Here is a 112936-nt window from a genome sequence, read left to right as displayed (position 1 = left end):
TGATTCGAATCTGCTGCTGGCGAACGGCACGTTTCTGGTGCTCGGCGGTACAGGCGGTATCGGGCGTACCTTGTGTGAACACCTGCTGCAATCCAGTCAGCGGCGGGTCGTGCTGCTGTCGCGAGGTGGCGAGTGTCCGAAAGAACTGCACGCCTATGCTTCGCGCATCGATAGCATCGCTGCGGATATCGCCGACCTGGCGCGCTGGCCCACGGTGCTTGAACACTTACGTGAGCGTTATGGGCACTTTGACGGCGTGATTCACGCCGCCGGCACCGGAGCGGGCAGTCTGATCCGTCAGCGCGATGCTCAGGTGCTGTCTGAGGCAATGGCCAGCAAGACGCGTGGCATGCTGGCGGTCGAAGCGTTGATCGAGCAGATGACTCCGGGGTTCGTCCTGTATTGCTCTTCGATGTCGGCACTGTTCGGTGGCGCCGGGCACCTGGACTACGCCGCCGCCAGTGCCGTGCTTGACGGTTTTACCCACTACCGCCCGCATGCCGAAAAGGGCTGTGTGCGTCTGGGCATCAACTGGGACATCTGGCGCGATGTCGGCATGGCCGCTGCCAGTGGCGTCGGGGATGATGCGCACCAACGGCACCTGGCGGTCGGCATGTCGGCGCAGGAGGGTTGCCGGGTATTCGATGCAGCCATGACGGCTCAACTGCCGCAGTTGCTGATCTCGACCACCGATCCAGCGACGGCGCGACAGTTTTACCCGGTTCGCCACAGCGCGGGCTCGACGCTGGCCGATACTGCGCCAGCGCTGACGGCAGACACTGAAGCGCCGGACCGTCTGCCCGAGCATCTGCATGACTGCCTGTGCAAATGGCTCGGTGTGAGTGCGCTGCAGCCGGATGCCTCGCTCTATGAGCTGGGCGCCGATTCCCTGACCCTGCTGGACCTGATCGACGAACTGCAGGCCGCGACCGGCGTGGTCTTCCAGTTGTCGCAGTTCAGCCACAAGGTCAGCCTGGCCGAGGTGTTGACGTTGGTGCAGGCGTCAGGGGCCGTAACGGCTGCGGACGAAAACCAGTGGGCCGATGCGGTGCGGATCGATCAGTGGCATGCGGGCGCGGGCCGCGAGCGCCTGTATCTGATTCACCCTGTGGGTGGCGACGTGCAGGCGTACCGCGAGCTGGCCTCGGCGCTGCACCCTGATCTGGGCGTGTGGGTTATCGCCGATCCGGCCTTGCGCCTGCCCGAACTGCCGAACATCAGCGTGGATGAGCGCGCGCAGCTGTATCTCAAAGCGTTGCAGGCCCATCACCCCGACGGCACGGCATGGCGGCTGGCCGGCTGGTCGTTCGGCGCGTGGGTGACGCAAGCGATGTGCAGCCTGCTGACGGAGGATTGCGAGCAGCCATTGTTGTACCTGATCGATCCCCCCGCGCCGGATGCGGGTAACGAGCTGGCGCAGATTGGCGAAGCGCAGATTCAGCAAGTTTTCCAGCGCGAGTTTTCTGCACGGCGCGGCGTCAACACGGCCACCAGCACGGCCAGCGAAGATGCATCGAGTTACCTGCAAAGCCTGATTGTCTGCTGCCAGAACAATATGGCGAGCATGGCCGGCCATCAGCCCGAAGCGCTGTTGCGCACTCCAGTGCGGCTGTTCATCGCCACGCAGCCCAATCCTTATGGCATGGGCAGCGCCTGGCAGATCGCCGATCTACAGCGGGCCTGGCAAGGACTGTTGCCGCACATGTCGAGCTGGGAAGCACTGGACACCGATCACTACGGTATTGTCGCAGCGCCCTGGGCGCAGGTGATTGCCGAGATGATCAATGCCGACCTGTCGTCGATAAAGGGCTGAACGTTGACGACAGGATTTTCAGGCGGGGCTGAAGTACCCGCAGACGAACCACGGGCATGGTGACCGGCCATGCCAACAACTGAAGGTGAGGGATCATGGATCAAATGGCACTCAAGGCCATAGAAGGCATCGCAGGCGCCGTGCGTGCGCCGTATCAGAGCATCACGGTCAACCGCCTGACACCGATCATCGGTGCCGAGGTCGACGGTGTCGATCTGTCGCAACCACTCAGCGCGGAGCAGTTGACGGAAATCCGCCGGGCCTTTCTGGAAAATCACGTGCTGGTGTTTCGCGATCAGCACCTGACGGTCGAACAGCACAAGGCATTCGGCCGACTGTTCGGTCCTTTGCGCGCCTTGCCGGTGGACAGCATTGATGGCGATGACCCGGAACTGGTCGTGGTGCGCGCCAACGCCCAATCGCGTTTCGCTGCGGGCGAGCTATGGCACACCGACGGCACCGCTGATCTGGAGCCGTCGATGGGCTCGATGCTGTACGTCAAGGAGACACCCGCCATCGGCACCGGCGGCGACACGCTGTTTGCCAACATGCACCTGGCCATTGAAATGCTCTCGCCAGCGATGCAGCAGTTTCTCGGTGGGCTGACGGCCATTCACGATGGCGAGATTCCGTGGAAGGGCTATCAGCCGCCTGCCGGCCTGCCGAAAAGCGAACATCCGCTGGTGGTTCGCCACCCCGAAACCGGACGTCGCAGCCTGTTTGTCAATTCCGGGTTCACCTCGCATATCGTGCAACTCTCACCCGGCGAGAGCCACGCGGTGCTGACCATGCTGTTCGATCTGATCGCCCGCGAACCTTCTCTCAGTTGCCGCGTGCGCTGGGAGCCGAACACGCTGGTGTTCTGGGATAACCGTTGTACCCAGCACCACGCTGTGTGGGATTACTTCCCGCACTCGCGCTATGGCGAGCGAGTGACGATTCTCGGAGGGCGGCCCCAGGCCTGAAGGCGCTTGCGATTGACCGGCGAACGCCGGTCAGCTGCTTCATCAGCGCAGTGGCAGGTGGTATATCAGGTCGTCGAACCACTGATCGCCGATCTGATAGGCCTGCGGGACGCGGCGCTCGAAGCTGAAGCCGCATTTCTCCATCACCTTGCAGGAGGCGATATTGCCGTCGGTCACGGTCGATTCCAGTGAATCCAGGCCGATGGCGGCAGCGTAGTCGATGATTGCGCGACATGACTCGGTGCCGAAGCCCTTGCCTTGATGTTCCGGCAGCAACAGATAGCCCACTTCGGCATGACCCGGCGACAGGATACGAAAGCCGCTGACCCCCAGTTCGGCATGGCTCTGGGCGTCCATGACCACCAGGCACAGCCAGTGATCGGACGCCGGCGTCCACTCGGGCAGGCGATGATCGAAGCCTTTGCGGATCTGCGGCTCTTCGATTTTTCCGAATACGTACTGCATGGTCTCGGGCTCGGAGTGCAGCCTGAAAAACAACGGCCAGTCACTGGCGAGCAGGGTCCGCAGATAAAGCCGTTCGGTGTGTAGTTCCAGCATCCGTTGCTCCCGGGGCAATCAAAAAAGGCACCGGGTTTTGTACCCGGCCTGCGGCCAATGATCAATAATGCACGCGTATTTCATCGCCGTTGCTCACGGTAATCGTGACGCAACCAGGCAGGATCACATCCTTCGGCAGGTCAGGGACGAGTCAATGGCATTTCGCGTATTGGTCATCGGTGGCTACGGCAACTTCGGCAGCCTTATCTGTAATCATCTGGTGATGATGCCGGACATCGAACTGGTCATTTCCGGTCGTGACCCGCGCAAGCTTGCGGAAAAGGTCGCCGCACTGCAAACGCTGGGTGGCAGGTTCTGCGAGAGCTGGTGCGTGGACATCATGCAGGATGGCGCGGGCAGTGAGCTGGGTGAATTGGGCATCGATCTGCTTATCCACACCGCGGGGCCTTTTCAGGGCCAGTCGTATGCCGTGGCCCGGCATTGCATTGAGGCGGGTGTGAATTATTGCGACCTGGCGGATTGCCGGGCGTTTGTCGCCGGCATCGCCACCCTCGATGCCAGAGCGCGCGAGGCAGGTGTCAGCGTGCTGAGCGGGTGCAGCTCGGTGCCGACGCTTTCGGCGGCGATCATCGATCAGCATCGCCAGCGTTTTCTGCGCATCGATTCGATAGAGCATGGCATCTCCTCGGCAGCGAAAATGCCCGGTCTGTCGACCGTGCGCGGCGTGCTGGCCAATGCCGGGCGGCCGATCAGGCAACTGCGCAACGGCAAGGTCCACGACGTTTACGGCTGGATGGACCTGAGCCTGCGCCGGATGCCCGGCATGGGCACGCGGCTGGTGGCCAATGTCGACGTCCCGGACCTGGATGTATTTGCTGCACGCTACTCCGCGCAGAATCTGAGCTTCAAGGCCGGTTCCGCCCTCAAGGCCGGCGGCATCGCGACCTGGCTGCTGGCGCTGGCGATTCGCTGCGGGCTGCTGCGCGATCCTGCGCCGTGGGCCGAGCGCCTGTACCGTTGGGGCGTGCGCTTTGAACAGTGGAGTGATCGAAAGAGCGCGATGTACCTCGATGTCGATGGCGTCGACCTCGACGGCCAGCCGTTGCACATGCGTGCGCAACTGACTGCACTGAACGACAAGGGGCCGGAGATTCCCGGCAGTGCCGCCGTCGCGCTGAGCAGCAAAATGGCCGGTGGCTATCGTCCACAGGCGGGCGCTCGGGCCTGTGTCGGAGAAATCACCGTGGACGAGTACCTGGCGGCGATTGATGAGCCGGAAAATATCCGGCTGGATGTTCATTTCAATAACCACAACGCCTGACGCTGCAGCAGATGTCCGATGGCTCTGTACAGGCGGCTTATGTGGCTTTTTGATTGCACTTTTTTGCTGTTTTCTACAGCACCAATCATCGGAAAATTCTGCTCAGGCAACTTAAATAAATCTTAATCATCGATCCCTGACCCCGTAACTCATGGGGTGCGAGGTCCTCTCTCTCGACCGGTCCGTTATTCCAGACACATTAACTATCAAGTTAAATCTTTCAGCGCCGACTCACGGGTATTCCGCAAAAATTAAAGGCACACACGTAATGAGCGCAAAATGGTTGGACAATTTGAACGTCAGCAAGAAGCTCGGGCTGGGCTTTGCCGCTATTTTGCTCGGAGTACTGACCGTTACCGTCATCGGTTACTCCAGTACCAACCTGCTGATCGAGCGCATGGGCAAAAGCAGCAAGGTCGCCGAGATCAAGGCTGACGTTCTGAATGCCCGGATCGCTGCGCAAGCCTATGCGACCGGTCCTACCGCCGCAGGTGTGCAGAATTACGCCAGCGCCCTGGATACCTTGAGCCGCAGTGTCGATCAAGGCCTGCAGGTGTTCGTGATCTCGAGCAACCTGGCCAAGCTGCGCGAGATCAAGGAGCAGGTGGGCGGTCTGAAGCAGACGTTCGACCAGCTGGTCGGCATCAATCAGAAAGTCGACGAGGCGTTGAAACCGATCATCAAGGTGTCCGATGACGTCAGCGCGACCTTCGAGAATCTGCTGAACAAGACCATTGACGACACCTTGCGCTCGCCGAATGAAACCGGCATCAGGCAGGTCAAGATCGCTGGCGACCTGCGTAACGGCATGACCAACTTCCGCCTGGTGTTTCGCCGCTACCTGAGCGTTCCGAATGCCGACAACCGTCAGGCCACCTATAAGGCCGCCGACGCCCTGATCGCGCAAGTGGACGCCGCCCGCAGCCAGTTGCCTGTCGAGGCAAATGCCGCCGTGGATGCCGCGCTGGTGGCGTTGAAACAGTACAAGGTGCTGATGACGTCGATTTCGGACATGCTTCAGCAGACCGAGCAGATCCGCAATGACCTGCAACAGCAATCCGTAGCGACCGCAGCCCGTGCCGATGATCTGGCGGCGCTGCAGGTCATCAGCGCCAAGAAGGAACAGGGAACCGCTGTGGTGCAATTGCTCAGCGTAGCGCTGGTCGTGCTGCTGGTCGGCATCTTTGCTGCGTTCCTGATCACGCGCCAGATTACCGTGCCGTTGAGCAGCACCGTGATTGCGGCGCGCCGGATCGCCGACGGCGATCTGACCCATGACACCAGCACCACCCGCCAGGACGAACTGGGCCTGTTGCAGAACACCATGCAGCACATGACTGTTTCGCTGCGCGGCTTGATCGGTGGGATCGGCAACGGTGTCACGCAGATCGCCACGGCGGCCGAACAGTTGTCTGCCGTCAGCGAGCAGACCAGCGCGGGCGTGACCCTGCAGAAAAACGAAGTCGACCAGGTCGCCACCGCCATGAACGAGATGGCCTCTACCGTACAGGAAGTGGCGCGCAACACCGAAGACGCTTCGCAAGCCGCCAAACAGGCCAGTGAACGCGCCGCTCATGGCAGCAGTGTGGTGCAGCATGCCACGCGCGAAATCGGTCAGTTGGCCGGTGAAGTGCAGCAACTGGGCCAAGCCATGCAGCGCCTGACCGAAGACAGCGGCAAGATCGGCAGCGTGATTGACGTGATCAAGGCAGTCGCCGAGCAGACCAACCTGCTGGCGCTCAACGCAGCCATCGAGGCTGCACGGGCAGGCGAGCAGGGTCGTGGTTTTGCCGTGGTGGCTGACGAAGTCCGCTCGCTGGCTCAGCGTACGCAGAATTCCACAACCGAAATCGAAGCGCTGATCCAGGCGTTGCAAAAAGGTACAGGCGCCGCCTCGGGCCTGATGGACGCCAGCCTGCAACGCACTGAAGGCACCGTGGTGCTGGCTCGTCAGGCCGAACAGGCGCTGGTGGAAATCAACCAGTCCATTGGCACCATCGAACAGATGAGTCAGCAGATTTCCGCCGCGGCTGAGCAACAGAGCGCTGTGACCGAAGAAATCAACCGCAGTGTACTCAGCGTGCGCGACATCGCCGATCAGTCGGCTTCAGCCACCGAGCAAAGCGCAGCATCGACCGTCGAGCTGGCCCGTCTGGGCAGCGATTTGCAGAGCATGGTCGCGCGTTTCAAGATTTAACCTGCGCTAGGCTCTGTACGAAAAGTCGGCGAGCGAAGGTCAGGCGAGGCAAAAACAGGCGAGGAACGGCCGGGGTCGCGTTCGACTCTACGTGTTGTAAATGAGCATTCCGATTGGACTCGCATCCGAGCCTGTTTTTAACGAAGCATCACCGAGCGCAGCCACTTTCGTACAGAGCCTAAGCAAAGTCGGCCTCCTGAGCCCATCAGGAGGCCGACTGCCGTTGTTCCGCTCGCACCACCATCCACACGCCGATACCTGACACCGCCATGCCTGACGCCATCTGCCAGGACAGCGGTTCGTCGAACATCGCCCAGGCCCAGAGCATCGTCACCGGTGGGCTGAGGTAGAGCACGCTGGCGACGCGGGTGGCTGTCGCGCGGCGCAGACACACCCAATACAGTCCGTAACCGCCCAGGGTTGCCAGCCCCACCGTCCATAGCACGCTCAGCGCAAAGCCGGTACTGGCTACAGGCGCCAGGCTGCCCTGTGTGCCCTGAATGATCGCGAAGGCGACGCTGGAGACGGCGCATTGCAGCCACAGATTGGGGAGCAGTGCCATAGGCTCTGCGGTGCCGGACTGTTTCTGCCACAGCGTCGCGATGGCCAGTGACAACATGCCCAGCAGCGGCAGGCCGTAGGCCCACAACGGTGCGTCACCCACCGCAAGCGCGCTGTAGGTCACCAGCACTACGCCGATCAGCCCGACAAACAGTCCCGCCCAGATTTGCCAGGCCAGCCGTTGTCCGAGCACTACTGCCGCCAGGAGTGCCATGCCCATCGGCAACAAATCGGCAAACAGCGCAGCGAGGCCGGCTGGCACGCCCAGCGCAATACCCTGCGTGACACCGGCGACGTAGCCGGTCATGGCCAGCAAACCGATACCCGCGTTTTTCAGCAGCGTGCCAGCCGGGATCGACCTCAGTTGCCTGGCAACAAAAGGCAGCAGGATCAGGGTAACCACCACACAGCGCCAGAACACCACCAGCAGCGGCGGCGCATGTTCCAGCGAAAAGCGTGCGCCGATGAAGCCTGAACTCCAGGTCAGAATAAGCGCGGCTTCAAGCAGAGGAAGGGGAATGGCCTGGTGCCAGGCAGGCCGCGAGACGTTAGGAGCAATCGACAGGTATGGGTTCATGGACACAGGTTACGAAACCGGCGTAGTCTAATAAATCAAAATTAAATGCATGAGTTGTTCAGGAATACTGAATCATGACGGCCATTCTCGACATCGAACTGGTGCGCACCTTCCATGCGGTGGCGCGGATAGGAAAGTTTTCAGCCGCCGCCGAGCAACTTCATAAAAGCCCGGCAGCAGTGAGTGTGCATGTCCAGCGCCTGGAGGCCGTGGCGGGCGGGCGCTTGCTCAACCGGGACAACCAGGCAGTGTCGCTGACGGCGCTGGGCAAGCGCCTGCTGTTGTCGACGACAGAGCTGCTATCCACGCATGACCGGGTGCTGGCGGATCTGCAAGGCACTCATCTGGCCGGACGCATCACGCTGGGTGTTCCGGATGAATACGCCGTGCATGTCATTCGCGACATCCTGCCGGTTTTCGCGGCCGCGTGGCCCAATGTCGTGCTGGAATTGAAATCCGCACCCAGCTACGCCCTGCGCGAGCAGGTTGCGCGTGGCAAGTTGCAGACAGCAGTGATCGCGCAACCCAAAGGGCAGCTGAGTGCTGATACGCAGTTTCTGGTATCGACCAAACCGGTCTGGGTCGGGCCGGCCAGCGTTGCACTGGCATCCGCTGACCCGGTGCCGCTGGCGATTCACGCAGCCCAATGTCCCTATCGTGAAGCCATGCTGGCGTCACTCAAAGACAACGGCCGCAAAGTCCGCGTAGTTCTCGAAAGCCCGTCCAATCAGGCGATCAAAGCCTGCGTGGAAGCGGGCCTTGCGATCAGCCTCATCGATCGGAGCGGGGTCACGGACGCCATGCAGATTCTCGATGACCTGCCTGAAATAGCCGAGCACGAAATCGTCTTCCTGCGCTCGCCGTCGTCACAGAACGACGAGGCGGTGAGCCTGCTGGCGCAGGCCCTGCAGAAGTATTTTCGGGTTTGATAGCGAAGCTGTGTGCAGTAAACGTCTTTGCGGTTTACCACACGGGTGGCGACTGTCTTCTGGTGTGGAAAATCCGTAGAACCTGTAGTCGGCCGCTACGGATGCGATATGGAATCAGGTAAGGCAGGTCTGGCAGAGGCCATTCTCTGGTTCCGGCAATCCGTCCTTCCCGGCCCATGGCGGGAAAGCTCGCGAGCTGCGTTACGCTTGATTGAATGGCTTTCACGAAAGCAGCGGCAGCAGCTGGATTGTCCAGTGCGATATACGCAGCCTCCTCATCCAGATTCTTTAGTGCTGTTTTGAGCCACTCAACCTGCATTGCCTGACCATTTGTCCATGACAGCTTTTACGTCTTCTTGGCTTGCGAACTCGCCGGCGTCGGCTTCTTCGATGGCACGCTGAATTTCGGCAATCTGCCAAGCCTCGCGTGTCAGGTATTCGCGGAGCGCGTCGAGGGCCAAAAATGACTTGCTGCGCCCGGTCGCCTTTGCAAGGTGTGCAAGGGTATCTGCCATTTCGTCCGGCAGACGTAGAGACATTGTGGACATATGCACCTCACACGTAGTTATTTGTATTACATGAGGGTGCAGTGTAATACATGTGAATACGCCTGTAGATGCCGTTTCCATTTCTGGTTTGTCGGTTTTTTATCGGGTGCAAAATGGCCCGCGAATTCGCGGGCCATTCAAGCAGCTTTCGGGGTGGCTCAACCGTCCTTAAACAGAAAACTGTAGGCATTCAGCGCTGGCACACCGCCGAGGTGGGCGTAGAGCACTTTCGAGCCTTCGGGGAATTCGCCGTTGCGCACCATGTCGATCATGCCGTGCATGGATTTGCCTTCGTAGACCGGGTCGGTCAACACGCCTTCCAGGCGGGCGCAGAGGCGGATGGCTTCAAGGGTGCCATCGTTCGGCAGGCCGTATTCCGGGTAGGCGTAGCGGGTGTCGAGCACCACGTCTTCGGTGCTGATTTCGCGGCCCAGCTCCACCAGTTTTGCGGTGTTCTGAGCGATACGCAGGACCTGCGCGCGGGTCTTTTCCGGCTTGGCCGACGCGTCGATACCGATCACACGCTGTGCCCGGCCATCGGCTGCGAAGCCCACCAGCATGCCTGCGTGAGTGCTGCCGGTTACCGAGCAGACCACGATGTAGTCGAACTTGAAGCCCAGCTCTTCTTCCTGCTGGCGCACTTCATCGGCAAAACGCACGAACCCCAGGCCGCCATAAGGGTGTTCCGAGCAGCCCGCTGGAATCGGGAACGGTTTGCCGCCGCCTTCCTCGACGTCGGCCATGGCCTTTTCCCAGCTCGGGCGAATGCCGATATCGAAGCCTGCCGAATCCAGACGCACATCAGCGCCCATGATGCGCGACATCTCGATATTGCCGACCCGGTCGTACAACGCGTCCGAATAGTTGACCCAATTCTCCTGAACCAGCACGCACTTCATGCCCAGATGCGCCGCTACGGCTGCCACCTGACGGGTCTGGTTGGACTGGATGCCACCGATCGATACCAGTGTGTCGTAGCCACCGTCGATAGCTTCCGGCACCAGGTATTCCAGTTTGCGGGTCTTGTTGCCGCCGAAGGCCAGACCGCTGTTGCAATCCTCGCGCTTGGCATACAACTCGACCTTGCCGCCCAGATGCTCACTCAGGCGTTTCAGTGGGGTAATGGGCGAGGGGCCGAAGGTCAGAGGGTAGCGCTTGAACTTGCTCAGGTTCATATCGGGTCTCCGTTGATAAGTTATTCCGGACATTGAAGGTGGGTCTCGATATGTTTATCGAGCCGCCCGGCATGGCTCCCATCATAGGAAAACCACGAATAATCGTGGTTGCAAAGAATTGTCTATCTACAAAATAAGCGTTAGCCTGAATGCAACCAAACAGACTTTTATTGTGTGAATTTCATTATGAAAGCAATAAATGAACGCACTAAAAAGTCCGGTGCTGACGTAACGCCGCTGCTGGACAGGATTGACCGCGCCATCCTCAAGACCTTGCAACGTGACGCGTCCATTTCCAATGTGGCACTTGCCGAGAAGGTCAAACTGAGTCCGCCTGCGTGCCTGCGTCGCGTCGAGCGGCTGAAAGAGGCGGGCGTGATCAAGGGCGTGGTGGCGTTGCTCAATGGCGATGTTCTGGACGCCGGCATGGTGGTGCTGATCGGTGTCGTGCTGGACCGCTCGACACCGGATTCATTCGCCCAATTCGAAGCCGCTGCACAGAAGGTTTCCGGCTGTATGGAGTTTCATGTCGTCACTGGCGAGTTCGACTACTTCATGTTGTTGCGCACCAGGGACAGTCAGAGCTTCAACCGTTTGCACGCCGAACAGTTACTGTACTTGCCCGGTGTCAGACAGATTCGTTCGTTCATGGGACTGCGTCAGGTCGTTTCCACCACACAGTTACCTCTCTGATGGGGTTTGGCGTGGCCTGTTTGCTGCATGCAGCGTCAAACGTTCACGCCTGACCAAGGTCAGAGTTGCTGACTGCCATACGATTGACTCTGGCGCATGATTCAATCAGTGACGTTTTCTTTTTTACTTGCTCAAGGATTTTCATTTTGGCTGCTGGAAGCTTGCTTACCCTGCTTGACGATATTGCGATGCTGCTCGATGACGTGGCGCTGGCCACGAAGAAAACGGCGGGTGTGCTGGGTGATGATCTGGCGCTCAATGCCCAGCAGGTCACCGGTGTTTCAGCGGATCGCGAATTGCCGGTTGTCTGGGCCGTGGCCAAGGGGTCGCTGCTCAACAAGGCCATTCTGGTTCCGGCAGCGTTGCTGATCAGTGCCTTCGCACCCTGGGCGATTCTGCCGTTGCTGATGATCGGCGGTGCGTTTCTGTGCTTCGAGGGCTTCGAGAAAATCGCCCATAAATGGCTGCATCCCGAAACCGGCGAAGAGCATGAGCAGCGCAAGCAGGCGTCGGCGGATGCGTCCGTGGACATGGTGGCGTTCGAAAAGGAACGCGTCAAAGGCGCGATCCGCACGGACTTCATTCTTTCGGCGGAAATCATCGTGCTCGCACTGGGTGTGGTCTCGGCCAGACCCTTCATGGATCAGGTCGGCGTACTGGTCATCGTCGCAGTGCTGATCACCGTGGGGGTCTACGGGCTGGTCGCCGGTATCGTCAAACTCGATGACCTGGGCCTGTATCTGAAGAAAAGCGCAGCTTCAGCTGCACAAAAGATCGGTGCAGGCCTGCTGTGGCTGGCACCGGTGTTGATGAAAGTGCTGTCGATCGTCGGTACTGCCGCCATGTTCATGGTCGGCGGCGGGATTCTGGTCCACGGCCTGCCGTTCGCTCATCATTGGGTCGAGGGTGTGACCGAAGCGGCAGCGGGTGCGGTAGGCGGCCTGTCGATGGTCGTTCCGACGCTGATCGATGCTGTTGCCGGGGTCATTGCCGGTGCCGTGCTGGTGCTGGTCGTGACGTTGATTGGCAAGGTCTGGAAAGCTGCGAAGGAGTGATTGAGGCGGTCATCCACACTTCTGATCTAAGGCCGTGGAAGCGAGCCGGGCGACGCTTCGCTTGCTCGCGAAGGGGTTGGTACAGCCAACCGAAGGGTGGCTGAAACACCGCCTTCGCGAGCAAGCGCGCTCCCACAGAATTCCGCAGTGAGCGTCATCACCGTCAAACAACGTGCTTAGAAGAACACCTTGACCAGCAAGCTCGCGGTGTTCTGATCGGTGTCGAAGGAACGGGTGTCCTTGATACCGTATTTGTTGGTCCAGTAGTCGTATTCGATACCCACGTACAGTTGCCGCTCCGGGTAATTCAGTGCCTTGCCCAGGTCGTACTTGATCTGCGGGTTGAAGTGCAGGTTGGAGTGGTAAGTGCCACGCGAGGTCTTGTCGTTGTCGACTACCCAGTCCATGAAACCGTCGATCAGCACATCCGATTTGCCCACCGGAATGGTGTAGGACCACACCGGAGTGATCTGCCACACGCCGTCGCCCGGGCGATTGCCTTCGGTCTGGCGCTGGTAGAAGTTAAGCTGGAAGTAGTCGAAACCCGGGATCTTCAAGTCGAACGCCGGACCGATCAGGTACGACTCGTTATCGCCCTCACCAAACTCGTAAGTTGCGGCAATCAGCACATCGCTGATCGGCCCGAACTCGAACTTCTGGCCGAAGATCTTGCCCAGCGAAAGCCGTGGCGAGAACTCGCCGTAATAGGTGTTATCGCCAGCGGTTGCGTCTTTCTTGCCGTTGTAGAAGATCTTGTCGACGAAGAAGAAGTTGTCGCCGTACTTCCAGCTGTCCGCGTGCTCAAAGGTGAAGGTCTGCTGATTTTCCGGGTTGACAGCAAAGTCTCGTCCATTGAGATAGGTCAGGCTATTACTCTGCCACTGGAAGATATCCCCTGCCATGGCGGGTGCAGCAGCCAGCAGACTGCTGGCCAGTAATGCACTGGAAATCGTACGGTTCATGCGGTGAGCCCCTTGATGTCGATCGTGATTTTGTCGGACTGGCGTTCTATGCGTGACGCCTTGTCGGTGGTTGCAATAATTTGTCTGTCTGGTCAGCTTTGTGTTGTTAGCAAGAGCTGCGCCAATCAGTGAAAAAAAGTTTAAGTAACCCTTCAAACCGATATCGAAGTGTCGATTTCAGGTTATTTTTTCAATGGGCTGCGTTCTGAGTGCCGTTCAGCCAGTGGGCCGCCCGGTCAGGTTCAGCTATCGGAAAAAAGAGGGGCGAGTTGGCAGCGGCGGCGGAGGATACTGACTCGCGTCGCCGTGCTCAAGTGCTTCAGAGCAGGGCGTCCGGAGCGAAAACAGGGCAATGCCTGTTGCTTCAGTTGATGTGCGCGCCCTGATCGATCCAGGCGCCTACCAGATCACGTTCCTGCTGGGTCATCTGGGTGATATTGCCCAGCGGCATGATCGGCGCGGTGATTGCCTGCGCCTTGATGCGCGGCGCCTGTTGCTGGATCTGTTCAGGCGTATCGAACATCACGCCGGCCGGGGCGACGCTGAATAGCTGGCTGGTAGGCGTGGCCGAGTGACAGACCGAGCAACGTTGCCGGATGACGTCGTGCACCTTGTTGAAGTCTGCACCTGCCACCTTGGCAGGCTCGGGCTGGGCAGGTGCTGCCTGGGCAGGTGCAGCAGCGGGTTGCACAGGCTGCTCATCAGCCCGATGCCCGCCGACCGCCGTACCGGGCAGTGGCTGATAGACAATTTTTGCCGGCGCTTGCGCAGGGCCGGTGACATACGCCAGGCACAGCATGCCCAGCGCCGCGACCGGCAGGGTCCAGGCAAATCGATGGCTGTCGTGGCGTGTATTGAAGTAATGGCGCACCAGCACGGCCAGCAGCGCGATGCCTGCGAGAATCAGCCAGTTGTACTCACTGCCGTAGGTGCTTGGGAAGTGATTGCTGATCATGATGAACAGCACGGGCAGGGTGAAGTAGTTGTTGTGTCGTGAACGCAACAGGCCTTTTGCCGGTAGGCTTGGGTCCGGCGTGCGGTTCTCGGCAATCGCGGCCACCAGCGCGCGCTGGGCCGGCATGATGATGCGGAACACGTTGCCGACCATGATGGTGCCCATGATCGCGCCCACATGCAGATAGGCACCGCGACCGCTGAACACTTTGCTGAAACCATACGCCGCCGCCACCAGCAGCACGAACAGGACCACGCCCAACAGGGCAGGGCGCTTGCCCAGTGGCGAGTCACACAGAAAGCTGTAAATGAACCAGCCGACGAACAACGAACCCAGGCCGATGTGCACGCCCTCGGCGCCACTCAGGCTGCTGCCCGGTGCCAGCAGGTACAGCGTCGGGTTGGCGTAGAACACCACGCACAACAGCGCGACACCGGACAGCCAGGTCGAATAGGCTTCCCATTTGAACCAGTGCAGATTCTCCGGCATGGTCGGCGGTGCGAGCTTGTACTTCTCCAGGTGGTAGATGCCGCCGCCGTGGATCGCCCACAGGTCACCCGACAGGCCTTCACGCGGGTTGCTGCGGTTGAGGTTGTTCTCCAGCCAGACGAAGTAGAACGATGCGCCGATCCAGGCGACGCCGACAATCATGTGAATCCAGCGCACGCCCAGATTCAGCCATTCCATCATATGTGCCAGCACGGTGTTTACCCTTCCAGTGGGTGGGGATCGAGAACCAGCAACTGGCTCTCGGCAAAGTAATGCTCGTCGCAGTTGTTGCCTTCGCCACTGCGATCAACCACCAGGAAGTCATCCCGCTTTTCGATCGTCAGCACCGGATGGTGCCAGACGCCGCGATGGTAATTGACACCTTGCCTGCCGTTCGACACGAAGGCGCGGGTCGCCTCTGATTCAGGCTCATCGCCAACCGGCGCGACCACGATCAGAAAGGGGTTGCCGAGCAGCGGCACGAACGCCTGGCTGCCCAGCGGATGACGCTCCAGCATGCCGATGGTCAACGGCATCGGCAGCGCTTCGGCGCGGAAAATGCTGATGATCGCCTTGTCCTCCGGCTGCGCGGTCTGCACGTCAGCCAGACGATGAAAGCGCATGGTCGAGCCGTTGTTGATCATGAAGTGATCGCTGCCGTCGGTTTCGATCACATCACCGAATGGCGCAAAGGCTTCCTTGGTCAGTGGCTCGATTATCAGTTTGCGCATGCGGGTTCTTCTTCAATGGTTTTGAGGGTCCGCTCCTACGCCCTTCGGGCAGAAGCCTGGCAGCCTTTTATTCAGGGCGCTCCAGGACTTATGTATATGATGAACGCCGAACGTAGGAACGAGAGTTTATGCGTTGTTACCTGGCCACCTTGCCCAGCACCCGCAACCGGCTCACGCCACCGTCCGGGAATACGTTCAGGCGGATGTGGGTGATCGGGCCGATCGCCTTGATCTGCTCGGCGAACTCGTGTTCGGCGTGCATGGTCAGCTTCTGGCTGGGCAGCAACTCGCGCCAGAACAGGCTCTGGGTTTCGATCTGGCTGTCGGTGCCACCCTTGACCAGGGCGCCCTGAATCGAGCAGCTGTCCGGGTAGTTGCCTTTGAAGTGCAGGGTATCGACGATGACTTTCTCGACTTCGCCCTGGTGCCCGAGCGCCACGATCACCCAGTCGTTGCCGGGTGTGCGGCGGCGCGCGGTTTCCCAGCCGTCGCCCATGTTCACACCGCGACCAGGGTTGAGGATGTTGCTCATGCTGCCGTAGTGTTCATCGGAGCAGGCAATCGATCGGCCGCCATTGAGCGCCGCAACCAGATCGATCTGCTCGTCCTCGCTGACTTTCGACCAGTCGCGATGCGGCACACCGTATACGCGCAGACGCGCTACACCGCCGTCCGGGTAGATGTTGAAGCGCAGGTGGCTGAACGCCTGATCGTTGCTGATCTCGTGGTAATGATGGCTGTTGCCTTGCAGCTCCACAGACGGCAGCACTTCGGTCCAGGCGGTGTTTTCATCGGGCTCGCCCGACGCCAGGAAGCACGCTTCCAGCGATGCGGAAGGCGGGAAGTTGCCGGTGAAAAACGAGGTGTCGATGTCCACACCCTTGATGGTTCCCGCCACACCGAGGCGAATCACCGCGCTGTCGTACCCTTCGAAACGCTTGCGGCGCGACTCCCAGCCGTCCATCCACTTGCCGTTGTCGTCGAACACGCCTTCTTTCCAGACGGCCGGTGTCGGCTGGAACAGCCGGTTGGCGTCGGCGAACCAGTCATCGGTGACCGAAAGGATTTTGGTGCCCAGACGCGCGTCGGCCAGGTTCACGAACTTCTCGAACGGTGCGGCGTAAACTTTCATGCTCTTTGTCTGCCTTCTGAATACGGTTATGACTGCGACGCTCAAAGCGCCTGTAGACGAAACAGTGCGATCTTGTTGATCTCGGCCAGGGCGCAAGCGAACTCGACCTCGGGCGAGTGGTGGATGCGTTGCTCGAACGCCGCCAGAATCTTATGTCTGTCGCTGCCCTTGACCGCCATGATGAACGGAAAGCCGAAGCGGGCCTTGTAAGCCTCGTTCAACTCGGTAAAGCGCTGAAACTCTTCAGGCGTGCAGTGGTGGATACCGGCGCCGGCCTGTTCATCGGTACTGGCCTGAGTCAGCTCGCCCTGAACGGCAGCCTTGCCTGCCAGGTCCGGGTGGGCATTGATCAGTGCCAGTTGTTGCTCGTGTGTGGCACCCAGCAGGATCTCGCTCATGCGAGCGTGCAGGGTCTCGACCTGATCGAGTTGCGCGCCTGTGCTTTGGTCGAACGCTTGCTGCGCGACCCACGGTGAGTGTTCGTAGATATCGGCGAAGGCCGCGATGAACGCATCCCGGCCCAGGCTTGAAGGTGTCAGTGTCTTGAACGTGCTCATTGCTCGGCCTTGCCGGTAAACGGATGTTCAGTGTGCCAGTGCCGGGCGATATCGACACGACGGGTAAACCACACTTGCTCATGGCCTTTGGCGTACTCGATGAAACGCTTGAGTGCGGCGAGGCGGGCGGGGCGGCCGATCAGGCGGCAATGCAGGCCGATGGAAAGCATCTTCGGCGCGTCTTCGCCTTCGGCATACAGCACGTCGAACGCATCCTTGAGGTATTGGAAGAACTGCTCGCCATTGTTGAAGCCCTGCACCTGGGTGAAGCGCATGTCGTTGGTGTCCAGGGTGTACGGAATCACCAGATGAGGCTTGCCGGTCGGGTTGTTCGGCTCCCAGTACGGCAGGTCATCGTCGTAGGTGTCGCAATCATAGAGAAAACCGCCTTCCTCCATGACCAGGCGCCGGGTGTTGGGGCCGATGCGCCCGGTGTACCAGCCCAGCGGCCGTTCGCCGCTGATCTCGGTGAGGATCTGGATCGCCTGGCGCATGTGTTCGCGCTCCTGGGCTTCGTCCATGTTCTGGTAGTCGATCCAGCGATAGCCGTGGCTGCAGATCTCATGACCTTCGGCGACCATGGCGCGGATCACCTCTGGATGACGCTGCGCGGCCATGGCCACGGCAAAAATGGTCAGGGGGAGATCGAACTGCCTGAACAGCTTGAGAATGCGCCACACACCGGCGCGGCTGCCGTATTCGTACAGCGACTCCATGCTCATGTTGCGCTGGCCCTGGAGTGGCTGCGCGGCAACCATCTCGGACAGAAAGGCTTCTGACTCCTTGTCGCCATGCAGAATATTGCGCTCGCCACCTTCCTCGTAATTCAGCACGAAAGACAAGGCAATGCGCGCATTACCCGGCCAGCGTGGGTGAGGCGGGTTGTTGCCGTAACCGATCAGGTCGCGTGGGTAGTCAGCGCTCACTGCAAGCTTCCTTCTTGTCCATGGGGTGCGTTGGATGCGTTAAGTCAGGTGCAATGCCAATAGCGGTCAAGGCACTGTCGGATCAAGATTGTATACAATTTTATTTTCAGCTTGTAACCCTGTACGTTTCTGCACCGAAGCGTCTCGGCAAGAGTAAAACAAGCAAGAAACCTGCCTGACTGGTCAGCTAATCGTAAAAAACCTGATATTTTTCCTCTGCTTCCTTCTTGTATGGCCAATCCCGCGCCCAGCCAGCGTCCTGGCTAAGGGCTGTGGAACGATGAAGAATTTATTGTGTACAGGTTTTCCCGAAAGTGTCTTAATCGGTCGCAATCGCACGATGTAGAGCACTTCATTGGTGCACTGCTTCACCATGGCCGGCTGTGAGGAGTGAAGTTTTGGGAAAATTGACCACACATGTACTGGACGCCGCCCATGGCTGCCCGGGCAGCGCCATCCGCATCGAGTTGTACCGGGTCGAAGACCAGCGCCTGCTGCATATTGTCAGTACGCTTACCAACAGCGATGGGCGTTGCGATGCGCCGCTGTTGCAGGGTGAGACTTATCAATCCGGCGTCTATCAATTGCACTTCAAGGCTGGCGATTATTACCGCACGCGGGGCGTGGTTCTGAATGAGCCTGCCTTTCTCGATGAGGTGGTGCTGCGCTTCGGCATTGATGCAGGTCAGGAACACTTTCATGTCCCGCTGCTAATCTCGCCGTACAGCTACTCGACGTACCGGGGCAGCTGAATACCTCTTGCCCGCCCCACACTGCGGGCTTTTTTTTGCGCGTGTCTGCGCTTTTGCCCTGTGTACAATGCGCCAGTCCCGACGCCGTCATCCACCTGCGCACGAGTGCCCATGAACGACCAGTCTCTGCCTCTCAAGAAACAGCCGCGCAGGCTTGGCCTAAGCCGTAACGTCACGCAAGACGATATCGTTTACGAACATGTCTTCGATGCCATCCTGGAACAGCGGCTGGCGCCGGGTACCAAACTGAGTGAAGAGGCGCTGGGCGAGATTTTCGGTGTCAGCCGCACCATCATTCGTCGCGCTCTGTCGCGGCTGGGGCATGAGGGCGTCGTGCTGTTGCGCCCCAATCGTGGCGCAGTGGTCGCCAGCCCCAGCGTTGAAGAGGCGCGTCAGGTGTTTTTCGCGCGGCGCATGGTCGAGAAGGCAATCACGCAACTGGCGGTCGAGCACGCCACTGCCGAGCAGCTGGCCGAGCTGCGTCAGATGGTCAGCGACGAGCGCGACAGCTTTGCTCGCGGTGATCGGGGCGCCGGTATTCGTCTGTCCGGCGAGTTTCACCTTCAGTTGGCCGTGGCGGCTAGAAACGCGCCGCTGATCAGCTTCCAGCGCAGCCTGGTGTCGCAGACCTCACTGATCATTGCCCAGTACGAAACCGGCAATCGCACGCATTGTTCCTACGATGAGCACAGCCAGTTGATCGACGCCATCGAAGCCCGCAATGCAGCGCTGGCCGTCGAATTGATGATGCATCACATGGACCACATCGACAGCAAGCTCAACCTTGATGAAGACAGCGCCTCTGACGACCTGCATGCAGTGTTCTCGCATGTCATGAGCCGGAAAAAGACGGAGCGTTAAGGCCGCGCGGATAATTCAACTTTCGTGCGACGTTCCGTGTCGTCATGCCGTTGCGGACGCTCCGCGTCCCCTTGGCACGCTGGAGCGTGAGGAGCGAGATGCTAGCCTCTGTCATGCACCAATCGGCCACCCGACCAGGTCTGCTTCACCGTCCGGTCGTCACCGATGGTCATCAGCACGAAGAGAATCTCTTCGATAGTCTTCGCCTGCTTCAAGCGATACGACAGCAGCGGGGTGGCGTTGTAGTCGAGCACCAGGAAGTCAGCCTCGTTGCCGGGCTTCAGGCTGCCGACCTTGTCTTCCAGACGCAGCGCCCGCGCGCCGCCCAGTGTCGCCAGGTACAGTGACTTGACCGGATTGAGCCGCGCGCCCTGCATCTGCATGACTTTGTAGGCCTCGTTGAGGGTCTGCAGAATCGAAAAGCTGGTGCCGCCGCCCACGTCGGTGCCCAGGCCGACATTCACCTTGTGCTTCTCGGTCATTGGCAGGTTGAACAGGCCGCTGCCCAGAAACAGGTTGGAGGTCGGGCAGAAGGCAATCGCCGAACCGGTCTGCGCCAGTCGGGCGCATTGTTCGTCGCACAGGTGCACGCCGTGGGCGAACACCGAGCGCTCGCCGAGCAGGTTGAAGTGATCGTAGACGTCCAGATAATGCTTGCGCTCCGGGAACAGCGCCTTGACCCACTCGATCTCCTGAAGGTTCTCGCTGATGTGGGTCTGCAGGTACAGGCCGGGGTATTCGGTGAGCAACTGGCCGGCGAGGCTCAATTGTTCCGGGCTGCTGGTCGGCGCGAAGCGCGGCGTCACTGCGTAGCTCAAACGCCCTTTGCCATGCCAGCGTTCGATCAGCGCCTTGCTGTCGGCATACCCGGTTTCTGGCGTGTCGACCAGATAATCCGGCGCATTGCGGTCCATCATCACCTTGCCGGCGATCATGCGCAGATCAAGTGCCTGGGCCGCACTGAAAAATGCCTCGACCGATTCCTTGTGCACACTGCCGAACACCAGCGCCGTGGTCGTACCATTGCGCAGCAGTTCCTTTATGAAGATGTCGGCCACCTGCGCCGAATGCGCGGGGTCGGCGAACTGGCTTTCGCAGGGGAAGGTGTAGGTGTTGAGCCAATCCAGCAATTGCTCGCCGTAGGAGCCGATCATGCCGGTTTGCGGCAAGTGGATATGGGTGTCGATGAACCCCGGTGTGATCAGGGCGTCCGGGTATTCGACCAGCTCGACATCGTCGTCGAGGCGCTCCAGCAGATCGGCAGCGTGACCCACCGAAACGATCTTGCCGTCCTCGACCAGCAACAGGCCGTCGGCAAAGTATTCATAGGATGCCTCCAGCGCCACTTCGGCCGGGTCGGCGAGGCTGTGAACGATGGCGGCGCGGTAAGCTTTACGGCGGGAAACTGAACTCATGGCACTCTCGTTGGGACTCATTGCGACTGACTGCGGCGCGATGCAGGCAGCAGTCTGGCGATAGGTTCGGCGTTGGCGGTGTGTTGGCCAAAGCTGACATTGTAAGTGGCGATTATTTCCGCGGCGATCGACACCGCGATCTCGATGGGTAGCTTGCCTTTGACCTCGGCCAGGCCCATCGGGCAACGCATGCGTTGCAGCAGACTGGCGTCGAAACCGCGCTCCCGCAAGCGATGTTCGAACTTGACCCGTTTGGTTTTCGAGCCGATCAGCCCGAAGTAACCAAAGTCGCCACGCCTGAGGATGGCGGCCGTCAGTTCCATATCCAGCTGATGGTTGTGGGTCATCACGATGCAATAGGTGCCGACCGGCAGTTGCGCGACCTCGTCGACCGGCTCGTCGTTGATGATCTTCGTCACGCCCTCGGGCATCGACTCGGGGAATTCCTGCTCACGGCTGTCGATCCAGCGTACCCGGCAGGGCAGGCTGGCCAGCAGCGGCACCAGGGCGCGGCCGACGTGACCGGCACCGAACACGGCGATCTGCGCGACGGGCTCGCCCATCGGTTCGAACAACAGCACGTTTACGCCGCCGCAGCACTGGCCCAGGCTTGCACCCAGGTTGAAGCGTTCCAGGCGCGTCTGCCGGGTGCCGCTGGCAAGCATCTCGCGGGCGATTTCCATGGCCTTGTATTCCAGGTGGCCGCCACCGATGGTGTCGTGGATGTGCTCGGCGCAGACCACCATTTTCGATCCGGCATTACGTGGCGTGGAGCCCAGCTCCTCGATGATCGTCACCAGAATGCCGGGTTCTCCACGGGCCTGCAGCTCGGCCAGGGCGCTGATCCAGTTGTTCATTTCTGCTCCAGGACAGAGTGATCGAGGCCAGGCGCCTTCGCGAGCAAGCTCGCTCCCACGGGAGCATCCTGAATAGGTGAAGATGAGCCTGGCGCCTCTTCATTTGCTCGCGAAGCGGCAGAAACAATCGGCTCGGCGCCTTCGCTGGGTGCGCGACGCGCAGCGCTGTGCTGGCGCATCTGTTCGCAGCCCCACAACACTTTTTCCGGCGTCGCCGGGGCGTCGATGTCTGGTTGATGACGATAGTCACCCAAGCTCGCCACGGCGTCCTTGATGGCGCACCAGGCGGCGATGCCGAGCATGAACGGCGGCTCGCCGACGGCCTTGGAATGGAACACCGTGTCTTCCGGGTTCTTGCGGTTCTCTACCAGCTTGATGCGCAGATCGAGCGGCATGTCTGCCACTGCCGGGATCTTGTAGGACGCCGGGCCGCTGGTCATCAGCTTGCCCTTGTCGTTCCACACCAGTTCCTCGGTGGTCAGCCAGCCTGCGCCCTGAATATAGCCGCCTTCGACCTGACCGATATCGATGGCCGGGTTCAGCGACGCGCCGACATCGTGCAGGATGTCGGTGCGTAACATCTTGTATTCGCCGGTCAGCGTATCGACGATGACCTCCACGCAGGCTGCGCCAAAGGCGTAGTAATAGAACGGCCGGCCACGCGCCTGGCTGCGGTCGTAAAAAATCTTCGGCGTCTTGTAATAGCCGGTGCTCGACAGCGACACCTGGCCCATCCATGCCAATTGCGCCAGTTCGGCGAACGGCAGGTACAGCTCGCCGATCCGCACATGGCCGTTGCGGAATTCGACCTCTGCTTCGCTCACCTGATAGTGTCTGGCGGCAAACTCCACCAGCCTTTGCTTGAGGATTTCAGCAGCATTCTGTGCGGCTTTGCCGTTCAGGTCCGTACCGCTCGAAGCGGCAGTGGGCGAGGTGTTCGGCACCTTGTCGGTGTTGGTCGCGGTGATCTGGATGCGCTCGATGTCCACCTGGAACACCTCGGCCACGACCTGCGCGACCTTGGTGTTCAAGCCCTGGCCCATTTCAGTGCCGCCATGGTTCAGGTGGATGCTGCCGTCGGTGTAGATATGAATCAGCGCACCGGCCTGATTGAGAAAGCTGGCGGTGAACGAGATGCCGAACTTGACCGGTGTCAGCGCCAGGCCTTTTTTCAGCACCGGGCTGCCGGCATTGAACGCACGAATCGCTTCGCGTCGCTCGGCGTACTGGCTGCTTTGCTCGAGGTCGGTGGTCATCTCTTCCAGCAGGTTGTGTTCGACTGTCTGGTAATAGTGGGTGACGTTACGCTCGGTCTTGCCGTAATAGTTGGCCTTGCGCACGTGCAGCGGGTCCTTGCCGAGGAAGCGTGCAATGCAGTCCATGACCTCTTCGATGGCGACCATGCCCTGCGGGCCGCCAAAGCCCCGGTAGGCGGTGTTGGACGCGGTGTGCGTCTTGCAGCGGTGCCCGTTGACGGTGGCTTCGCCCAGGTAATAGGCGTTGTCGGCATGAAACATGGCGCGGTCGACGATGGACGCCGAGAGGTCCGGCGAATAGCCACAGTTGCCGGCCAGATCCAGCTGTATGCCCTGCAAACGACCGTCATCGTCGAAGCCCACGTCGTACTCGATGTAGAACGGGTGGCGCTTGCCGGTCATCTGCATGTCTTCGAAGCGTTGCAGGCGCATCTTGGTGGGCTGGCCGGTCAAGCGGGCAATCACGGCGCACAGGCAGGCCGGACTGGCCGCCTGGGTTTCCTTGCCGCCAAAACCACCGCCCATGCGGCGCATGTCGACCACGATGCGGTTCATCGGCACGCCCAGCACCTCGGCCACCAGCTTCTGGATTTCCGTGGGGTTCTGGGTCGAGCAATAGACGATCATGCCGCCGTCTTCGGTCGGCATCACCGAGGAGATCTGGGTTTCCAGGTAAAAATGTTCCTGGCCGCCAATGTGCAGGTTGCCCTGCAGGCGGTGGGTTGCGCGCGCCAGGGCAGCGGCAGAGTCGCCACGCTTGTGGGTATGGCTGTCGAGCACGAAGTGTTTCTGGCGCAGGGCCTGGACCACATCCAGCACCGGTTGCAGGTCTTCGTATTCGATGATTGCCGCCATAGCTGCCTGGCGTGCAATGTCCAGGTCGCGAGCCGCCACCGCGAGCACCGGTTGCCCGACGAACTCCACCTTGTCGATGGCCAGCAGCGGGTCGCCGGGCAGCAACGGCCCAATGTCCTTGAGCCCCGGAATATCCTGATGGGTAATCGCGATGCGTACACCTTCGAAGGCGTAGCAGGGCGAGGTATCGATGCTGACGATACGCGCATGGGCACGGTCGGAAAGGCGTGCGTAGACGTGCAACTGGTTGGGGAATTCCAGGCGATCATCGATGTACACCGCTTCGCCGGACACGTGCTTGTCGGCACTGTCGTGCTTGACGCTGCGGCCCACGCCGGTGTTCAGACCCTGCTGAAATACCGCAAGCATCTCTGCCTGGGTGGTGTTTGGGGAATGCTCAGACATAGTCAGTCACCCGCGTTGGAACGGCTGGGGTCTGTAATTCGATGAAGTACTTGCGCAGCAGGTTTTGCGCGCTCAACAGGCGGTACTCCTTGCTCGCCCGGAAATCCGACAGCGGGGTGAAGTCCTCGCTCAGTGCAGCGCAGGCGCGCTCGACGGTTGCATGGTTCCATGGTTGCCCGATCAGCGCCTGTTCGCAGGCTGCTGCACGCTTTGGAATCGCCGCCATACCGCCGAACGCTACGCGAGCCTCGTGGATCACGCCGTCTTCCAGGGTCAGGCGAAAAGCAGCGCAGACCGCCGAGATGTCGTCATCCAGCCGTTTGGAGACTTTATAGGCGCGGAAAATCTGTCGCGCAGAGGCAGTGGGCACGATGATCTTTTCGATGAACTCGCTTTCCTGACGGGCCGTGACCTTGTAATCGATGAAATAGTCTTCCAGTGCCAGGGTGCGCTGACTGTTGCCTTTGCGCAGCACGACCTGCGCACCAAGGGCGATCAGCAGCGGCGGGGAATCGCCGATGGGGGAGGCGTTGCCGATGTTGCCACCCAGCGTGCCCTGATTGCGGATCTGCAACGAAGCAAAGCGCTGCAATAACTCGCCAAAGTCCGGGTATTCGGCCTTTAGCGCTGTATAACAATCGGTCAGCGGGGTTGCCGCACCGATCTCCAGGCGATCGTCGAAACGCTTCACGCCCTTCATCTCGTCGATGTGTCCGACGTAAATCATCACTGGCAACTGTTTGTGAAACTGCGTGACTTCCAGGGCCAGATCGGTGCCGCCGGCGAGTAGACGCGCCTGTGGATGGCTGTCGTAGAGGTCCGCCAGATCCGCCACGGTCAGCGGAATGAAGCAGCGTTTTTCGCCGTCATTCAGTTCATCGGTGCCGGCCGGGGCGATGGCGCGCAGGCGTTCGACGGTTTGCGCCTGGCGCTGATCGAACTGGTCCGGCAGGCGCTGCGCGCAAGACTGCTCGGCGGCGGCCAGAATAGGGCGATAGCCGGTGCAGCGACACAGGTTGCCGGCCAGGGCTTCGTGGGCCTGATGGGCATCGGCTTCGCTGCTGTTCTTTTGCAGGGCAAACAGCGACATCACGAAACCCGGGGTACAAAAGCCGCATTGCGAGCCATGACACTCGACCATCGCCTTCTGCACGCTGTGCAACTGGCCCTGATGTTTGAGGTCCTCGACGCTGATCAATTGTTTGCCGTGCAGCGACGCCATGAACGTCAGGCATGAATTGAGGCTGCGATAACGCAGCGTTTGCTCGCCGTCGGCGTCACTGTGCAACTCGCCTACCACGACGGTGCAGGCACCGCAGTCACCACTGGCACAACCTTCCTTGGTACCGGGCTTGTGTGCCTGCTCACGCAGGTAGGTCAGCACGGTCATGTTCGGATTCAGGCTGCGCTCGGTTTTTAGCTCTTGGTTCAAAAGGAACTGAATCACGGCGCAAAGCCCTCACGTTTATTGTCATCAGACATGTCGATGAATCTATCAGCTATGTTTATTGGGTCAATTTGTTTCTGACTTCAGAGTCAGGAAATTGAGTTTTTCGGCCATCTGCCGATCAAACAACCTCTGGTTCTTGAATTGCCTGCCGGCTGTATTCAAGGTTTTGCGTATTTCGTGCCAGTTTCCGCGTTTATGGCCCTGCGCCATCGGTGCCGGTTGCGATACACTCCGCGGCTTGCATGCGGAACTGGTTTTTTCTGAAGGATAGTCATGACGTTCAAGGCCCCGGACAGCCTCGCTGAGCAAATTGCTCATCATCTTGCCGAGCGGATCATTCGCGGTGAGCTCAAGCCTGGAGAGCGTATCCAGGAACAGAAAGTCACGCAGGCGTTGAACGTCAGCCGTGGCTCCGTGCGCGAAGCATTACTGATTCTGGAGCGCCGCCACCTGGTGGTGATCCTGCCGCGTCGTGGCGCACAGGTCACGGTGCTCAACGCACACAATGTCACCAGCCTGTGCTGCATGATGAGAGAGCTGTACATTCTGCTGGCCAACGCGGTGGTCGAGCGCTGGACGACCGAGGAGGATCTTGCACCGTTCATGCAGATACAACAGCGTCTGCAGACCAGTTTCGAGCAGCAGGACGTCAATGCATTCGTCGAAGAGAGCTTCAATGTGATGCGCGCAGCCTATCCGTTTGCCAACAACCCGTACCTTGAGGAAACCGTCGAGAATCTGCAGCCTTCCATGAGCCGCAGCTATTTCATCGCGCTCGAGCAACGCAAGGCCGATATGGGCGACTACCTGGCGTTGTTCGACGAACTGCTTGGCGCAGTGGTGGCACGGGATATCCCGAAGATTCGTGTTGTACTGGTCAGCTACTGTCAGCGCAGCTGCCAGTTGGTGCTGGCCGCCCTGGCAGCGGGCTGACGCCGTGCGCCTGAAGTGCATCAAGCTGGCGGGGTTCAAATCTTTCGTCGACCCCACCACGGTGAACTTCCCCAGCAACATGGCGGCTGTCGTCGGCCCCAATGGCTGTGGCAAATCCAACATCATTGACGCCGTGCGCTGGGTCATGGGCGAAAGCTCGGCCAAGAACCTGCGCGGCGAGTCGATGACCGACGTCATCTTCAACGGCTCCACCAGCCGCAAACCGGTCAGCCAGGCCAGCATCGAGCTGGTCTTCGATAACTCCGACGGCACGTTGGTGGGCGAGTACGCGGCATATGCGGAAATCTCCATTCGCCGCAAAGTGACCCGCGACAGCCAGAACAGCTACTACCTCAACGGCACCAAGTGCCGCCGTCGCGACATCACCGATATCTTCCTCGGCACCGGTCTGGGGCCGCGCAGCTATTCGATCATCGAACAGGGCATGATCTCCAAACTGATCGAGGCCAAGCCTGAAGACCTGCGCAACTTCATCGAAGAAGCCGCGGGGATCTCCAAGTACAAGGAGCGGCGCCGGGAAACCGAAAACCGCATTCGTCGCACCCACGAGAACCTGGCGCGCCTGACCGACCTGCGTGAAGAGCTCGAGCGTCAGTTGGAGCGTCTGCACCGACAGGCTCAGGCTGCCGAGAAGTATCAGGAATACAAGGCTGAAGAGCGCCAGCTGAAAGCGCAATTGTCGGCCCTGCGCTGGCAGGCGCTGAATGATCTGGTGGGTCAGCGCGAGGCGGTGATCGGCAATCAGGAAGTGGGCTTCGAGGCGTTGGTGGCCGATCAGCGCAGTGCCGATGCCAGTATCGAAAGGCTGCGTGACGGCCACCATGACCTGTCCGAACGCTTCAACCTGGTGCAGGGCCGCTTTTATTCGGTCGGCGGCGACATTGCCCGCGTCGAGCAGAGCATTCAGCACGGTCAGCAGCGGCTGCGCCAGTTGCAGGATGACCTGCGAGAAGCCGAGCGTGCCCGCCAGGAAACCGAATCGCACCTTGGGCACGACACCACCTTGCTCGCCACCCTCGGCGAAGAGCTGGAGATGCTTGAGCCCGAGCAGGAAATGACCAGCGCCGCCGCCGAGGAGTCGGCCATCGCTCTGGAAGACGCCGAAGCGGCCATGCAGGGCTGGCAGGAAAAGTGGGACGTGTTCAATCAGCAATCCGCCGAGCCGCAGCGTCAGGCACAGGTCCAGCAGTCACGCATTCAGCAGCTGGAACAGAGCATCGAACGCCTGGCAGAGCGCCAGCGGCGTCTGGCCGAAGAGCGTCAACTGCTGGCCGCGGACCCGGAAGATGCGGCCATTCTGCAATTGAGCGAAGACCTCGCCACCCGCGACATGACCCTTGAAGAGCTGCACATGGGCGAAGAGCAGGCGGTCGAGCGTCTTGAGCAATTGCGCGAGGCGTTGCAGCACGCCAGTCAGGCGCAACAGCAGGCGCAGGGCGAGCTGCAACGTCTCAATGGCCGGCTGGCGTCCCTGGAGGCGCTGCAGCAGGCTGCACTTGACCCGGACACCGGCACCGCCGAGTGGCTGCGTGATCAGCAACTGGCCGAGCGACCGCGTCTGGCCGAGGGGCTGAGCGTTGAAGCCGGCTGGGAGCTGGCCGTGGAAACCGTGCTTGGCGCGGATTTGCAGGCCGTGCTGGTGGATGACTTTGATGGGCTCGATCTGGCCGGTTTTCAGCAGGGCGACCTGCGCTTGCTCAGCGTGGGTGCTGACACGGTTCGCGCGCCGGGCAGCTTGCTGGAAAAGGTCGACAGCACGGTTGATCTGTCTGCCTGGCTGGGCCAGGTGATTCCGGTCGAGAACCTGGACGAGGCGCTGGCGCGACGCGCACAACTCAGCGCCGGGCAAAGCCTGATCAGCCGTGACGGCTACTGGGTGGGGCGGCACTTTTTGCGTGTACGCCGCGCCAGCGAAGCGCAGAGTGGTGTGCTGGCGCGCGGTCAGGAATTGCAGCGGCTGAGTCTGGAGCGCGATGAGCGCGAGGCGACGCTGGCCACTTTGGAAGAGCAATTACTGGTCTTGCGCGAACAGCAGTCGCAGGAGGAAGACGCCCGTGAGCAGTTGCGCCGTCGCGTGCAGGACGAAACCCGTCAGCAAAGCGAACTGAAAGCGCAGCTGTCGGCGGTCCGGGTAAAAGTCGAGCAGTTGACCCTGCGGCGCACCCGCCTTGATGAGGAACTGGCCGAGCTGGGCGAGCAGCGCGCAGTCGAGCACGAGCAACTTGGCGAATCGCGCCTGCAATTGCAGGGCGCGCTGGACAGCATGGCGCAGGATACCGAACAGCGCGAGGTGCTGCAGGCTCAGCGTGATGCGCTGCGTGAGCGTCTGGACCGGATACGTCAGGATGCGCGGCAGCACAAGGATCACAGTCATCAACTGGCGGTGCGTCTGGGCTCGATCAAGGCGCAATACGATTCGACCCGTCAGGCGCTGGAGCGCCTGCGCATGCAGTCCGAAAGGCTTACCGAGAAGCGCGAACAACTGAGCCTGAATCTGGAGGAGGGCGAGGCACCGCTCGAAGAGCTGCGCCTCAAGCTTGAAGAGTTGCTGGAACGGCGCATGGTGGTCGATGACGAAATGCGCATCGCCAAGAACGCCCTCGAAGACGCTGACCGCGAATTGCGTGAGGCAGAAAAACGCCGCACCCAGGCCGAGCAGCGATCGCAACTGCTGCGTGGCCAGCTGGAACAACAGCGTCTGGAGTGGCAGGCACTGACGGTGCGTCGCAAAGCTTTGCAAGACCAACTGCATGAAGACGGCTACGACCTGCACGGCGTGCTCGCCACGCTGACGCCGGAAGCCAGCGAACAGGCTGCCGAGCAGCAACTGGAAAGCATCGCCGGGCGTATTCAGCGTCTGGGCGCAATCAACCTCGCGGCCATCGACGAGTATCAGCAGCAGTCCGAGCGCAAGCGCTATCTGGATGCGCAGGATGCCGATCTGGTCGAAGCGCTGGACACTCTGGAAAACGTCATCCGCAAGATCGACAAGGAGACCCGAAACCGCTTCAAGGATACCTTCGATCAGATAAATAGCGGAATTCAGGCACTTTTCCCAAAAGTTTTCGGTGGTGGCTCCGCTTATTTGGAACTGACAGGCGAAGATTTACTCGATACTGGGGTGACAATCATGGCGCGTCCCCCTGGCAAGAAGAACAGCACCATTCATTTGCTGTCGGGCGGTGAAAAAGCCCTGACGGCGCTGGCGCTGGTGTTTGCCATTTTCAAACTCAATCCTGCGCCGTTTTGCATGCTTGACGAGGTGGATGCGCCGCTGGATGACGCCAACGTGGGTCGCTATGCACGCTTGGTGAAAGAAATGTCACAAACGGTGCAGTTCATCTACATCACCCATAACAAGATCGCCATGGAAATGGCCGACCAACTGATGGGGGTGACGATGCACGAGCCCGGTTGTTCGCGGCTGGTAGCGGTGGACGTGGAGCAGGCGATGGCGCTGGTGGATGCCTGATTCGACGCCTCGTTCTGCGGGCAAATGGCCGCCCGGAGGCCTGAAAATGAGACGCTGGTACATGAGATGGCAATTTGGGCGGCGAAGAGACGTAACAGACGGTGTAAAGTTACCTTTGGTCGTGCTAGTTTAGTGACCACTTTTTATTTTCGCGTGGGCGAATTGCCAGTCAGAACATAGACTTGGCACCACGTATTAAAGGGGTTTAGGCCCTTATTTTCAGATTTCTTCATTAGAGGCACTGGATTACATGGAAATCGGTCTGCGCGAGTGGCTGATCGTCATCGGCATAATAGTCATCGCCGGTATTCTCTTTGATGGCTGGCGCCGTATGCGCGGCAGCAAGGGTAAATTGAAATTCAGACTGGATCGGAGCTTCTCCAACCTTCCGGATGAAGAAGAAACCACGTCTGCCGAAGTGCTGGGTCCGCCCCGTGTGCTGGACACGCACAAGGAGCCGCAGCTCGACGAGCAGGATCTGCCGTCCATGAGCGCCAGCCCGCGTGAAGGCAAGCGCAGCAACAGCGACAAGCGCAATGACAAGAAACGCAAAGATGAGCCACAGCAGGGCGACCTGAACCTGGATCTCGACGGCCCGAGCCTGTTCACCGGCCGCGACGACGATTTTCCGGATGACAAGCCTGCCCAGCGCATCACCGAAGACAAGGACCTGCCTCCGGTTGAGGAAGTACTGGTCATCAGCGTGATCTCGCGCAGCGAAGGCGGTTTCAAGGGCCCGGCACTGCTGCAGAACATTCTGGAAAGCGGCCTGCGTTTTGGCGAGATGGACATTTTCCACCGTCACGAGAGCATGGCTGGCAACGGCGAAGTGCTGTTCTCGATGGCCAATGCGGTCAAGCCCGGCGTGTTCGACCTGGACGATATCGACCATTTCAGCACCCGTGCGGTCAGCTTCTTCCTCGGCTTGCCAGGCCCTCGTCATCCCAAGCAGGCATTCGACGTCATGGTTGCCGCCGCTCGCAAGCTGGCTCACGAGCTGGATGGCGAACTGAAGGATGATCAGCGCAGCGTCATGACCGCGCAGACCATCGAGCATTACCGCCAGCGCATCGTCGAGTTCGAACGTCGTGCGTTGACCCAGCGTCGCGGTTAAGCAAGCCCTTGGGCAGGTCCCCGATCATGAGCGTGCTGCGGCACGCCCTGTCGGGGCCTGACCTGAACAGAACAGAGCCAACAGATTAAGCAGCCTCGGCTGCTTTTTTGCTTTTTGAGAGAACACCGTATGAAGGCCGTCGAAACCCGAATCCTGGAACTGCGTGCAGAGCTGGATCAGCACAACTACCGCTACCACGTTCTGGATGAACCGAGCATTCCGGATGTCGAGTACGACCGCCTGTTTCACGAGCTCAAGGCCCTGGAGGCGGAAAACCCCCATCTGGTCACTCCTGATTCGCCGACGCAACGGGTCGGAAGCGCTGCCTTGTCGGCGTTCACCCAGGTGCGTCACGAAATGCCGATGCTCAGCCTGGGCAACGCGTTCGAAGAAAACGACATGCTTGAGTTCGACCGGCGGGTGACCGAGGGGCTGGACTTGCCGGCCGGCGACCTGTTTGGCGAAGGAAGCAAGGTGCAGTACAGCTGCGAACCCAAGCTGGACGGTCTGGCAGTCAGCCTGCTGTATCGCGACGGCGCTCTGGTGCGGGGCGCGACACGCGGCGACGGAACCACCGGCGAAGACATCAGTGTCAACGTGCGCACAGTGCGTAACATCCCGCTCAAGCTGCAAGGCAAGGGCTGGCCGGATGTGCTGGAAGTGCGCGGTGAAGTGTTCATGTCCAAGGCCGGTTTCGAGCGTCTCAACGCCAGTCAGCTGGAAATCGGCGGCAAGACCTTCGCCAACCCGCGCAACGCAGCAGCGGGCAGTCTGCGTCAGCTGGATTCCAAGATCACGGCCAACCGGCCGCTGGAGTTCTGTTGCTATGGTCTGGGCCAGACGTCGGCGGAAATCGCCGACACTCACATCGGCGTGCTTGAAGCGCTGAAAAAATGGGGCATGCCGGTCAGTCGCGAGCTGAAACTGGCGAATGGCGTCGAGGAGTGCCTGGCCTATTACCGCGATATCGGTGAGCGACGCCTGGCGCTGACTTACGAGATCGACGGTGTGGTGTTCAAGGTCAACAACCTGGCAGCGCAACGCGAACTGGGCTTCCGCGCCCGTGAGCCACGCTGGGCGATTGCCCATAAATTCCCCGCCATGGAAGAGCTCACCGAACTGCTGGATGTCGAGTTTCAGGTGGGCCGTACCGGCGCAGTGACGCCGGTCGCGCGGCTCAAGCCGGTCAAGGTGGCAGGCGTCATGGTCGCCAACGCCACGCTGCATAACATGGACGAAGTGGCGCGGCTCGGCCTGATGATCGGCGACACAGTGATCATCCGGCGTGCCGGTGACGTGATTCCACAGGTGGTGCAGGTCGTTGCCGAGCGCCGCCCCGAGAATGCCAGGGCAGTGCAGGTTCCACAGACCTGCCCGGTGTGCGGCTCGCACGTCGAGCGCACGCAGTTGATCAAACGCAGCAAAGGCAAGGAAACCGTCACCGAGGGCGCGGTGTATCGCTGTGTCGGGCGTCTGGCCTGCGGTGCGCAACTCAAGCAGGCGATCATCCATTACGTCTCGCGTCGCGCCATGGACATCGAAGGGCTGGGGGACAAGACCATCGAGCAGCTGGTCGATGAGAAACTCATCGGCTCGCCTGCCGATCTGTACAAGCTGAAATACGAACAGATCATCGACCTGGAAGGCTTCGCTGAAATCTCCAGCAACAAGCTGCTCAAGGCCATCGCCGACAGCCGACAGCCAACCCTGGCGCGCTTCATCTATGCCTTAGGCATTCCCGATGTGGGTGAAGAGACGGCCAAGGTCCTGGCGCGTTCGCTGGCGTCGCTGGAGCGTGTCAAACAGGCTTTGCCGGAAGTCTTGACCTACCTGCCGGATGTCGGCCTGGAAGTCGCTTACGAGATTCACAGCTTCTTCGAGGACGAGCACAACCGTAGCGTCATCGATGCGCTGCTCGGTGAATGCGGTCTGCAATTGCAGGACCAGGGCGAGCTGGGCGCCGAGTTCGCGGCCAGCACCACACTGGAAGGGCTGATCGACAAACTGCACATTCCGTCGGTAGGGCCAGGTGCTGCGCAGAAACTGGCGGACCGGTTCGGTACGCTGGAGGCCATCATCAGCGCCGACTGGCTGGACATGCGTCAGGCACTGTCGGAGAAACAGGCCAAGTCGGTCCGCGATTTCTTCGACGACAGTGCAAACGCCGAGCGTGCCCGCGCCATCGAAGCCCAGCTCAAGGACTTCGGCATGCACTGGCGCAGCGAGAAAAAAACCGTTGAAGGCTTGCCGCTGGCCGGCCAGACCTGGGTTCTGACCGGCTCGCTGGAGCGCATGAGCCGCGATGTCGCCAAGGAAAAACTCGAAAGCCTCGGTGCCAAGGTGTCCGGCTCGGTCTCGGCCAAGACCCACACCGTGGTCGCGGGGCCTGGTGCCGGCTCGAAACTGACCAAGGCCAACGAACTGGGTCTTACCGTGCTGGACGAAGACGCACTGCTCAAACGCTTGACCGAGCTGGGCGTGGCGGTTGATTGAGGAAGGCCGACGCTCCGTATGCCCTGATGATCGTGCGACGCTCCGGGACGCAGGCAGTTCGGGACGCTCTGCGTCCGATCTTGAGTGTGAGGGTGCGGCGTAGATCTGTGACGCGGTGCGTCACGCATTGCATTCCCACGCTGGAGCTTGAGTAACGATAATCGCAACGACTTGCGACGCACCGTTTTGGCCCATGAATGCGCCGTCAGCCTTATCATTCATGCCGCTCGATAATATTTTTGAACCCCTGAAGCGTCGGCATGATCTAGTCCATGCAAGGTCAACGAGAGATCGCCATGTATCGCTTCTTCGAGCAGCTGAGTTCACGCATCACCGCCCCATTTGTCGGCGAATCCAAACGTAACAGCAAGGTCTGGCAGTGCACCTGTGGCCAGTCGGTGTTTTTCCCTAATACCCAATGCCTGGCCTGTTCTGCAGCGCTGGGCTATCTGCCTGAGCAGGGCCGCGTCGCTACGCTCGAGGCAGGGCCTGAGCCCACCACCTGGCGCTTGAGCGATGAGCCAGGTGCCGGGCTGTATCGGCGTTGTGCCAACCTCGGCACCCCGGCAGCCTGTAACTGGCTTTTTCCAGAGCACAATGCCGGCGAATTCTGTGTCGCCTGCAGCCTCAATCACACCATTCCCGACCTGTCCGTGGTTGAAAACGGCGAGCGCTGGCGCAAGGTCGAGACCGCCAAGCGGCGTCTGGTCGCGCAGTTGATTTCTCTGGGCCTGCAGGTCATCCCCAAGACCGTCGACGAAGAAACCGGCCTGGCCTTCGATTTTGTCGGTGTCGATCTGGAAGGCAACTTGCCAACCACAGGCCATGCCAACGGCCTGATTACCCTGAACATCGAAGAAGCCGACGACGCACACCGTGAAGCGATGCGCGTACAGATGCACGAACCCTATCGCACCTTGCTCGGCCATTTCCGTCATGAAGTCGGTCATTACTACTGGGATCGGCTCATCGCCAATACCCATTGGCAGGACAGCTATCGCAACCTGTTCGGCGACGAGCGCGCCAGCTATGCCGACGCCCTCGATCACCACTACAAGAACGGCGCGCCGGACAACTGGCAGGAAAGCTTCGTCAGTGCCTACGCGACCATGCACTCATGGGAAGACTGGGCCGAAACCTGGGCGCATTACCTGCACATGATGGATGCGGTCGACACCGCGCTGGGGTTTGGCATGAGTGCTCGCGACATGGAGCTCGATTACCAGCCGTTTCCGCTGGAAGTGCTCTACGACCCTCAGCATCCGGGCGGCCCGGCGTTCCTGTCGTTCGTCAATGCCTGGATCGAGCTGGCGAGCATGCTCAACGAGCTGTCACGCAGCATGGGGCAACCGGATTTCTATCCGTTCGTGCTGCCGCCAGCGGTCATCGCCAAGCTGCACTTCATCCATCTGGTGATTCAGGATGCCGGTGGCAAGGCCGATGAGGTTCTGCAGGCCCAGTAACGCGGGTCGTGCCTGACACGCTTTGGCGGCGAGTCAGGCACTTGCTCAAAAGCGGGTCAAAGCGTCAGGGTCAGCCTGCGCTCGAAACCGATACGCCCGCGATACGCCTCACCGGTATCCACCCAGCCCTGGCCTGTATAAAGCCCGATGGCAGCCAAGTTGTCCGCGTCCACCGACAGCATCAACTGAGTGATGTCCGGCCATTTCAGGCGCAACGCTGCAGGCAGCGCTTGCAGGCACGCCTTGCCCAGCCCCTTGCCTTGCTCACGATGATCGATCTGCAACGCATGCAGTGTCGCCGTCAGATCCTCCTGAGCCCAGTGCGGCAGACAGTCGTCGCGCTTGAGCAGGAAAAAACCGACGGGCTTCTCGTCACCGAGCAGCACGAAGCCGCAAATGTTCGGGCTGGGTCTGACCAGAAGCGTATTGAGCGCTGTGTAGATGTCGCCGGAGAACTGGATCTGTTCCTGCGTAACCTCGAGGTATCCGAGCTGCTGGCGTTGAGAGGCGCTGAGGTCGTGGTAGTCGACCAATCGAGTCTGCATGAGCAACCTGCTGGCTGATTATGTTGAGGCGGGCAGGGTACAGGATCGAATGGGGCCGTTTCGAGGATTTGTCACGCCGCGGAGCAATACGCAGTTGCCTTTCAGCCCCGGCACACAAGTGCTTGAGCCCCCTCGAAATTTTTATCCGCAGCAACGGTTGTAAACTCGCGCAAGACCGGTACAATGGCGCGGCTCGCCAACTGGTGAGTGTCGTTATGGTGACCCCATCGGTCCCCCCGCAACGATTACCCGTGAACCTGGTCAGAGCCGGAAGGCAGCAGCCACAGCGGGAACATTGTGTGCCGGGGTGTGGCTGGTGGGGGCACCACCTATCTCAAGGTCCTTTCTGAAAGGGGCCTACTCGTAAAAATGAAAGCTTATTCCTGTTCCGACGGCACCCTGCGCTGGTGAGAACTTCGTGCGTCTGTAAAAACAGTCTGCCCGGCACGGAGATAAAACCGCCGGATGTCTCTGTCCCGGCGGTTAATCCTGCGTGGCCTGCCTTACTTCCATCGCGCCATGAATATGGACCTGCCGGTCTCACTCGGTGAGCGATGTACCAGTTTAGGAATGCTTTCTTCGGTAATGCCTTTGCCAGCAAAGAAATAGAAGCGGTCTTGCTTGGCTTCTTTGGTCTTTTGTGCGACCACCTCGGCGCTCACAGGGTTCATTTCTGCATATTCCCCGTTCGTAAACACGGCTTTTGAATCCGGCGACGTGACAAACTCTGTGCCGCGGCCTTCTATCGCTGAGATGCAAATGACTTTTAGCGGTGCTCTGTCTTGATGCCATTGCTCTGAGCGCGGATTGTCCGCGCGCCGCAGTTGAAATTCGTGGGGGCGTAATTGTTGTTTTCTTCCCGTGAGCGAGGCGGCGATGTCTTTTGCTACTGCCGTTACCGAGCGCTCATGCTCGGTCGTCCGCAGGTCAACGACTTTACCGACGGTTTCGTTTCGCCATGCAGGGTTACTGAGACGGCTTTGCTCAAGCAAATAGCTTTTCGTGTGCTCCGACATGCGAACGCTGAAATATCCTTCCTTTTCTAGCTTTGCAGTCTTTTGTTGAATTTTCTCGGGTTCCAGCTTCAGCTCATCAAAGGGCTTGGGCTGTGGCTGTGGCTGGGTGTAATACGTCGATGGGCCAGCTCCGCCACGGATGCTAAAGGTCATGGGTATTTTCCTCTGAGTTGATGTGATCTTTAACCATGGCTAGCCTTGTGGCCATTTGGTCTCCCTCCTCCACGGCAGGGGTTTGAGTGGCGATGAGTAGAAGAATGGTTCCATGCTGGCCAACTGGGCAATCAGGAGAGGGTGTGGTGTGATTTCCAGTGCTCTACCAGCAGCCAAATCAAACTGAACCCTCACTCTTACACATCCCCTAACCCCTTACGCGTCGCTTGAAACCGTTTTACGGCAAGGGGCAATTCAAGTCGCTGCGGGTGTCACGGGCTTTTCGGTCAGGCGTCTCGCAGCAGTGAAGCCGGGGGCCGGATGGAACAGGACATCATCAGATTTTTCACAGACTCGCAATTTCTGGGCATATCGCTCGCTAACTGGATACTGGCTATCTTCGCCTCGACCCTGAGTTTTATTCTGGTCCGGGGCGTGATCGGTTTTGTGCTCAGAAAGATGCGTTCGCGTGCGGATGCGCCCAGCACGCATATGCGATACATCATTGTGCAGGTGCTGTCGGGCACCAGTAATACCTTATTGCTGCTGGCTTCCATTCTGATCGGCATCGGCATGCTCGATCTGCCGGAGCGCTGGCTCGGCCGGGTCAGCAGTCTGTGGTTCGTGGTCGCCGCATTACAGGTCGGGCTGTGGGCGAACCGGGCGATCGCGCTGGCGTTGCAGCGCTACTTCGTGCGTCACAACGCTGGCGGCACCTTTCAGGGCAGTGCGCTGGCCACGTTGAGTCTGTGGGGCGCGAAAGTATTGCTGTGGGCCACGGTGGTCATGGCGATGCTGTCGAACGTCGGGGTCAATATCACCGCGTTCGTCGCCAGCCTCGGGGTCGGCGGTATCGCGGTCGCGCTGGCGGTGCAGAACATTCTGGGCGACGTGTTTGCCTCGCTGTCCATCGCAGTAGACAAGCCTTTCGAGGTCGGCGACTTCATCGTCGTCGGCGCGCTGTCCGGCACGGTCGAGCACGTGGGCCTCAAGACCACACGGATCCGCAGCCTGGGTGGCGAGCAGATCGTGATGGCCAACGCCGACATGATCAACAACACCATCCAGAACTACAAACGCTTACAGGAACGACGCATTGTCTTCGAATTCAGGCTGACCTATGACTGCTCGGTCGATCAGATAAGGGAAGTGCCGAAGAAAGTCGAAGCGATCATCAACGCGCAGAAGCTGGCGCGTTTTGACCGTTCGCATTTTCGGGGTTTTGGCGAGACATCACTGGAGTTCGAGACCGTTTTCATCGTGCTCGACCCCAGCTACAACGTCTATATGGATGTGCAGCAGGCGATCAATCTGGACATCATGGAAGCCTTTGCCGAACTGGATGTGCGTTTCGCGTTCCCGTCCCGCACGGTGTACGTGGCGTCCCTGCCACCGGTTAAAACGGCTCGTCCGACTGCGCTTGAGGCAGCCGACGCGACCACCTGATGGAATCAGGCCGGAAACTGCAGCGCGTTGGTCAGGTCGCCCATCGGTGCCTGGCCACGTGCGATCATGGCCTCGTCGCGGCGTTTCAGACCGTCGAGTTTTTCCAGGCCATGCACGCGAGTGATCAGGCGCAGGATCGAGGCGGTGTCATAAACCGTGTGGTCGACCTTGCCCTTGCGGGCGAAAGGAGAGATGACCAGAGCGGGAATGCGCGTGCCAGGACCGAAGCGATCGCCTTTTGGCGGCGCGACGTGGTCCCACCAGCCGCCGTTCTCGTCGACGGTGACGACGATTACCATGTTGTCCCACTGCGGGCTCTTGCGCAGCACCTTGATCACTCGGTCGATGTGCCGGTCACCCGCAGCCACGTCGGCATAACCGGCGTGCATGTTCAGGTTGCCCTGGGGTTTGTAGAAGGTCACCGCAGGCAACTTGCCCGCTTCGGCATCGGCGAGGAAGCGATTGGTGCTCGACTCGTCACCCAGCCCGCCGTCACGCAGGCGCTTCTTGCGCTCTTCAGGGTGCTGCGGCCCCTGCTGCTTGAAGTAGTTGAACGGCTGGTGATGGTATTGAAAGTTGGGGATTTTCGGGATCCCGGTGGAGTCCTTGAATTCATCCAGCGTCACTTGCCAGGCACCGGCGTACCAGGCCCAGTCAACATTCCTTTTCGACAGCTTGTCACCGATGTGCTCGTGGCTTTGTGGAACCAGTACGTTGGGCAGATCCGGTTTCGAGTAATCAGGGTTCTGCGGGTCGCGCAGCCAGGTTGGCCAGTAGGGCGGAGCCATGGTGTTGACCGCGTAGTTGTCCGGCGTGATGGCGCTGGGGCCGAATTGTGGCGGCCCGTCCATGGCGCTGGCCGGCGACTTGTCGAGCGGTTTGAGACGCGGGTCCAGCGGATTGAAGCTCTGCAGGGTGGCGATTTGCGACTTGGCCGGAGATTCGGCGGCGTTCGGGTAAACAGGCGCGGTGGCTGAAATCAGGTACTGGTGGTTGAGGAACGAGCCGCCGAAAGCACCCTGAAAAAAGTTGTCACACAGCACGAACTCCTCGGCCACGTCCCACAGGCGCAATGAGTACTGAGTCTGTGCGTAGTTGCCCATGGTCAGACCGCCCGCATCCGCCCAGGCCACGAACCGGTCGTTCTTGCCGTCATTGATCTGCATCTGGTTCTGGTAAAAGACGTGCCACAGGTCACGGGTCACCAGGCTCAGCGGCAGGTCTTCACCGTTTGGCCCCTTGAGCGGGAACGGCGCGTTGGGCAGGTCTTGCTGAAACTGCTCGCCCACCGGATAGGTCACGCCATCGACGGTTTGCGGTCCGACCTGCAGCACGCCGCCCCAGGCCGGTGGCAGTTTGGACAAGCGCGTGCCGTCGCGGTCGCGCTGCTCGTAATCGGAAGGCCTGAGCGAGGAGAGTGGCTTTTCGACACCGGGGAAATCGCCGAACAGGTTATTGAAGCTGCGGTTCTCGGCGTAGATCACCACAATGGTTTTCACATTTTCGCGCAAGGCGCGATCCAGCGCGGGTCCGGCAAGGTGATGATGCCGTTCGTTGTCGCCGGGCGGCTTCTCGTGGGCGGAAACGTAGCTGCTAAGGGTGACACCTGCACCCAAGGCAGCCATCCCGCCCAGAAAACGACGGCGGCTGGGGTTTTCGTTGGTATCTTCGTCGTCTGGTCTGTCGCTCATCGCCAAATACTCGCGCTGGTTAATGTGTTGCCAAAGATTTCAGGCGAGCGTAACGATGGAATATGACGCTATTGCGACAACGCAGATGAAGGGTCAGGGAGCGGTGGGCGTGGTGTAGTGATCAATGATCTGCTGGATCTCCCCCGACAGACGCATCTGCACCAGCGTGCGCAAAATCCTGCCCACTGGCAGGTCGGGGTTATTGCGGATCACGCAGGCGGCCGGCTGTTCGGCGACCATTGATATCGGCATGAGCTTCTTGCCGGCAGGCAGGTTCCGGTTGGTCCATTCGAGGATCAACTGATTGGTCACCGCATAGTTGTAGCGCCCGGCCATCAGTTTGCCGAGCGTCTGGTTCTGCGTGCGTGCATCTTCACGGACCAGTTTATGCGCCTCGAAAAGATGCTGCAGGGCCGGGTAGGTGTAGCCCAATACGGTGCCGACGGTTTCGTTGTCGAACTGCTCGGGGTAGGGGCCGGCAGCCGTTGCCGCCGAAGCGACCAGCCAGTCGCGCTGATAGAGAATTGGCAGGCTCCACAGGTAGTCCCCGGACAGGTCCGGATACCACGCCTGTGCGCTGTAGCAGTGCATGTCGACTTCGCTACGCTCTAGCGCCGACTGGATGCGCAGGCGTGGCATCACGTGATAACTGGCTTCGAGGCCCACATGGTGCGCAAGGCTTTGCATGATGTCGAACAGAATGCCGGATTCGGGACGAAAGTCGGTGATGTGCATCATCGGCATGGTCCAGCCTTCGTTGACCGCAAAGCTCAAGGTTCCCTGTGCCGCGCGGCCGGTTTGCGGCAACAGCAACAGCAAACAGAGCGCCGCTGCACAAGGCAGCGGCGGTGTGGTGAAGGCCCGAATAAAGCGCATCAATTGAGTCATTTGCACAGCTTAGCCACAATAGAGACGGACACCAGATGCAATTTTGCCCCTGCTCGGCTAGCATTGGCGGTCTTCCGCTTACCAGTTGCGACGGTTTTAAATGAGTTATCAGGTTCTTGCACGTAAATGGCGTCCGCGCTCGTTCCGCGAAATGGTCGGCCAGGCTCATGTGTTGAAGGCCCTGATCAACGCGCTGGACAGCCAGCGCCTGCACCATGCCTATCTGTTTACCGGCACACGGGGCGTTGGCAAGACGACTATCGCGCGCATCATCGCCAAGTGCCTGAACTGTGAAACCGGCATCACCTCGACGCCTTGCGGCACCTGTTCGGTGTGCAAGGAGATCGACGAGGGCCGTTTCGTTGACCTGATCGAAATCGATGCTGCCAGCCGCACCAAGGTCGAAGACACGCGCGAGCTGTTGGATAACGTGCAGTACGCGCCAAGTCGCGGTCGCTTCAAGGTCTACCTGATCGACGAAGTGCACATGCTTTCCAGCCACTCGTTCAACGCCTTGCTCAAGACGCTTGAAGAGCCGCCGCCCTACGTCAAGTTCATCCTTGCCACCACCGATCCGCAAAAGCTGCCGGCGACCATTCTTTCGCGCTGCCTGCAGTTCTCGTTGAAAAACATGACGCCTGAACGCGTGGTCGAGCATCTGACCCACGTGCTGGGCGTCGAGAACGTGCCCTTCGAAGACGACGCGCTGTGGCTGCTCGGGCGCGCCGCCGATGGTTCGATGCGTGATGCGATGAGCCTCACCGATCAGGCCATTGCCTTCGGTGAAGGCAAGGTCATGGCTGCCGATGTACGTGCCATGCTCGGCACGCTAGACCACGGCCAGGTGTTCGATGTACTGACCGCACTGCTGGAAGGCGATGCCCGCGGGGTGCTGGAGGCGGTACGCCACTTGGCCGAGCAGGGCCCTGACTGGAATGGCGTGCTCTCGGAAATTCTCAACGTGCTGCACCGTGTGGCGATTGCCCAGGCGTTGCCGGAAGGCGTCGACAACGGTCATGGTGATCGTGACCGGGTGCTGGCCCTGGCGCAGGCCCTGCCTGCCGAAGACGTACAGTTTTACTACCAGATGGGCTTGATTGGTCGTCGTGACCTGCCATTGGCCCCTGATCCGCGTGGCGGCTTCGAGATGGTCCTGCTGCGCATGCTGGCGTTCCGTCCTGCCGACAGCGAAGACGCGCCGAGGCAGCCGCTAAAGCCAGTGGGGATCAGCCAGGCCACGGTTGATTCCCGAAAAGCAGTGGCTGATGCGACACCTGTTGCATCGGCAGCTCCCGCAGTGTCTACCGCCCCGGTGATGGCTGCGCCCGATCCGGCCTTCGAAGCGCTGCCGCCTGCGGCGCCGGCGATGCCTGCCGCCGCCCGGCCAGAGCCCGCGGTACAGCCGGAATCGAAGCCAGAGCCACAAGCCGCGCCAGTCGAAGACCTCGACCTGCCGTGGAATGAACCGAAATCCCCGGCTGCCGAACCCGCCGCCGAAACTGCGCCCCCTACCGAATCTGAGGGCGAATCTGATGCTGAGCCAGTAGCCGAGCCGGTTCTGGAGACCGTTTCCGAGCAGCCCGACCTGACGCCCATGCCGACGCCTGCGCCCGCCAGCCCGGTGCCGGCCGCACCTGAAGCCGAGCCTGCACAGCCGGCCGCCGAGCAGCCGGTCACGCCGGCAATGCTCGAAGCCATTCCGGACTCTGCGTATCTGTCCATGCACGCCGATTCGATGCCTTCCGACTCCGGGCCCATGGGGCGTGACGACGAGCCGCCAGCGGACGACGATTATGTCGAGCCGGATATCGACATAGACCCGGCGTCCTACAGCTATCTGGATGAGTTGGCCCACGAAAGTGTCGTCGAGCTTGAAGCCGTCGAACCGGAGCCTGCTCCGGCTGCCAAACCGGCCACCGGTCTTGCGGCCGAGTGGCTGGACGTGTTTCCCAAGCTGCCGATCTCCGGGATGACCGGCAGCATCGCGGCCAACTGCACACTGATCTCGGTCGATGGCGACAACTGGCTGCTGCACCTGGACCCGGCGCACAGCGCGCTGTTCAACTCGACGCAGCAGCGGCGTCTGAACGATGCGTTGAACCAGTACCATGGGCGCACGATCAATCTGAGTATCGAGCTGATCAAGCCCGAGCAGGAAACCCCTGCGCAGGCTGCTTCACGGTTGCGTGCCGAGCGCCAGCGCCAGGCCGAAGCCTCGATCCAGGCCGACCCGTACATCCAGCAGATGCTGCAACAGTTTGGCGCTGTGATCCGGGAAGACACGATCAAACCGGTGGACGCGCCTGCGGTGCCGGCTCAATAACTGAACACAGGGCGCCGCTGGCGCCACGCAAACGAACCATCCATTTTCGAGGAGATATCCCATGATGAAAGGTGGCATGGCTGGCCTGATGAAGCAGGCGCAGCAAATGCAGGAAAAAATGGCCAAGATGCAGGAAGAACTGGCCAACGCGGAAGTCACCGGTCAATCGGGCGCAGGCCTGGTGAGCGTGGTGATGACCGGTCGTCATGACGTCAAGCGCATCAATCTGGATGACAGCCTGATGCAGGAAGACAAGGAAGTGCTGGAAGACCTGATCGCCGCCGCCGTCAACGACGCTGTGCGCAAGATCGAGCAGGCCAGCCAGGACAAGACGGCTTCCATGACCGCTGGCATGCAGTTGCCGCCCGGTATGAAGCTGCCGTTCTGACGGTCGCCCGGCTTATGAACAATGCCAGGCCCTGTGCCTGGCATTTTTCTGTCTGCCATGCGCCGCCACTCGACCACAGTACAACCATCAGCATTTGGCCTGATCGACTGAATTGAGCGACAATCTTCCCCCGTCTCTGGAGTGCCCCATGTCTGAGCCCATTGAAAACCTCACTGTCGACGCCGAGCTGGATGCCGTCGGGCTGTTCTGTCCGGAACCGGTGATGATGTTGCACCAGAAGGTGCGTGATCTGCCTGCGGGCGGTCTGCTCAAGGTCACTGCAACCGATCCGTCCACGCGTCGCGATATCCCGAAATTCTGTGTATTTCTTGGCCATGAGCTGGTTGCGGAGCAAGCCGAAGAGGGCACGTTCCTCTACTGGATCCGCAAGAAGTCCGACTGATCGCCACATCGCTGCAACCCGCGCCTGTTCACGACGCACCTGTTCCCGATTCGAGCAGGTCCCTGTTCGCCAGACCCAGAGAGTCCTCCATGCGCATTGTTGCTGACGAAAATATTCCCCTGCTCGACGCCTTTTTTGCTCATTTCGGTGAGATTCATCGTTTGCCGGGCCGCGCCATGGACCGAGCCGCCGTGGCTGATGCAGACATCCTGCTGGTTCGCTCGGTCACCGCAGTGACCCGCGAACTGCTTGAAGGCAGCTCGGTGCGTTTTGTCGGGACCTGCACCATTGGCACTGATCACCTCGATCTGGACTGGTTTCAGCAAGCTGGTATCCAGTGGGCCAGCGCTCCGGGCTGCAATGCGCGCGGCGTGGTGGACTACGTGCTCGGCAGCCTGTTGACCCTGGCTGAAATCGAGGGTGTTGACCTTGCGCAACGCACCTACGGTGTGGTCGGTGCAGGGCAGGTGGGTGGCCGGCTGATCAGCGTATTGAAAGCTCTGGGCTGGAACGTGCTGGTCTGCGATCCGCCGCGCCAGGCTGCCGAAGGCGGTGACTTCGTCAGCCTCGACGAGATCCTGCAGCGCTGTGACGTTATCAGCCTGCACACGCCGCTGAGCAAAACCGGGACGTCACCGACCTGGCACCTGCTCGACGACGCGCGTCTGCGTCAGCTCCGGCAGGGTGCCTGGCTGATCAATGCCAGCCGTGGCGCTGTGGTGGATAACGCAGCGCTGCACGACGTGCTGCTTGAGCGGGAAGACCTGCAAGCGGTGCTGGACGTGTGGGAGGGCGAGCCGCAGGTCAACGTCGCACTGGCTGACTTGTGCGTTCTGGGTACACCGCATATCGCCGGTTACAGCCTGGATGGCAGGCAGCGCGGTACGGCACAGATCTATCAGGCGCTGTGTGGCTTTCTTGATCAGCCTGCGACGATCGAGCTGGACGATCTGCTGCCAAGACCCTGGCTGGCGCAGGTCAGTCTCGACGCGGCCTGCGACCCGGTCTGGGCGCTTAACATGCTGTGCCGTGGCGTGTATGACCCGCGTCGTGACGATGCGGATTTTCGCCGCAGCCTGACCGGTGACACCGCCAGTCAGCGTCTGGCCTTCGATGCACTGCGCAAGCAGTACCCGCCACGCCGGGAAATCGAAGGGCTGAAGGTGCATCTGGAGGGCGAGTCCGAGGCGTTGGCGCAATTGGTGCGGGCGCTGGGTGCGGTGCTGGTCTGATCGCCAGGCGGGCTATCGGGCAATAAAAAACCCGACCAAGTGGTCGGGTTTCAAGTGTCTGGTACGGCTCGGTATTATTTTTCCGGGGTTACCCAGTTCTTATCGCATTCCTGGCAGGCAGCCTGAACCATTTCTTCGGTGATCAGGACTTCTTCCCCGTGCTGGTCGAGAACGGCACCGCCAACCGGCAGATTGGGCGTGGCTCGAACGACTTGAACTTCGTTGCTGCGCTCTTGCGGGTTCATGGTGTTTCTCCTTTCATCAGGTAACGGCGTTAAGTTAACCGCGCTTGATGACCGGTCCGTGACAGGTACTGTCAGCCGCTCAAACGCGCTCCAAGTGCAACAGATATGATGCAAATCTGCCAGCAGGCGCTTAGATCGATGTCTTATAGCGGCCTCTGTAAAGCAGTCATAACCTGACTCTTGAAGCCAGCCGCAAGTTCATTCGAAATGATGTTCGGCGCGCCCGGCAACACCGGTGTAGGCTTTGCAATTCAGACAGATCGGGCAGACAGGCAGGTTCATCGTTCATGATTTCACGGATTACCCGACGTCATCGCCAGGCCTTGCGTCTGGCTGCGAGTTTCATCGCGCCGTATCGCTGGCAGGCGCTCGGCGCATTGCTGGCACTGGTCATTACTGCGGGCATTACTCTGTCGATCGGGCAGGGCATCAAACTGATGGTCGATCAGGGTTTCATGACCCGTTCACCCCAGTTGCTCGAGCGCTCGATCGGGTTTTTCATGCTGCTGACGGTCGGCCTCGCCGTCGGAACCTTCGCCCGTTTCTATCTGGTGTCGTGGATCGGCGAGCGTGTGGTTGCCGACTTGCGCAAGAAAGTATTCGATCACCTGATCGAACTGCATCCGGGCTTCTACGAGAACAATCGCAGTTCGGAAATCCAGTCGCGACTGACCGCCGACACCACGCTGTTGCAGTCGGTGATCGGCTCGTCGCTGTCGATGTTCCTGCGCAATGCGCTGATGGTCATCGGCGGCATCGTGCTGCTGTTTATCACCAACCCCAAACTCACCAGTATCGTGGTGGTGGCGTTGCCGCTGATCATCGCGCCCATTCTCATGTTCGGGCGGCGGGTACGAAACCTGTCGCGCGAGAGTCAGGACCGCGTCGCCAATGTCGGCAGCTACGTGGCTGAGGCCTTGGGGCAGATCAAGACGGTGCAAGCCTACAATCATCAGCAGCAGGACAAGCAGCGCTTTTCGCATACGGTGGAGCAGGCGTTCGAGACCGCTCGTAAACGCATCCTGCAGCGCTCCTGGCTGATCACGCTGGTAATCGTCCTGGTGTTGGGTGCGGTGGCCGTGATGCTGTGGGTGGGCGGCATGGACGTGATCAGCGGTCGCATCTCCAGCGGTGAGCTGGCAGCGTTCGTGTTTTACGCGCTGATGGTCGGTATGGCGTTCGGTACGTTGAGCGAGGTGATTGGCGATCTGCAGCGCGCCGCCGGTGCGGCGGAGAGGATCGGCGAGCTGCTTCAGGCGCGCAGTGAGATCAGCGTGCCGACCACGGACCTGCAGAGCCTGCCGCAGCGCATCAGTGGGCGTCTGGCGCTGGAGAATGTCACCTTCGCCTACCCGTCGCGTCCCGAGCGCAACGCGCTGGATGACCTGACCCTGAGTATCGAGCCCGGTGAAACCCTGGCGCTGGTCGGGCCCTCCGGCGCGGGCAAGTCGACCATCCTCGATCTGCTGTTGCGCTTCTACGACCCGATTAAAGGGCGCATCCTGATCGAGGGCGTGCCGATCGCGCAGCTCGACCCCCATGATCTGCGCCGCTGCTTCGCGCTGGTTTCACAATCGCCCGCACTGTTTTTCGGCAGTGTCGAAGACAACATTCGTTACGGTAACGCCACCGCGAGCCTTGAGCAGGTAGAGGCGGCGGCGCGCATCGCCCATGCGCATGAGTTCATTCTCGACATGGCCGACGGCTATCGTACGCATCTGGGTGAGGGCGGTGTGGGCTTATCCGGCGGACAGCGGCAGCGTCTGGCGATTGCCCGCGCTTTGCTGGTCGATGCGCCGATCCTGTTGCTGGACGAGGCGACCAGTGCGCTGGACGCGCAGAGTGAGCACTTGATTCAACAGGCCCTGCCGAGCCTGATGCAGGGGCGTACCACGCTGGTCATCGCCCACCGGCTGGCCACGGTGCAGAATGCCGACCGGATTGCCGTCATGGATCAGGGGCGGTTGGTGGCCGTGGGCACCCATCAGCAGTTGATCGCCAGCAACCCGCTTTATGCGCGACTGGCGGCGTTGCAGTTCAATGCCGGGGTTGAGTAGGAGAGGGCGAGAAGGGCTTGTGGGGAACGTGGGAGGTCAAGCCTCCCACTCGCTCAGCCTCAGCGATATTCGCACAGGTAGGCGGTATCGACTTTGACCTTGATCTGGAACTTGCTGTTGGCCGGTACGTTGAACTGGTTGCCGGTGGCAAAGGTTTCCCAGTCAGTGCTGTCCGGAAGCTTCACGCTCAACTCGCCGGAGATCACATGCATGATTTCCCGTTGCGCCGTACCGAACTCATATTCGCCCGCTGCCATGACACCGATGGTTGCCTCACCATCGGCCTGGGTGAAGGCGATGGATTTGACGGTGCCGTCGAAGTACTCGTTGACCTTGAACATGGGCGGTTCCTTTTGAAAGGGCTGAAAATGGCTCGCCAGTATGCCCAACACGGTAAAACTCGTCACGCCCCTTGCACGTGAACGCTGACGAAACGTCGACCTGCAGCGGCATTCAATTGGGCAGGATCAACGGCAGCAGCCTGGCAGTATTGCGCGCATCGACCAGGGCGCGGTGCTGTTGCCCGCTGAACTGCATGCCTGCCAGTTGCAAGGCACTGTTCAGTCCCATCGGTTTCTGCAAGTGACGGGCCTGGGCGAAACGCTGTTTGAGATTGACGTGCGGCATGCTGGACAGCGCACTGTCGAGGTGATGGTGGCGCCATTCCTCTTCCAGTTGCTGACGATCGTAGTCCCCCCAACTGGCCCAGCCCACGATGCGTGCACGGTGATGGCTCAACCAGCGCTCGAATTGCGGCCACACCGTCGTCAGCGGCGCAGCGCTGTCGATGCTGCTCTGGTTGATGTGGGTCAGCTCGCGGCAGAAATGGGTCAGCAGCGGTCTGCGTGCCGGGCGCACGAAGCGCTCGAAATGGTCAAGCTCGCGTCCGTCCTGATTGACCAGTGTCGCGCCTATCTCGATGACTTCCATTTCTGCGACTGGCCATCCACCTTCTTCGGTCGTGGCCTCAAGATCAATCACCAGCCAGTGCGGCATCATCAAGCTTCCTTACGATAGTCAATGGCTTCAGCGTAGCCAGATTAACCCGTTGCGCACACTCTGGGCTTTGCATCGGCATGCTTGTTGTTACAACGGCCTCTACAGTGACCACAGGTGATTGCATTGGTGCCTCGCAGGCGGCTGTCACGTGCCTGGATGAATACTGCAAGCGCACCGCAGAGCGCTGACGCCGTCGATTTGACAGTTGTTTAAATCACGGAAACCGCATAGTTTGGACGGCTTTGATTGATGTCGTGTTTTATGAAAAGACTTGCAGTGTTAATTGACGGTGTGGCGCGCAAGCTTGTGACCGGCGTTATGCTCTTCATTCCGTTGATGGCAGCGCCGCAGGTCTTTGCCGCGCAGATCGTGCGGGTGGCCGCAGTGCATTTCCCCCCTTACATGGTGCGCCCTGAAAAAGGTGAGGACGCTGGCCTTTTACCCAAGCTGGTCGATGCCCTGAATGGCGAGCAGGACGAATATGAATTCGTGATGATTCCGACATCGGTGCCTCGGCGTTTTCGTGATTTCACGGAAGGGCGTTTCGATCTTGCAGTTTTCGAAAACCCCGACTGGGGCTGGAAGGACATTCCCCACGAACAGATCGATATGGGGCTCGAGGATGCCGAGGTCTATGTGGCGCGCCGGGTGGAAGGACGCGGGCAGGATTACTTCGACACCTTTGCTGACAAGCGTCTGGCATTGTTCAGTGGCTATCATTATGGATTTGCCAACTTCAACACCGATCAGAAATACCTGAGCGAGCACTTCAGTATTACCTCCACGTACTCCCACGACAGTAACTTGCTGATGGTGGTGCGCGGCCGCGCCGATATTGCACCTGTTACCCGTTCGTACCTGATTGATTTCATGGCGCATAACAAGGATGAAGCGGCGCAGCTGATGGTGTCCGACCGTATCGATCAGACCTACCGTCAATATGCGTTGTTGCGTCCGAATGGCAGCATCGATGTGGCGCACTTCAAACAGCTACTGGAGCGGTTGCGTGCAGATGGGCAGTTGGCGAAGATTTTCGAGCCGCTTCACATCAAGGTGCTTGCGGTCAATGCCGAGATGCCCGGTAAATAGCAGGGGGGCAGGTGTTGCGCCTGCCACCCAGAGGCACTCAACGGTCGTTGGCGTCCTTGGCATCCATTTCTGCGTTGCGCTCATGGACGCGCTTGAGCTGTTCTTCAGTGAGGGGCAGTTTCTTGGCTGTGTCGCGCAGCATCATCAGACCGCCGACGACCGAGCCAATGGCTACGAGCAGAATTAACCAGGCATACCAGGGCATAGCGCTCTCCTTGTTGTGATACCGGTTGGAGCAGCAAAGCTGCCCAATGGTTCAAGTGTATGCGCCCTGAAGCGGGTGCGTACGAAAGCATTCGCCCGCAACCCTAAGATTCTGCCAACTACTTCCCGGTCAGCATCGCGTCGGTCGGCGCGTCGGCGCGCGATTTGGCAGTCAGGCTGAAATAGATGAAGCCGATGGCCATCAGGCCTAGGAAAATCAGACCGATCAGTGCGTTGAACCAGGCCATTGCCACCAGGCACACGACGGCCAGCGCCAGCGCGATGCCGGGCACTACCGGATAACCGGGGGCGCGGAACGTGCGTTCCAGGTCAGGCTCGGTCTTGCGCAGTTTGAACAGGCTGAGCATGCTCATGATGTACATGACGATGGCGCCGAACACGGCCATGGTGATCATTGCAGCGGTCAGTGTCATGCCGCTCAGGTTGATCAGCCCGTCGCTGTAGATCGCGGCGATGCCGATCAGGCCGCCGGCGATGATTGCCCGGTGTGGTGTCTGGAAGCGCGAGAGTCTGGCCAGCGAGGCGGGCAGGTAGCCAGCGCGGGCGAGGGCGAAGAACTGGCGCGAGTAACCCATGATGATCCCGTGGAAGCTGGCGACCAGACCGAACAGGCCGATCCACACCAGCATGTGCAGCCAGCCGGAGCTGTCACCGACCACGGCTTTCATGGCCTGCGGCAGCGGATCGTTGATGTTGGCCAGGGTGCGCCAGTCGCCCACGCCACCGGCAAACAGCATGACGCCGATAGCCAGAATGACCAAGGTCAGAATGCCACTGATGTAGGCCTTCGGAATGGTGCGTTTCGGGTCCTTGGCTTCTTCGGCGGCCATCGCAGCGCCTTCGATGGCCAGGAAGAACCAGATGGCGAAGGGGATGGCAGCGAACATGCCGGCAATGGCTTCGGGTCCGAAAGTCTGTGAACCGGCCCAGCCGTTCAGGGCGAAGTTGCTGAAGCTGAACGCAGGTGCGACGACGCCCATGAACACCAGCAACTCGGCCACAGCCAGAATGCACACCACCAGCTCGAAGGTTGCCGCGAGCTTCACGCCCACGATGTTGAGCGCCATGAATACGATGTAGGCGCCGACTGCCGCATGCTTGGGGTCAAGACCCGGGTATTGCACGTTAAGGTACGCACCGATCGCCATGGCAATGGCCGGTGGCGCAAAGACGAATTCGATCAGGGTGGCCATGCCGGCGATCAGTCCGCCTTTTTCGCCAAAGGCGCGACGGCTGTAGGCGAACGGACCGCCGGCGTGCGGGATGGCTGTGGTGAGTTCGGTAAAACTGAAGATGAAACAGGTGTACATGGTGGCAACCATCAGGGCTGTTACCAAAAAGCCCAACGTACCCGCGACGCCCCAGCCGTAGCTCCAGCCAAAGTATTCGCCGGAAATCACCAGCCCTACCGCGATCCCCCATAAATGAATCGTGCCGAGCGTCGGCTTGAGTTGTGTGCTCATTGTTTTCTCCCTGGGATTCGATAATCGTTGAAACATCCTGTTGCAGAGGCCGTGCCAGTGCACTGTTCAACGTCGTGTTGCTTCAAAACAGGTCGTTTGTGGAACGTTTGGGTGAACTGATTCACCTTGTTGTGCAGATTCGGTGCAGGCTAGTGCAATGACGGTCGCTGCAGGTGCAGGAAATCGTGACCTTTTAAGACCGCCATTGGACAAATGCCGACCTATGGGTCCCGCCTGTGCGCCGGTTCGGCTACAATGCGCGCCGATTTCGACTTACCTGAGACCACGCTCATGTCCGCCTGCCAGACTCCTGTCATCGTCGCCCTGGATTTTCCGACCCGCGAAGCCGCCTTGCGCTTGGCTGATCAGCTCGATCCCAAGCTGTGCAGGGTCAAAGTCGGCAAGGAACTGTTCACCAGTTGCGCGGCCGACATCGTCGAGACCTTGCGCGACAGGGGCTTCGAAGTGTTTCTGGATCTCAAATTCCACGACATCCCCAACACCACGGCAATGGCAGTCAAGGCGGCGGCCGAGATGGGCGTGTGGATGGTCAATGTGCACTGCTCGGGTGGCTTGCGCATGATGGCGGCCTGTCGGGAAGTGCTTGAGCAGCGCACCGGTCCACAGCCGTTGCTGATCGGTGTGACCGTTCTGACCAGCATGGAACGTGAAGACCTGGCCGGTATTGGTCTGGACATCGACCCGCAGGTGCAGGTGCTGCGCCTCGCTGCTCTGGCCGAGAGGGCCGGGATGGATGGTCTGGTCTGCTCGGCGCTGGAAGCGCAGGCCTTGAAAGCCGCTCACCCGTCGTTGCAGCTGGTGACGCCTGGCATTCGTCCGGCGGGCAGTGCGCAGGACGATCAGCGTCGTATCCTGACCCCTCGTCAGGCACTGGATGCAGGCTCTGACTACCTTGTCATCGGTCGCCCGATCAGCCAGGCGGCTGACCCGGCTAAAGCTCTGGCGGCGGTGGTTGCCGAGCTGGCTTGAGTAGATGGATGCGTAGCGTCACGGCGCTTTACCCGCATAGCGGAGAAGGGCTGTGACGCTGCGAAAAGCCTGCGGGTTTATTCCACTTTCAAGATCAGCTTGCCCTGATTCTCACCGCTGAACAGCATCTGGAAGGTTTCCGGGAACGTCTCGAGACCGTCCACGATGTGCTCCTTGCTCTTGAGCTTGCCTTCCTTGATCCAGCCGGCCATGACCTGACCCGCTTCTGCAAAGCGCTCCGGGTGGTCCAGTACGATGAAGCCTTCCATGCGGGCGCGATTGACCAGCAACGACATGTAGTTGGCCGGGCCTTTGATTGCCTTGGTGCTGTTGTACTGACTGATGGCACCACAGATCACGACGCGCGCGCCGACCGCCAGCTGGCTGAGTGCTGCGTCGAGAATATCGCCACCGACGTTGTCGAAGTACACATTCACGCCATCCGGGCAGTGGCGTTTCAGACCGTCCATGACGTCTTCGGATTTGTAGTCGATGGCTGCGTCAAAGCCTAGCTCCTCGGTCAGCAGACGACATTTTGCCGTGCCTCCCGCGATGCCGACGACCCGGCAGCCCTTGAGCTTGGCGATCTGCCCGGCCACGCTGCCGACAGCACCTGCCGCACCGGAAATCACCACGGTGTCACCGCTTTTCGGTTGACCGACGTCCAGCAGCGCCAGGTAGGCGGTCATGCCGGTCATGCCCAATGCCGATAGATAAAGCGGCAGGGGCGCAAGGCTGGTATCTACCTTGTAGAAGCCCTTCGGCTCACCGGCAAAGTAGTCCTGCACGCCCAAGGCGCCCTGGACGTGATCACCTACGGCGAACTTGGGGTTTTTCGATTCAAGTACTTCACCCACGCCGAGGGCGCGCATCACTTCGCCCAGCTTCACGGCTGGAATGTAGGATTTGCCGTCATTCATCCAGCCACGCATTGCCGGGTCCAGTGACAGGTATTTGTTCCTGACCAGAATCTGCCCGTCGGCAAGTGCGCTGACCGCGGCTTCCTGATAGGTGAAGTCATCACGGCGCGCATCGCCCGAAGGGCGCTTGGCGAGCAGGAACTGGCGGTTGGAAAGATCGGTCATGGAGGGTCTCCTGAAAAGGGTTCAAGAATGGATTCAAACGCTCATCGCGCCATTCGGGCAAGAAGCGATCACCCAGCGAATGCCGTTTGATCCATGTGGTTGATAGGAGTCCGTTGCGCCGCTGGCGTTCAGACGGATCTGCGGATGAAACATGCTGATGACGGATATGGCTTGAGTCGCCCCCCCTCAGTGCTCTAGATTCCTTGTTCGATCAACGCTTGGACGACCGTGATGCCTGCCACCTCTTCAAACACTCTCCACCCCCGTGCTCTGCGAGCTGGCGACGCCGTGGCACTGGTGTCTCCGGCAGGGCCTGTGGACCCCGGCAAGATCCAGGCGGCGGTGGCGGTACTCGAAGGGTGGGGGCTGCGTCCACGGGTCTATCCGCATGCGCTGGGCAGCTACTCGTTCTATTCGGGGACCGATGAAGAGCGGCTCGCCGACCTCAACGCCGCGCTGGCTGATCCGGAAATCCGCGCGGTCATCTGCACTCGCGGGGGTTATGGCGTACAACGGATCGTTCAGCAGGTGGATATGGACGCGGTGCGTCGCGACCCCAAGCTGGTGACCGGCTTTTCCGACATCACCGCGTTGCACGGTGCGCTGTGGAACCACGCGCGCCTGGCGACCATTCATGGGCCGGTCGCTTCGCAGCTGGAACGAGGCGGCCTGTTCGTCAGTGGTATGCGCCATGTGCTGATGAGTAGCGAGCCGGTGTTGCTCAAGGCTGATCCGGCCTCGCCAACCGTCAGGGTCAGAACTGGTGGTAGCGCACAGGGCCTGCTGTTGGGCGGCAACCTGTGCATCCTCGATACCTCTGTGGGTACGCCGTTCATGCCTGACCTGAGCGGTGCGATCCTGCTCATCGAAGAGGTCAACGAACCCGCCTACCGGGTCGACCGCATGCTCACCCATCTGGGCAACTGCGGGATTCTTGCGTCTCTGGCGGGCGTTGCCGTCGGCGAATTTACGCCTGCCGCCAACACTGGCCGCACCATCAGCCCCGCCGATGTGCTGCTGGAGCGGCTGGGCAGTCTTGGCATCCCGGTGCTCGGCGGTCTGCCGGTAGGCCATGGAGATCTCAATCAGGCAGTGCCACTGGGCACTCAGGCGATACTTGATGCCGACGCCGGAACCCTGTTGGTAGTGGCTGCCGCGCGTAGCTGATGTCTCTGCCACGCTGCTGGTGGTTGGCCTAGTCGGTTTTGCGTGTGTTCAGGATCAGTAAGGTCAGCAAGCCCGCGACGATGCCCCAGAACGCCGAGCCTATGGAGAACAGCGTCAGTCCCGAAGCGGTGACCATGAAGGTGATCAAGGCGGGCTCGCGTTCCCTCGGTTCGGCCATCGCAACGGTCAGGCCATTGGTGATCGATCCGAGCAGCGCCAGCGCAGCAATCGAGAGCATCAGTTCCTTGGGGAACGCACTGAACAGACCCGCCAGGGTGGCACCGAAAATGCCGGCTATTGCATAGAAAATCCCGCACCAGATCGCCGCTGTATAGCGTTTGGATTTGTCCTCATGGGCATGAGGGCTGGTACAGATGGCGGCACTGATCGCCGCCAGATTGATCCCGTGGCAGCCAAACGGTGCCGTGAGCAGTGAGGCAAAGCCTGTCACCGATATCAGTGGTGAGGTCGGCGGGAAGTAGCCGTCGGCTCGCAACACGGCCACACCGGGCATGTTCTGCGAGGTCATGGCCACCACGAACAGCGGGATGCCAATGCTGACCGTCGCCGCCCATGAAAACTCTGGAGTGGTCCAGACCGGCATGGCGACTTCCAGCGCCAGGCCACCAAAGTTCAGCAAGCCCAGCAGGCCTGAGAGGCCGATACCGACCAGCAGCGCGAGCAGCACCGAATAGCGTGGCGACAGGCGCTTGACCAGCAGGTAAGTGAAAAACATACCCAGCACCAGGCGGGTGTGGTGCTGTGCGGCAATAAAAATCTCACTGCCGATCCGGAACAGAATTCCTGCCAGCAAGGCCGCGGCCAGCGAGGCTGGCAGGCGCCGCACGATGCGCTCGAAACTGCCGGTCACCCCGCACAGAGTCACCAGCAGCGCGCTGGTGATGAACGCGCCAATGGCCTGCGGGTAGCCGACGCCGCCCAGGCTGGTGATCAGCAGGGCGGCGCCGGGTGTCGACCACGCCACGGTAATCGGCATGCGGTAGCGCAGCGAGAGGCCGATGCTGCACACCGCCATGCCCATGAACAGCGCCCACAGCCAGGATGAAATCTGCACGCTGCTCAGCCCTGCCGCCTGGCCCGCCTGGAACATCAGCACCAGCGAACTGGTGCAGCCGGTCATCATGGCGATGAAACCGGCAACCACCGCCGATGGCGATGAGTCTGTCAGCGGGCGCAATGGCACCTTGAGGGATTGGTTCATGCAGGGCGTTCCTTGAAACGGGCAGGTAGCAAAGGGCGCCAAGCCTAAACGCATGGCCGCTCGGCCTTGCAATACAGCGACACAAGTAAACGCCAGCACAGTTGCAGACGTGGCGTTTACTCGGCGTCAGCCCCGGTCGGGCAGGCGCCGGATTGCAGGGTCTGCCCCAGCGCCCGATTGACCGTCAGCCAGCCATCCACGGCATCCTGACCCGCTTCGGCGAACACCCGCTGCAGCAGTTTGACCTGTTCGCGGCGCAAGCCCTGTTCAAAAAGGGCGCCTTCATCGGTGAGGCCCAGCAGTCGTTTGCGCTTGTCATTCTCGGGGGCCGCGCTGTGCACCAGATTCATGGCGATCAGCTGGCGCAGCGGGGCATTGAGGGCCTGTTTGCTGACGCCCAATACGGTGAGCAGCTCCTTGACGCTCAGGCCGGGGTAACGGGCGATGAAAAAGACGATGCGCTGGTGCACACGACTGAAGCCGCGTCTGGCCAGCATTTCATCAGCCTTGGCAGTGAATGCCTGATAGCCGAAGAAGAAGGCTTCCATGGCCATTTGTTGATTGGCAGGTTTTTTAAGGTCAAGCATGTTGACGTATCCGGGTTGATCGTCGTAATTTGAGTCAACCAGTTTGACGTATTTCCAATTGTCTCGGCTACAGGTAACTGCCATGGCTTTCTCCGAACGCGTTTCCCGTCTGAAAAGTTCTCTGATCCGCGAGATCCTCGCCGCCGCTCAGCGTCCGGAAGTGATGTCGTTCGCCGGTGGTCTGCCGGCCGAGTCGATGCTGCCCAAAGTAGAGTGGGCCGACATGCCTGTTGCGCTGGGCCAGTACGGCATGAGCGAGGGCGAACCTGCGCTGCGTGAAGCGCTGGCCGCCGATGCCCGTGCCCTGGGTATCGACTGCGACGCCAGTCAGGTCATGGTGGTCAGTGGTTCTCAGCAGACACTGGACCTGGCGGCCAAGCTGTACATCGACAAAGGCACCGAAATTCTCCTCGAAGCGCCCACCTATCTGGCGGCGTTGCAGATATTCCAGCTGTTCGGCGCCGACTGCATCACCGTGCCGCTGCAGGCCGAAGGCCCGGACCTGCTTGCCATGCGTCAGCGTCTGGAGCAGCACACGCCAGCGTTCGCCTACCTCATTCCGACGTTCCAGAACCCCTCGGCGGTGCGCTACAGCCAGGCCAGTCGCGATGCCGTTGCGGCGTTGCTCGACGAGTTCGGTGTCACGTTGATCGAGGACGAGCCGTATCGTGAATTGAGCTTTGATGGCGGCAGTGCCAGGCCGATCGTCAGCGGTCTGAAGACAGCCAGCTGGATTTACACCGGCACGGTTTCCAAGACGCTGCTGCCGGGCCTGCGAGTGGGCTATCTGATCGCCAGCCCCGATCTGTTTCCGCACTTGCTGCGTCTGAAACAGTCGGCCGATCTGCATACCAATCGCCTCGGCCAGTGGCAGGCCTTGCAGTGGATTGGTACTGAGCACTATCGTGAGCATCTGGTGACGCTGTGCGAGTTTTACCGGGGCCGTCGTGATGCGTTCGAGAGCGCCTTGCAAACGCATTTTTCCGACCTGGCCACCTGGAACAGCCCGCAAGGCGGACTGTTCTTCTGGTTGACGCTGAAGCAGCCGCTGGACACGCGCACCTTGCTGGATACGGCGCTGGCGCACGATGTGGCGTTCATGCCGGGCGAACCTTTCTTTGCCGATCCGGACGCCAATCACGGTCACTTGCGGCTCAATTTCAGCCATATCGACCCTGCACGGCTCGATGAGGGTATAAAACGTCTGGCGTCGGTGGTCCGCGCAGCGCACCTTCTGCAGGCCGCCTGATTCAAGACGTCAACATAGACGCAGCAAGGGAGCAGTCTGATGTACAAGGTTTATGGCGATTACAACTCGGGCAACTGCTACAAGGTCAAGCTGATGCTTAACCTGCTGGGCAGCGAGTACGAGTGGGTGCCGGTGGATATTCTCAACGGCGAAACCCAGACCCCGGCGTTTCTGGAAAAGAACCCCAACGGCAAGATTCCGGTGCTGGAGCTGGAAGACGGCACTTGCCTGTGGGAGTCCAACGCGATTCTCAACTTTCTGGCTGATGGCTCTTCATACCTGCCGAGCGAACCGAGGCTGCGTACCCAGGTGCTGCAGTGGCAGTTCTTCGAGCAATACAGCCATGAGCCGTCGGTCGCGGTGGCCCGTTTCATCCAGTTCTATCTGGGCCTGCCGGCCGAACGCATGACCGAGTATCGCGCCATGCAGAAGGCCGGCTATCGCGCACTGGCAGTCATGGAGCAGCAGCTCGACCGTACGCCGTTTCTGGTCGGTGAGAATTTTTCCATCGCCGACATTGCCTTGTATGCCTACACCCACGTCGCGCATCAGGGCGGTTTCGATCTGGCACCCTATACCGGGATCCGCCGTTGGCTGGATCGGGTCAAGGCGCAGCCGGGTTATATCGGTATGCTGGACTGACACATCCGTCATGTGAACAAAGGGAAATGTATGCGCGTTCCACTCGTACTTCTGGGCGCTTTCATTGCGCTGGGGATCGGCTGCTCGGCCCAGGCCGAGGACTGCGATGCCAATCAGGCCAGCATGAACCGTTGCGCTGCCAATGAACAGGCAGCGCTTGATGCCGATCTAAACAAGCAGTACAACGCGCAAATGGCGTGGTTGAAGACCCCGGCGAAGAAGCAGGCACTCAAGGATGCACAACGAAAGTGGATAGCCCTGCGTGATGCCGATTGCCTGTATCAGGCGGGCAAGCCCGAGGACTCAGGCTCTATCTGGCCATTGCTGCAGTCGCAATGCCTGGCCGAGCAGACCCGCGTACGACTCAAGCAACTGCAAGCCTATGTGGCCTGTCGCGAGGAAGGTTGCCCGCGCTGAGAGGCGCCGGGCAAACAGGCGTCAGATCGCTCCGAAGCGCTGGTTCAGGTAGTCGATGATCACCTTGGATTCATACATCCACACGGTTTTGTCGCCTTCCTCGATGCGCAGGCAAGGCACTTTGATCCTGCCGCCCTCGTTGAGCAGGGTCTGGCGATCGAGCTCGTTGTTTTTCGCATCGCGCAACGCGACCGGAACATTGAGACGGCGCAGGGCGCGACGCGTCTTCACGCAGAACGGGCAGGCATGGAACTGATACAGCGTCAGGTCCTGAGCCGCTTCAGCGACAGTCGCCTGGGCCTGCGGGTCACGTTTTTTCCTGCTCGGGCGAGTCAGGAAATCGATGCCGATGACGAGTTGGCCGAGGCCGACTCTTAACGCTTTCATGAACAAGGTCATACCTCTTGCGGGCGGTGGCGTGCTCAGCCGTGCGTTCAGCTTGCCTCATGGCAGGTGAACGCAGGCTGAACGATCACTTGATCAGGCTGAGAAACTCACTGCGGGTGGCCGCGTTTTCACGGAACTCGCCCAGCATCACCGAGGTGATCATGGCCGAGTTCTGCTTCTCCACGCCACGCATCATCATGCACATGTGCTTGGCTTCGATGACCACCGCTACACCCAGCGCGCCGGTGACCTGCTGGATAGCCTCGGCGATCTGGCGGCTGAGATTTTCCTGGATCTGCAGACGGCGCGCATACATGTCGACGATTCGCGCCACTTTCGACAAACCAAGCACCTTGCCCTGCGGGATGTAGGCCACATGTGCCTTGCCAATGAACGGCAGCAGGTGGTGCTCGCACAGCGAGTACAGTTCGATGTCCTTGACCATCACCATTTCACTGGCATCGGAGCTGAACAGTGCGCCGTTGGTCACTTCTTCCAGGGTCTGCGTGTAACCGCGACACAGATACTGCATGGCCTTGGCGGCGCGCTTGGGGGTGTCCAGCAGACCTTCGCGCGAGACGTCCTCGCCCAGTTGCCCGAGGATGGCGGTGTAATTCTGTTCCAGTGTCACAGAGGGTGATTCCGTATAGGTTTCAGAGCGGTACGTTTGGGGCTGTACCGATTTTTTACCAATCGAGCTGGTGTCCCGTTTGCCGATCCCGCTCCAGTGGAGTTGGGCGATTTCGCATACGTAACCTGCGGATCTCGTTGATTGGCGATGAATGCGGGGTTTATCCCGGCGATTGGGCACATGGTAGCGTAGGTGTGCTCGCAGTTGTACTGCCGTGGCCTCGTAATGCTTTCGCAATCAGCGCCGGTTTTTAGACTTTGCCCGGCGTTGCGCTATAGCCCGGTGCTTTTCAGTGTCGCAGAAAAGCGAATGCAGGGAGCATGCGCTTTGGCTTGGGCTCTCCGACATGCGTTTCTGTTGCCTTGATTGGAGCGCTGGAATGACATATGCCGTAGCTTTTTCAAGCGTTTGCAAAGCAGATGTGAAGCGTATCCTTGCTTCATGAAGGCGGCTTGTGAGATGCAGGCCAGAGTCTGATAGGAGGTTGGATGCCGAGTCAAAAGGACGAGCTGGAACTTGAGAAACTCCAGGCTGAGGTTCACAAGTTTGTGGCTGAGGCACGAAAAATGATCGCGGAGACCAATAAGCTCCAGCGCGAAACGAGCTTTTATCCATTTGTGGCGGCTGGTGGGTTGATCACCGTAATCGTTACTGCTGCCGCTTTCATCCACAAGCTCCAGGCAGCCAGTATCCAGTAGCGGACAGCGACTTGCAGCGCTTGAGATTCAGTCTGGACCAAGCGAAAGTGTGTACGCAACGCATGAATCGGCATTTCGAGAGAAGATGAGTATGAGTCACGATCAAGTCATAAAGCGGATGCGCGAAGACCTCGAGCAGTTGGGCAACGAGGTCCGCAACATGCCTGCCCATGAACCACGAAACGTTCTGGTGTCTGCTGCATCCGGTGCAGTATTTGCTCTGGTTTTTTCATGGCTTGCATTCAAGGTCTGGTTCTGAACGCCTGCGATAGCTATGCCAGGGCAGTGAGTCGTCTGAGTCAGGTCCAAAGTCGTATGGCTTTTTTGTGTCTGGCGGTTGTTTAGTTTGCCCTGAAAAATCCGCTTTTACAGCTTTTGTATCCTCTCGCTTACACGTTGGCGACCAGATCGCTACCCACTTCCGGGGTCCATTGCGGTCTGAGTAGGCAGGTTATCAATCCATTGCCTGTCTAGAGAGTAAATCCGGATGTTGAGTCGAGTAGCAAAAATAGCGTTGTTCGCGATTGTACTGTCGTCGGTTTCCGGTTGCTGGCCGTTCTGGCCTGGTCCGGGTGGACATGGCGGCGGCGGTGGCGGACACCATGAAGGCGGTGGCCCTGGCGGTCCTGGTCCGGGTCGCTGAGTCACCAGCGGGGCGGCGGCTTGCTGCCCGGCGTAGAGGGGCGGACTGACTGCAAGGGCGCGGCGGGTTCTACTCGTCGCGCCCTTCCATCATGATGCGCCTGAGGATCACGTACACCGCACCTGCACCGCCGTGTTTGGCCAGGCAGGAGCAAAAGCCCAGCACCTGCGAATGCTGACGCAGCCAGGTGTTGACGTGGCTCTTGATCATGGGTCGCTTGCCGTCCAGGCGTACCGCCTTGCCATGAGTGACGCGTACGCAGCGTATTTCCAGACGGGTCGCTTCAGCCAGAAATTCCCACAGCGTCTCACGCGCTACTTCCACGCTCATGCCATGCAGGTCCAGGCTGCCCTCGAAGCTGATCTGCCCGAGTTTGAGCTTGCGCATCTGACCTTCCTGCACGCCGTCACGCGACCAGCTCAGGACATCTTCAGGGCCGACATCGATCACGAATTGATCCGACAAGCCGTCGACGGTCACCGAGTCGGTGCGCACAGTTGCAGACTGGCGCAGGCGGGCGAGCATTTTTCGATCAGTCTTGGGTTTGCCGACATCGGCGTGTTCATGCTTGAGCGGCTTGACGCCGCGCGTCTCGCTTCTGAACAGGGAAAAATCGTCGTCTTGCATGGGGCCTCCGCGAAGGAGGCCATTCTAACCGCTCAGGCGAGGGGGTCAGTTGTGTTTTTTCATCAGATGCGAAGAGATACTCAAGCCGCCGCCACTGCGCTGACGACGGCAGCGGCGCCACAGCCAGACGCCGATGTACAGCACGAGCAATCCGCCGATGGCGACAAACGCCGCGCCGCCCGGGCTGGCATTGAGTTCGCCCAGCATCTGCGGATGAACCGTGAGGCTGGATGCACCGGCAACCGCCAGCAACAGGCCCGCGACCACAAGGAGCAGTGCGATCAGCGTGCCGATGCGTTTGCCCCAGTTGCCCTGACCCCTGGGGCGCAGGCGACGTGCATCGAAACCATCTGACGTTTTCATGCCTTTTCCTCAACAGGTATCAGCTCAATGGAGTATCGGCGCTCTGACCCGGGGAAGGAGGGGTGGTTCCCGCCTCCGGGACGATCCATAACGGCACAGGATGGGCGGTTATGTGAGCGGTGTCACATGCTCCCTTACCCGTGCAGCTTCAAACAAGGTCTTTGGTCAGCGCCAGGGTGGCGAAGTTGTCGGCCATGATTGCCATCTCGGTTCTGTGCACGACCTCTGCGCTGACCACGCCGTGCGGACTCGGCAGGTCACGGGTTGCGCAGGCATCGTCGACCAGGGTGCAGCGATAACCGTAGTCCTTGGTGGCGCGAACCGTGGTGCTGATACTCGAATGACTCATGAAGCCACAGACGATCAGGTCCAGATGCCCGAGACTCTGCAGCAGCTCATGCAGTCCGGTGCCATTGAAAGCATTGGGCAGGCGTTTCTCGACCAGGTGTTCATCGCCCTGCGGCAACAGCTCCGGCACTAGTTCACCGCGCTCGCCATGTGGGTCGAACGGGCCGCCCACGGTGCCCAGATGGCGGATGTGAACGATCGGGCACTTGACCGCACGAGCCTTCTCGACCAGCCGGCCGATGTTGGCCATCGCTTCCCTGACGCCGGTCAGGGCCAGCGGGCCGCGGAGGTATTCTTTTTGCGCGTCGATGATGATCAGCGTCGCGTTACTCAGATGGGCGGGCGCATGCACCCGGCCGCTGAGCTGAAACATGGTCTTTAAATCGGACATTCACGGGCTCCTTTGTGTGGGGCTTTTGCGACATTGTCCTCTGGCTGAAGCGTTCTGGGAATGGCAACCATCGCAGGCCACGGTTTTTATGGCCTGCAGGGCAGTTGAAGGAGGGGGTGGCTGGCGGTTTGCCTTGATGGCGGTAGACGAATCATGGAAACTTCCCCGCCTATCGGGTACGAAGAATGCACGTTGTTCGTAACCAGACTGTTCACCGGGGCTCGTCTTACAGCAGTTCGTTGCCTTTCAAGGAGTTTGTCCATGATCACTTCCCGTCTGCGTACCGTGCGCGACCATATACGCTGGGCCGTCAGCCGCTTTCACGAGGAAGACGTATTTTTCGGTCATGGCACCGACAATGCCTGGGATGAAGCGCGGCAACTGGTGCTGGGGGCGCTGCACTTGCCTTGGGAAATTGCCGACAGCTACCTGGATTGCCGTCTGGAAGTCGATGAAATATCCGACCTGCAACGCTTGATCAAGCGGCGCATCGACGAGCGTGTGCCAACCCCCTATCTGCTGGGCGAGGCCTGGTTCTGTGGCCTGTCGTTCATTGTCGATGACCGCGTGTTGATCCCGCGTTCGCCCATCGCCGAGCTGATCGAAGAGCGTTTCGCCCCCTGGCTGGCCGACGAGCCGGCGCGGATTCTCGATCTGTGCACAGGCTCCGGTTGCATCGGTATCGCCTGCGCCGAGGTGTTTCCCGATGCCGAGGTGGCCCTGGCCGACCTGTCCTATGACGCACTGGAAGTGGCCAATCAGAACATCGAGCGTCACGGCATGGAGGATCGCGTCTACACCGTTCAGGGTGACGGATTCGATGGCCTGCCGGGTCAGCGCTTTGACCTGATCGTGTCCAACCCGCCTTATGTGGACGCCGAAGACTTTGCCGACATGCCCGACGAGTATCAGCATGAGCCAGAGCTGGCGCTGGCCTGTGGCAGCGATGGTCTGAACCTGGTCCGCCGCATGCTCGCCCAGGCCGCCGATCATCTGAACGAGAAGGGCCTGTTGATCGTCGAGGTCGGCAATAGCCAGGTGCACGTGCAAGCGCTGTACCCGGAGGTCGATTTCGCCTGGCTGGACTTCCAGCGGGGCGGGCATGGCGTGTTCATGCTCACGGCAGAACAGTGCCGCGACCATCAGGCGCTGTTCCAGTCGAAGGTTTGAGGTCAAGAGCCGCGATAAGCGGCTGAGACAAAAGGGAGGCTGATATCAGCCTCCCTTTTTTATCGGCTTTATCGGCGCGTCTTTTATCGGTGAGTCGCGATCCAGATCAGCAGGCCGGCCTGGAATACCGCGAAGGTCACCAGACAGGCAATCGTGAAGCGCAGGCCGCTGTCTTCACGCTTGTATTTGCTGACCCGGTCTTCATGCTGGCGAATCGTCACTTCTTGCTCGATCAGATTTTTCTCGGCCTTTTCTAGCATCTGCGAGGCTTCGAGAATCTCGATGATCTGCACCTTGTCGTTGTTCCAGGTGCTGTGCAGGTTGCCGACGTGTACATCCTTGATCGCGCCTTTCATGTGCTGGGCATCGGCATACGTCACTTCAAAACCCAGAGTGCGCAGAAAGTGATCGCGACGCAGACGTGTGTCTTCGTTCAGACCGTCCTTGCTGGCCAGCGCCACGCCTTCAATCTTGTAGGAAGACCATCTTTTCTGCGCCCAATGCACCGCATGAGCAATCATGAAGCGTCCGATACCGCGGTTCCACGGCTCGATCTGCAAGCCTGACTCGGGACCGAAGCGCACCATGCGTTTTTCGTGGTCGGCCCAGATATCCAGATGGTTCTGTTCCTTGCGGACCCGCTGACCTGGCAATTGCACCGTGATGCGCAGCAGGCTCAATGCCTTGCTGTGCCGCTCGGCACGGCCGAACTGTACGAAGCGCAGAGGGCGGCCGCCGGTAGCACGGTCGGTGGGCAGTGGCGACAGACGCAGCATTTGAAAGCTTTCGGGCAGAACGTCTTCCCACGGCTGCGGGGGCACCGGCACTGCGACTTCTGCGCTGGCCGGTTCTGCGAGGGTTTCAGTCATGGTAGTTGCGTCTGTCATAAGGGTGTCCTTTCCTGGGCCTTGCCCCGGGGCACGTTTGCCGGGGCATAAAGGTGCCGAAACACTAAGGTGCCGGAACACAGGGCCAGCACATTGCTATCGGCCAGATTCGCCAGGACTGAAGGACTTTTAACTAGCGCGCGTCAGATCTTTTTTCCGGGTGGGGCAGCGCCTTGATGAAGCTCAGGATCCGCTCGGTCACTTCGCTGGCCAGCGGTTGGGTCGGATTGCGGTAGGAGAGCAGTTGCTGCTGCAAATCGTCCGGGACGATGCGCAGTACATGATTCATGCCGTCGATCAGGGCCAGTTGGGCATCCGGTTTGGCTTTCTGCAGCAGCAGGGCGTCACCCACACCGACCTGAATGTCGTTGCGACCCTGAACGATCAGCGCCGGAATGTGCAAAGCACCGAAAGCCGCCGCCGGGTCCTGGCGGAACAGCGAGATCAGGTAAGGCTGGACACTGGGGCGGAAGACCACTTCCAGCTCGGCGGGCACGTTGTCATCGGTCTTGCCGGCCTTGAGTTCGTCGAGCAACTGATCGCTGCGCTGCAGCAGGTCCGGTGGCAGGCGCTCCTGAAACTGTTCACGCAGGACCTGATCCACCGGTCGTCCGGTGCCGGCCACGGAAATCAGTGCCGCTGCACCTACCTTTTCAGCCGCCAGCGTCGCCACCAGCGCACCTTCGCTGTGGCCCAACAGAATCAGCTGGCCCAGACGCGGGTTGGCTTTCAGCGCTCTGGCCCAGAGCTGCACATCGGCCACGTAGCGCTCGACGCTCAGGTTGCGTTCATCCGGTGTAACCGCCTTGCTGGCCGCGACGCCGCGTTTGTCGTAGCGCACGCTGGCGATATTGTTGCTGGCCAGGATCACCGCGAGGCGCTTCATGCTGTCGTTGCGGCCACCTTCCGGGTTGTTGCCGTCGCGGTCAGTGGGGCCGGAACCGGCGACGATCAGCACCACCGGCACCGGTTTGTCGGAACGCGGCATGAGCAGCGTGCCGTACAGCTTGCCGTTTTCGGTGTCCACGCTTATCGGTCGCTGCACCGCGCTGGGCGCCGCAGCGCTGGCGGTTGCGGCGGCCAGACTCAGGATCAGGGTTATCGGCAGGGCCAGCAGACGCAGCGCATTGGGAACTCGAAGCAGGGAAATACCGGGTAACATCGCAAGGCCATCATTGGGGGGGTCACGCTTGGACGCACGCCGTGACAGAAGGTTCGAGGATGAACTGAACCACGAGCCTGCGTATACTGGCGCGCTTGGTTTAACGATCTGGTTTTTTGGCTGATTTTTCGGAGCGCCCGCATGTCCGGCAACACTTTCGGCAAGCTGTTCACTGTCACCACCGCCGGCGAAAGCCACGGCCCGGCGCTGGTCGCTATCGTCGACGGCTGCCCGCCCGGGCTGGAACTGGACCTGCAAGACCTGCAGCGCGACCTCGACCGGCGCAAGCCGGGCACCAGCCGCCACACCACGCAGCGTCAGGAGGCCGATGAAGTCGAGATTCTCTCGGGGGTCTTCGAGGGCAAGACAACCGGTGCGTCCATCGGCCTGCTGATCCGCAACACCGATCAGAAATCCAAGGACTATTCGGCGATCAAAGACCTGTTCCGCCCGGCCCACGCCGATTACACCTATCACCACAAGTACGGCATCCGCGACTACCGCGGTGGCGGACGCAGTTCGGCAAGGGAAACCGCCATGCGTGTGGCTGCAGGCGCGATTGCCAAGAAGTACCTGGCAAGCCAGGGCATCGTCATTCGCGGCTACATGAGCCAGCTGGGCCCGATCCAGATCCCGTTCAAGACCTGGGATTCGGTAGAGGACAATGCGTTTTTCTGCCCCGACCCTGACAAGGTGCCGGAACTGGAAGCCTACATGGACCAGCTGCGACGTGATCAGGACTCGGTCGGTGCGAAAATCACCGTGGTCGCAGAAGGCGTGATGCCGGGTCTCGGCGAGCCGATCTTCGATCGTCTGGACGCTGAACTCGCCCATGCGCTGATGAGCATCAACGCGGTCAAGGGCGTGGAAATCGGTGCCGGTTTCGACTGCGTTGCCCAGCGCGGCACCGAGCACCGCGACGAGATGACGCCACAGGGTTTCCTGTCCAATCACGCGGGCGGCATTCTCGGCGGTATTTCCTCCGGCCAGCCGATCATCGCGCATCTGGCGCTCAAGCCGACCTCAAGCATCACCACGCCAGGGCGTTCGATCGATGTCGATGGCAACGCCGCCGACGTCATCACCAAGGGGCGGCATGACCCGTGTGTCGGTATCCGTGCCACGCCGATTGCCGAGGCCATGATGGCCATCGTTCTGCTCGATCACTTGTTGCGTCATCGCGGTCAGAACGCCAACGTCAGCGTCAACACACCTGTGCTGGGGCAGGTGTAATGCACGCCGTCACGGTTGCGGACTGCTAGCGTGGCGCAACCTGCCGGCGGACAGCTGCCTTACTGGCGGCTGTCCGGGTTCTACGTATGCTATTTCGCCTTGCTGGGCCTGTCGGCGCCTTTCATGGCCCTTTACCTGCATCATCTGGGTTTTTCCAGCGCACGGATCGGCGAGCTGGTCGCCATTCCCATGCTGATGCGCTGCGTCGCGCCCAATCTCTGGGGGTGGCTGGGTGATCACACCGGTTGGCGTCTGACGATTGTGCGGTCTGGCGCCATCTGCACGTTGCTAGCGTTTTCGCTGATCCTGGTCGAAAAAAGCTATGCCTGGCTGGCGATGGTCATGGCGCTCTATGCGTTCTTCTGGCACGCCGTCCTGCCGCAGTTCGAAGTCATCACCCTCGCACACCTGCAAGGCCAGACCTCGCGTTACAGCCAGATCCGCCTGTGGGGCTCGATCGGTTTCATTCTGGCCGTCGTGGTGCTGGGGCGGGTATTCGAATGGTTCAGCCTGGACCTGTTTCCCTACATCGCGCTGGCGATCATGTCCGGTATCGTTGTCAGCAGCTGGTGGGTGCCGAATGCGCATCCCGCACCGTCGAGCCGCGAAGCCGGGGCGGGCGGTTTTCTCAGGCAACTGGCGCGCCCCGGTGTATGGGCGTTCTACCTCAGTGTCGCGCTGATGGTGCTCAGCCATGGCCCGTATTACACCTTCTTGACCCTGCACCTCGAAGAACTCGGTTACAGCCGCGGCCTGATCGGCGTGCTATGGGCGGTCGGCGTGGTGGCTGAAGTGCTGATGTTCATGGTCATGAGCCGGATTCTGCAGCGCTTTACCGTGCGCCAGGTACTGTTCGCCAGCTTCCTGCTGGCCGCATTGCGCTGGCTGCTGCTGGGCCTGTTTGCCGATCACCTCACCGCACTGCTGATTGCCCAAGTGATGCACGCCGCCACGTTCGGCAGCTTTCACGCCGCTGCCATTCATTTCGTACAAAGTAGCTTCGGTCCGCGTCAACAAGGTCAAGGGCAAGCGCTTTATGCCGCCTTGTCCGGGGTCGGCGGGGCGTTAGGCGCTCTGTATTCCGGTTACAGCTGGAACGCGCTGGGGCCGACCTGGACCTTTGCCATTGCCAGCCTTGCAGCGTTTGCCGCTGCCGTCATGATTGTCACACCCAAGAAAGAGGAAGGTGTATGAGCCGCGAACAATTGAGCCTGGAGATCATCGAAGCCGGGCGTTTTCTGTATGGCCGAGGCTGGTCGCCTGCCACTAGCAGCAATTATTCCGCACGCCTTTCTGCCAGCGAGGCGCTGTTGACCGTATCCGGCAAGCACAAGGGCCAGTTGGGCCCTGACGATGTGCTGGCCACCGATCTGGCTGGCAATAGCCTGGAGCCGGGTAAAAAGCCGTCTGCCGAAACCTTGCTGCATACCCAGCTGTACAGCTGCAGGCCGCAGATCGGTGCCGTGCTGCACACCCACTCGGTGAACGCGACCGTGTTGTCGAGGCTGACCACGGCCGATCATCTGGTGTTCGAGGATTACGAGCTGCAAAAGGCCTTTAGCGGCGTGGTCACTCATGAGTCGCAGGTCGTGGTGCCGATTTTCGACAACGATCAGGACATTGCCCGTCTCGCGGCAAAGGTGCAGCCTTGGCTGGACACCCATCCCGAGTGCGCCGGCTACCTGATCCGCGGTCATGGTCTCTACACTTGGGGGGCAAAAATGAGCGATGCCTTGCGCCAGATCGAAGCGTTCGAGTTCCTGTTCGAGTGCGAACTGAAAATGCGCGCGGTCTTGAACCGCTGACAACGTCTTGCCAAACCAGCCTGTAAGCCTGACCGGCCTGTAAAAGCCGGAAGGCGTTGCACCAAACCGAGGATTCACGCATGAGCAGCCTGTCCGTTTATCACGTTTCAAGCCCTGATATACCCAACAAGGTGCTGACCCATCTGGAAGACATCGCGTCGACGCTGGCCGAGCATGGCGTGGCGTTCGACCGCTGGGAGGCCGCCACGCCGATCACTCCCGGTGCCAGTCAGGAAGAGGTGATCAGCGCCTATCGCACCCAGATTGACAGGCTGATGAGCGAACGCGGTTATGTCACCGTGGATGTCATCAGTCTCAACAGCGATCACCCGCAAAAAGCCGAATTGCGCGCCAAGTTTCTTGAAGAGCACCGCCACGGCGAAGACGAAGTACGCTTTTTCGTCGCCGGGCGGGGCTTGTTCACCTTGCACATCGACGATTATGTGTACGCCGTGCTGTGCGAAAAGAACGATCTGATTTCCGTACCGGCCGGCACGCGGCACTGGTTCGATATGGGCGAGAACCCGCACTTCGTTGCCATCCGCCTGTTCAATAATCCGGAAGGCTGGGTAGCAAACTTTACCGGTGAAGACATTGCGGGCCGTTTCCCACGGCTTGAAGACTGACAGGAGCCCCATTCTGATGCCCATCAAAGCTATCCTCACGGATATCGAAGGCACCACCAGTGCAGTGAGTTTCGTTTTCGATGTGTTGTTTCCGTTCGCCAGAAAGCACTTGCCCGCATTCGTTCGTGAAAATGCCGAGCAACCGGCCGTGGCGCAGCAGCTGCAGGCGGTGCGTGACCAGGCCGGTGAGCCTGACGCTGAGGTCGAGCGCGTCATTGCAATATTGCTGGAATGGATCGCCGAAGATCGCAAGGCCACGCCGCTCAAGGCTCTGCAGGGGATGGTCTGGGAGCAGGGCTACAACGCCGGACAGCTCAAGGGCCATGTTTATCCGGATGCTGTCGATGCCTTGAAGCTCTGGCAGCAACAGGGTTACCGGCTTTACGTTTATTCCTCGGGCTCGATTCAGGCTCAGCAATTGATTTTCGGCTGTTCCGAGGCAGGCGATCTGTCCGGCCTGTTCAGTGGTTACTTCGATACGACGTCCGGCCCCAAGCGCGAAGCGCAGTCCTACCGGACCATTGCGCAGGCAATGGACTGTCCTGCCGAGGACATTCTGTTCCTGTCGGATATCGTCGAAGAGCTCGATGCTGCAAAGGCCGCCGGCATGGCCACCTGTGGTCTTGCGCGTGATGGCGGGGCGCTTGCCGGGCACACGTATGTGGCCAGTTTTGCGCTTATCGATCCAGCCTCTTTCTAGAAAACTCCCGCCTGCTGTGCGCGGCATCGTCCTGATGCCGCTGCATCGAAGTCCAACGCTTAAACACTTCTTTTGTAAGGTATTTCCTGCTTTTTGGTGAGCGATTGCCTGGTCGAAAGTACGTTGAATCTGTTTGTTCTGTTCGCCGTTTTTCAACGTGATTATTCGTGTAAGTTCTGCGCCATCGTCAACGGGGTTACGGTCAACACCTGTACCGATTTCCCGGCGAAGAAGGAGCGGCAGCGATGGGCAGTGCCATGACAGAAAGCGCAACCAGGGACTTATTGATACAGCAGATGGTGAGCACGATTACCGAGCTCGATGGGCAGGCCGCCATCGAAAACGCACTCGAATGGTTACGGCGCGAATGCAACAGCGAGCGCGCGATGTTCTTTCAGTTCAAGGGCCCGGTGTTACTGACGTTCATCACGTCCAACGTCGACGATGCCTGGGGCGATGCCTACCGCCAGCACGATTTGATCACGCAAGACCCGGTGATCCGTTGTTATCGCAATCAACTGGGCTTCCTGAACTGGCAGGATGCGTTCAGGCAATACCCCGTATCAGCCTTTTATGACGCGCTCGTCGATACCTGTGAACTGCTTCCGGCCATCTCCTACGGCTACACCAATCATTGTCGTGGTGCCGACAGCGTGACATCGGTGTGTACCCTGGGCGAAGTGGAGCGGCCCATCAGCGCTGAACAAAAGTACCTCATGAGCAGTCTCATGCCGGTGCTGCACAGTGTCGCGCGGGGTCTAAAGTTCTGTTCACGCGGTCTGACCCATCGTGAGCTGGAAGTATTGCAGTGGGCCAGGGATGGAAAGACGGCCTGGGAGATCTCGATGATCCGCGACGTGTCGGAGTCGACGGTGAAGTATCACCTCAAGACCATCTACTCCAAACTGGGCGTTGCCAACAGGGCACAGGCGGTGGGCGAAGCACTTTGTCGGGGGCTGATCAGGTAGCCGACCAGGAAAACGCAGGCAAAAAAAAGCCGCGAGAACAAAGTGTAATCGCGGTAAACAAGGGATGAGAGAGCGTACGGCGGATGCCACCCATCAGGGTGGCGGGCAAATCAACGTGTGTGGTACGTCGGCAGATCAAAACGGTGCTGGCTTTGCAGCATCGAGATAGCTGGCAGCTCGCTGGCTTGTGCAGCCAGATCGCGGCGAATAGCGCTGATTACCCATTCCAGTTGAACCGGAGTGTGCAGCTGAGCATAAGAGACTGAGCGACGGATCTGCTTACCATCTTGGGTACGCAGTGACAACAGAACACCACCATCAGGACGCGGCTGAGTGGTGACGGTGTAGTCGGAGAATACGGAAGCGAATTTTTCTTGAATAAAAGTCATGTGAGGCGGCTCCATTGCTCATGGGATAACAAGCTTGCAAGTACTATTGCAGTGTCTGTGCCAGACTTTCTCTTAAATTAAATCCTTTAAAATCAATAGTTTGAAATATTTTCTATTTTCAGGCTTCGTGCATTTTGCATGAACACCCGTCGTGCGCCCTGCATTTTGCCGTTTCTTGCACGATGGGGATCGGGCAGAAGGGGGATTGCATAGCTTCTGGCGATCAAGAGCAGGCATTGCTCATCGGGATCGATGCTGATCGAACAGCTGGCGAGAGTTGAGGTCAGTGTGTTTATCAGTGCCGGGTCAACATATGTCCGGAGTAACGTGCGCCAAGGAGTAGTTAATGACCGATACAGATATCAGCGCCTCGAAAACCATGACTGAAGACGAAGCCGCCGAGTTCGCCGAGCAGGTATTCGATGTGGCTCGCCAGGGAAATGCCGTCATGCTGGACCGTCTGCTTGAAAAGGGCGTGCCCGCAGATCTGCGCAACCACAAGGGCGATACGCTGCTGATGCTGGCCAGCTACCACTGCCAGGCGGATGCGGTCCGTGTGCTGCTGAACCACAAGGCTGATCCTGAAATCCGCAACGATAACGGCCAGAGCCCCATCGCCGGCGCAGCGTTCAAGGGCGATTTGGCAGTGGTCAGGTTGCTGGTCGAGGCGGGCGCCGATATAGACGGTGCCTCTGCTGATGGCCGTACAGCATTGATGATGGCGGCGATGTTCAACCGCAATGAGATAGTCGATTACCTGATCAGTCAGGGCGCAGACCCGCATGCCACCGATGCCAAGGGCATCACTGCACTGGGCGCCGCTCAGGCAATGGGCGCGACCGTCACCATCGAGCAGTTGACCAAAATGGGCGTGCAGCCAGCCCGGTCCTGACAGCGAGTGCACTGACAGCAAGGCATGAACACATAGAGGCGCGATGGATTTACCGTTATCCTTCGCGCCTCTTTTTTTGCCCGCTATCAGGATCGCTCCCATGAAAGACTCACTGGTCGAATTAATCAGCAAAGTCAGCTCCGGCTGCATGGGCGACGATGAAATCGTGCATATTGCCGATGAAGCCGCGCAGGCGTATGCCGATCCGCAGGCATTTCTGGCCGCCAACCCTGATATCAACTACGACGATACATTCCCGATCCCGTTGGGCGAGTGGGTCGTAGTGGGCAGCCTGCCGGAAACCGTTCTGTTCCAGGCCGACAGCTACATGGACCTGTTCGAGCAGATCGTTCAGTCGTTTGGCAAGGACGTGACCTTCAACATCAAGCCCAAGCAGCTGGCCAAGGTCGAGCCGCTGGTTGCGCTCAATCGCATTCAGATTCAGTTGAGCAGCATGAACAAGGAGATGGGCGGCTATGTGCTGATGAACTTCAGCCAGCCACTGGATGATGAGTTGCAAGCGGTGCTGGTATACGGTTGTGACGAAGCGCGCGTAGTCGAGCTGGCAGCATCGGCCGGCATCCATGCCGCACCTGCACTGCAAGCACTGCGCGGTTAACCCAGCGCCGTATCGAGAAACATCATCACCGCAAACCCGCCCATCAGGCCCAGAGTTGCCGAGGTCTGATGGCCATTGCGGTGGGTTTCCGGGATGACTTCATGGGACACCACGAAGATCATCGCGCCTGCCGCCAGCCCCATGCTCAGCGGGTAGGCGATGGCAAAGCCACTGGAGATACCCAGGCCCACCAGTGAGCCCAGTGGCTCCATGAGGCCGGAACCGATGGCCACCAGCATCGCCTTGAAGGCCGACAGGCCGGTCGCACGCAGGGCCAGCGCAATGGCCAGACCTTCGGGAATGTCCTGAATGGCGATGGCGGTGGTCAATGGCAGGCCGACATTCATGTCGCCGCTGGCGAAACTGACGCCAATCGCCATGCCCTCAGGCAGGTTGTGCAGGGTGATCGCCAGCACGAACAGCCAGACCCGGCTGATCCGTTCCGAATGAGGTCCCTGGCGGCCTACGCTTTCATGCTCGTGCGGGGTGAACTTGTCCAGCCCCAGCATCAGCAGCACACCCAGCCCCAGACCGGCGACAACCGTCGCAGCGGCCCACGGCCCGCTGTCGGTAATGTCCCGGGCGGCTTCCAGGCCTGGAAGAATCAGCGAGAACGAGCTGGCCGCCAGCATCATCCCGGCGGCAAACCCGAGCATGATGTCCTGAGCGCGTTGCGAAACATTGCGCAGTGCAACCGCCATTACTGCGCCTAGCGCCGTCGCCAGAAAACCAGCGATACCGCCCAGCAAGGCGTGATTGAAGTTGACCTGACTGGTGCCATAGAAAGCGTTGTAAAGACTGATGCCACCCAGGCCGACGACGATCAGCAGGGCGAGGGCGAAGCCCAGGCTTACCAGCGGGCTGCCCTGAAGCTGGTTTAACCAGGCCGCCCAGGGCGTTCGGGATGATGCGGGCGTAGGCATTGATAGGGCTACCTTTGTAAAGGGGGAGAAAGCAATGGTGACTGAAATACAAAGTCGACCCCGTCTGGGAGCCCGAGAATATAAGGTTGGTTCAACGGAACCCCCGAACGGCGCGACTATCCTAGGAGGGTAAGCATTCAATTTAGGGGCAACACCATGGGTTCTAGCTTCAACGGCCTGGTCGGCTTGATCATTCTGGCGCTCGATATCTGGGCCATCATCAACGTCTTGAAAAGCGGTGCCGAGACCGGCAAGAAAATCCTCTGGGTATTGCTGATCGTACTGCTTCCTGTGGTGGGCCTGATCATCTGGGCAATCCTCGGGCCGCGTGGCAACGTACGTATGTGATACGTCCATACGCTGGGCAAACAACGCTTGATTACCCTGGGTAATCAGGCGTTTTTCGTTTCATGCGCCGGGCATTCGCGGCGGCAGTGACACGCTAAGCTGCATAGAGGTTCGACCTGTCATGTTCCTCGACGTAGAATGCGCGCCTTTGTTGTGGGCGGTCGGCCGTCCTGTCATCAGTACCCAGCGGGAGCTTACCCATGAGCGATTATCAGGAAACGTTATACGAAGGCTACGGCCAACGCTTTCGTATTGAAAAAATGCTTCACGAAGTACGTACCGATCACCAGCATCTGGTGATCTTCCAGAACCCGCGCATGGGCCGTGTCATGGCGCTGGACGGCGTCATTCAGACCACCGAAGCGGACGAATTCATCTACCACGAAATGCTCACCCATGTGCCGATTCTGGCGCACGGTGCAGCCAAGCGTGTGCTGATCATCGGCGGTGGCGACGGCGGCATGCTGCGTGAAGTCGCCAAGCACATGAGCGTCGAACATATCACCATGGTCGAGATCGATGCGACCGTGGTTGAGATGTGCAAGGAATATCTGCCCAATCATTCCAGCGGTGCCTTCGACGATTCACGTTTGAACCTGGTCATCGACGATGGCATGCGCTTCGTCGCGACCACCGAAGAGAAGTTCGACGTGATCATCTCCGACTCCACCGATCCGATCGGCCCGGGTGAAGTCCTGTTCTCGGAAAACTTTTATCAGGCCTGCCATCGCTGCCTCAATGAAGGCGGCATTCTGGTCACCCAGAATGGCACGCCTTTCATGCAGTTGAGTGGCGTGCAGACCACAGCCGGGCGCATGAACGGTCTGTTTGCCGACTGGCATTTCTATCACGCTGCGATCCCTACTTACATCGGCGGAGCAATGACCTTCGCCTGGGGCTCAACCAACAAGAGCTATCGCAAACTGCCGCTGGAAACCCTGCGTCAGCGTTTCTCGGGCAGCGGTATTGTTACGCGTTATTACAATCCGGAAGTCCACATCGGTGCGTTCGCCTTGCCGCAGTACGTTCTGCAGGCCGTAGGCAAGGCCAGCAACGACTGATGAGTCGGTCCGGCTCCTCGAGCCGGATTTTCTCGAGCGTGGCCTGTGAGGCTTTATAAGCGCTTAATTCGCGACAGAAATTTCACACGATCTGTCACAAAATTGCGCGCGAAGCTGAACAGGCACGCGTCTTCATGGGCTGACCTGGCCCCTGGCGACCCGCAATCAAGTAATATCTGCGCCCTGTCGCGCGCCGTCTCCTTCAAGAGGAGGGCGGCGCTGCACTCTGAACCTACCCCTGAATCCACCGGATCCTGACAACCATGGCCAAAACGGACGCCCAGATTCATCGGCAAGCCCGCCTGCAAAACCCCACTGTCAAATCGCATCTGGCGTACATCCTGCTCAGCGGCTTCGCCCTGATGGTGATGTACACGCTGTTGCGTATCGGTCTGCTGGTCTACAACCGCGAGATGATTGGCGACACACCTGCCTCGACGTTCCTTGAAGCACTGTTCAACGGCACGCGCTTCGACCTGCGCCTGACCGTGTACCTGCTCATTCCGCTGGTGCTGTCGCTGTTCAGCGCACGCGCCATGGCGGCACGCGGGTTCTTCCGTTTCTGGCTGACGCTGGTTGGCAGCATCACGCTGTTCTTCGGCTTGATGGAAATGGACTTCTACCGTGAGTTTCACCAGCGCCTGAACGGTCTGGTGTTTCAATACGTCAAGGAAGACCCGAAGACTGTTCTGAGCATGCTCTGGTACGGTTTCCCGGTGGTCCGTTACCTGCTGGCATGGGCCGTGGTGACCTGGCTGCTGAGTCTGGTGTTCAAGGGCATTGACCGTGCAACCCGTCCACGTGTTGCTGCAAAAACCAGCCCGGAGGCCACTCGTTCCATTGCGCCTTGGTATGTGCGCGCCGGTGTGTTCGTGCTGGTGTTGCTGGTCATGGTGGTCTGCATCCGTGGCACTCTGCGTCAAGGTCCGCCGCTGCGCTGGGGCGACGCTTACACCACTGACTCCAACTTCGCCAACCAGTTGGGCCTCAACGGCACACTGACGTTGATCACTGCGGCCAAGAGCCGTATGTCCGAAGATCGCGACAATATCTGGAAAGCCACGCTGCCACAGAACGAGGCCCAGCAGACCGTGCGCGACATGCTGCTGACCCCGAATGACAAGCTGGTCGAGCCGGATATTGCCGCTGTGCGTCGCGACTTCACGCCGCCGGCAGAGAATACCTTGCCGATCCGCAATGTGGTCGTGATCCTGATGGAAAGCTTCGCCGGTCACTCGGTGGGCGCCCTGGGCAACGATGCCAACATCACGCCGTACTTCGACAAGTTGTCCAAGGAAGGCCTGTTGTTCGATCACTTCTTCTCCAACGGTACCCACACCCACCAGGGCATGTTCGCCACCATGGCGTGTTTCCCGAACCTGCCGGGCTTCGAGTACCTGATGCAGACGCCGGAAGGCAGCCACAAGCTGTCGGGGCTTCCGCAATTGCTGAGCACGGGTCGCAATTACGACGACGTCTACGTCTATAACGGCAACTTTGCCTGGGACAACCAGTCGGGTTTCTTCAGCAACCAGGGCATGACCAACTTCGTCGGCCGTGAAGACTTCGTCAACCCGGTGTTCTCCGATCCGACCTGGGGTGTTTCCGACCAGGACATGTTCGACCGTGGCGCGCAGGAGCTCAAGGCCCGTCAGGACGGCAAGCCGTTCTATGCCTTGCTGCAGACCCTGTCCAACCACACGCCGTATGCGCTGCCGGATCCTCTGCCGGTCGAGCGCGTCACCGGGCACGGCTCGCTGGACGAGCATTTGACCGCCATGCGTTATGCCGACTGGGCGCTGGGCCAGTTCTTCGAGAAGGCCAAAAAAGAGCCTTACTACAAGAACACGCTGTTCGTGGTGCTGGGCGACCATGGTTTCGGTAACGACAAGCAACTGACCGAAATGGACCTGGGCCGTTTCAACGTGCCTCTGCTGTTGATCGGCCCTGGTGTGCAGGAGAAGTTCGGCCAGCGCAGCAGCATCGTGGGGACGCAGGTCGACGTCGTGCCGACCATCATGGGACGTCTGGGTGGTCTGAACCGCAACCAGTGCTGGGGCCGCGATCTGCTGAACCTGCCTGAGGGTGACAAGGGCTTCGGTGTGATCAAGCCGTCGGGCAGTGAGCAGGTGGTCGCTATCATCAGCGGCAACCGTATCCTGATCGAGCCGACCGAGATGCCTGCCAAGTTGTTGACCTACACCCTTGGCGCCAAGCCGCATGCCGAAGAAGTGCCTGATGCGCCCGACACGCAGGAGCTCAAGCGCAAGCTGGAAAGCTTCCTGCAGACGGCCACCAAGAGCCTTCTGGATAACACGGCAGGTGTAGAAGCCAGCAAGAACCGCAACTGATGACAACCGACTCGTCCGGGCGACCGGCGAGTCGGATCAGTCAAGCGACAAGGGCCCTCGGCATTGACTGCGAGGGTCTTTTTTTTGCCTGAAATGCCTGGCCCTGCGGCGTAATCGGTTGAACGAATACACGGGCCAAAAGGTCCAGATCACATAAGCCAGAGTGCCTGGCTTCGTATGGGAGGCATTGATGAAACAGTGGGCCATTTCGTATCTGGACAAGGATGGTGTGCAGCAGCACCGCGAGGCTGGTTTTGATGAGCGTCCGAGTGAGGAGGAGGCCGCGCGTTTCCTGCGCAAGGATCTCTACCCAGTTACCGACGAGCTGAATCTGAATGATCTTGATGGGCGTACTGAAGATCCTACCGTGAAGACGCTCAAGGACCATAACAGTGTGCAGATCATTTCCATTACAGAAGTCGCCTGATCTGCGCTGATCAAAAACCTTTTAGTGGCAACCACTTGGCATCCGGCCCACGATGGGGCTACTCTGCAGATGAGGCTGTTCAGGCAGCCTCTGACATCTCGATACCCGACCGGTGCCAAGCTTGGTCCGGTCAGCTACATGCTTGATTCCCCGCGTCGGATTATCTGTCGCGAGGCGCCCTCCGAAGACTCGGCGGTCGCTCAGGAAGAGTTGAAACCCTATCTATCGTTGCATAGGAGGACGTTTCATGAGCACAGCCTATCAAGAGGACATCAGCAGTAACGTACTGCGCCGCATGAAAGAAGGCGGTTTTGACTTCGCGCGAATCTATCCCATCGAGTTCTACGCCATCTTCCCGGACGAGGAGCGGGCACGGCAGGCCGCAGAGCAATTTCGCGGCGAATCCCTCAACACCCAGGTAAACGTACGTGATGACGGTCATTGGCACCTTCAATTGAGCAAAGTCATGTACGCCACCTATGACGGCATTGGTGACTTCGAGCAGGACTTCCAGACGGTCATTTCACCTATGGACGGCGAAGTCGAGGGATGGGGCGTTACTCAGGAGATCAGAAGACTGCACGCTTGATGGCTGCGGATTGTCAGGCGCTACACCACCACCGGCTGATTCGGGATACGTTCCGCATCGGCCGGTTCTGTTTCTGGGCCTGGTTCATAAGCAGTGGTCAAAAAAAAGCCACTCAAACGAGTGGCGCAAAGGGAAGTCTGTTTAAAATCCGCAGGCATTTTTGGCTTGCTGGACAAAATATCGTTTAGGGCAAAATCGGCGTTTGGCGCCCTGTTTGCTCGGTTGCTGTGGAGTGTGGCGAACTAATGTCGTTGGCGGAAATCAACTCTGACTATGCTGATCATAGATTTCACGGTTGAATGACGCTTCCGAATGAGGCGCAAAAGAATTGGCTTGGGCGTTTAGTGCACAGGAATGGTGCGTAGAGCGTCGAGTGTTTACCTAACCTTTTGAAATCAAAGCGTTTATGCCGGTGGCACGGGCTTTGCGATGGTCTTGGTGTCCATGGTGACAAGGAGTACGGCATGATCCGCACCTTTTATGACGAGATGTACGATGCGGCCGGCGTAGTCCGTCCGCACTATCGGGAGTTCGCCCGCTGGCTGGGCGATACGCCTCCCGAGCTTTTGGCTCAACGCAGGCGCGAAGCTGATCTGCTGTTTCACCGTGCCGGGATCACTTTCACCCTCTATGGTGATGAGCAGGGCACCGAGCGGCTTATCCCTTTCGATACCATCCCGCGCAGCATCCCGGCCAGCGAATGGCGGGTTGTCGAGCGTGGCTGCATTCAGCGCGTCAAGGCGCTGAACATGTTTCTGGCCGATCTGTATCACGACCAGCGGATTATCAAGGCCGGGATAATTCCCGCCGAACAGGTGCTGGCCAACGAGCAGTACCAGTTGGCAATGCAGGGTCTTAATCTGCACCGCGATTTGTACTCGCATATTTCCGGCGTTGATCTGGTGCGCGACGGTGACGGCACCTATTACGTGCTGGAAGACAATCTGCGCACCCCGAGCGGCGTGAGCTATATGCTCGAAGACCGCAAGATGATGATGCGCCTGTTCCCGGAGCTGTTTTCTGCGCAGCGCATTGCGCCAATCGATCACTACCCGAATCTGTTGCTCGATACGCTCAAGAGTTCCAGCCATCTGGACAACCCGAGTGTCGTGGTGCTGACGCCAGGCCGCTTCAACAGCGCCTTTTTCGAGCATGCGTTTCTGGCTCGCGAGATGGGCGTCGAGCTGGTGGAAGGTGCTGATCTGTTTGTTCGCGATGACCGCGTGTTCATGCGCACCACCGACGGCCCGAAAGCCGTTGACGTGATCTATCGTCGCCTCGATGACGCATTTCTCGATCCTCTGGCCTTCAACCCTGATTCGATGCTGGGCGTCCCTGGGCTACTGTCTGCCTATCGATCCGGCAACGTGGTCCTGGCCAATGCCATCGGTACCGGCGTCGCGGATGACAAGTCGGTTTATCCCTACGTCACCGACATGATTCGCTTCTATCTGGACGAAGAACCGATTCTCAAGAACGTGCCGACCTGGCAGTGCCGCAAGCCTGAAGAGCTGTCACATGTGCTGGCCAACCTGGGCGACCTGGTCGTCAAGGAAACCCAGGGCTCCGGTGGCTACGGCATGCTGGTCGGTCCCGCAGCGACCGCCGCCGAGATCGAAGCCTTCCGGGCACGCCTCAAGGCCAAGCCGCATGCGTACATCGCCCAACCCACCTTGTGCCTGTCGACCTGTCCGACCTTTGTCGAGAACGGCATTGCCCCGCGACATATCGATTTGCGCCCGTTTGTTCTGTCCGGTCGTGAAACCTGCGTTGTGCCTGGCGGGCTTACCCGAGTGGCCTTGCGTGAAGGCTCGCTGGTGGTCAATTCGTCACAGGGTGGCGGAACCAAAGACACCTGGGTGGTCGAGGATTAAGGATGCCTGCCAATGTTAAGTAGAACTGCCTCTGATCTTTTCTGGATGTCGCGTTACCTGGAGCGAGCGGAGAACCTCGCCCGAATGCTGGACGTGAGCTATTCGCTGTCGCTGATGCCGCAGGACGGGCGGGGCGACGGGCTGGATGAAATAGCCATGCCGTTGCTGATCACCGGAACGCTGGAAACCTATATCGAGCGTCATGGCGAGCTGCACGCCGAACGCATGCTGCATTTCTTTGCCCTGGACGCCACCAATCCGGCGAGCATCTACAGCTGCCTGGGCGCAGCGAGGGCCAGTGCGCACGCGGTGCGCGGGCGTATCACCGCAGACATGTGGGAGAACATCAACTCCACCTGGCTGGAGATTCGCGGCATCGCCCAGCAGGGCCTGACCCGCTACGGCATGAGCCGTTTCTGCGAGTGGGTCAAGGAGCGTTCGCACCTGTTCCGTGGCGCGACCTACGGCACCATCATGCGTAACGATGCATTCCGCTTCATCCGTCTGGGCACATTCATCGAGCGCGCCGACAACACCATGCGCATGCTCGATGCCCGTTATGAAATGCTTGAATTGCGTGGGCCACAGGCCAACGCTGCGGCAGACAACTCGGCGGCCGGGTATTACCAGTGGAGCGCCTTGCTGCGCGCGCTGTCCTCGTTCGAGGCTTACACTGAGGTCTATCGGGATGCGCCAGGCGCGCGTCAGGTTGCCGAACTGTTGCTGCTGCGTGCCGACATTCCGCGCTCGCTACGCGCTTGTCTGGAGGAGATGGACGTCATTCTGGCCAGCCTGCCCGGCGTCAACGGTCGACCCGCACAGCGCATGGCGGCCGAGATGGACGCCAGATTACGCTACACCAGCATCGACGAGATTCTGTCTGAAGGCCTGCACGAGTGGTTGAACGAATTCATTCCGATGCTGGCTCAACTGGGTGATGCCATTCACACTTCGTATCTGGAGGCTGCATGAGACTTTCGATAAGCCATGAGACCACCTATCACTACGATGACCAGGTGCGCTCGAGTATCCAGTATCTGCGCCTGACACCTCACGACAGTGAGCGTCAGCAAGTGCTCAGCTGGCAGCTGACGTTGCCACGTCCGGTGCGTGCGCAGATAGACCCCTTTGGCAATATCCTGCATGTTCTGAGCCTGGAAGAGCCGCACGAATCGATCATCATCGGCGCACGCGGGCAGGTGGAGATCGACGAGACCCGCGAGGCCGAGCACGAAAGCCAGTCGGCGTTGCCGTTTTTGCGCGTGACCCGACTGACCGAGCCTGACGAGGCGATTCGCAGTTTTGCGGCGATGGAGTGCCGCAAACGAGCTGACCGCACCGGGTTGATCGACCTGATGCAGGCGCTCAACCAGCACATGACCTACACCCAGGGTGCGACCGAGGTGGACACCAGTGCCGCGCAGGCTTTCGCCGGACGCTCGGGCGTGTGTCAGGACCATACCCACGCGTTTCTGGCCTGTGCCCGCAGCCTCGGGGTGCCGGCTCGTTATGTCTCCGGTTATCTGTGCAGCGAAGACAGCGAACACTTGTCCAGCCACGCCTGGGCCGAGGCCTGGATAGACGACGCCTGGTACAGTTTCGATGTCACTAATCAGTTGGCCATTCCCGAGCGTCATTTGAAACTGGCGGTAGGGCTGGATTATCTGGACGCCTGTCCGGTGCGCGGCATGCGGCGCGGTGGCGGATCCGAGCATATGCACGCCAAGGTCGTGGTGTCGCCCATGACCGGCACGCCGAAAGTGAAAACCCGTGTGCAGGTCCAGGCGCAGCATCAGTAACGCGTAACTGGGCTGTGCATCATGCAATGGCCGGGCTCAAGTTCCCGGCCGTTGCTTATTCGGCGGGGTCGTCGGTGATGTCGTAGAGCGCGTTGTGCAGCTCTTCATAGTTGCCGCCATTGATGACGCTGAAGTAGCCCGCAGCCCTGAGCTGGTCCTGAGCCTTGTCGGCCTTGCTGTCCGTGCTGCTGAAAATCACGAACACCGCATTGCGGTCGTTGAGCACCTGTTTCATCTGATTGACCAGCCGTCGGTCATCGACGCGCACGGCGTTCAGTACCGTGCCTGCGTCATAGTCGGTCTGACTGCGTACATCCATCGCCAGCTTGCCTTCCTTCAGCGCTGCCACGGCCGCAGCCTGATCGACCATCCCCGCGTGTGCTGCGAAACTACTGACAAGTGCACAAACAGCAATCCATTGGCGCATAAACTCCACCTCCCTCAGTGCGAATGGAAAGAGTGGCACAGTTGAACGTCGATCGAAAGCGCGTGGATCAGCCAAACAATCGATTCAGGTTAGGCACGATCAATAACAGCGCAGTAGTGAAGAGGATCAATCCCGCCTGACGTACTTTAGAGTGTTTGAACTTGAACATGGCTGACCGCCTTTTGTTGTTATTCCTGAGCGACAGAAGCAGGCCCGATCTGCAAGACAGATAATCGACTGCTGGCAAGGTTGTGCATTGAACAGGTGGGTCCGGTCATTCGACCGCTGGCCCGAGCGCTGAAAGGATTTTGCGCGCCTCCTGTTACAGATATAACCATAGAGCCGAGGTGCCGTTCAGCTTAGAACTGTTGGGAATCTAACTGTGTTTATCTAGAAGCGAACGTTATTACCGGATGCGGCGCTGAATGCACAGCCCTTTTCTAGACGCTTCGGCATTGGCCGTCAGCTTTGCACCGTTCGTCCGGGACAGAATTTTCCTACATGGAATAAACGTCTGAAACGGGCCGGGGTGCTGCTTGATTTGCCGAGGTCTTCAAGGCAGGCTCTGCCGGTGCGCTATTGCCTCATTACTGCTTCAGGGTCCCTTTTATGTCTTTACGCATCTGTATTCTGGAAACCGACAATCTGCGACCTGAACTGGTCGAGCAATACCATGGGTATGGGCGGATGTTTGAAACACTCTTCGCCCGCCAGCCCATCGCCGCAGAGCTTACGGTTTACAACGTGGTGCAAGGGGACTATCCACCTGCAGACGAGCAGTTCGATGCTTACCTGGTGACCGGCAGCAAGGCCGACTCATTTGGCACCGACCCGTGGATTCAGACCTTGAAGGTCTACCTGCTGGAGCTGTATCAGCGCGGAGAAAAACTGCTGGGTATCTGCTTCGGTCACCAGTTACTGGCCTTGCTGCTGGGCGGCAGGACCGAGCGTGCCGTGCAGGGGTGGGGTGTCGGCATTCACCATTATCAACTGGCCCCCGCCAGGCCGTGGATGACGCCGGCGATGGAAAAGCTCACGCTGCTGATCAGCCATCAGGATCAGGTCACGGCGCTGCCCGATAACGCGACGGTGCTGGCGTCCAGCGAGTTCTGCCCGTTTGCGGCCTACCATATCAATGATCAGGTGCTGTGTTTCCAGGGGCATCCCGAGTTCATCCATGACTTTTCCCGCACCTTGCTTGACCTTCGTCAGGAAGCGCTGGGCGAGCAGATTTACCAGCAGGGTGTCGCCAGCCTGGACCACGATCATCATGGCGCGACCGTGGCGGAATGGATGATGCGCTTTGTGGCGCACAAGCCGGAAAAACAGTCCGTCTGACCCGACGCACGACTCATCGTCATGCGCTCGCCGGACTGTTTGAATGGGAATGCGGTGGCGGGGTTATAGCCAACCGGAGCGCTTGAAACTGGCGAACAGCGCCGTACACCCGCCCAGAATGACGCCCAGCACGATGAAGTAGCCGTATTCCCACTTGAGTTCAGGCATGTTCTCGAAATTCATGCCGTAGATGCCGGCAATGGCCGTCGGGAATGCCAGAATCGCGGCCCATCCGGCAAACTTGCGTTGCACGATGCTTTGCCTCGACGACTCCAGCAGCAGGCCGATTTCGATTGTCTGGCTGGCGATGTCACACAGGTTGCCCAGGTCTTCCATCTGCCGCTTGACGTGAATTTCGACATCGCGAAAGTAAGGACGCATGTTCTTGTCAATGAACGGAAAACTCAGTTTCTGCAATTCCTCACCCACTTCCACCATCGGTGCTACGTAGCGGCGCATGCGTAACAGATCGCGGCGCAGAGCATGAATGTGCTGGATGTCGGACTCGCGCAACGAACCACCAATGACGCTCTGCTCCAGTTGCTCGAGCTCGGCGTGGATGGCTTCGGTCACCGGCTGGTAGTTCTCGGTCACGAAGTCCAAGAGCGCGTAGAGCACGAAATCTTCGCCATGCTCCAGCAGCAGTGGTCTGGCTTCGCAGCGCTGACGCACCAGCCCGTAGGACTTGGAGTGACCGTTGCGCGAGGTGATGATGTAACCCTTGCCGGCGAAAATATGGGTTTCGATGAACAGCAGCTTGCCGTTGTCGCGAACGGGGGCGTAAGTCACGATGAACAGTGCATCGCCAAAGGTTTCCAGCTTCGGACGGCTATGCACCTCAAGCGCGTCTTCAAGGGCCAGCTCATGCAGGTTGAACTGCTCCTTGAGGCTGGTCAGCTCCGCGTTGGTGGGCTGCTCCAGTCCTATCCAGACGAAATGATCGGGCTTGGCTGCCCAGGCAGCGCCCTCATCGAGGGTAATATCACGGACTTTTTTGCCCTTTGTGTACACCGCTGCTGCAACAACTCGGCCCATGGCGCTATCGCTTCTTCAATTTGTCAGTGGCGCAAAAAACATGCGCGGTCGCTGATCAGATTGATCAAACGCGTATGAGTTCGCCGATAAACGAAAGCCCGTTGACATGGGCTTCGGTTGAGGATCAGAGCATGTGCTGCCGATCCTGCTCGATCGCTACCTCCAGCGTGTCGAGCAAGGCCTTTCTGACCTTGAGTTTGGTCTTCTTGTGCGCGTTCATATTGATCTTCTTTAGCTGCCCGGCGACGGCCAGTGCGGTGCTCTGCAGCTCCTCGACGCTGACCACCCGGTCGAGGAAACCAGCGGCCATCGCTGCTTCAGGGTCGAACATCTCGGCGTTGATCACCGAGCGATTGAACGCCGATTTGCGCAGGCGATCGCGCGCCAGTTCTATGCCGGCGTGGTGCATGGTCATGCCGATCTGCACCTCGTTCAAGCCGATACTGAATGGCCCGGCGACACCGATTCGATAATCGGCAGACAGCAGCAGAAAGGCACCCTTGGCAACCGCGTGGCCGGGGCAGGCGACGATGATCGGGAAGGGGTGCGACAGCATGCGCCGCGCCAGCGTCGAGCCCTGTGCGACCAGCTCGATCGCGGCCTCGGCGCTGGAGGTCATGACCTTGAGGTCGTAACCGCCCGACAGAATGCCCGGCTGGCCGGTGAGAATAACGATGGCCCGATCCTTTTCGGCCTGGTCCAGTGCGGCGTTGAAAGCAACGATCACGTCCGGGGAAATGGCATTGACCTTGCCGTTGTTCAGGGTCAGCGTGGCGACGCCGTCGTCCAGATGGTACGAGACCAGATCACTCATGACGTGATTCCTTTATTGAAGTGAGCAGACGTTACTCATCCATAAGGAACAGGTAAAGCGCTGACTGCCGGGTCACTGAATGGCGTGCCGATCAGTGGCTGATTTAACGCCGACTGCGCGCCGCGTCATGGCTGGATATCGTTGAATCCGCAATATTCTTCCCACTCCATCCCCAGCGCTTCGGCGACCTGGCGGTGTGCTTCAAGGCGCATGCTCTGCAACTGTTCGGGCGACTCGGCAATCAGCTCCAAGGCCAGCTCCCAGGTCTCGATACCCTGGCTCTCGGCCTCGTCTTCGAACGCCCATTGCACTTGCTGCTGTTGCTCCTTGGGGCTCAAGGCGCTGATTTCATCCTTCAGGGTCGGATGGGTCGCGAGGTATTTCGCCAGCGCGGCCTCGTTCCACTCAAGTGTATTCATGTGGTTTTGCCTCAAACGTTTCGATAGCCAGGCTGTCTCTTTGAATAGTCTGGCAAGACCGCGTGATTGTGAGGGAGGTGGCTTTTGATGTCAGCACTTGCAAACGGTTGTCCGCACGAATTTATCGATCATTTGAAGAGGAACCTGTCGTTATGATCAAAGTGAGCGTGCTGTATGCGTATGAAGAGGGTGCCCGTTTCGACCACGATTACTATCGTGACAGACACATGCCGCTGGTGCAGGAGCTGATGGGCAAGTACTGCAAGGGTTACAGCGTGGACCGCGGCATAGGCGGAGCAACCCCAGGTTCCGACCCCGTGTATATCGGCATGTGCCACATTTACTGTGATTCCATTGAAGACTTTGAAGCCGGCATGGGGCCGCATTCAAAGCAGATCAATGCCGATATCATCAACTACACCGACCTGATCCCTGAAATTCAGATCAGTGAAGTGCGTGCCGATGTGAAAACCGCTCAGTAGATTATCGAGCGGTATCCCGAAAGGCCGCCTGTTTTTTCGAGGACATTCCACCCGATGGATCGAAACATTGGCTGTCGTAACGCGGGCTTTGGCACTGCGAAGGAATGTTCGGGGGAGGCGGGCGGTTTCTCTGGAAGGCCTTGTAGCGCTCGGTCTCGATCACTTGCACTCGAGTGCGACCGCCGACCTTCAGGTATTCGATAGCCTTGAGATTGGTCTTGTGAACGTAGTCCAGCGGCTCGTCTGCGTTCCGCATATAGGCCGGGCCTTCGCGTTGCAGTGCGCTTTGCGCGCTTTCATCACACGGAATCGATGCATAACTCACCTTGCCCTGGGGTGACGTGCATTTGAAGATCTCGCCGTATGCTGCACCGCTGCCCAGCAAAGCGAACACCGACAGCGTTATTGAAAGCCTTTTCATGAGGTTATCCCTACTGGACGCGAGCATGGCGCAAGGCTACCACTTGCTCTTTGTCGCTGCCATATCCCTCTGCCAGGCCCGTTCGTCAGACACATCGCACGGCTGTGGCCGCAGGCTCTCTGAATATCAGGTCCTGAATTTAAAAACGGAGGCGCATATGACCGGCACCCAGCCAGGCAGCAACAGCGGAAACAAGAACGATCCGGGTTTCGACGAGAAGTCGCCGAATACCCAAGACCCGCAGATCGACCCCACCGAGCCAGCGAAGACGCCTGCTACCGATAAAGGCAGTAAGGATGATTACCCGCCTTACACGCCGGACAAGTAACTGACAAATTGCCCTCGGTGAGTACCGGGGGCGATTTATATCCGGACCTCGCTTTACCCCCTCGTACTACTTGTTAGCATCCAAGTATTCCAGCAGATCTTCCATTCGCTCATCGTTACCCATCCACCACAGCTTCATGCGAGTGCCGGGGACAACTTCGCTCGGGTCCTTGATGTAAGTGCGTAACTCTTCGCGCGTCCATACCAGCCCCGAGTTCTTCATCGCGTCGGTGTACACGTAGCCTTCCTGTTGCCCCGCCTGACGACCAATGATGCCGTTGAGGGGCGGGCCAAATGCGCTGCGTGCAGAAGGGCCGATCTTGTGGCAGCCCGAGCAGAGGCGGGTGAACACGGCTTTCCCGGCCTCGGCATCGCCTGCGCCCTGAGCAAGCGCAGGCAGGGTCAGTGCCATCAGGAGTAATGCGGTTTTTTTCATCGGTCATCCACTGCGCGTTCGGCCTTGCGCTTAAAAGCGGCAAATTTTAGCGCAATTATCGCGGGATCACTTGCTGGCCGGTATCTGGCTCGACAGTTCGTCGAAGTCACGCTTGTAACTCGCCATCTCGGCTGCGCTGACAAAGCTCTGTTCAAGGACCACCTTCTTCGCTCCGGACTCAATGGTGTCCAGTTGATGAAGGAAGCGCTTCTTCTTTCTGGCCTCCATTCGTGCGCCAGCCTCTTCGATAGCCGTGCGTAGCTCAGTTGCTCGCTGGTTTACAAAATCCTGGCCTCGACGGTCAACCGTAAGGCCGTCATTTTCGACATAACCTTCCAGTCCGGTTTTTTTCAAGACCAGCCACAACGCCTGATCCGGGGTAAAGGTGCCCTTGAATTTCTTGACCTTTCTGCTGCTGTCCGCGCCCAGGTTGACCTTCACCGGGCAGCCGGACCGATGCGCCAGTTGCTGCAAGGCCTCGTCCAGACGTTGCGAAGGCATGTCGTACGCCACTGGCGTCATCTGACACGCAGCGAAAGCAGGGCCAGCCGCCAGACATGCCACAGCGAGGAGCAGTTTTTTCAGGGTGTTTTTCATGATTGACGGGTTTCATCCGGGAGGTAGGGCTTGGAAATCGTATTCTGCATGATGTTCCCTGTCTGCCCGACGCTTGCTTGAGCAGTCGTGTCCCTGATGTCTCTTGACTCATGCCAAACGCTGCATGCTCAAATCGCAGACAAAGAAAAGCCCGCGATGGGGGGTAGCGGGCTTAAGGTCTTGCTGGGAATTGAGTTAACAATAAACCCGCGAACGTGAAAAAAGCGTGAACTGCCGGATACAATTTATAAACAATTCAAATCACGGTTCGCCGTCCCAGTAATCGAGGTTTTCCGTGGTCCGCTGGTTGGCGGTGAACACTCGGGTGCCTTGGACAGAAACCATGGCCTGGTACTTGCCCGAGTCCGGGTATTCACACACTTCGGGTGTTTCCCGGGTGCTGATCGACAGGTATTTCAGCGTCGCCTGCGAGGTATTGATTAGCTGATGCGGGTAATCGGCACCCGCGGGGATAAACAAGACGTCCCCCGTCTTGATCGGCAGCATCTCGCCCGCGACACGCAAACTGCCTTCGCCCTCGATGATCACGAACATCTCTTCCTGCACATGATGAAAATGATAAGGGCAGGAGCGCTTGCCCGGCGCCACGACATCAATCGATGCCCCCAGCTTTTGCGCGGCCGTGCCAGTGCCCAAGCGGGCGGCCGAGCTTTCATAGAGCGGTTCACGAACTTCATGTTCGAGGGGAGCCTCGTTGAAATTGCGAATCAGACGAGACGCCAGTTCACGTGCGCGTTCATTCATATCGGTCGAGGCTCGGGGAGTTCAGAAGAGGGTACTTTAGACCAGAGAGCGTGAGGTGTTGCAGGCAGTTGCCTTGATCAGGCAAAACAGTCCCAGGCAGCCGCCACAAAAAGCCCCACGCGCCGCGTGCATCCGGCGCGCAGCTCGGAAACCTATTCGCCTGAAACTCGTCTACACTTCACATCACGATTTGGCCCCTTCCAGAGGACGCACCATGTTTTCAAAACCCGATATTCAGCGAGTTCTTGAAACAGCTTTTCTGCCTTCAAAGTGCGAGTGCGTCGTCGCGCCAAATGAAACCTTCTCGGTGAAGCTTCTCCACCCCGAGTCAGGTGATATCCAGCTCTACGTAACGGGGCTGTCCTTGTCCGAGGTAGACAGCAGCCGGTCCATCGCGCGGCTGGTTCTCTCTTTGAGAGAACAACGAGACCTGATGGGGCAGATGAACTTGTCCATGAGGCGAATGGCGTAAGGACTGGGCTCGGATTTTGATTGTGGTTATTTGATCGTATTCATAAAAACACTATCGCTTCAGGCTAACAGTGCAATTCCCCCGTGCTGCGTCGCGCTGCCAGCTTTCATTCCTTATGCGTATCTGTTTTCCAAACGCGCACCACTTGGATGAAAGTTCTGGTGCATGGCGGTTTCGGCACTTGGCTGGCGGCTCGCCGGTTGAATCAAGGCAGGTTTCACTGGCTAGGCATTCGGCATGGCTCAGAAATGAGCGAGTTGCCGACGCAGCGCGCGAGTGAGATTAAGCCGCTACTTCCGCATCACAATGCCCCCAACCTTTCAAAGTCAAAATCGGGAGGGGATCAACACCCCTTTGCGCACAAGTGATGTGCCGGTGCGGTTCTTCATAGCGCCGTACCAGACTCGTATATTGAATCCACCGTGGCGTGCTGGCTCCCGCAGCGTCCTGATCATGAGACCCGGAACGAGGATTCATTATGAACAGTGCAATTCAACCGCATTCAAACCTGGAAGTATCTCCACATGAGATCGATGCCGAATACTTCGAGTACAGCAAAGCGGCAAACCCGATCAGCGCAAACTTGATTACCCGCATCCCGTACCAGAGCTTTCCTGCTTCGCTCTATGATTCGGGCCCATCTCGAACAGTTGCTCTCGATTTGAGCGAAACACTAGCGTGTGAAGGCCCAGCCACCGGCCCAGGTCTTTGTGCTAGTTTCATTCGACTGAACGCCGGCGATGACGTCACATTAGCGCCCAACGCGACCTCACAGGTTCTGTATGTCATCGATGGTAGCGGCAGCTTTGTGTACGGTGAAGAGGCGTTTGAATGGACGAAGGGTTGTTTTATCGCCCTGCCAGGGATGAACAGCACAATCCTCAGGGCGTCGGCGGACGCACGATTCTACTGGGTACATGATGAGCCTCTTCTTCGCTACTTAGGCGTGAGCAGAAGTGAAGACCGCTTCACCCCGACGCTGTACCCTGCGGATGTCGCATCGGCAAAGCTTCGTGAAGCCGCTGATGATCCACGTGCACAGGATCGCAGCCGCATCAGCATTTTGCTTGGTAACAGCAACTTCCCTCAGACACGCACAGTGACCCATGTGCTGTGGGCTATGTATGGCATCCTCCCAGCCGGCTCGATCCAAAAACCTCACCGGCATCAATCCATCGCCCTGGACTTCATCATTGACTGCCCAGCCGGGTGCTATTCGCTTGTCGGTACCGAACTGGACGAAAATGGCCAGATTCGCAATCCAAAACGCGTAGATTGGACACCAGGGCTGGCGTTCGTCACACCACCTGGCTATTGGCATGCTCACTTCAACGAGTCGGATCGCGAAGCATTTCTGATCCCGATTCAGGATGCAGGTCTACAGACATATCTGCGATCACTGGATATTCGGTTCAGCTAAATAGACTCCCGGCATGACTAGCTCATACCGGGAATCATTGCTGCCACACGGGCGGGTCAACCACGCGTTCAGCAATGAAATCAATGAAGCATCGCACCTTCGAAGAAACGATTCGCTTCGGCGGATATACAAACCAGACGGCGCCAGATTCCTGTGAGGTCTTGATCTCCCAATCAGGCAGCCAACGCACCAGTCGACCATCGCGCAAACTGGCACTGGCAAGCCAGTCTGGGAGCAATGCCATTCCCAACCCGCTGCTCACCGCGATTAGTTGAGCGTCAAGGTCATTTATCCAAAGTACAGCACCAACGGGCAACGAAACCTGCTCGTTGTCGTTTGCCCATATCAACGCCTCGGGGCACTGGCGCCCGATGATCATCATGTCGACGGGCAGTTGATCAGGGCAATCCGGTTGAGAATAGCGAGCGGCAAACTCTGGACTCACACACAGGAAAGTCTTTACCTCAGCCAGCTTTCTCGCCTTGAGATTGGAGTTGGCCAGCCTGCCAATTCGAATCGCAAGATCGATTCCAGTGGCGATCAGATCGACTTGTGACTCCTCAAGACAGAGATCTAGTGTGATGTCTGGGTAACGCTTAATAAACTCGCCTACTAAAGGGAGTATATGATGACGCGCAAAAGCAGGCGGAAGACTAACCTTCAATCTCCCTCGGGGATTTTGATTGAGGGCTGACGTTGCCGCCTTGGCTTCTGACAATTCAAAGAGGACTTTTTGGGCATGGTATAAGAACGTTTGCCCACCCTCCGTCAATGCGAGTTTTCGTGTTGATCGATTGAAAAGTGCAATGCCGAGATCTTGCTCTAGATCTTTGATGTAACGCGAAACCGTAGACGCTTTGATCCCCAAACGCTCTGCTGCTTTGGAAAAGCTGTTGCCATTGGCAGACTCTACGAAAGCGGTCAGTGCTGCTAGATAGTCCAAGTGCGCCTCTCTCGTTTTTTGGTATCGCCAGCCCTGCTGTTCGGGACACTTGAACCTTAAGCTCGATTGGAAAACTCGGTGGCTTCCGAGACCACAGCCTTGGCCATCTCGGCAGGGTATTCCATCCCAAGCGTTCAGTGAAGTGTTTACAGCCGGTGACCAAGCCTGTGCGCAGCCCGCAGAGCAACGCCATGGCAGAGAGCTTCGTGAGGACGATCAAGCGACGTGGCGCACATGCAAAGCCGGATCGGCTAACGGCGTTGCGCAACCTGGCAATTGCCTTCGAGCATTACAACGAGCAGCATCCGCACAGCACCTTGAATATCGTTCACCGAGGGGGTTCAGGCGCTTAGCGGCAGCATTAATTTAACGGGGCGTTGGTGTCCGGTTTTGTAGGGGTAAGTCCATGCAAGCTCTCATATTTTTTTTAGGCATGCTGGCCGGCATGTACTTTTTACCTATCCTGGAAAGTCGACGCGCGTCTTAATGAGTTGATGGCTATGGACAACTCCCCTTGAAGGGGCCGCCCAGATGAGCCGCGATCAATTCAATCAATACGACGCCGAGCGCTTGCCTCTGAACAACCCATCCCACGGCCATATTTTCAGGCCCAAGAAACCACAAAACCCCTGAATTCCTTTCAGAATTCAGGGGTTTTGCGTTGTATCAATATGGCGGTGAAGGAGGGATTCGAACCCTCGATACAATTTCTTGTATACACACTTTCCAGGCGTGCTCCTTAAGCCACTCGGACACCTCACCGTATCTCGACGACAACGTTGTGTCTGCCGAGGCGCGCTAATGTAGTCGAAAGCTTTTCCTAACGCAAAACTTTTTTTCAGATTTTTCATGCGCTTAAGCAAATAAACGCTGATTCGTCAGTAAAAGGCCCTGGTGGGGGATGCGGCCCTTGGGCAAAGGGCCGCTTGTGGTGCAGGCCTTAGGCGCTGAAGCCGCCGTCGATGGTCAGGCTGGCACCTGTGATGTAGCCCGCTTCAGGGCCAGCGAGGTAGGCGACGAAGCTGGCGATTTCTTCGCTGGTGCCGTAGCGGGGCAGGGCCATCAGCGCTTTCAGGGTTTCGGCGAATTCGCCCTGTGCAGGGTTCATGTCGGTGTCCACCGGGCCGGGCTGGACGTTGTTGACGGTGATGCCTTGCGGGCCGAGGTCGCGGGCCATGCCTTTGGTCAGGCCGATCAGCGCCGATTTGCTCATGGCGTAGGTGGCGCCGCCCGCAAAGGGCATGCGGTCAGCGTTGGTGCTGCCGATGTTGATGATGCGGCCGCCTTCTTCCATGTGTCGCGCGGCTTCCTGGCTGGCGATGAATACGCTGCGCACGTTGATGGCCAGGGTCTTGTCGAAGTCCTGCATGCTGAACTCATTGAGCGGCGCAATGGCCAGAATACCGGCGTTGTTGACCAGGATATCCAGCCTGCCTAGGGTCTCGGCAGTGGTCTGTACGGCCTGGCGGATGGCTTTTTCGTCGGCGCTGTCTGCGCGAATGGCCAGGGCCCGGCCGCCATTGGCGACGATGCTGTCCTGAATCTCCAGAGCGCTGACTTCGGAGCTGACGTAGGTAAACGCCACGGCAGCGCCTTCTTTGGCCAGGCGCTGGACGATGGCCGCGCCGATACCACGTGAGCCGCCCTGCACGAGCGCTACTTTGCCGGCGAGTTTAAGGTGTTCGATCATGATGTTCTCCTTAGGGGCAGGTCTCGGACAAGCCTGAGCCTGTCGACGATTGCGACCAGAATAGACCTTGATTGCGATAGTCTTGCTGAACCAAAAGTTCGGACTGATTGATCATGGATATTCAAGACAACAGCGCGCTGATCCTGATCGACCTGCAGCAGGGCATCCATCATCCCAAGCTCGGGCGACGCAATAACCCGCTGGCCGAGATCCATGTCAGCGCTCTGCTCGGTGCCTGGCGGCAATCCGGGCGGCCGGTGATTCACGTCCGGCATTTCTCGACGTCACCCGAATCAGTGTTCTGGCCGCAACAATCAGGGGTCGAGTACCAGCCAGCGTTCTTGCCGCAATCCGATGAACGTGAGCTGAGCAAGCAGGTACCCGACGCGTTTTGCGGGTCTTTCCTGGAAATGTGGTTACGCTTCGACGGGATCAGGCAACTGGTGATTGCCGGGGTGGTCACCAACAACTCGGTCGAGTCCACCGCGCGCAGTGGCGGCAATCTGGGGTTTGACGTGCTGGTCGCGCACGATGCCTGCTTTACCTTCGATCAACAGGACTTCTTCGGCACGCCACGCAGTGCCGAAGAAGTGCACGCGATGTCACTGGCCAACCTGCACGGCGAGTACGCTACGGTGCTGTCGACGGCGCAGATTTTCCAGCAGGTTGCTGTCGAATAAGCGCCTGACGGGCTTACTTGCGGGTTTTCTTCGGCGCAGCGGGTAGTGGGGCGAAAAGCGCTTGCAGGTCTTCGTCGCGCAATTTCCAGTCGCCGCTGGTGCGCCCGTCGAGCACGCCCGAGGCCAGCGCTGATTTTTCCCGTTGCAGGCGCTGGATTTTCTCTTCCACGGTGCCGCGCGCGATCATCTTGTAGACGAATACCGGCTTGTCCTGGCCGATACGGTACGCACGGTCGGTCGCCTGGTTTTCCGCTGCCGGGTTCCACCACGGGTCGTAGTGGATCACCGTATCGGCGGCGGTGAGGTTGAGGCCGGTGCCGCCTGCTTTGAGGCTGATCAGGAAAATCGGCAGCTTGCCGCTCTGAAAATCATGAATCGGCGTGCGGCGATCGCGGGTCGAGCCGGTCAGCAGGGCATAGGCGATACCGCGTTGCTTGAGCTCTTCCTCGATCAGGCTGAGCATCGAAGTGAACTGCGAGAACAACAGAATCTTGCGACCTTCGGCCAGCAGTTCTTCGAACATCTCCATCAGGCTGTTGAGCTTGCCCGAGGTGCCTTGTTTGCTGTTGACCGGCATGTCCTGATTGACCAGGCGCAGGTCGCAGCAGACCTGACGCAGCTTGAGCAGCGCCTCGAGAATGATGATCTGGCTGCGTGCCACGCCTTTACGGGTGATTTCGTCCCTGACCTTTTTGTCCATCGCAAGACGTACGGTTTCGTACACATCGCGCTGCGCGTCGTTGAGGTCGACCCAGTGGATGATCTCGGTCTTGGGTGGCAGTTCGGTCGCGACCTGCTCCTTGGTGCGACGCAGCAGAAACGGCTTGATACGCGCATTGAGGTGATGCAGGCGGTCCTGGTTGCCATGCTTTTCGATGGCGGTGCGGTAGTTGCTGTTGAATTCCTTGCTGTTGCCCAGCCAGCCGGGCATCAGGAAGTGAAACAGCGACCACAGCTCGCCCAGATGGTTTTCCAGTGGCGTGCCGCTCAGGCATAGGCGCTGGCGGGCGTTGAGGTTGCGTGCGGCCTGAGCGGCCTTGCTGTTGGGATTCTTGATGTACTGCGCTTCATCGAGAATCAACACGTGGAAGGGCTGTTTTTCGAGCAGCTCCAGGTCCCGTGGCAGCAAAGCGTAGGTGGTCAGGATCAGGTCGTAATCCTGAAGGTTGCCGGCATCCTGATGCCGGTTGGCGCCATACAGTGCCAGCACCTTGAGGTCCGGGGTGAAGTGCTCGGACTCGTCCAGCCAGTTGGGGATCAGGCTGGTCGGCATTACCGCCAGTGCCGGGCGATCGAGGCGGCCGGCTTGTTTTTCCATCAGCAGGTGGGCCAGGGTCTGCAGGGTCTTGCCCAAGCCCATGTCGTCGGCCAGTACGCCGCCGACTTCCAGCTCGCGCAGCGACTGCATCCAGCTCAAGCCTTCCAACTGATACGGGCGCAGCGTGGCGTTCAGGCCATCGGGCAGGCTGACCGGCGCGTCCTTGATGTTGATCAGGCGCTCGGCAAAGTGACGCAGGCGGTCGCCGCCCTGCCAGGTCAGCGGCAGGTCTTCGAGCTGGGTGAGGCGCGCGGCATCGGCTTTGCTCATGCGCAGCGCGTTGTTGCCTTCCTGACGCCAGTAGAAGTCACCCAGTGTCGCCAGTACCGGCTTGAGCCGGCCGTAGGGCAGGGCGATCTGTATCGGGCTGCCGCCGCTTTGCGTGAAGTGATTGAGCTGCACCAGCAGTTGTTCTTCGTCGCCGCGCTTGGCCACGGCCGACGGGCTCATCAGTTCGGGATGGCTGCGGATCAGGTTGATCAGGATCGGCAACAGGCTCAGGCGCTCGCCGTTGACGATGATGCCCAGCTCCAGGTCGAACCAGTCGCGTTCGTTCTCTTCGTCGATGACCGCGTACCAGTCTTCCACCGGCGTGACGTCGAAGCCGAACTCTTCCTGAATGTCGATTTCCCAGCCTTGTTCGCGCAGGCGCGGCAGGTCATCGAGGACAAAATGCAGCCAGGCCTTGTCGTTGGGCAGTTCGTACATGTCGCCGGCGCTGTCGGGCAGTGCCTTGCTTTGCCGGGTGGCGACCTTGAAACCCAGATCGGCCAGTTCCTGACGCAACTGCCGCTCCCGTTCGCCCTGACGACGGATGCGCAGGGTTTCGGTGTCGGTGTGTTCGATGATGTCGCTTTTCTGGTTCACCAGATCGCTGCCCAGCGAACTGACCAGAATGCTGACGTTGGTGGTGCCAACCGCGTAATGCTTGCCGTAGGCAAAGGCCAGCGCGGCACGGTGCTGAATGTGCCGCTGCATGCGCCCGTTGCGCGGCTCGTAGGCACTGAACTCGATGCTGGCCAGAATCAGCCTGGGCCGTGGCTGCAGATCATCGATCAGGCGCTCCGGCAGCCTGGGCTTCTGCTCGACGGGCTTTTCCGGCTCTTGCTGGTGCGAGGCCAGTGCGGCCTGCAGCAGCGGACGGTTGTGCGGGTCTTGCAGAAACAGCAGGGCGGCCACGCAATGTTTGCAATCGTTGCGAACCGGGCAGGTGCATTTGCAGGTCAGGTAGTTCTTGTAGCGATCGGGGTCCTTGAACAGCAGCGTCTGGGTGTAGATTTCCAGGCCCGAGCCCCGACAGGCGGTGCGGATGATCTGCGGGCTGGAGTCTTCCAGCACGATGCGTTTTTGCCGGGCGTAGTCGCGCCCTCGCTCAAGCGTTCGCTCGTGGAATAGGTCTGTCCAGGCCGCAGCCAGGACTTTTTCGAGAATGGACGACAAGTTTTAAAAAGCCCTACGCCGCAGCGATGCTCAAAAAGAAAGGGGACGCCTGGGCGTCCCTTGCGTACGTAAAGATCAAAGAGGAGAAACCTTGATCAGCAACGCGAGGTTGCCGTTGTCCAGATAGGTCAGCTCACCGTTCTTTACCCTGGCAGTCTGCTTCAATCGTTCACTGCTGATGACCACGCCATGCGGGTCCAGCTGGTTGACCCAGAATTGTGCACCAATATCGGTGAAGCGTGCCATCGCCAGACTCACGGTGCCCTCGATCGGGTAATGACCAAGCCGCTCGTCACCACTGGTGATGGCGACTTTGCCCGGTTCGGTGCCGATGCTCTGCTGCCAGGCGCGCTGCATCAGTACTTCATAGTGGCCGCTGCCTTGCAGTTTGCTCGCCAGATCATTGAGCGCGGGGCTTCGTTCATCGTTCGCGTCGATCTTCTGTGCGCCTTTGTCCCAGTTTTCCGGTACAAGCTGGCGGGTCGAGGCCGGCTCGCCGTTCTGGCGAAACAGCAGAATCTCGACCTGATACAGGCCATCGGCGAACGCTGCCGGCGCGATCAGCGTCAGCAGCAGGATCAATGAACGGAACAGAAGCATGCGTGAATCCTTCAAGCAGTTTTCGGGGTCAGGCGCTCAAGCAGCGCTTCGATCGTATTGAAGCGCTCTTCCGGGCGCTCCATGGGAACCATGAATTTGAACAGCGTGGCACCTTCGAACTTGTAGCGGTTGGGCTGGCTCTGGATCAGCTTGATCAGGGTCAGTGGGTCAACCGGCGTCTCGGCCGCGAACTCGATACGGCCACCTTGCGGGCCACCGTCGATTTTCCGGATGCCGAGCTGTTCGGCGTGCAGTTTGAGCAGCGTGATACGCACCAGGTTCTTGGTCGGTTCCGGAAGCAAGCCGAAGCGGTCGATCATTTCGACCTGCAGGTCCTTGAGGGCCTCTTCGTCAGCGGCGTTGGCAATGCGCTTGTAGAGGATCAGGCGCGTGTGCACATCCGGCAGGTAGGCTTCGGGGATCAGTGCCGGCACGCGCAGGTTGATTTCCGGTCCGCCTCCCAATGGCTGATCGAGATTGGGCTGCTCGCCCTTGCGAATCGACTTCACCGCGCGCTCGAGCATTTCCATGTACAGGGTGAAGCCCACCGCCTGGATCTGACCGCTCTGGCCGTCCCCGAGCAGTTCGCCCGCGCCACGGATCTCCAGGTCGTTGGTGGCGAGCACGAAGCCCGCGCCAAGGTCCTGGGTGTTGGCAATCGCTTCCAGACGCTTTTCGGCGTCGTGGGTAATCTGTTTGCGTGGCGGCGTCAGCAGGTAGGCGTAGGCCTGGTGGTGACTGCGCCCGACGCGGCCGCGCAACTGGTGCAACTGGGCCAGACCGAACTTGTCGGCGCGCTCGATGATGATGGTGTTGGCGCTCGGTACGTCGATGCCGGTCTCGATGATGGTCGAGGCGATCAGCACGTTGAAGCGCTTGTGGTAGAAGTCGCTCATCACCTGTTCGAGTTCGCGCTCGCGCATCTGCCCGTGGCCGATGCCGATACGCGCCTCCGGCACCAGCTCGGCCAGGTCGGCGGCGCATTTCTCGATGGTCTTGACGTCGTTGTGCAGGTAATAGACCTGGCCGCCGCGCAACAGCTCGCGCAGCAGGGCTTCCTTGATGGTCGGCTTGTTCTGCTCCATCACGAAAGTGCGCACCGACAGCCTGCGCGCCGGTGGCGTGGCGATGATCGACAGGTCACGCATGCCAGACACGGCCATGTTCAGGGTGCGCGGGATCGGCGTTGCGGTCAGGGTCAGAATATCGACCTCACTGCGCAGCGCCTTGAGCTGTTCTTTCTGGCGCACGCCAAACCGGTGTTCTTCGTCGATGATCACCAGACCGAGGTTCTTGATCTTGACGTCATCCTGCAACAGCTTGTGCGTCCCGATAACGATGTCGATTTTGCCCTCGGCCAGATCGGCAACCGCGGCGCTGACTTCCTTGGCCGACTTGAAGCGGCTCATCACCTCGACGGTCACCGGCCAGTCGGCGAAACGGTCGCGGAAACTGTTGTAGTGCTGCTGGGCGAGCAGGGTGGTCGGCACCAGAATGGCCACCTGACGCCCGCCATGCACGGCGATGAAGGCGGCACGCATGGCCACTTCGGTCTTGCCGAAACCCACGTCGCCACAGACCAGACGATCCATCGGCTTGGGCGCCAGCATGTCGGCGCGCACGGCGTCGATGGTGGTTTGCTGATCCGGCGTCTCTTCGAACGGGAAGCCTGCGCTGAAGGTCGCGTAATCGGCTTTCGGGTCGGCAAACGCATAGCCTTCGCGGGCTGCGCGACGCGCGTAGATATCCAGCAGCTCGGCCGCCACGTCACGGACTTGCTCGGCAGCCTTGCGTTTGGCTTTTTGCCAGGTTTCCGAGCCCAGGCGGTGCAGCGGCGCGGTTTCGTCGTCGCTGCCGGTGTAACGGGCAATCAGGTGCAGGTTGGCGACCGGGACGTACAGCTTGGCGTCTTCGGCGTAGGCCAGCATCAGGAATTCGGCGACCTGGTTTTCGACTTCCAGCGTCGCAAGCCCCAGATAACGGCCTACGCCATGATCGATGTGCACCACCGGCGCGCCTTCGCGCAGCTCGGTGAGGTTCTTGATGACTGCGTCATTGTTGCCGCCGTCGGTGCGTTTTTCGCGGCGACGGCGCTGCATGACGCGTTGGCCGAACAGCGGGCTTTCTGCGATCAGCGCCAGGGCTGGTTGTTCCAGCAGCAGGCCTTCGTCAAGCGGCGCGATGGTGATTGCCAGCCGGTCCTTGCCGTCGACGAAATCCAGCCAGCTGTCGACGGTTTTGGGGCGCAGCTTGAGACGTTCGAGCAGTTCCAGCAGCACTTCGCGGCGTCCGGCGGACTCGGCGGTGAACAGCACGCGACCGGGGAAGTCATCCAGAAACCTCGACAGGGCCGCCAGTGGTTGAGTGGCCTTGGCTTCGATGGACAGGTCCGGCAGGGACTGCGCCGGGAAACGCTCGCGTCCGGCACCGGCGTCGACATCCTGCTGGCTGGCGACCACGCGCGGCCAGTTTTTCAGGCGCGCGAAGCAGTCTTCCACCGGTAGAAACAATTCTGCGGGCGGCAACAGCGGCCTTGCAGGGTCGACGCGGCGTTCTTCATAGCGATTGCGCACGTCGTTCCAGAAGTTCTCGGCAGCCTGTTCGATGCCCGGCAGGGAGAACACCTGGGTGTCCTGCGGCAGGTAATCGAACAGCGTCGAGGTTTCCTCGAAGAACAACGGTATGTAGTACTCGATGCCGGCAGGTGTGATGCCGCTGCTCAAGTCCTGGAAAATCGGGCTGCGCCGGAAGTCCACGTCGAAGCGCTCGCGAAAGCGCGCCTTGAAGCGTGTGACTTCTTCTTTCTGCAAAGGGAATTCACGGGCGGGCAACAGGCGCACCGACTCGACCTTGTCGATAGAGCGCTGGGTGTCCGGATCGAAGGTGCGCAGCGTTTCGATTTCATCGTCGAACAGGTCGATACGAAACGGCAGTTTGCTGCCCATCGGGAACAGATCGATCAGCGCCCCGCGCACGGTGAACTCGCCATGTTCGTAGACCGTGTCCACATACCGGTAGCCGCTGGCTTCCAGGCGCGTACGCATGGCTTCCACATCGAGCTTCTGGCCGACATCCAGCACCAGGCTGCTGCCGAGCAGAAATTTGGTCGGCGCCAGTCTGTGTAGGGCGGTGGTGATGGGGACTACCAAAACGCCATGCTCCAGTTCCGGCAGGCGATAAAGGCTGGCAATGCGCTGGGAAATAATGTCCTGGTGCGGCGAAAACAGGTCGTAGGGCAGGGTTTCCCAGTCCGGGAAGTGCAGAACCGGCAGCGTAGGTGCAAAAAACTTCAGCTCTTGCTCGAGCCGCTCGGCGCTTTGGCTGTCGGCGGTCAGGAGCAGGGTGAAGCGCTTGGCCGCGCTGGCGGCTTCGGCAATGGCCAGGCTCAGTGTGGCACCGGGAAGATTGCCCCAGTGTTGTTTGCCTGCAGCGGCAGAAAGATGCGGTAGACGCAGAACTGGCACGGGAAGGTCGGGCTCCAGGCGTTGCAACAGGGGCGGCGATTGTAACGGGGGAAGGTGGTGGCTGTCAGTTTTCCGGAGTATTACCGAGTATTTACGGGCGAAAATTATGTAGTGCGTGTCGATATGACAGCTGTGCATTGCTCATAAACAAAGGCGCGGTCATAATGTAGCCCCTTTTTTCAGCCCCTACATGTGGAAGGTTCCCGTGACTCAGAAGCCCGACCAGTGTCTTGGTGAATGGATTGATCGTGAAGCTCTCGCCGAAGCGATGATCCCGCTCATCGGTCAGCTCTACCGCAATAATAATGTGGTGAGCTCGATCTATGGCCGTAGCCTGATCAACCGTTCAGTCATCGCGATTCTCAAAGCTCACCGCTTTGCGCGTCATCGTCAGTCCGATGCGGTTGAGTTGTCCGTACACGAGACGTTCCCGCTGATCAAAGCGATGAGCGAACTCAAACTCGGTGCCGCTTCGGTGGACCTGGGCAAGCTGGCCGTGAAGTTCAAGACCGAAGGCAATGGCCGCACGCCAGAGCAGTTCGTTCGTGAGGAACTGGCCAGTGTAGTGGGTCAGCAGGGCACCAGCCCTCGCAAGGGCACTGACGTCGTGCTGTACGGTTTCGGTCGTATCGGTCGCCTGCTGGCGCGGATCCTGATCGAGAAGACCGGTGGTGGCGACGGCCTGCGTCTGCGCGCCATCGTGGTCCGCAAGGGCGCGGAAAACGATCTGGTCAAGCGCGCGAGCCTGCTGCGCCGTGACTCGGTTCACGGTCCGTTCGATGGCACTATCACCATCGACGAAGCCAATAGCACGCTCACCGCCAACGGCAACCTGATTCAGGTGATCTACGCCAAGAACCCTTCCGAGGTGGATTACACCCAGTACGGTATCAAGGACGCCCTGCTGGTGGACAACACCGGTGTATGGCGTGATGCCGAAGGTCTGGGTCAGCATCTGGCCTGCCCGGGCATCGACCGTGTGGTCCTGACCGCGCCGGGCAAAGGCAAGCTGAAGAACATCGTGCACGGTATCAACCACGGTGAAATCACCGCGGACGACAAGATCGTCTCGGCGGCCTCCTGCACCACCAACGCCATTGTGCCGGTGCTCAAGGCGGTCAACGACAAGTTCGGCATCACCAACGGTCACGTCGAAACGGTTCACTCGTACACCAACGACCAGAATCTGATCGACAACTTCCACAAGGGCGACCGTCGTGGTCGCAGTGCTGCGTTGAACATGGTCATCACCGAAACCGGTGCGGCTACCGCGGCTGCCAAGGCATTGCCTGAGCTGGCCGGCAAGCTGACCGGCAACGCGATCCGTGTTCCGACGCCGAACGTGTCCATGGCCATTCTCAACCTCAACCTCGAGAAGCAGACCACTCGCGAAGAAATGAACGAGTACCTGCGCTACATGGCGCTGCACTCGGACCTGCACAAGCAGATCGACTTCGTGAACTCGCAGGAAGTGGTCTCCACTGACTTCGTCGGCTCGCGTCACGCCGGTGTCGTGGACGCCGAAGCCACCATCGTCAACGACAATCGCGTTGTGCTGTACGTCTGGTACGACAACGAATTCGGTTACAGCCATCAGGTGGTTCGCGTGATGGAAGACATGGCAGACGTCAATCCGCCAGCTTTCCCGCAGTAAACGTTGAACGCTTGAGCTGTCCGGTCTGACCGGGGCAGCAGATAAACGGGCCGAACCCTGCGCAAGCAGGCTTCGGCCCGTTTTGTTTTGTGGCGGACCATGAGAATCTGTCACGCGCAGATTTCTGGACGATGGAGTATCAAGGATGAGCAGTTCGGCCCTGGACGGTTCGCAACACCCCCTCAAAAGCAGCTTCTTCCTGCTGTTTCTGACGATCTTCATCCCCTTCGGGCTGGGGCATTTCGTTTCCTACCTGTTTCGTACCGTCAACGCAGTGATCTACGTCGACCTGCAAACCGACCTGAGCTTGCCCGCCAGCAGTCTGGGTTTGCTGACTGGTGTGTACTTTCTGACTTTCGCCGCCGCACAGATTCCGCTCGGCGTCCTGCTGGACCGCTATGGGCCACGCAGCGTTCAGGCGCCGATGCTGCTGTTCGCGGTCGCCGGCTCGGTCATCTTCAGTATTTCCAGCACCGAGACAGGGTTGTTGATCGGGCGAGGGCTGATTGGCCTGGGGGTAGCGGGCTCGCTGATGAGTGCGATCAAAGCGTGTGCCATCTGGTTGCCGGTCGAGCGTTTGCCGCTGAGTACCGCCTGCCTGCTGTCGATTGGCGGGCTGGGGGCGATGGCGTCAACCACGCCATTACATGCGCTGCTGAGCTGGTTGACCTGGCGAGAAGCGTTTCTGGTTCTGGCGCTGCTGACCTTGTGTGTGGCGGTGGTCATACACCTCAGCGTTCCCAAAGCCTACGAGAGCAAAAAAACTCGTTACAGCGATATGTTTGCCGCGGTCGGCAAACTGTACTCGTCGTGGACGTTCTGGCGTCTGGCGCTGTACTCGGTGTTCGCGCACGCCATCTACATGTCGGTACTGTCTCTTTGGATGGGGCCGTGGCTACGCGATATGGCGGGCTTGAGCGATTCCGGGATGGCCAATGTGCTGTTGTTCGGAGCTATCGCGATGGTGGCGGGATCCCTGACGTTCGGCGCGATCACCGATTATCTGCGCAGGTTCGGCGTGCAGCCAATCATGATCTGTGGCACCGGTATGCTGATCTTTATCGGTTTTCAGGCGCTGATGACCAGCGGCTTGCCAGTATCGCCCTATCTGGTTGTCATGGGCTTCAGCTTCTTCGGCACCTCGACGACCATGAACTACGCCATTGTGGCGCAATCGGTATCACCGGAACTGGCGGGCAGGGTGAGTTCTTCATTCAATCTGGTGGTGTTCGTGCTGGCGTTTTTCCTCCAGTGGTTGATGGGAGTCGTACTTAATCTATGGCCAGCGTCCCAGGGCGCCGGTCACTCGCTCGAGGCCTACCAGTGGTCGTTGGGCCTCATGATTGCGCTGCAATTGCCTGGCGTGCTGCTCTGGCTCAGCTTTCGTCCCTGGAAACGCAAGGTCTGAAAACGCAAAACCCCGGCCGAGAGACGCTCGAGCCGGGGTTTTCTTTTGCGATGCAGCGATCAGCTGGCTGAAGCCGCCACAGGCGCTTCAAGCTTTTGCCCGCCCTTGCGGAACAGCACCAGCGTGGCCACCAGGCCCAGCACTGCTGCGCCGGTCAGCCAGATGCCTGGCGCTGCCTTGTTGCCCAATTCGTGAATCAGGTAAGTACAGGCCGCCGGGGTGAAGCCGCCGAAGGTCGCGGTCGCCAGGCTGTAGGCCAGCGAGAAACCCGTTGTGCGGACTTCGACCGGCATGATCTCGGTCAGCGCCACGACCATCGCGCCGTTGTAGGAGCCGTACAGAAACGAGAACCACAGCTCGACCATCAGCAGATTGCCGAAGCTCGGGTGTGCAACCAGCCACGACAGGGCGGGGTAGGCAGTGGCGATGGCCAGCACGGTCGCGGCAATCAGCAGCGGCTTGCGGCCGATGCGATCGGAGAACGACCCCATGATCGGCAGCCAGATGAAGTTGGACACGCCCACGCAGACCGTCACCAGCAGACTTTCCAGGTCGGTCAGATTCAGTTCGTTCTTGCCGAAGGTCGGGGTGTAGGCGGTGATCAGGTAGAACGACACCGTGGTCATCACCACCAGCGCCATGCCGCCCAGCACCAGACCGAAGTTCTGGCTGATGGAGCGCACCACTTCACGCAGCGTCGGGCGATGCATGCGGGCTTCGAACTCTGGTGACTCTTCCAGCGAGCGACGGATGATGAAGATGGCCGGCACGATCAGGCAGCCGATCAGGAACGGCACGCGCCAGCCCCATTCGCCCATCTGCTCAGGGCTCAGCCAGTGGTTCAGACCCACGCCCAGCAAGCCGGCGAAGACCACGGCGGCCTGTTGGCTGGCGGACTGCCAGCTGACGAAGAAGCCTTTACGGCCTGGTGTCGAGATTTCAGCCAGGTACACCGAAACGCCGCCCAGTTCCACGCCTGCAGAGAAACCTTGCAGCAAACGACCGAGCAGCACCAGCAAGGGTGCAATGACACCCAATGTGGCGTAGCCCGGCACGCAGGCAATCAACAGAGTGCCCATTGCCATCATCGCGAGGGTGATAATCAGCCCTTTGCGACGCCCGTGACGGTCGATGTAGGCACCGAGAAAGATTGCGCCCAGAGGACGCATCAGGAAGCCCGCGCCGAAGGTCGCCAGCGACAGCATCAACGAAGCGAAAGCGCTGTCGGAAGGGAAGAAGGTTTTTGCGATGGCCGTGGCATAGAAGCCGTAGACCATGAAATCGAACATCTCGAGGAAGTTACCGCTGACAACGCGAAAGATCGCTTTGCCCTTACTTGTTGTGGAGGCCATTTAGTTACTCGCTCAGGCTCGTCGGCTTGGAGTCCGTTGTCGTTTTTATCCCGTTCGCATCGCCATTTCGTGTGTGCTACTGGCGATGCGCACTTGTAACAGTATGTGTAACAGGGCTCAAAGACAACCGTTTCGGCGATTTGCTATCAGTTAACTGACGCTTGACAGGTCAAGAATATGGAAATCGTGCGGCGTGTCATTTTTATGAAACTTTATGAAACTTGATGAACAGGCAGGGCGCGCAGGGAGCATAAGTGGCCGTCGACCACTAATATGCCGGTCGGCCTTGTGTCGGGGCGGTTCATGGGGTGTCAGGGCAGGTATGGACGCTTTTCTGTCTTGTTCGCCAATGGCAGCAAGTCACTCTGAAGGTTTTTATAGTGCGGGGCATGGGTTTGCGTAGGTTTGGCAAGGTTGCAGGGTGCCTCGTGTTGCTGGTGTGCAGTGGTTGTGGTCAGGAACGCAAGCTGGAAAGCTTTGGTGGGCCGACCATGGGCAGCCATTATTCTGTGGTGTATGCGCGCGCCTCCGGGCAGCCAGAGCCTGCGGCTGTGCGTCCGCAGGTTGAAGCGATTCTGGACGAGGTCGATCAGCAGATGTCGCTTTGGCGCACGGATTCGGATATCGAGCGCTTCAATGCATTGCCTGCCAATAGCTGCCAGGTGATGCCGGAACCGGTCTTGAAAATGATCGGCGTGGGCGAACAGCTGGCGCAGGAGAGCGACGGTGCCTTCGACCTGACGGTCAAGCCGTTGATGGACCTGTGGGGGTTGGGGCCTCATACGCTGTTCGAGCAGATGCCGCTGGTGCGGCAACTGGCCCGGACTCAGACGCTGGTCGGTTATCGCAACCTGCGCATCGTCGGCGACCGGTTGTGCAAGAGCGCCGCGGTGCAAGTCGACCTCAACAGCATCGCCGCGGGTTATGCGGTAGATCGCATCAGCGAACGGCTGGACGCGCTTGGCTTGCACGATTATCTGGTGCAGGCCACAGGTGAGCTGAAAGTCAGTGGGCTCAAACCCGACGGCTCGCCCTGGCGGGTGACCCTGGACGCGCCCCTCGATGATGGCACTGTCACGCAAAAAGTATTTCCGCTCGAAGGCTACGCCGTGTCTACGTCGGGCGACTTTCGGCGTTACACCGACCATGAAGGATGGCGCATTTCCGATACGATCGATGCCCTGACCGGCAAACCGATCAGCCACCGTCTGGCGTCGGTGACGGTCATTGATCCCTCGGCGCTGATGGCCGACGGTTTGTCCTCCCTGCTGTTGATTCTCGGCCCGCAGCGCGGCTGGGATTATGCGCAAGAACATAAAATCCCTGCTTTTTTTGTGATTCGTGCCGATAAGCGCTTTATCATCCGCAGCAACGCGTCGTTTGATCGTCTGGTTGTGGAGCAGCCGCGATAAGTCAACGTGCCGGATTATCCGGGCACTGGCGTCAGGTGCAGACAAAAATTGGCCTTCGACGCGACCAAGGGTTAATGTTCGCCGCCTCGGTGCAGCGTTAGACTGCGCCGCGTGATTTAGCCAGAGATGCCAAAGTGGCGCCTCGGTCTGTTTAAAGGAGTACGCATGGCTGTCTACAACTACGACGTAGTGGTACTGGGTTCCGGCCCTGCCGGAGAAGGCGCGGCAATGAACGCCGCCAAGGCGGGGCGCAAGGTCGCCATGGTCGACAGCCGTCGGCAGGTGGGCGGCAATTGCACCCATTTGGGCACCATTCCGTCCAAGGCCCTGCGTCACTCGGTCAAGCAGATCATTCAGTTCAACACCAATCCCATGTTTCGTGCCATCGGCGAGCCGCGCTGGTTTTCGTTTCCGGATGTGTTGAAAAACGCCGAACTGGTCATCTCCAAGCAAGTGGCCTCGCGCACCGGTTACTACGCCCGCAACCGTGTCGACGTGTTCTTCGGCACCGGCAGTTTTGCCGACGAGACCAGCGTCAACGTGGTCTGCACCAACGGTGTGGTGGAAAAGCTGGTGGCCAACCAGATCATCATCGCCACCGGTTCGCGCCCTTATCGGCCGGCCGATATCGATTTCAGTCACAAGCGTATCTACGATAGCGACACTATCCTCAGCCTGGGTCATACCCCGCGCAAGCTGATCATTTATGGTGCCGGTGTGATCGGCTGTGAATACGCCTCGATCTTCAGTGGCCTTGGCGTGCTGGTCGAGCTGGTGGATAACCGTGATCAGTTGCTGAGCTTCCTGGATTCGGAAATTTCCCAGGCACTGAGCTATCACTTCAGCAACAACAACGTGATGGTTCGCCACAACGAAGAGTACGAAAAGGTCGAAGGCCTGGATAACGGCGTTATCCTGCACCTCAAGTCCGGCAAGAAGATCAAGGCCGATGCCTTGCTGTGGTGCAACGGCCGTACCGGCAACACCGACAAGCTGGGTCTTGAGAACATCGGCCTGAAGGCCAACGGTCGTGGTCAGATCGAAGTGGACGAGACTTACCGTACCAGCGTCTCCAACGTCTACGGCGCCGGCGATGTGATTGGTTGGCCAAGCCTGGCCAGTGCTGCTTACGACCAGGGTCGTTCGGCAGCGGGCAGCATGGTCGACAATGGCAGCTGGCGTTATGTCAACGATGTGCCGACCGGGATCTACACCATTCCCGAGATCAGCTCGATCGGCAAGAACGAACACGAACTGACGCAGGCCAAGGTGCCTTACGAGGTGGGCAAGGCGTTCTTCAAGGGCATGGCGCGTGCGCAGATTTCCGGGGAGCGGGTCGGGATGCTGAAAATCCTGTTCCACCGCGAGACGCTAGAGGTGCTGGGCGTGCATTGCTTCGGTGACCAGGCGTCCGAGATCGTGCACATCGGTCAGGCAATCATGAGCCAGCCGGGTGAAGCGAACACCATGAAGTACTTCGTCAACACCACGTTCAACTACCCGACCATGGCCGAAGCCTATCGGGTAGCCGCATACGATGGCCTCAACCGGCTTTTTTAAGCGACTCCGGCCGGTGGCCTGAGCCGGCCGGGGAGACCGATTTCAGAGATTCCCGAGCGTGGCGGTGGCCAAACCGGGAAAGTCTGTAATCAGGCTGTCGACGCCGAAATCAGCGAGCCTGCGCATCAGTGCAGGTTCGTTGACTGTCCACACCGACACATGCAGGCCCTGACGCTGTGCTTTCTGCAGCCGCTCCGGGGTACACAGTGTCCAGTTCAAAGCCAGAATTTCACAGCCGTAACTCTGGGCGACCTTCAGCGGGTCGAGCCAGGCGTATTCGGCCACCAGCCCGCGCGCGATGTCCGGCGTCAGGTCGAGGGCGGCGCGCAGCACTTGGCGAGAACTGGAGGTGATCGTCACCTTGTCCAGCAAGCCATGGCGCTGAGCCATTTCACGAATCGCCAGCACGGTGTTGGCGGCGCGAGTGCGTGAAGCGCTTTTGACTTCCAGCTGCCAGTGCTCGAAATCGCATTGTTCGAAGAGCTCTTCCAAGCGTGGAATCGGGCACGGCGAGACCCAGCCAGGGCCACCCTTGCGCGCGTCATACGTCACCAGATCGTCTGCCAGGTGTTCGTTGACCTTGCCGCGTCGGTCGGTGGTGCGCTTGAGGGTCGGGTCATGAATGACCATCAACTCTCCATCCTTTGAAAGATGCAGGTCCAGTTCACAGCGGCGCACGCCGTGCTTGAGGCATTCCTGAAAGCTGGTCAGGGTGTTTTCCGGTGCTTCGCCCTTGGCGCCGCGGTGGCCGTAGATAAGGGTCACGTTTACTCCTGGCTACTACTGGTAGTGATAAAGAGGCAGGGTGTTCAATTTCCGGATGGCTGGCCCTGTTCCAGCGCCTGGCGCCGCTGCTGAGCCTGACGCTGCAACACGTGGCGGGCGAGTAACTGGCGCTGGGCGTCCGGGAGATTGACGAACTCGGTACTGATATCGAAATTGCCGTCTGCCAGCGTGTCACATTGGCAAACCCTGGCGCGCAGCATCAGACCCGCGGCCTGAGGCATCAGCACCATCTTGATCGACAGCTGTTCGCCCACTGTAAAAGCCTGTTGCGAATTGAACTGAATCCCGCCTTCGGACAGTTTGACCGGCTGGGGAGCGCCCAGCTTGCCCAGTGCGGTGTGGGCAACCACTTCGCCCAGCAGGTCGATGCGCTTGCTCAGCGACTTGAGAAAACTGTTCAGCACCCGGTCGCGCTCGTCGAGCTGGCGCATCAAATGCTGCGACTCGAACTCGCTCACGTGCAGCTCGCTGAGCAGGTCGAACAGCGTCGAGGTGTCCTGCATGGCATCCTGGCTTGCCTGGTCGGCGGCAGACAGGGGGTTAATTTCCAGTGCGACGCTGTCGTCGATACGGTAGTATTCGCGGCGTCCTGCTTCATCTAATGTCGACATGGCGAACCCAAGCTAGCGGCGGTGGTCAGAGAGTTTCGAGTGTAAAGCTGCACGTCAAGGCCCGCCACACGGACGTCCTCATTCCTGCGAACAAATTCCTACATGTTCAGACCTCTTTTTGTATTTATCGGCACGCGCTACACCCGTGCGAAGCGACGCAATCATTTTGTTTCCTTCATCTCCCTGACCTCCATGATCGGCCTCGCCCTGGGCGTTGTGGTCATGATAGTCGTGTTATCGGTGATGAACGGTTTCGATCACGAAATGCGTACCCGCGTGCTCGGCATGGTGCCGCACGCGACCATTGAATCGGCTGATCCGATCACCGACTGGCGCGGCCTGGCCGCGAAGGTTCAGGAAAACCCGCAGGTGCTGGCCGTTGCGCCGTTCACCCAGATGCAGGGTTTGCTGACCCACGACGGCAAGGTGCAGAAAGTGCTGCTCAACGGTATCGACCCGCTCGAAGAGCGCAAGGTCTCGATCATTGACCACTTCATCAAGCAGGGCCAGCTCGACAGCCTGTCGCCCGGCAGCTTCGGCATCATGATCGGCGACAAGGCCGCAGCCAAGCTGGGCGTCGGCATCGGTGACAAACTGACCTTCGTTGCACCTGAAGTGACGGTGACGCCGGCCGGGATGTTCCCGCGCATGAAGCGTTTCGAGGTGACCGGCATCTTTCACGTCGGCGCTGGCGAAATCGACGGTTTTCTGGGGCTGACCAACCTCGATGACCTGGGGCGTCTGCACCGCTGGAAGCCCAATCAGGTGCAGGGCCTGCGTCTCAAGTTCGACGACCTGTTCGCGGCGCCACGTACCTCGTGGGAAATCGCGCAGAAGCTGGGCGAAAACAATTTCTACTCGCGTGACTGGACGCGCACCCACGGCAACCTGTATCAGGCCATCCGCATGGAAAAAGCCATGATCGGTCTGTTGCTGCTGCTGATCGTGGCGGTGGCGGCCTTCAACATCATTTCCACGCTGGTGATGGTCGTCAATGACAAGAAGGGCGACATCGCGATTCTGCGTACCCTGGGCGCTACGCCGCGACAGATCATGGCGATATTCATGGTCCAGGGCACGGTGATCGGCGTGGTCGGCACGCTCATCGGCGCGGCGCTGGGTATTCTGGCGGCGCTCAATGTCAGCGCAGCCATTGCTGCACTCGAAGGGCTGATCGGCCACAAGTTTCTCAACGCCGACGTCTACTTCATTGATTACCTGCCTTCGCAACTGATGGCCCAGGACGTGTTCCAGGTCTGCGGTGCGGCGTTGGTCCTGAGTTTCCTCGCCACCCTGTATCCCGCCTGGCGTGCTGCGCGCACCCAGCCGGCGGAGGCGTTACGTTATGAGTGAGTCGGGCATGTCTGATAAAGCAGTATTGAGTTGCCGCAACCTGGGTAAATCCTACGAGGAAGGCCCGGAGTCGGTGGTGGTGTTGTCCGGCCTGCAGCTGGAGTTGCACCCTGGCGAGCGTGTTGCGATCGTCGGCAGTTCGGGGTCGGGCAAAAGTACCTTGCTCAACCTGCTGGGCGGGCTGGACACGCCGTCCGAGGGCAGTGTCTGGCTGGCTGGCGAAGAGTTGTCGGCGCTGGGCGAAAAGGCTCGCGGCCTGCTGCGTAACCGGGCGCTGGGTTTCGTCTACCAGTTCCACCATCTGCTGCCCGAATTCACCGCGCTTGAAAACGTCTGCATGCCATTGTTGATCGGCCGAACGCCGATCCCCGAAGCCCGCAAGCGCTCCACTGCATTGCTGGAGCGTGTCGGCCTCGGTCATCGTCTGGCGCACAAGCCTTCGGAGCTGTCCGGTGGCGAGCGTCAGCGTGTGGCAATTGCCCGTGCCCTGATCAATCAGCCCGGTCTGGTAATGCTTGACGAGCCGACCGGCAACCTCGATCACCACACGGCGCAGGGCATTCAGGACCTGATGCGTGAACTGAGCACGTCGTCGCGCACGGCGTTTCTGATCGTGACCCACGACATGAACCTGGCCCGGCAAATGGACCGCGTCCTGCGTCTGGAAGACGGCCGCCTCGTCGAGGCCTGATCGACCCGGCCCGGCGCAATTCATCGCGCCGGGTTCCAGTTTTTATACGGTGTATTTTCCCACGGTGCTTCGCGAATGTTCAGACCGTTACCCATCTTCATCGGCATGCGCTATACCCGCGCCAAACGCCGCAAAA

The 112936-nt window shown here is 59.5% G+C and carries 111 protein-coding genes, 1 tRNA gene, 1 other RNA gene and 1 pseudogene (2 of these 114 only partly in view); 61 read left to right on the top strand and 53 right to left on the bottom strand.

The window, feature by feature from the left end:
• Both JOE34_RS22700 and JOE34_RS22695 read left to right on the top strand, forming a co-directional pair.
• Positions 1-1813, top strand: partial view of a non-ribosomal peptide synthetase gene (locus tag JOE34_RS22700; RefSeq protein ID WP_209996693.1) — the 3' end only. It extends 7370 nt beyond the left edge of the window; only the last 1813 of its 9183 coding nucleotides appear in the window; the start codon falls outside the window, past its left edge; its stop codon occupies positions 1811-1813.
• A gap of 95 nt (positions 1814-1908) precedes the next feature.
• Positions 1909-2778 (top strand): TauD/TfdA family dioxygenase, encoded by an 870-nt coding sequence (locus JOE34_RS22695; protein WP_003348961.1) that lies wholly within the window; start codon positions 1909-1911, stop codon positions 2776-2778.
• Between the two features lie 42 nt (positions 2779-2820).
• On the opposite strand, the gene JOE34_RS22690 is transcribed toward JOE34_RS22695, so the two are convergent.
• Complete coding sequence (locus JOE34_RS22690) at positions 2821-3336, bottom strand: GNAT family N-acetyltransferase (protein WP_003348960.1); 516 nt, start codon at positions 3334-3336, stop codon at positions 2821-2823.
• 154 nt (positions 3337-3490) lie between these two features.
• Between JOE34_RS22690 and JOE34_RS22685 the strand changes: the two genes are divergently transcribed.
• Together JOE34_RS22685 and JOE34_RS22680 are read left to right on the top strand one after the other, a co-directional pair.
• Positions 3491-4618 carry a saccharopine dehydrogenase NADP-binding domain-containing protein gene (locus tag JOE34_RS22685; RefSeq protein WP_003423344.1) on the top strand — a complete coding sequence of 376 codons (1128 nt, stop codon included), beginning with the start codon at positions 3491-3493 and terminating at the stop codon, positions 4616-4618.
• A 268-nt stretch (positions 4619-4886) separates the two neighbouring features.
• The gene (locus JOE34_RS22680) at positions 4887-6815 is read left to right on the top strand and encodes a methyl-accepting chemotaxis protein (RefSeq protein WP_010425849.1); all 1929 of its coding nucleotides are present in this window, start codon (positions 4887-4889) and stop codon (positions 6813-6815) included.
• A gap of 205 nt (positions 6816-7020) precedes the next feature.
• Here the strand turns inward: JOE34_RS22680 and JOE34_RS22675 are convergent, their stop codons facing one another.
• Positions 7021-7953: a DMT family transporter gene (locus JOE34_RS22675; RefSeq protein ID WP_024648168.1), complete on the bottom strand. Its 933-nt coding sequence runs from the start codon at positions 7951-7953 to the stop codon at positions 7021-7023.
• A 74-nt stretch (positions 7954-8027) separates the two neighbouring features.
• On the opposite strand from JOE34_RS22675, the gene JOE34_RS22670 reads away from it, so the two are divergent.
• Positions 8028-8882, top strand: a complete 855-nt coding sequence (locus JOE34_RS22670) for a LysR family transcriptional regulator (protein WP_003423353.1) — start codon at positions 8028-8030, stop codon at positions 8880-8882.
• Between the two features lie 34 nt (positions 8883-8916).
• On the opposite strand, the gene JOE34_RS22665 is transcribed toward JOE34_RS22670, so the two are convergent.
• The 3 genes from JOE34_RS22665 to JOE34_RS22655 form a co-directional block, all read right to left on the bottom strand.
• Complete coding sequence (locus JOE34_RS22665) at positions 8917-9201, bottom strand: type II toxin-antitoxin system RelE/ParE family toxin (RefSeq protein ID WP_003423365.1); 285 nt, start codon at positions 9199-9201, stop codon at positions 8917-8919.
• A complete protein-coding gene (locus JOE34_RS22660) occupies positions 9191-9430 on the bottom strand; it encodes a CopG family ribbon-helix-helix protein (RefSeq protein ID WP_024648170.1) in 240 nt (79 codons plus the stop codon). Before JOE34_RS22660 ends, JOE34_RS22665 begins: the two co-directional genes overlap by 11 nt.
• Positions 9431-9588: 158 nt before the next feature.
• The gene (locus JOE34_RS22655) at positions 9589-10605 is read right to left on the bottom strand and encodes a 1-aminocyclopropane-1-carboxylate deaminase (protein ID WP_010425855.1); all 1017 of its coding nucleotides are present in this window, start codon (positions 10603-10605) and stop codon (positions 9589-9591) included.
• 186 nt (positions 10606-10791) lie between these two features.
• Here JOE34_RS22655 and JOE34_RS22650 point away from each other — a divergent pair, with 186 nt between their 5' ends.
• Together JOE34_RS22650 and JOE34_RS22645 are read left to right on the top strand one after the other, a co-directional pair.
• Positions 10792-11298 (top strand): Lrp/AsnC family transcriptional regulator, encoded by a 507-nt coding sequence (locus tag JOE34_RS22650; protein ID WP_003315203.1) that lies wholly within the window; start codon positions 10792-10794, stop codon positions 11296-11298.
• Positions 11299-11444: 146 nt separating this feature from the next.
• Positions 11445-12353 carry a DUF808 domain-containing protein gene (locus tag JOE34_RS22645; protein WP_003415812.1) on the top strand — a complete coding sequence of 303 codons (909 nt, stop codon included), beginning with the start codon at positions 11445-11447 and terminating at the stop codon, positions 12351-12353.
• 176 nt (positions 12354-12529) lie between these two features.
• On the opposite strand, the gene JOE34_RS22640 is transcribed toward JOE34_RS22645, so the two are convergent.
• The 6 genes from JOE34_RS22640 to puuE form a co-directional block, all read right to left on the bottom strand.
• Complete coding sequence (locus JOE34_RS22640; protein ID WP_003396313.1) at positions 12530-13315, bottom strand: outer membrane protein OmpK; 786 nt, start codon at positions 13313-13315, stop codon at positions 12530-12532.
• 364 nt (positions 13316-13679) lie between these two features.
• The gene (locus JOE34_RS22635; protein ID WP_024664497.1) at positions 13680-14972 is read right to left on the bottom strand and encodes a urate hydroxylase PuuD; all 1293 of its coding nucleotides are present in this window, start codon (positions 14970-14972) and stop codon (positions 13680-13682) included.
• Between the two features lie 5 nt (positions 14973-14977).
• Positions 14978-15490 carry an ureidoglycolate lyase gene (locus tag JOE34_RS22630; protein ID WP_003396316.1) on the bottom strand — a complete coding sequence of 171 codons (513 nt, stop codon included), beginning with the start codon at positions 15488-15490 and terminating at the stop codon, positions 14978-14980.
• 136 nt (positions 15491-15626) lie between these two features.
• On the bottom strand, positions 15627-16622 hold the full coding sequence (gene alc / locus JOE34_RS22625) for an allantoicase (RefSeq protein ID WP_003423375.1): 996 nt from the start codon (positions 16620-16622) through the stop codon (positions 15627-15629).
• A 41-nt stretch (positions 16623-16663) separates the two neighbouring features.
• Positions 16664-17179 (bottom strand): 2-oxo-4-hydroxy-4-carboxy-5-ureidoimidazoline decarboxylase, encoded by a 516-nt coding sequence (uraD, locus tag JOE34_RS22620; RefSeq protein WP_003315199.1) that lies wholly within the window; start codon positions 17177-17179, stop codon positions 16664-16666.
• Entirely contained in the window at positions 17176-18105 is a 930-nt protein-coding gene (gene puuE, locus JOE34_RS22615) for an allantoinase PuuE (protein ID WP_010425867.1), read from the bottom strand. Before puuE ends, uraD begins: the two co-directional genes overlap by 4 nt.
• 398 nt (positions 18106-18503) lie before the next feature.
• On the opposite strand from puuE, the gene uraH reads away from it, so the two are divergent.
• Complete coding sequence (gene uraH / locus JOE34_RS22610) at positions 18504-18857, top strand: hydroxyisourate hydrolase (protein ID WP_024661484.1); 354 nt, start codon at positions 18504-18506, stop codon at positions 18855-18857.
• A 111-nt stretch (positions 18858-18968) separates the two neighbouring features.
• Positions 18969-19718, top strand: coding sequence for a GntR family transcriptional regulator (locus JOE34_RS22605; RefSeq protein WP_003423378.1), 750 nt, complete (start codon positions 18969-18971; stop codon positions 19716-19718).
• A gap of 101 nt (positions 19719-19819) precedes the next feature.
• On the opposite strand, the gene guaD is transcribed toward JOE34_RS22605, so the two are convergent.
• Genes guaD through xdhA form a run of 4 tightly spaced genes read right to left on the bottom strand, consistent with a single transcriptional unit; the run spans position 19820 to position 25953 of the window.
• Positions 19820-21133 carry a guanine deaminase gene (gene guaD / locus JOE34_RS22600; RefSeq protein WP_170855913.1) on the bottom strand — a complete coding sequence of 438 codons (1314 nt, stop codon included), beginning with the start codon at positions 21131-21133 and terminating at the stop codon, positions 19820-19822.
• Positions 21134-21150: 17 nt separating this feature from the next.
• Positions 21151-21990, bottom strand: a complete 840-nt coding sequence (gene xdhC / locus JOE34_RS22595) for a xanthine dehydrogenase accessory protein XdhC (RefSeq protein WP_209996691.1) — start codon at positions 21988-21990, stop codon at positions 21151-21153.
• On the bottom strand, positions 21987-24506 hold the full coding sequence (gene xdhB, locus JOE34_RS22590) for a xanthine dehydrogenase molybdopterin binding subunit (RefSeq protein WP_209996689.1): 2520 nt from the start codon (positions 24504-24506) through the stop codon (positions 21987-21989). The genes xdhC and xdhB overlap by 4 nt, the downstream gene beginning before the upstream one ends.
• Positions 24499-25953: a xanthine dehydrogenase small subunit gene (gene xdhA / locus JOE34_RS22585; RefSeq protein ID WP_024664044.1), complete on the bottom strand. Its 1455-nt coding sequence runs from the start codon at positions 25951-25953 to the stop codon at positions 24499-24501. Before xdhA ends, xdhB begins: the two co-directional genes overlap by 8 nt.
• Before the next feature lie 276 nt (positions 25954-26229).
• Between xdhA and JOE34_RS22580 the strand changes: the two genes are divergently transcribed.
• From JOE34_RS22580 to JOE34_RS22560, 5 genes are all read left to right on the top strand, one after another.
• Positions 26230-26889, top strand: coding sequence for a GntR family transcriptional regulator (locus JOE34_RS22580; protein WP_029573233.1), 660 nt, complete (start codon positions 26230-26232; stop codon positions 26887-26889).
• Positions 26890-26893: 4 nt separating this feature from the next.
• Entirely contained in the window at positions 26894-30382 is a 3489-nt protein-coding gene (gene smc / locus JOE34_RS22575; protein ID WP_209996687.1) for a chromosome segregation protein SMC, read from the top strand.
• Positions 30383-30632: 250 nt separating this feature from the next.
• On the top strand, positions 30633-31496 hold the full coding sequence (zipA, locus tag JOE34_RS22570; RefSeq protein WP_003343047.1) for a cell division protein ZipA: 864 nt from the start codon (positions 30633-30635) through the stop codon (positions 31494-31496).
• Positions 31497-31625: 129 nt separating this feature from the next.
• Positions 31626-33989, top strand: coding sequence for an NAD-dependent DNA ligase LigA (ligA, locus tag JOE34_RS22565; protein WP_116818047.1), 2364 nt, complete (start codon positions 31626-31628; stop codon positions 33987-33989).
• 296 nt (positions 33990-34285) lie between these two features.
• Positions 34286-35452, top strand: coding sequence for a putative zinc-binding metallopeptidase (locus JOE34_RS22560; protein WP_003423396.1), 1167 nt, complete (start codon positions 34286-34288; stop codon positions 35450-35452).
• A 56-nt stretch (positions 35453-35508) separates the two neighbouring features.
• Here JOE34_RS22560 and JOE34_RS22555 read toward each other — a convergent pair whose 3' ends face one another.
• Complete coding sequence (locus JOE34_RS22555; protein WP_003423397.1) at positions 35509-35997, bottom strand: GNAT family N-acetyltransferase; 489 nt, start codon at positions 35995-35997, stop codon at positions 35509-35511.
• Here JOE34_RS22555 and JOE34_RS22550 point away from each other — a divergent pair.
• Positions 35996-36160 (top strand): hypothetical protein, encoded by a 165-nt coding sequence (locus tag JOE34_RS22550; RefSeq protein WP_154232056.1) that lies wholly within the window; start codon positions 35996-35998, stop codon positions 36158-36160. The two genes, JOE34_RS22555 and JOE34_RS22550, sit on opposite strands and share 2 nt — an antisense overlap.
• 62 nt (positions 36161-36222) lie before the next feature.
• Positions 36223-36319: signal recognition particle sRNA small type (ffs, locus tag JOE34_RS22545), an RNA gene on the top strand.
• 181 nt (positions 36320-36500) lie between these two features.
• Here the strand turns inward: ffs and JOE34_RS22540 are convergent.
• Positions 36501-37166 (bottom strand): DUF1826 domain-containing protein, encoded by a 666-nt coding sequence (locus JOE34_RS22540; RefSeq protein ID WP_003396356.1) that lies wholly within the window; start codon positions 37164-37166, stop codon positions 36501-36503.
• Between the two features lie 321 nt (positions 37167-37487).
• Here JOE34_RS22540 and JOE34_RS22535 point away from each other — a divergent pair, with 321 nt between their 5' ends.
• Entirely contained in the window at positions 37488-38612 is a 1125-nt protein-coding gene (locus JOE34_RS22535; protein WP_003343055.1) for a mechanosensitive ion channel family protein, read from the top strand.
• Positions 38613-38617: 5 nt separating this feature from the next.
• On the opposite strand, the gene acpA is transcribed toward JOE34_RS22535, so the two are convergent.
• Both acpA and JOE34_RS22525 read right to left on the bottom strand, forming a co-directional pair.
• Positions 38618-40303, bottom strand: a complete 1686-nt coding sequence (acpA, locus tag JOE34_RS22530) for an acid phosphatase (RefSeq protein WP_122335386.1) — start codon at positions 40301-40303, stop codon at positions 38618-38620.
• A 93-nt stretch (positions 40304-40396) separates the two neighbouring features.
• A complete protein-coding gene (locus tag JOE34_RS22525; RefSeq protein ID WP_122335385.1) occupies positions 40397-41191 on the bottom strand; it encodes an ABC transporter substrate-binding protein in 795 nt (264 codons plus the stop codon).
• 100 nt (positions 41192-41291) lie between these two features.
• Between JOE34_RS22525 and dnaX the strand changes: the two genes are divergently transcribed.
• The 4 genes from dnaX to pdxB all read left to right on the top strand — a co-directional run bounded on the left by dnaX (position 41292) and on the right by pdxB (position 45537).
• Positions 41292-43514, top strand: a complete 2223-nt coding sequence (gene dnaX, locus JOE34_RS22520; protein ID WP_122335384.1) for a DNA polymerase III subunit gamma/tau — start codon at positions 41292-41294, stop codon at positions 43512-43514.
• A gap of 61 nt (positions 43515-43575) precedes the next feature.
• Positions 43576-43902: a YbaB/EbfC family nucleoid-associated protein gene (locus JOE34_RS22515; RefSeq protein WP_002552818.1), complete on the top strand. Its 327-nt coding sequence runs from the start codon at positions 43576-43578 to the stop codon at positions 43900-43902.
• Between the two features lie 148 nt (positions 43903-44050).
• Positions 44051-44305 carry a sulfurtransferase TusA gene (tusA, locus tag JOE34_RS22510; RefSeq protein WP_003315171.1) on the top strand — a complete coding sequence of 85 codons (255 nt, stop codon included), beginning with the start codon at positions 44051-44053 and terminating at the stop codon, positions 44303-44305.
• Positions 44306-44394: 89 nt separating this feature from the next.
• A complete protein-coding gene (gene pdxB / locus JOE34_RS22505) occupies positions 44395-45537 on the top strand; it encodes a 4-phosphoerythronate dehydrogenase PdxB (protein ID WP_024648180.1) in 1143 nt (380 codons plus the stop codon).
• Positions 45538-45611: 74 nt separating this feature from the next.
• Here the strand turns inward: pdxB and JOE34_RS22500 are convergent, their stop codons facing one another.
• A complete protein-coding gene (locus tag JOE34_RS22500; protein WP_003315168.1) occupies positions 45612-45782 on the bottom strand; it encodes a PA1571 family protein in 171 nt (56 codons plus the stop codon).
• 287 nt (positions 45783-46069) lie between these two features.
• Between JOE34_RS22500 and JOE34_RS22495 the strand changes: the two genes are divergently transcribed.
• Positions 46070-47839, top strand: coding sequence for an ABC transporter transmembrane domain-containing protein (locus tag JOE34_RS22495; RefSeq protein WP_003423432.1), 1770 nt, complete (start codon positions 46070-46072; stop codon positions 47837-47839).
• 59 nt (positions 47840-47898) lie between these two features.
• Here JOE34_RS22495 and JOE34_RS22490 read toward each other — a convergent pair whose 3' ends face one another.
• Complete coding sequence (locus JOE34_RS22490; RefSeq protein ID WP_003343080.1) at positions 47899-48180, bottom strand: pyrimidine/purine nucleoside phosphorylase; 282 nt, start codon at positions 48178-48180, stop codon at positions 47899-47901.
• 112 nt (positions 48181-48292) lie between these two features.
• Positions 48293-48835: an exonuclease domain-containing protein gene (locus JOE34_RS22485; RefSeq protein ID WP_003315164.1), complete on the bottom strand. Its 543-nt coding sequence runs from the start codon at positions 48833-48835 to the stop codon at positions 48293-48295.
• A 252-nt stretch (positions 48836-49087) separates the two neighbouring features.
• Between JOE34_RS22485 and JOE34_RS22480 the strand changes: the two genes are divergently transcribed.
• Complete coding sequence (locus tag JOE34_RS22480) at positions 49088-49927, top strand: transporter substrate-binding domain-containing protein (RefSeq protein WP_004418445.1); 840 nt, start codon at positions 49088-49090, stop codon at positions 49925-49927.
• A 37-nt stretch (positions 49928-49964) separates the two neighbouring features.
• Here the strand turns inward: JOE34_RS22480 and JOE34_RS22475 are convergent, their stop codons facing one another.
• Together JOE34_RS22475 and eat are read right to left on the bottom strand one after the other, a co-directional pair.
• A complete protein-coding gene (locus tag JOE34_RS22475; protein ID WP_003315162.1) occupies positions 49965-50132 on the bottom strand; it encodes a DUF2897 family protein in 168 nt (55 codons plus the stop codon).
• 118 nt (positions 50133-50250) lie between these two features.
• Positions 50251-51615, bottom strand: coding sequence for an ethanolamine permease (gene eat, locus JOE34_RS22470; protein ID WP_003423452.1), 1365 nt, complete (start codon positions 51613-51615; stop codon positions 50251-50253).
• A gap of 291 nt (positions 51616-51906) precedes the next feature.
• Here eat and pyrF point away from each other — a divergent pair, with 291 nt between their 5' ends.
• On the top strand, positions 51907-52605 hold the full coding sequence (gene pyrF, locus JOE34_RS22465) for an orotidine-5'-phosphate decarboxylase (RefSeq protein WP_003423454.1): 699 nt from the start codon (positions 51907-51909) through the stop codon (positions 52603-52605).
• 77 nt (positions 52606-52682) lie between these two features.
• Here pyrF and JOE34_RS22460 read toward each other — a convergent pair whose 3' ends face one another.
• Positions 52683-53690: an NADP-dependent oxidoreductase gene (locus tag JOE34_RS22460; protein WP_003315157.1), complete on the bottom strand. Its 1008-nt coding sequence runs from the start codon at positions 53688-53690 to the stop codon at positions 52683-52685.
• 231 nt (positions 53691-53921) lie between these two features.
• Between JOE34_RS22460 and JOE34_RS22455 the strand changes: the two genes are divergently transcribed.
• A complete protein-coding gene (locus JOE34_RS22455; protein ID WP_209996685.1) occupies positions 53922-54857 on the top strand; it encodes an LD-carboxypeptidase in 936 nt (311 codons plus the stop codon).
• A gap of 28 nt (positions 54858-54885) precedes the next feature.
• Here JOE34_RS22455 and JOE34_RS22450 read toward each other — a convergent pair whose 3' ends face one another.
• Both JOE34_RS22450 and JOE34_RS22445 read right to left on the bottom strand, forming a co-directional pair.
• On the bottom strand, positions 54886-56079 hold the full coding sequence (locus JOE34_RS22450; RefSeq protein ID WP_017278056.1) for a benzoate/H(+) symporter BenE family transporter: 1194 nt from the start codon (positions 56077-56079) through the stop codon (positions 54886-54888).
• A 116-nt stretch (positions 56080-56195) separates the two neighbouring features.
• Entirely contained in the window at positions 56196-56666 is a 471-nt protein-coding gene (locus JOE34_RS22445; protein WP_003423460.1) for a MarR family transcriptional regulator, read from the bottom strand.
• A gap of 82 nt (positions 56667-56748) precedes the next feature.
• Between JOE34_RS22445 and JOE34_RS22440 the strand changes: the two genes are divergently transcribed.
• The 3 genes from JOE34_RS22440 to JOE34_RS22430 are packed head-to-tail and all read left to right on the top strand — an operon-like array spanning position 56749 to position 58974.
• On the top strand, positions 56749-57915 hold the full coding sequence (locus JOE34_RS22440; protein ID WP_209996683.1) for a PLP-dependent aminotransferase family protein: 1167 nt from the start codon (positions 56749-56751) through the stop codon (positions 57913-57915).
• 39 nt (positions 57916-57954) lie between these two features.
• Positions 57955-58557, top strand: coding sequence for a glutathione S-transferase family protein (locus JOE34_RS22435; protein ID WP_003343108.1), 603 nt, complete (start codon positions 57955-57957; stop codon positions 58555-58557).
• 30 nt (positions 58558-58587) lie between these two features.
• Positions 58588-58974, top strand: coding sequence for a lysozyme inhibitor LprI family protein (locus JOE34_RS22430; RefSeq protein ID WP_004418434.1), 387 nt, complete (start codon positions 58588-58590; stop codon positions 58972-58974).
• A gap of 21 nt (positions 58975-58995) precedes the next feature.
• On the opposite strand, the gene JOE34_RS22425 is transcribed toward JOE34_RS22430, so the two are convergent.
• A complete protein-coding gene (locus tag JOE34_RS22425) occupies positions 58996-59373 on the bottom strand; it encodes a glutathione S-transferase N-terminal domain-containing protein (protein WP_024663027.1) in 378 nt (125 codons plus the stop codon).
• A 73-nt stretch (positions 59374-59446) separates the two neighbouring features.
• Positions 59447-59992, bottom strand: a complete 546-nt coding sequence (gene folE / locus JOE34_RS22420) for a GTP cyclohydrolase I FolE (protein ID WP_003343112.1) — start codon at positions 59990-59992, stop codon at positions 59447-59449.
• A 488-nt stretch (positions 59993-60480) separates the two neighbouring features.
• Here folE and JOE34_RS22415 point away from each other — a divergent pair, with 488 nt between their 5' ends.
• On the top strand, positions 60481-60690 hold the full coding sequence (locus tag JOE34_RS22415) for a hypothetical protein (protein WP_003343114.1): 210 nt from the start codon (positions 60481-60483) through the stop codon (positions 60688-60690).
• Positions 60691-60781: 91 nt separating this feature from the next.
• Positions 60782-60949, top strand: coding sequence for a hypothetical protein (locus JOE34_RS22410; RefSeq protein ID WP_003405800.1), 168 nt, complete (start codon positions 60782-60784; stop codon positions 60947-60949).
• A gap of 453 nt (positions 60950-61402) precedes the next feature.
• Here JOE34_RS22410 and JOE34_RS22405 read toward each other — a convergent pair whose 3' ends face one another.
• The 3 genes from JOE34_RS22405 to JOE34_RS22395 form a co-directional block, all read right to left on the bottom strand.
• Positions 61403-61960: a Smr/MutS family protein gene (locus JOE34_RS22405; protein ID WP_003315144.1), complete on the bottom strand. Its 558-nt coding sequence runs from the start codon at positions 61958-61960 to the stop codon at positions 61403-61405.
• Positions 61961-62005: 45 nt separating this feature from the next.
• Positions 62006-62323, bottom strand: a complete 318-nt coding sequence (locus JOE34_RS22400; RefSeq protein ID WP_003396385.1) for a hypothetical protein — start codon at positions 62321-62323, stop codon at positions 62006-62008.
• A 148-nt stretch (positions 62324-62471) separates the two neighbouring features.
• The gene (locus tag JOE34_RS22395; RefSeq protein WP_003315142.1) at positions 62472-63062 is read right to left on the bottom strand and encodes a cysteine hydrolase family protein; all 591 of its coding nucleotides are present in this window, start codon (positions 63060-63062) and stop codon (positions 62472-62474) included.
• Between the two features lie 261 nt (positions 63063-63323).
• On the opposite strand from JOE34_RS22395, the gene prmB reads away from it, so the two are divergent.
• Positions 63324-64232 (top strand): 50S ribosomal protein L3 N(5)-glutamine methyltransferase, encoded by a 909-nt coding sequence (gene prmB / locus JOE34_RS22390; protein WP_003315141.1) that lies wholly within the window; start codon positions 63324-63326, stop codon positions 64230-64232.
• 83 nt (positions 64233-64315) lie between these two features.
• Here prmB and JOE34_RS22385 read toward each other — a convergent pair whose 3' ends face one another.
• Together JOE34_RS22385 and JOE34_RS22380 are read right to left on the bottom strand one after the other, a co-directional pair.
• Positions 64316-65119 (bottom strand): hypothetical protein, encoded by an 804-nt coding sequence (locus tag JOE34_RS22385; RefSeq protein WP_003315140.1) that lies wholly within the window; start codon positions 65117-65119, stop codon positions 64316-64318.
• Between the two features lie 133 nt (positions 65120-65252).
• A complete protein-coding gene (locus JOE34_RS22380) occupies positions 65253-66281 on the bottom strand; it encodes an alpha/beta hydrolase (RefSeq protein WP_058446969.1) in 1029 nt (342 codons plus the stop codon).
• Between the two features lie 141 nt (positions 66282-66422).
• Here JOE34_RS22380 and aroC point away from each other — a divergent pair, with 141 nt between their 5' ends.
• From aroC to JOE34_RS22350, 6 genes are all read left to right on the top strand, one after another.
• Entirely contained in the window at positions 66423-67514 is a 1092-nt protein-coding gene (aroC, locus tag JOE34_RS22375; RefSeq protein WP_024665199.1) for a chorismate synthase, read from the top strand.
• A 30-nt stretch (positions 67515-67544) separates the two neighbouring features.
• Entirely contained in the window at positions 67545-68708 is a 1164-nt protein-coding gene (locus tag JOE34_RS22370) for an MFS transporter (RefSeq protein ID WP_010425964.1), read from the top strand.
• Positions 68705-69319 (top strand): methylthioribulose 1-phosphate dehydratase, encoded by a 615-nt coding sequence (locus JOE34_RS22365; protein ID WP_003396398.1) that lies wholly within the window; start codon positions 68705-68707, stop codon positions 69317-69319. Before JOE34_RS22370 ends, JOE34_RS22365 begins: the two co-directional genes overlap by 4 nt.
• 80 nt (positions 69320-69399) lie before the next feature.
• A complete protein-coding gene (locus JOE34_RS22360; protein WP_003423469.1) occupies positions 69400-69945 on the top strand; it encodes an acireductone dioxygenase in 546 nt (181 codons plus the stop codon).
• A gap of 16 nt (positions 69946-69961) precedes the next feature.
• Positions 69962-70645, top strand: a complete 684-nt coding sequence (mtnC, locus tag JOE34_RS22355; protein WP_046265801.1) for an acireductone synthase — start codon at positions 69962-69964, stop codon at positions 70643-70645.
• 245 nt (positions 70646-70890) lie between these two features.
• Positions 70891-71613 (top strand): LuxR family transcriptional regulator, encoded by a 723-nt coding sequence (locus tag JOE34_RS22350; protein WP_004418428.1) that lies wholly within the window; start codon positions 70891-70893, stop codon positions 71611-71613.
• 110 nt (positions 71614-71723) lie between these two features.
• Here JOE34_RS22350 and JOE34_RS22345 read toward each other — a convergent pair whose 3' ends face one another.
• Positions 71724-72002 carry a DUF3509 domain-containing protein gene (locus JOE34_RS22345; protein WP_003315128.1) on the bottom strand — a complete coding sequence of 93 codons (279 nt, stop codon included), beginning with the start codon at positions 72000-72002 and terminating at the stop codon, positions 71724-71726.
• A 346-nt stretch (positions 72003-72348) separates the two neighbouring features.
• On the opposite strand from JOE34_RS22345, the gene JOE34_RS22340 reads away from it, so the two are divergent.
• Both JOE34_RS22340 and JOE34_RS22335 read left to right on the top strand, forming a co-directional pair.
• Positions 72349-72894 (top strand): ankyrin repeat domain-containing protein, encoded by a 546-nt coding sequence (locus tag JOE34_RS22340; protein ID WP_003396406.1) that lies wholly within the window; start codon positions 72349-72351, stop codon positions 72892-72894.
• A gap of 100 nt (positions 72895-72994) precedes the next feature.
• On the top strand, positions 72995-73513 hold the full coding sequence (locus JOE34_RS22335) for a hypothetical protein (RefSeq protein ID WP_004418424.1): 519 nt from the start codon (positions 72995-72997) through the stop codon (positions 73511-73513).
• On the opposite strand, the gene JOE34_RS22330 is transcribed toward JOE34_RS22335, so the two are convergent.
• Positions 73510-74436: a ZIP family metal transporter gene (locus JOE34_RS22330; protein WP_016567677.1), complete on the bottom strand. Its 927-nt coding sequence runs from the start codon at positions 74434-74436 to the stop codon at positions 73510-73512. The genes JOE34_RS22335 and JOE34_RS22330 overlap by 4 nt on opposite strands.
• 156 nt (positions 74437-74592) lie before the next feature.
• Between JOE34_RS22330 and JOE34_RS22325 the strand changes: the two genes are divergently transcribed.
• From JOE34_RS22325 to JOE34_RS22290, 8 genes are all read left to right on the top strand, one after another.
• Complete coding sequence (locus JOE34_RS22325) at positions 74593-74784, top strand: PLDc N-terminal domain-containing protein (protein ID WP_003315122.1); 192 nt, start codon at positions 74593-74595, stop codon at positions 74782-74784.
• A gap of 200 nt (positions 74785-74984) precedes the next feature.
• On the top strand, positions 74985-75845 hold the full coding sequence (speE, locus tag JOE34_RS22320; protein ID WP_003423476.1) for a polyamine aminopropyltransferase: 861 nt from the start codon (positions 74985-74987) through the stop codon (positions 75843-75845).
• Positions 75846-76108: 263 nt separating this feature from the next.
• On the top strand, positions 76109-78196 hold the full coding sequence (locus JOE34_RS22315; protein ID WP_003415866.1) for an LTA synthase family protein: 2088 nt from the start codon (positions 76109-76111) through the stop codon (positions 78194-78196).
• A 190-nt stretch (positions 78197-78386) separates the two neighbouring features.
• Positions 78387-78623: a hypothetical protein gene (locus JOE34_RS22310; protein WP_003315118.1), complete on the top strand. Its 237-nt coding sequence runs from the start codon at positions 78387-78389 to the stop codon at positions 78621-78623.
• 247 nt (positions 78624-78870) lie between these two features.
• Positions 78871-79212 (top strand): ribonuclease E inhibitor RraB, encoded by a 342-nt coding sequence (locus JOE34_RS22305; RefSeq protein ID WP_003315117.1) that lies wholly within the window; start codon positions 78871-78873, stop codon positions 79210-79212.
• Positions 79213-79676: 464 nt separating this feature from the next.
• Complete coding sequence (locus JOE34_RS22300; protein WP_209996681.1) at positions 79677-81086, top strand: circularly permuted type 2 ATP-grasp protein; 1410 nt, start codon at positions 79677-79679, stop codon at positions 81084-81086.
• A gap of 12 nt (positions 81087-81098) precedes the next feature.
• Positions 81099-82058: an alpha-E domain-containing protein gene (locus tag JOE34_RS22295; protein WP_003315113.1), complete on the top strand. Its 960-nt coding sequence runs from the start codon at positions 81099-81101 to the stop codon at positions 82056-82058.
• Entirely contained in the window at positions 82055-82885 is an 831-nt protein-coding gene (locus tag JOE34_RS22290; protein WP_003315112.1) for a transglutaminase family protein, read from the top strand. Before JOE34_RS22295 ends, JOE34_RS22290 begins: the two co-directional genes overlap by 4 nt.
• A 55-nt stretch (positions 82886-82940) precedes the next feature.
• Here the strand turns inward: JOE34_RS22290 and JOE34_RS22285 are convergent, their stop codons facing one another.
• The gene (locus JOE34_RS22285) at positions 82941-83312 is read right to left on the bottom strand and encodes a rhodanese-like domain-containing protein (protein ID WP_003415870.1); all 372 of its coding nucleotides are present in this window, start codon (positions 83310-83312) and stop codon (positions 82941-82943) included.
• Positions 83313-83921: 609 nt separating this feature from the next.
• Here JOE34_RS22285 and JOE34_RS22280 point away from each other — a divergent pair.
• The gene (locus JOE34_RS22280; protein WP_209996679.1) at positions 83922-84650 is read left to right on the top strand and encodes an amidotransferase; all 729 of its coding nucleotides are present in this window, start codon (positions 83922-83924) and stop codon (positions 84648-84650) included.
• 63 nt (positions 84651-84713) lie between these two features.
• Here the strand turns inward: JOE34_RS22280 and JOE34_RS22275 are convergent, their stop codons facing one another.
• The 3 genes from JOE34_RS22275 to JOE34_RS22265 form a co-directional block, all read right to left on the bottom strand.
• Positions 84714-85685: a magnesium and cobalt transport protein CorA gene (locus JOE34_RS22275; protein WP_003396697.1), complete on the bottom strand. Its 972-nt coding sequence runs from the start codon at positions 85683-85685 to the stop codon at positions 84714-84716.
• A gap of 124 nt (positions 85686-85809) precedes the next feature.
• On the bottom strand, positions 85810-86499 hold the full coding sequence (locus JOE34_RS22270) for a crotonase/enoyl-CoA hydratase family protein (RefSeq protein WP_209996677.1): 690 nt from the start codon (positions 86497-86499) through the stop codon (positions 85810-85812).
• A 125-nt stretch (positions 86500-86624) separates the two neighbouring features.
• Positions 86625-86918: a DUF6388 family protein gene (locus tag JOE34_RS22265; RefSeq protein WP_003315106.1), complete on the bottom strand. Its 294-nt coding sequence runs from the start codon at positions 86916-86918 to the stop codon at positions 86625-86627.
• Between the two features lie 152 nt (positions 86919-87070).
• Here JOE34_RS22265 and JOE34_RS22260 point away from each other — a divergent pair, with 152 nt between their 5' ends.
• Positions 87071-87400, top strand: a complete 330-nt coding sequence (locus JOE34_RS22260) for an EthD family reductase (RefSeq protein ID WP_003343170.1) — start codon at positions 87071-87073, stop codon at positions 87398-87400.
• Between the two features lies 1 nt (position 87401).
• Here the strand turns inward: JOE34_RS22260 and JOE34_RS22255 are convergent, their stop codons facing one another.
• Complete coding sequence (locus JOE34_RS22255) at positions 87402-87821, bottom strand: DUF4124 domain-containing protein (protein ID WP_010425981.1); 420 nt, start codon at positions 87819-87821, stop codon at positions 87402-87404.
• Between the two features lie 157 nt (positions 87822-87978).
• Here JOE34_RS22255 and JOE34_RS22250 point away from each other — a divergent pair, with 157 nt between their 5' ends.
• Positions 87979-88149, top strand: coding sequence for a DUF6021 family protein (locus JOE34_RS22250; RefSeq protein ID WP_003315102.1), 171 nt, complete (start codon positions 87979-87981; stop codon positions 88147-88149).
• 66 nt (positions 88150-88215) lie between these two features.
• On the opposite strand, the gene JOE34_RS22245 is transcribed toward JOE34_RS22250, so the two are convergent.
• The 3 genes from JOE34_RS22245 to JOE34_RS22235 form a co-directional block, all read right to left on the bottom strand.
• A complete protein-coding gene (locus JOE34_RS22245) occupies positions 88216-88584 on the bottom strand; it encodes a c-type cytochrome (protein ID WP_058446982.1) in 369 nt (122 codons plus the stop codon).
• Positions 88585-88650: 66 nt separating this feature from the next.
• A complete protein-coding gene (locus JOE34_RS22240) occupies positions 88651-89181 on the bottom strand; it encodes a hypothetical protein (protein ID WP_209996675.1) in 531 nt (176 codons plus the stop codon).
• Between the two features lie 261 nt (positions 89182-89442).
• Positions 89443-89946 carry a cupin domain-containing protein gene (locus JOE34_RS22235; RefSeq protein ID WP_099314951.1) on the bottom strand — a complete coding sequence of 168 codons (504 nt, stop codon included), beginning with the start codon at positions 89944-89946 and terminating at the stop codon, positions 89443-89445.
• A 214-nt stretch (positions 89947-90160) separates the two neighbouring features.
• On the opposite strand from JOE34_RS22235, the gene JOE34_RS22230 reads away from it, so the two are divergent.
• On the top strand, positions 90161-90418 hold the full coding sequence (locus JOE34_RS22230; protein WP_003315097.1) for a DUF1652 domain-containing protein: 258 nt from the start codon (positions 90161-90163) through the stop codon (positions 90416-90418).
• Positions 90419-90896: 478 nt separating this feature from the next.
• Positions 90897-91838 (top strand): hypothetical protein, encoded by a 942-nt coding sequence (locus JOE34_RS22220; protein ID WP_010425986.1) that lies wholly within the window; start codon positions 90897-90899, stop codon positions 91836-91838.
• A gap of 34 nt (positions 91839-91872) precedes the next feature.
• Here the strand turns inward: JOE34_RS22220 and JOE34_RS22215 are convergent, their stop codons facing one another.
• Positions 91873-92781: a LysR family transcriptional regulator gene (locus JOE34_RS22215; protein ID WP_010425987.1), complete on the bottom strand. Its 909-nt coding sequence runs from the start codon at positions 92779-92781 to the stop codon at positions 91873-91875.
• 146 nt (positions 92782-92927) lie between these two features.
• On the opposite strand from JOE34_RS22215, the pseudogene JOE34_RS22210 reads away from it, so the two are divergent.
• Positions 92928-93151: pseudogene (locus tag JOE34_RS22210) on the top strand (integrase core domain-containing protein); the annotation flags it as partial.
• A 302-nt stretch (positions 93152-93453) separates the two neighbouring features.
• Here the strand turns inward: JOE34_RS22210 and JOE34_RS22205 are convergent.
• Positions 93454-93543: transfer RNA gene (locus JOE34_RS22205), tRNA-Ser, on the bottom strand.
• 178 nt (positions 93544-93721) lie between these two features.
• The gene (locus JOE34_RS22200; protein ID WP_003315093.1) at positions 93722-94471 is read right to left on the bottom strand and encodes a 3-oxoacyl-ACP reductase family protein; all 750 of its coding nucleotides are present in this window, start codon (positions 94469-94471) and stop codon (positions 93722-93724) included.
• Positions 94472-94584: 113 nt separating this feature from the next.
• Here JOE34_RS22200 and JOE34_RS22195 point away from each other — a divergent pair, with 113 nt between their 5' ends.
• On the top strand, positions 94585-95151 hold the full coding sequence (locus JOE34_RS22195) for a cysteine hydrolase family protein (RefSeq protein WP_010425991.1): 567 nt from the start codon (positions 94585-94587) through the stop codon (positions 95149-95151).
• A gap of 13 nt (positions 95152-95164) precedes the next feature.
• On the opposite strand, the gene JOE34_RS22190 is transcribed toward JOE34_RS22195, so the two are convergent.
• From JOE34_RS22190 to mfd, 3 genes are all read right to left on the bottom strand, one after another.
• Positions 95165-97909 (bottom strand): DEAD/DEAH box helicase, encoded by a 2745-nt coding sequence (locus JOE34_RS22190; protein ID WP_024663040.1) that lies wholly within the window; start codon positions 97907-97909, stop codon positions 95165-95167.
• A 75-nt stretch (positions 97910-97984) separates the two neighbouring features.
• A complete protein-coding gene (locus JOE34_RS22185) occupies positions 97985-98509 on the bottom strand; it encodes a CsiV family protein (RefSeq protein ID WP_003315089.1) in 525 nt (174 codons plus the stop codon).
• Between the two features lie 11 nt (positions 98510-98520).
• Positions 98521-101973, bottom strand: coding sequence for a transcription-repair coupling factor (gene mfd / locus JOE34_RS22180; RefSeq protein ID WP_003415896.1), 3453 nt, complete (start codon positions 101971-101973; stop codon positions 98521-98523).
• Positions 101974-102163: 190 nt separating this feature from the next.
• Between mfd and JOE34_RS22175 the strand changes: the two genes are divergently transcribed.
• Entirely contained in the window at positions 102164-103627 is a 1464-nt protein-coding gene (locus JOE34_RS22175) for a glyceraldehyde-3-phosphate dehydrogenase (protein ID WP_003315085.1), read from the top strand.
• Between the two features lie 145 nt (positions 103628-103772).
• Positions 103773-105035, top strand: coding sequence for an MFS transporter (locus JOE34_RS22170; RefSeq protein WP_024663044.1), 1263 nt, complete (start codon positions 103773-103775; stop codon positions 105033-105035).
• Positions 105036-105094: 59 nt separating this feature from the next.
• On the opposite strand, the gene JOE34_RS22165 is transcribed toward JOE34_RS22170, so the two are convergent.
• Positions 105095-106387, bottom strand: coding sequence for an MFS transporter (locus tag JOE34_RS22165; protein WP_209996674.1), 1293 nt, complete (start codon positions 106385-106387; stop codon positions 105095-105097).
• A gap of 389 nt (positions 106388-106776) precedes the next feature.
• Between JOE34_RS22165 and JOE34_RS22160 the strand changes: the two genes are divergently transcribed.
• Together JOE34_RS22160 and sthA are read left to right on the top strand one after the other, a co-directional pair.
• Entirely contained in the window at positions 106777-107799 is a 1023-nt protein-coding gene (locus tag JOE34_RS22160; RefSeq protein WP_183133123.1) for an FAD:protein FMN transferase, read from the top strand.
• A gap of 165 nt (positions 107800-107964) precedes the next feature.
• Entirely contained in the window at positions 107965-109359 is a 1395-nt protein-coding gene (gene sthA, locus JOE34_RS22155; RefSeq protein ID WP_003315081.1) for a Si-specific NAD(P)(+) transhydrogenase, read from the top strand.
• Positions 109360-109401: 42 nt separating this feature from the next.
• On the opposite strand, the gene JOE34_RS22150 is transcribed toward sthA, so the two are convergent.
• Both JOE34_RS22150 and JOE34_RS22145 read right to left on the bottom strand, forming a co-directional pair.
• Positions 109402-110124: a glycerophosphodiester phosphodiesterase gene (locus JOE34_RS22150; protein ID WP_063313648.1), complete on the bottom strand. Its 723-nt coding sequence runs from the start codon at positions 110122-110124 to the stop codon at positions 109402-109404.
• A gap of 44 nt (positions 110125-110168) precedes the next feature.
• A complete protein-coding gene (locus JOE34_RS22145; protein WP_010426775.1) occupies positions 110169-110756 on the bottom strand; it encodes a PilZ domain-containing protein in 588 nt (195 codons plus the stop codon).
• Between the two features lie 102 nt (positions 110757-110858).
• On the opposite strand from JOE34_RS22145, the gene JOE34_RS22140 reads away from it, so the two are divergent.
• From JOE34_RS22140 to JOE34_RS22130, 3 genes are all read left to right on the top strand, one after another.
• Positions 110859-112109: a lipoprotein-releasing ABC transporter permease subunit gene (locus JOE34_RS22140; protein ID WP_003315078.1), complete on the top strand. Its 1251-nt coding sequence runs from the start codon at positions 110859-110861 to the stop codon at positions 112107-112109.
• Positions 112110-112116: 7 nt separating this feature from the next.
• Entirely contained in the window at positions 112117-112800 is a 684-nt protein-coding gene (gene lolD / locus JOE34_RS22135; RefSeq protein ID WP_016567727.1) for a lipoprotein-releasing ABC transporter ATP-binding protein LolD, read from the top strand.
• Positions 112801-112875: 75 nt separating this feature from the next.
• Positions 112876-112936: the 5' end (the start) of a lipoprotein-releasing ABC transporter permease subunit gene (locus tag JOE34_RS22130; RefSeq protein ID WP_116816904.1), read on the top strand. 1184 nt of this gene lie beyond the right edge of the window; the window shows 61 of its 1245 coding nt (coding positions 1-61); the start codon lies at positions 112876-112878; its stop codon lies beyond the right edge, outside the window.

The sequence above is a fragment of the Pseudomonas sp. PvP028 genome (assembly GCF_017832255.1).
GTDB lineage: Bacteria > Pseudomonadota > Gammaproteobacteria > Pseudomonadales > Pseudomonadaceae > Aquipseudomonas > Aquipseudomonas syringae.
The sequence above is the reverse complement of the archived record's forward strand: the minus strand, read 5'-3'. Positions and strand labels throughout refer to the sequence as shown.

Bases quoted from the DNA above. Each gene is read 5' to 3' on its own strand.
- JOE34_RS22695 (WP_003348961.1), top strand. From the start codon at position 1,909: ATGGATCAAATGGCACTCAAGGCCATAGAAGGCATCGCAGGCGCCGTG.
- JOE34_RS22690 (WP_003348960.1), bottom strand. From the start codon at position 3,336: ATGCTGGAACTACACACCGAACGGCTTTATCTGCGGACCCTGCTCGCC.
- JOE34_RS22685 (WP_003423344.1), top strand. From the start codon at position 3,491: ATGGCATTTCGCGTATTGGTCATCGGTGGCTACGGCAACTTCGGCAGC.
- JOE34_RS22680 (WP_010425849.1), top strand. From the start codon at position 4,887: ATGAGCGCAAAATGGTTGGACAATTTGAACGTCAGCAAGAAGCTCGGG.
- JOE34_RS22675 (WP_024648168.1), bottom strand. From the start codon at position 7,953: ATGAACCCATACCTGTCGATTGCTCCTAACGTCTCGCGGCCTGCCTGG.
- JOE34_RS22670 (WP_003423353.1), top strand. From the start codon at position 8,028: ATGACGGCCATTCTCGACATCGAACTGGTGCGCACCTTCCATGCGGTG.
- JOE34_RS22665 (WP_003423365.1), bottom strand. From the start codon at position 9,201: ATGCAGGTTGAGTGGCTCAAAACAGCACTAAAGAATCTGGATGAGGAG.
- JOE34_RS22660 (WP_024648170.1), bottom strand. From the start codon at position 9,430: ATGTCCACAATGTCTCTACGTCTGCCGGACGAAATGGCAGATACCCTT.
- JOE34_RS22655 (WP_010425855.1), bottom strand. From the start codon at position 10,605: ATGAACCTGAGCAAGTTCAAGCGCTACCCTCTGACCTTCGGCCCCTCG.
- JOE34_RS22650 (WP_003315203.1), top strand. From the start codon at position 10,792: ATGAAAGCAATAAATGAACGCACTAAAAAGTCCGGTGCTGACGTAACG.
- JOE34_RS22640 (WP_003396313.1), bottom strand. From the start codon at position 13,315: ATGAACCGTACGATTTCCAGTGCATTACTGGCCAGCAGTCTGCTGGCT.
- JOE34_RS22630 (WP_003396316.1), bottom strand. From the start codon at position 15,490: ATGCGCAAACTGATAATCGAGCCACTGACCAAGGAAGCCTTTGCGCCA.
- alc (WP_003423375.1), bottom strand. From the start codon at position 16,622: ATGAAAGTTTACGCCGCACCGTTCGAGAAGTTCGTGAACCTGGCCGAC.
- uraD (WP_003315199.1), bottom strand. From the start codon at position 17,179: ATGAGCACGTTCAAGACACTGACACCTTCAAGCCTGGGCCGGGATGCG.
- JOE34_RS22605 (WP_003423378.1), top strand. From the start codon at position 18,969: ATGAACGACCAGTCTCTGCCTCTCAAGAAACAGCCGCGCAGGCTTGGC.
- guaD (WP_170855913.1), bottom strand. From the start codon at position 21,133: ATGAGTTCAGTTTCCCGCCGTAAAGCTTACCGCGCCGCCATCGTTCAC.
- xdhC (WP_209996691.1), bottom strand. From the start codon at position 21,990: ATGAACAACTGGATCAGCGCCCTGGCCGAGCTGCAGGCCCGTGGAGAA.
- xdhB (WP_209996689.1), bottom strand. From the start codon at position 24,506: ATGTCTGAGCATTCCCCAAACACCACCCAGGCAGAGATGCTTGCGGTA.
- JOE34_RS22580 (WP_029573233.1), top strand. From the start codon at position 26,230: ATGACGTTCAAGGCCCCGGACAGCCTCGCTGAGCAAATTGCTCATCAT.
- zipA (WP_003343047.1), top strand. From the start codon at position 30,633: ATGGAAATCGGTCTGCGCGAGTGGCTGATCGTCATCGGCATAATAGTC.
- ligA (WP_116818047.1), top strand. From the start codon at position 31,626: ATGAAGGCCGTCGAAACCCGAATCCTGGAACTGCGTGCAGAGCTGGAT.
- JOE34_RS22560 (WP_003423396.1), top strand. From the start codon at position 34,286: ATGTATCGCTTCTTCGAGCAGCTGAGTTCACGCATCACCGCCCCATTT.
- JOE34_RS22550 (WP_154232056.1), top strand. From the start codon at position 35,996: ATGAGCAACCTGCTGGCTGATTATGTTGAGGCGGGCAGGGTACAGGAT.
- JOE34_RS22555 (WP_003423397.1), bottom strand. From the start codon at position 35,997: ATGCAGACTCGATTGGTCGACTACCACGACCTCAGCGCCTCTCAACGC.
- JOE34_RS22540 (WP_003396356.1), bottom strand. From the start codon at position 37,166: ATGACCTTTAGCATCCGTGGCGGAGCTGGCCCATCGACGTATTACACC.
- JOE34_RS22535 (WP_003343055.1), top strand. From the start codon at position 37,488: ATGGAACAGGACATCATCAGATTTTTCACAGACTCGCAATTTCTGGGC.
- acpA (WP_122335386.1), bottom strand. From the start codon at position 40,303: ATGAGCGACAGACCAGACGACGAAGATACCAACGAAAACCCCAGCCGC.
- JOE34_RS22525 (WP_122335385.1), bottom strand. From the start codon at position 41,191: ATGACTCAATTGATGCGCTTTATTCGGGCCTTCACCACACCGCCGCTG.
- dnaX (WP_122335384.1), top strand. From the start codon at position 41,292: ATGAGTTATCAGGTTCTTGCACGTAAATGGCGTCCGCGCTCGTTCCGC.
- JOE34_RS22515 (WP_002552818.1), top strand. From the start codon at position 43,576: ATGATGAAAGGTGGCATGGCTGGCCTGATGAAGCAGGCGCAGCAAATG.
- tusA (WP_003315171.1), top strand. From the start codon at position 44,051: ATGTCTGAGCCCATTGAAAACCTCACTGTCGACGCCGAGCTGGATGCC.
- pdxB (WP_024648180.1), top strand. From the start codon at position 44,395: ATGCGCATTGTTGCTGACGAAAATATTCCCCTGCTCGACGCCTTTTTT.
- JOE34_RS22500 (WP_003315168.1), bottom strand. From the start codon at position 45,782: ATGAACCCGCAAGAGCGCAGCAACGAAGTTCAAGTCGTTCGAGCCACG.
- JOE34_RS22495 (WP_003423432.1), top strand. From the start codon at position 46,070: ATGATTTCACGGATTACCCGACGTCATCGCCAGGCCTTGCGTCTGGCT.
- JOE34_RS22490 (WP_003343080.1), bottom strand. From the start codon at position 48,180: ATGTTCAAGGTCAACGAGTACTTCGACGGCACCGTCAAATCCATCGCC.
- JOE34_RS22485 (WP_003315164.1), bottom strand. From the start codon at position 48,835: ATGCCGCACTGGCTGGTGATTGATCTTGAGGCCACGACCGAAGAAGGT.
- JOE34_RS22480 (WP_004418445.1), top strand. From the start codon at position 49,088: ATGTCGTGTTTTATGAAAAGACTTGCAGTGTTAATTGACGGTGTGGCG.
- JOE34_RS22475 (WP_003315162.1), bottom strand. From the start codon at position 50,132: ATGCCCTGGTATGCCTGGTTAATTCTGCTCGTAGCCATTGGCTCGGTC.
- eat (WP_003423452.1), bottom strand. From the start codon at position 51,615: ATGAGCACACAACTCAAGCCGACGCTCGGCACGATTCATTTATGGGGG.
- pyrF (WP_003423454.1), top strand. From the start codon at position 51,907: ATGTCCGCCTGCCAGACTCCTGTCATCGTCGCCCTGGATTTTCCGACC.
- JOE34_RS22460 (WP_003315157.1), bottom strand. From the start codon at position 53,690: ATGACCGATCTTTCCAACCGCCAGTTCCTGCTCGCCAAGCGCCCTTCG.
- JOE34_RS22455 (WP_209996685.1), top strand. From the start codon at position 53,922: ATGCCTGCCACCTCTTCAAACACTCTCCACCCCCGTGCTCTGCGAGCT.
- JOE34_RS22450 (WP_017278056.1), bottom strand. From the start codon at position 56,079: ATGAACCAATCCCTCAAGGTGCCATTGCGCCCGCTGACAGACTCATCG.
- JOE34_RS22445 (WP_003423460.1), bottom strand. From the start codon at position 56,666: ATGCTTGACCTTAAAAAACCTGCCAATCAACAAATGGCCATGGAAGCC.
- JOE34_RS22440 (WP_209996683.1), top strand. From the start codon at position 56,749: ATGGCTTTCTCCGAACGCGTTTCCCGTCTGAAAAGTTCTCTGATCCGC.
- JOE34_RS22435 (WP_003343108.1), top strand. From the start codon at position 57,955: ATGTACAAGGTTTATGGCGATTACAACTCGGGCAACTGCTACAAGGTC.
- JOE34_RS22430 (WP_004418434.1), top strand. From the start codon at position 58,588: ATGCGCGTTCCACTCGTACTTCTGGGCGCTTTCATTGCGCTGGGGATC.
- JOE34_RS22425 (WP_024663027.1), bottom strand. From the start codon at position 59,373: ATGACCTTGTTCATGAAAGCGTTAAGAGTCGGCCTCGGCCAACTCGTC.
- JOE34_RS22415 (WP_003343114.1), top strand. From the start codon at position 60,481: ATGCCGAGTCAAAAGGACGAGCTGGAACTTGAGAAACTCCAGGCTGAG.
- JOE34_RS22410 (WP_003405800.1), top strand. From the start codon at position 60,782: ATGAGTCACGATCAAGTCATAAAGCGGATGCGCGAAGACCTCGAGCAG.
- JOE34_RS22405 (WP_003315144.1), bottom strand. From the start codon at position 61,960: ATGCAAGACGACGATTTTTCCCTGTTCAGAAGCGAGACGCGCGGCGTC.
- JOE34_RS22400 (WP_003396385.1), bottom strand. From the start codon at position 62,323: ATGAAAACGTCAGATGGTTTCGATGCACGTCGCCTGCGCCCCAGGGGT.
- JOE34_RS22395 (WP_003315142.1), bottom strand. From the start codon at position 63,062: ATGTCCGATTTAAAGACCATGTTTCAGCTCAGCGGCCGGGTGCATGCG.
- prmB (WP_003315141.1), top strand. From the start codon at position 63,324: ATGATCACTTCCCGTCTGCGTACCGTGCGCGACCATATACGCTGGGCC.
- JOE34_RS22385 (WP_003315140.1), bottom strand. From the start codon at position 65,119: ATGACAGACGCAACTACCATGACTGAAACCCTCGCAGAACCGGCCAGC.
- JOE34_RS22380 (WP_058446969.1), bottom strand. From the start codon at position 66,281: ATGTTACCCGGTATTTCCCTGCTTCGAGTTCCCAATGCGCTGCGTCTG.
- aroC (WP_024665199.1), top strand. From the start codon at position 66,423: ATGTCCGGCAACACTTTCGGCAAGCTGTTCACTGTCACCACCGCCGGC.
- JOE34_RS22365 (WP_003396398.1), top strand. From the start codon at position 68,705: ATGAGCCGCGAACAATTGAGCCTGGAGATCATCGAAGCCGGGCGTTTT.
- JOE34_RS22360 (WP_003423469.1), top strand. From the start codon at position 69,400: ATGAGCAGCCTGTCCGTTTATCACGTTTCAAGCCCTGATATACCCAAC.
- mtnC (WP_046265801.1), top strand. From the start codon at position 69,962: ATGCCCATCAAAGCTATCCTCACGGATATCGAAGGCACCACCAGTGCA.
- JOE34_RS22350 (WP_004418428.1), top strand. From the start codon at position 70,891: ATGGGCAGTGCCATGACAGAAAGCGCAACCAGGGACTTATTGATACAG.
- JOE34_RS22345 (WP_003315128.1), bottom strand. From the start codon at position 72,002: ATGACTTTTATTCAAGAAAAATTCGCTTCCGTATTCTCCGACTACACC.
- JOE34_RS22340 (WP_003396406.1), top strand. From the start codon at position 72,349: ATGACCGATACAGATATCAGCGCCTCGAAAACCATGACTGAAGACGAA.
- JOE34_RS22335 (WP_004418424.1), top strand. From the start codon at position 72,995: ATGAAAGACTCACTGGTCGAATTAATCAGCAAAGTCAGCTCCGGCTGC.
- JOE34_RS22330 (WP_016567677.1), bottom strand. From the start codon at position 74,436: ATGCCTACGCCCGCATCATCCCGAACGCCCTGGGCGGCCTGGTTAAAC.
- JOE34_RS22325 (WP_003315122.1), top strand. From the start codon at position 74,593: ATGGGTTCTAGCTTCAACGGCCTGGTCGGCTTGATCATTCTGGCGCTC.
- speE (WP_003423476.1), top strand. From the start codon at position 74,985: ATGAGCGATTATCAGGAAACGTTATACGAAGGCTACGGCCAACGCTTT.
- JOE34_RS22315 (WP_003415866.1), top strand. From the start codon at position 76,109: ATGGCCAAAACGGACGCCCAGATTCATCGGCAAGCCCGCCTGCAAAAC.
- JOE34_RS22310 (WP_003315118.1), top strand. From the start codon at position 78,387: ATGAAACAGTGGGCCATTTCGTATCTGGACAAGGATGGTGTGCAGCAG.
- JOE34_RS22305 (WP_003315117.1), top strand. From the start codon at position 78,871: ATGAGCACAGCCTATCAAGAGGACATCAGCAGTAACGTACTGCGCCGC.
- JOE34_RS22300 (WP_209996681.1), top strand. From the start codon at position 79,677: ATGATCCGCACCTTTTATGACGAGATGTACGATGCGGCCGGCGTAGTC.
- JOE34_RS22295 (WP_003315113.1), top strand. From the start codon at position 81,099: ATGTTAAGTAGAACTGCCTCTGATCTTTTCTGGATGTCGCGTTACCTG.
- JOE34_RS22290 (WP_003315112.1), top strand. From the start codon at position 82,055: ATGAGACTTTCGATAAGCCATGAGACCACCTATCACTACGATGACCAG.
- JOE34_RS22285 (WP_003415870.1), bottom strand. From the start codon at position 83,312: ATGCGCCAATGGATTGCTGTTTGTGCACTTGTCAGTAGTTTCGCAGCA.
- JOE34_RS22280 (WP_209996679.1), top strand. From the start codon at position 83,922: ATGTCTTTACGCATCTGTATTCTGGAAACCGACAATCTGCGACCTGAA.
- JOE34_RS22275 (WP_003396697.1), bottom strand. From the start codon at position 85,685: ATGGGCCGAGTTGTTGCAGCAGCGGTGTACACAAAGGGCAAAAAAGTC.
- JOE34_RS22270 (WP_209996677.1), bottom strand. From the start codon at position 86,499: ATGAGTGATCTGGTCTCGTACCATCTGGACGACGGCGTCGCCACGCTG.
- JOE34_RS22265 (WP_003315106.1), bottom strand. From the start codon at position 86,918: ATGAATACACTTGAGTGGAACGAGGCCGCGCTGGCGAAATACCTCGCG.
- JOE34_RS22260 (WP_003343170.1), top strand. From the start codon at position 87,071: ATGATCAAAGTGAGCGTGCTGTATGCGTATGAAGAGGGTGCCCGTTTC.
- JOE34_RS22255 (WP_010425981.1), bottom strand. From the start codon at position 87,821: ATGAAAAGGCTTTCAATAACGCTGTCGGTGTTCGCTTTGCTGGGCAGC.
- JOE34_RS22250 (WP_003315102.1), top strand. From the start codon at position 87,979: ATGACCGGCACCCAGCCAGGCAGCAACAGCGGAAACAAGAACGATCCG.
- JOE34_RS22245 (WP_058446982.1), bottom strand. From the start codon at position 88,584: ATGAAAAAAACCGCATTACTCCTGATGGCACTGACCCTGCCTGCGCTT.
- JOE34_RS22240 (WP_209996675.1), bottom strand. From the start codon at position 89,181: ATGAAAAACACCCTGAAAAAACTGCTCCTCGCTGTGGCATGTCTGGCG.
- JOE34_RS22235 (WP_099314951.1), bottom strand. From the start codon at position 89,946: ATGAATGAACGCGCACGTGAACTGGCGTCTCGTCTGATTCGCAATTTC.
- JOE34_RS22230 (WP_003315097.1), top strand. From the start codon at position 90,161: ATGTTTTCAAAACCCGATATTCAGCGAGTTCTTGAAACAGCTTTTCTG.
- JOE34_RS22220 (WP_010425986.1), top strand. From the start codon at position 90,897: ATGAACAGTGCAATTCAACCGCATTCAAACCTGGAAGTATCTCCACAT.
- JOE34_RS22200 (WP_003315093.1), bottom strand. From the start codon at position 94,471: ATGATCGAACACCTTAAACTCGCCGGCAAAGTAGCGCTCGTGCAGGGC.
- JOE34_RS22195 (WP_010425991.1), top strand. From the start codon at position 94,585: ATGGATATTCAAGACAACAGCGCGCTGATCCTGATCGACCTGCAGCAG.
- JOE34_RS22185 (WP_003315089.1), bottom strand. From the start codon at position 98,509: ATGCTTCTGTTCCGTTCATTGATCCTGCTGCTGACGCTGATCGCGCCG.
- JOE34_RS22175 (WP_003315085.1), top strand. From the start codon at position 102,164: ATGTGGAAGGTTCCCGTGACTCAGAAGCCCGACCAGTGTCTTGGTGAA.
- JOE34_RS22170 (WP_024663044.1), top strand. From the start codon at position 103,773: ATGAGCAGTTCGGCCCTGGACGGTTCGCAACACCCCCTCAAAAGCAGC.
- JOE34_RS22165 (WP_209996674.1), bottom strand. From the start codon at position 106,387: ATGGCCTCCACAACAAGTAAGGGCAAAGCGATCTTTCGCGTTGTCAGC.
- JOE34_RS22160 (WP_183133123.1), top strand. From the start codon at position 106,777: ATGGGTTTGCGTAGGTTTGGCAAGGTTGCAGGGTGCCTCGTGTTGCTG.
- sthA (WP_003315081.1), top strand. From the start codon at position 107,965: ATGGCTGTCTACAACTACGACGTAGTGGTACTGGGTTCCGGCCCTGCC.
- JOE34_RS22145 (WP_010426775.1), bottom strand. From the start codon at position 110,756: ATGTCGACATTAGATGAAGCAGGACGCCGCGAATACTACCGTATCGAC.
- JOE34_RS22140 (WP_003315078.1), top strand. From the start codon at position 110,859: ATGTTCAGACCTCTTTTTGTATTTATCGGCACGCGCTACACCCGTGCG.
- lolD (WP_016567727.1), top strand. From the start codon at position 112,117: ATGTCTGATAAAGCAGTATTGAGTTGCCGCAACCTGGGTAAATCCTAC.